The following is a 115071-nucleotide window of genomic DNA, read 5'->3' as shown; positions in this document are numbered from 1 at the left end:
ACACAATCTCGACGAGGAAAGCGAAGCCGTCCGCCAATTTGTCGCAAAGCTCACCGAGGAACGGTTTGTCTATGCCGATCTGGACGATGTGCTGGACCACTTCGATCATGTGCGCGCCCTGGTTGGTGTAGATCATATCGGTATAGGCTCCGACTTCGACGGTGTAGGTGACAGCCTGCCCACTGGCCTGAAAGATGTCTCCCAGTATCCCAATCTGATCCGCGGCCTGCTCGAACGCGGCTACAGTGAGGCGGATATCGAAAAGATTCTCGGCGGCAATCTGCTGCGGGTATGGCGCGCCAACGAGGCCTACGCCGCGGCACAGGCAGAAACGGCAAGTGCGCAACGCTGAGTCCACAACCTAACCGGCGCCGATGCCGGCAAGGAGAGTCAGACATGTTGAAAACCACCACATCGGTCGTCGATGGCCGGGAAATCAGGGACTATCTGGATGTCGTCGTCGGCGAGGCGATCCTCGGCGCGAATATTTTCAAGGATATATTTGGCGCCGTGCGGGATATCGTCGGCGGCCGCGCCGGTTCCTACGAGCGGGAGATGGCAAAGGCACGCAAAGTCGCCTTTGAGGAAATGGAAGAGCAGGCGCGGCGGCTCGGGGCCGACGGCATAGTCGGTATCGATATCGATTACGAGGTGGTGGGCCAGCAGGGCGGCATGATGATGGTCAGCGTCAGCGGGACCGCGGTCAAGTTTCGCTAGTGGCGCATGCGGACTTGTTGTGCCGGACGCACTGGTGGCGCAACGGAAGATCTACCACAAAACGGGTAAACCGTATTTGCGGCGATTGTGCTGGGTTACCGCGATGATCAATGCGTCTGTGTCGCCTGGACCTGCACCGACCGCCGCAGCGCCCTGTGGCACCAGGGCGCTGCGGTGGGGTTAAACCTCGCTGCCCTCTTGCGGCATGCGCTGCCGCCATTCTGACTTGCCCTGTCGCAAGATACTGAACCCCCTTTCCGGTCGCACTGCCGTCGATGAACTAGTCTCTCAGTGATGCGCCGGCGCCGCGCGCTGGGGCTGCCCGCTGGCTGGCTCTGGCGCCCGCGATGGCGGCGGTGTCCGCTATCCCCGGTTTGCGCACCCCTGCGGGGGTAGCGATCGCAGGCCTGCCGATTGCGACACTGGGGTTCCGGGACTACGACACCGAGTGATAGGGAGTTTCCAATGTTCAAACTATCGGATCTGTTTATCCTGCTGGCGGTAGCCATTTCCTTCGCCCTGTCGGTCTACCTCTGGTTCAACGGCTACAAGGATCAGGGCGTGTTCACCGCGCTCTGGGTGCCGACGATCCTCGCGTTCGGAATCTATTTCAAGGTCTCCGTATTGCTCGCGCGTGTACGCTGAACATGTCCGAGCAACTGCTGCTGGCAATCGCGATCGGGGTGACTCTGATGCTGATGAACGGCATTGCCCTGACGATCTATGAGTTCCATCGGGCCGGCTCCGAGCCCGTGGAAAAACCGCGACCGAAGCCGGATCGGCAGCGCCGGTCCTAGGAAGTGGCGAGCGAAAAACCGCGGCCGTCGGGGGCGGGACAGAAAAGGGAGAGCCGAGGCACTCCCCAGCTTGTTGATAAACCCCACCGTTCCTTCGAAGCAGGAGATGTGGCGGCAAAGCACTAGGACGGGTATTTCGAAACGCTGTAAATACATCCCTGTAAGCTCCGTCGGCGACGTCCTGTCGCCGACGGTTCGAAATACCCGTCCTAGCACTTTTCCTTAAATTCTGGCTGCAGGACTTTGTCAGCAGTCAGAAAGGGAGAGCCGAGGCTCTCCCTTTCTGACTTTGTGGATAGATCGGCGCTACGACTTAAAAGCTGTAAGTCATTTTGCCGTAAACGAAGCGACCGCGGGGATCGTGCAGGCCGGATACATAGCCGTACAGATCCGAGTCGCCGTCGCCGATAGCGAAGGGCGGTTCCTCATCCAGCGCGTTGTCGGCGCCGAGACTGAGCATCATATTCTCGAAGCCGGTGTAGCGGGCCTGCAGGTTCAGTGTCACGAACGCATCCACGGTGCGCGAATCGTTACTGTCGTAGTCCAGGGTGCCGTCGAAGTCGATATCCGGCGTGTCCTCGAACTCGCCGATAAAGTTCAGCCCTACCGTGAACGCGAAGCTGTCCCGGGCCCAGTCGGCGGAGGCCGCCCAGCGGTGCTGCGGATACTCGTACTCGCCGGCCAGATCCCGGGTCAGGAAGTCGTCGCCGGCGGAATTCAGCTCCACCCGCTCAAACTCGGCCAGGTAGGAATAATCCAGACGCAGGCCCAGATCGCCGCCCGCGATCGCCATTCCGGAATAGACCAGGCTGAGGTCCACACCGGAAACCGTTTGCTCGCCGATATTGATAAAACCGCTGTTGATCGACTGCAGCGCGCCCAGGGATTCGCCGGGCAGCGGCGCGGAGCGGACACACACGGTGCTGTTCTGGTCATTACAGAACTGGGAGTACAGGTAGCCGAAGGGCACCTCGTCGATCTTGCCCTCCTGGGTGATGCTCCAGTAATCCAGCGACAACTGCATGCCGTCCATGGGCTTGATTACCGCCCCCAGGTTGAAGGATTCGGATTCCTCCGCGTCCAGATCCGGGTTGCCGGCGAACACGATGTTGTAATCGGTGCTGGCACAGTAGGCGCCGTTGACGGCACAGCCGTAGCTGTCGGCGAAGAAGATGGATTCCTGCGACGGCCCCAGGCCTATCTGCGCCAGCGACGGGGCGCGGAAACCGGTGCCCCAGGAGGCGCGCAGCGACACCATCTCGTTGGCGGTCCACAGCAGGTTCGCCATCGGGTTGGTGGTGGTGCCGAAGTCGCTGTAATCGTCGTAGCGGCCGGCCAGCGTCAGGTCCAGGTTGGCGGGCAGCGGGATCGCGACTTCCACGAAGGCCGAGGTGATATCGCGACTGGCGGACGCGGAAACCGACTCGGTGCCGAAGATCAGGCCGCGCTGGAACTGGTCATCGGGAATGTCCGACGCCTTTTCCTCGCGATGCTCGACACCCGCGGCCATGGCGATGGCGCCGTTGGCCGTATCGAACAGCTCACCGTTGATGGTGAAGTCCATGCCGCGCAGTTCAGACTTGCCCTGGCGCACCAGGCTGGTGGTGATGGCGTCGATCACCGACTGCGGGTTCTGCACGCCGCCGAAGGGGTTGTAGCGACCGGCATCGATCTCCCGCTGCAGCAGGTCGGTGCGCACCCAGCCCTGCGAGCGGTTGCCGGTCTGGGTGGATTCGCTGCGCGCGCGCTGCACCGACGCCTCCCAGTCCCAGTCGGCGACACTGCCGCGCAGGCCGAAGACACCGCGCAGGTTGTCGGTCTCGATGCTCCACTGACGGGCGCCGGCATCGACGGTGCGATAGCGGAAGATATCGAGGTCCGCAGTGCTGCTAAACGGGTTGTCGGGATGGCCCGCCGGCACGGTCAGGCCGGCGCCATCGTCCAGCGGCGTCGGCGCCCCCTGGGCGCTGGAGGTGTTGTGCTGCACCGCCACCTCGCTGAAGAACTCCACGCCGTCGCTCAGCTGTGTGTGGCCCAGCAACAGCATGCCGGTGCGCTCGGCCTCCGGCGTCAGCAGGGTCCAGGGGCCGTAGTCGTAGACGCATACCTCGCCGGTATCGCGCTCCGCCGGGCAACCCGGGTCGGAGACAATGGCGCCATCGACCCTGTAGCTGCCGGGAAAGCCGCGGGAGGAGCGGAAATCCATGCCGCCGCGGGAAGACTGGTCCGCGGTGTCCAGGCCCTTGCGCTCGACGCTGGCCAGCGTGGAGTTGCTGTGGTGATCGAAAATCAGCGTCAGGTTGGATTCGTCGCCGTTGACGCCCCAGACCGCAGAGACCGACTGCTCGTCATAACCGTCGGCGCCGCCGTAGTCGACCGCTACCTCCGTGCCTTCAAAATCCTTGCGCAGTACCAGATTGACCACGCCGGCCACTGCATCGGAACCGTAGATCGCCGAAGCGCCGTCCTTCAGCACTTCCACCCGCTCAACGGCGGCGAGGGGCACGGTGTTGATGTCGACAAAATTGGTGGTGATGCTCTCTGCGAAGGCGCTGATGGCGACGCGCTTGCCGTTGACCAGTACCAGGGTTGCGTCGGCGCCCATGCCGCGCAGGCTCACCGCGGCGGCGCCGTTGGCGGTGGAATCCTGATTGTTGCCGCGGGTGGAGAAGGTGCCGTTACCGGCCGCGGGGTTCTTCTCGAACATCTGCTGCAGGTTGGTATAGCCGGATCTCTCGATCGCCTCGCGGTCCATTACCTGGATCGGTGTGGCGGTCTCGAACTCGGCGTTGCGCTGAATGCGCGAACCGACAACGGCGACTTCCTCTATGGCTTCCTCTTCGGCAGCCAACAGTGATTGTGGTACGGCCGCTGTGGCCGCGGTGAGTATGGCGGTGGCCAATAGGTTACGACGAAAAAGTTGTTTTTCCATGATCGTTGCTCGTCCATTTATTGTCGTTATTGATGACCGACCGAAACCTGCTGGTCGTCTGGCAACAGTATCAACGGCCTAATGGCGAAACAATTGGCCGGCGACGGGATGAGCAATTATTGAGGGGATTGGTGAAGGACTTCGCAGTTACAGTGCAGAAGCAATCGCAATAAAAATTTAGCGGCGCCATAAATTCAAAAATATTTGATCAGCGGCCGCTAAAAATCAGCCCTCGCGAAGTTGGCACGCGAGAAAAACGACGCCTGCGGCCAGCACTATGGAGGGGCCGGCCGGCGTGTCCCACAGAACCGAAGCCAGCAACCCGAGCACCACCGCCGCGCAGCCGATCAGGGAGGCGAGCGCCGCCATGCGCTCGGGTGTGCTGGATAGCTTGCGCGCGGCCGCGGCGGGAATAATCAACAGCGCGGTGATCAGCAGCACGCCCACCACTTTCATCGCAATGGCGATCAACAGCGCCAGCATCAGCATCAGCGCCAGGCGCACGCGCTCCACCGGCACGCCTTCCACTGCGGCCAGCTCTTCGTGCAGGGTGAAAGCGAGCAGTTTTTCCCACAACCAGAATAGCAGCGCGGCGATCACGGCCGCCGCCATCAGCATCAGCACCAGGTCGCGGCCACTGACCGCGAGCAGATCGCCGAGCAGCAGTGACAGCAGGTCCACTTTAATCTTGAACAGGCTGACGGTGACGATACCCAGCGCCAGCATCGAGTGGGAAAGGATGCCCAACAGGGTGTCGACCGAGAGCTTCTGCCGGCGTTGCAGGTAGACCAGCAGCAGCGCCAGCGCACAGCAGGTGGCGCCGACCGCCAGGGTGGGCATCACCTGCAGCACAAAGCCGAGCGTGACGCCGAGCAGCGCCGAGTGGGCCAGGGTATCGCCGAAATAGGCCATGCGCCGCCACACGGCGAAGCAGCCCAGCGGACCGCTGACCAGGGCCACCAGCAGGCCGGCCGCGAGTGCATACCAGAGGAATTGGCTTTGTAGCAGTTCGGCGACTTGGACCACTTATTTGCGCTCTTTGCTGTCGGAGTGGGGGTGCGGGTGACCCGGCGCGTGATCGCAGCCGTGATCCGCGACTATGTCGCCGCTCAGGTTGTGCTCGTGATTGTGCTGGTGGGTGTAGGGCGCCACCTTGTCGCCGAAGAGCTCCAGGTAGGCCGGGTCGCGGCGGACCTGTTCCGGGTGGCCCTCGCAGCAGATGTGCTGGTTGATGCACAGCACCTTGTCCGTCGCGGCCATCACCAGGTGCAGGTCGTGGGAGACCAGCAGCACCCCGCAGCCGAGCTCGTCGCGCAGCGCCGCGATCAGCCGGTACACCTCGCCCTGGCCGCCGACATCCACGCCCTGGGTCGGCTCGTCCAGCACCAGCAGCTGCGGCTTGCGCGAGGCGGCGCGTGCCAGCAGTACCCGCTGCATTTCCCCGCCCGACAATTCCGCCAGGCTGGCCTGCGCCAGCTCCCTGGCGCCGACGCGCTGCAATACGGATTGCGCCAACTGAGTGCTCAGGTGCGGCTGCCCGAGCTGCAGGAAGCGCTGCACCGACATCGGCATCGACGGGTCTATCTGCAGGCGCTGCGGCATATAGCCGATGCGCAGGCCGGGCCGGCGCCACACCGCGCCGCTGCTGGCCCTGGTCAGACCGAGCAGCAGGCGCAGCAGGGTGGTCTTGCCGGCGCCATTGGGGCCGATCACGGTGACGATTTCTCCCCGCTGCAGTTCCAGCGTGATGTTATGCAGCAGCTGGCGGCCGGCGACTTCCAGCCCGAGATTTTCGGCGGTGATAAGCGGCTCACTGTGGCTCAGGGTGAAATCTCCGCGGCTGGCTTGGGGGGAATGGTGATTGGCAGGTGCAGGCCGGGTGTGATTATATCGCAGTTTTTGCCGCCCAATGTCCGCCATGTCTCCCGCCAAACGCCTGTTCCCGTTGCTGTGTCTTTTCCTGCTCGCCGCCTGTGGCCGGCCCGAACCGGAGGCAGGGGCCGAGCTGGTGGTGAGTGTCCGCCCGCTGGCGCTGATTGCGCGGGAAATTGTCGGCGACGAGGTGCCGCTGCGCCTGCTGGTGCAGGGCGGCGATCCGCACCACTACGCGCCTAATGTGTCGGATCGCGCAGCGCTGGAGCGGGCCCGGCTGGTCGTGTGGATGGGGCCGCAGCTGGAGGGCGTGCTGGCCAAACAGCTGGCGCTGGTGCCCGCCGAGCGCCAGCTGGCACTGCTGAGCAGTGACGGTTACGAGTTCCAGGGCGCCTCGGCAGCGGATCCACACCTGTGGTTGCGCCCGCGCAATGCGGCGCTCATCGCCGCGCAGATCGCGGAGCGCCTGGCCGAGCTGCAGCCGCAGCAGGCAGAGCAGTACCGCACCCGCGCGCGGGACTTCTCCCGCGCCATGGCCAACCTGCAGAAGGTGCTCGACCGGGCCCTGTGGGCCTACCGGGACGTGCCGATCGTCGTGATCCACGACGCCTACGGCCATTTCTTCGGCTCCGCCGGTGTGGTCACCCGGCCGCTGAGTGACAGCGGCAAGGGCGGTCACGGCGCCCGGGCGCTGCTGCAGCTGCAGGGCGTCGACGACGGCTGTCTGTTCGGGGAGGTGCCGGCAAACGATCGCGACCGGCAGACCGCGGACAATCTGGGCCTGCGCTATGCGGCGCTGGATCCGCTCGCGGACCTGCTGCCGGCAGATGCCGGTTACCGCGACCTGATCGAGCAGTTGCTGGCGCAGGCGCGCAGCTGCCTGGGCGAAATTGCGGACGCCACACCCGCCGCGGCGAGAGAGTAGCCACAGGGGCAGCGGCTGTCCCCGCTCAGGAGGGCTCCTGCTGGCGGCGCGCCTCCTCCTCCAGCCGCAGCCGCTCTTCTTCCTGCCGGCGCAGGTCGTCGGCGCGGCTGCGTGGCTATTGCCGCTGCAGCTCCTCCGCGCGCGCGGCCTCCGGTGATAGCTGGCGGCGCCGCTCCCGCTCGGCGGCCAGTGACTTTTCCTTGTCCGCGCGGAATCCCTCCAGCAGCTGCCGCTGCCGCTGTCCCAGCGATTGCACCTGCTCCTGCCGGTTCCGGCGCAGCAGTCTCTGCTTGAGCTCGCGCGCCCGCTGCACCTTCTCTCCCTCCACGTCGGTGTCATCCCGCTCGCCGATCACCTCGATATACTCCATCTCCCCGGGTCGGGTCGCCTCGGCGTCGTGGCGCTCGATAGAATCCCCAATCGCGATCGTCGATGCGGCGAAAGCGGTGGAAGTCAGCAGCAGGCGGAAAATATACGTACAGCTCATGGTCACAGCCCTCAAGAAAATCGCGCGCTGCCCGGAGGTCGCTCGCAACAGCAGCATTCGCTTATTGAAAGCCTAGAAGGCGTTCGCCCCTCTGCTCATCCGCTGCGGTGACTGCCCCCGCAGCAGCGTCGGGGCGAATACAAGAAATGGTCGGGACTGTGCGCTAGTAAATCGTTTGCACCGAGTCAAAGCGACGCTGCCGCTCAGCCATTTCGCAGTGCCGCGAACGCGCGAATTGCAAAGTGCAGCCGATGTTGACACGAGGGATTAGTGAGTCGACCGAGGAGTAAAGAATGCGGGAGAAAAGCCATATTGCCGGCGTCCGCGTGAATGCGGACACCGGTATCCCCGGCTGCAGCGGGCCGGTGGAACGGGCTTCTGTCAGTGCGAGAAATTCGCCGCTGCCTGTCAGGAATTATCTTTTAATTGCTGCAGTTTTTTTGCCCGCGCCGCATCGCGCTCGGCCTGCTGGCGCAACTTTTCCAGCTGGCGCATCTGCCGCTGCAGGACCGTTTCGGTGTGTCTGTCTTCGGCCAGTTGCGGCTTCTGCTTCTGCAAGCGCGTTTCCGGTGCTTTTACCTCTTCCAGCTGCCAGGCCGGCGCGGGCAGATCCTGCTGGTCCAGGGACACGGCTAAAACCGGCGCGGCAAAAATCACCGCAGAAAACAGGCCAGCGCAGAGAAATCCTTTCATCGTCGATTGCCTCGAATTTGTGATGTGTCAAACAAGCGGCCATCGCTGGCCGGGCGCCCATTAAACGGCGCGGCTGTTGCCGGCAGATAACCGCTTGCAGATGATTTAGTGAACAACAGATGTCGATACTGTGAAGCCTAGTTACGCCCCCGCGCTCCGCGTCGCTGCTGCGGTGACTGCCGCCGGCCGTGCGCCGAAGCGAGTGGATTTCTCCACCGCGACAGCCGCCCGCCGCGCGGTGGAGAACGGGCGCCCGCGACGAGAAGAAAAAGCCCGCGAAGCGCGTTATGCTATCGGCCAACGCACACCGGCCTGCCGCAATAAACAGCCCTACAAACGATCCGAAGATTTATGAGTAAACAGAACACCGACGCCGCCCCGCTGATTCTGGTGGACGGCTCCTCCTACCTGTACCGCGCCTTCCACGCCCTGCCGCCGCTGACCACCAGCACCGGCAGGCCCACCGGCGCGGTGCGCGGCGTGATCGCGATGCTGCGCCGCCACCTGAAGGAGCACCCGGACAGCACCGTCGCAGTGGTGTTCGACGCCAAGGGCAAGACCTTCCGCGACGAACTGTTCGCCGACTACAAGTCCCACCGCCCGCCGATGCCCGACGACCTGCGCGAGCAGATACAGCCGATCCACGACGTCATCGACGCCATGGGCCTGCCGCGCCTGGTGGTGGACGGCGTCGAGGCCGACGACGTGATCGGCACCCTGGCGCTGGAAGCCCAGAGGCAGGGCCGGGAAGTGATCATCTCCACCGGCGACAAGGACATGGCGCAGCTGGTGCGCCCGGGCATCACGCTGGTGAACACCATGTCCAACACCGAGATGGACAGTGACGGCGTGAAGGAGAAGTTCGGCATAGGCCCGGAGCTGATCATCGACTTCCTCGCCCTGATGGGCGACAAGGCCGACAACATCCCCGGCGTGCCCGGCGTCGGTGAGAAGACCGCGCTGGCGCTGCTGCAGAACCTGGGCGGCCTCGAGGACATCTACGCCAACCTGGACGCGATAGCGCCGCTGGGCTTCCGCGGATCCAAGACCCTGGGCAAGAAGATGGAGGAGCACCGCGCGGCGGCAGAAATGTCCTATCTGCTGGCCACCATCAAGACCGACGTGGCGATGCCGATCCACCCGCAGGACCTGCACAACGCCGCGCCGCACACGGACAGGCTGATCGAACTGTTCGGCGAGCTGGAATTTCGCGGCTGGCTGGAGGAGCTGTCCGGCGAGCCGGCCGAGGAGGCGCTGGCGGAAGCGGTGGAGCGCGACTATGTCATCGTCACGGAGATGGCGGATTTCGACGCCTGGCTGGACAAGCTGCAGGCCGCCGGCATCTTCGCCTTCGATACCGAGACCACCAGCCTCAATTACATGCAGGCGAGACTGGTCGGGCTGTCCTTCGCCGTCGAGCCCTACAAGGCCGCCTATGTGCCGCTGGCCCACGACTACATGGGCGCGCCGGCGCAGCTGCCGTTCGACGAGGTGTTGGCCAAGCTCAGGCCGCTGCTGGAGGACGAGCAGCAAAAGAAGGTCGGCCAGAACCTCAAGTACGACAGCCACATTCTCGCCAACTACGGCATCCAGCTGCGTGGTATCGAGCGCGACACTATGCTGGAGTCCTATGTGCTCGACAGCACCGCCAGCCGCCACGATATGGACAGCCTGGCGCTCAAGTACCTGGGCGAGCAGACGGTGCATTTCGAGGATATCGCCGGCAAGGGCGCCAAACAGCTGACCTTCAACCAGATTGAGCTGGACAAGGCCGGCCCCTACGCGGCCGAGGACGCCGACATCACCCTGCGCCTGCACCGCGAACTGTCCGGCCGCCTGGCGAAAGAACCCTCGCTGGAAAAGGTGCTGGACGAGATCGAAATGCCGCTGCTGCCGGTGCTCGCGCGCATGGAGCGCCACGGCGCCTATATCGATGCGAAGATGCTGGCGGCGCAGAGCGCCGAGCTGGAGCGGAAGATGCGCGAGGTCGAACAGCAGGCCTTCGCCGTCGCCGGCGAGGAGTTCAACCTCGGCTCCACCAAGCAGCTGGGCGCGATACTGTTCGACAAGCTGCAGATCCCCGTCATCAAGAAGACCCCCAAGGGGGCGCCTTCCACCGCCGAGCCGGTGCTGCAGGAGCTGGCGCTGTCCCACGAACTGCCGGCACTGATCATGCAGTACCGCGGCCTGGCCAAGCTGAAAAACACCTACACCGACAAGCTGCCGCTGATGATCGATCCCGCCACCGGCCGTGTGCACACCTCCTATCACCAGGCGGTGGCCGCCACCGGGCGCCTGTCGTCCAGCGATCCGAACCTGCAGAACATCCCGATCCGCAGCGAGGAGGGCCGCCGCATCCGCCAGGCCTTCGCCGCCGATCCGAAAATCAACGGCGGCAGCGTGATTATCGCCGCGGACTACTCGCAGATCGAGCTGCGCATCATGGCGCACCTGTCCGGCGACCAGGGTCTGGTAGAGGCCTTCGCCCAGGGCGCCGACATCCACCGCGCCACCGCCGCCGAGGTGTTCGAGGTGGCGCCGGAGGCCGTCAGCGACGAGCAGCGCCGCCGCGCCAAGGCGATCAATTTCGGCCTGATCTATGGCATGTCCGCGTTCGGCCTCGCCAAACAGCTGGGCATTCCGCGCGCCGATGCGCAGACCTATATCGACCGTTACTTCGAACGCTACCCGGGCGTGCTCGCCTATATGGACAGCACCCGTAAACACGCCGCGGACAAGGGTTATGTGGAAACCCTGTTCGGTCGTCGGCTGTATCTGCCGGAGATCAACTCGCGCAACGCCATGCAGCGCCAGGCCGCCGAGCGCACCGCGATCAACGCGCCGATGCAGGGCACCGCCGCCGATATCATCAAGCGCGCGATGATCGCGGTCGACGCCTGGCTGGCGAAACAGCAACTGGCCAGCAAGCTGATCATGCAGGTGCACGATGAACTGGTGCTGGAAGTGCCGGAAAAAGAAGTGGCACAGGTCAGCGCCGGCATCGTCGAGCTGATGCAGGGTGCCGCTGAGTTGCATGTGCCGCTGATCGTCGATCTGGGGCAGGGCGCCAACTGGGATGAGGCGCACTAGCAAAGTACTAGAGCCGCCGGTTTCCGCGAGAGCGCTGTCTGTGATCTGGAAAAGGAAACCGGCGACAAATTGTGTGCGCGGATCAAGAAATTTACATTTTTTTACCGGTTGCGCGGAACCGTTCCGGCGGCAGTTGTTCTAAACAGGCAAGATCGTTGGAATGCGTCATCATCCCCCAAGGAAGTCAGATGTTTGCCCCGGAGCTCCCCCAAGTCCGGGGCATTTTTTTTGGAACCTTGAAACAACGGCTGTGCCAGCCGCCCGCTCGCTACGTTTTTCAAAGATCGCAAAGCGACTGGCAGTAGCGCCGCGCCGCGGCGAGATATAGCCGCGTCTTGTTTTTCCATTTGTCCGGTTCCGCCACCTCGCCGTCCTGCAGATGCGCCGCCGCCAGGTGCGCGCGCAGCAGGGCGCGGTTGGCGCGGTAGAAGCGCGCCAGGGCCGGCGGCGGCCGGTCGTCGCCACAGCGGTAATAGCTCTCCAGCGCCGCCTCGCCGAGATCTCTCCTTCCCAGCAGTTCGCATTCGAGCGCCAGGTAGCTGAGTTCGTCCACCGGATCCACACAGCGCAGGGTCCGGTTGAACTCGAGGCAGTCGATCACCTGCGGCGGCTGGGTCAGGAAGCAGTGCTCCGGGCGCAGGTCGCCGTGCCCCTCGACGATCCTGCCCGTCGCCGCTCGCTGTTCCAACAGTGCGGCCTCGCGCCCGAGGAACGCCAGCAGCGCGCGGGCAATCGCATGCACTTCCCCGCCGTCGAGCGCCAGCTCCCGTTTCAACTGTGGCGCCAGCAGCCGGTCGCGCCAGTCCTCGCACTGCTGTCGCAGCCGCGCCAGGTAATGCGATCCGGTCAGCGGTATCACCTCGGCGTCGCGATAGAAATCGCACAGCCGCTGCAGCAGCGGCGCCAGGCTCTGCGGGGTGGCGCTGTCGATCAGTGCCGGCAGGCTGGCGTCCTCGCGCAGACGGCGCATCTTCACCAGCCACTCCACCGGCACGCCGCCTTGTTCGGGGGCCGCGCCGAGCGTCAGCCCGCCGCGGGCGTCCACCCGCAGCGCCACCAGATCCAGATAGACGCCGTCGGTCAGGCGCCGGTTCAGGCGCAGCTCCTCGCGGCAGACCGCATAGCGCTTGTCGAGGCTGCTGAAATCCAGGTAGCTGGAGCGCACCGGTTTCTTCATCTTGTAGGCGAAATGGTCGGTCAGAAACACCCGCGCCATATGGGTTTCCACCAGGCGCACCGATGCCGTGCCCTCCGCATAACTCGCCGGCGAGAGCAGGAAGTGGGTCTTGTCGTCCAGGCCCGGAGTTTTGACGGCTGGGTCGGTCATGACACGGTTTGTCGTGGTGCCTGTTTGCTAGTCTAGTTTTATTACCCAATCGCTGATTTCTGCGAGGGCCAGGTTGTGATGACGCCCTTCGAAAACCGCGTGGAGGCCGGTCGCCTGCTCGCGCAATCGCTCGACGACTACGCGGACCGCCAAGACGTGATCGTGCTCGCCTTGCCCCGCGGCGGCGTGCCGCTGGGGCTGGAGCTGGTGCGGGTGCTGAAGGCGCCGCTGGATCTGATGCTGGTGCGCAAGCTCGGGGTGCCGGGCCACGAGGAGCTGGCCATGGGCGCCATCGCCAGTGGCGTGCGGGTGCTGAACGACGATGTGGTGCGCGGCTGCGGCATCACCGACGAGGCGCTGGAAGAAGTGGCGCGCGCGGAGCAGGCCGAACTGGAGCGGCGCGCGAAACGCTATCGCGGCGACAAACCCTGGCCGAAGCTGCAGGACCGCTGCGTGATCCTGGTGGATGACGGCATCGCCACCGGCGCCACCATGGAGGTGGCGGTGCGCGCGGTGCGCGCGCAGAAACCCGCCTCGATAGTGCTGGCAGTGCCGGTGGCGCCACCGTCGTCCCTGCACCGCTTCGCGCCGCTGGTGGACAGGATCGAGTGCCTGATGACGCCGGAATCCTTCTGGGCCATCGGCGCCTGGTACCAGGATTTTTCCCAGCTCAACGACGACCAGGTGATCGCGATGATGCGCGAGGCGGAGGAGCTGGCGGGAGAAGGCCGATGAACCGCCGCGATGTTGTCGTAGACGCCGCCGGCGAACGGCTGGAGGGTTTCCTGACGCTGCCGCCGCAGACCCGCTCACTGGTGTTCTTCGCCCACGGCAGCGGCAGCAGCCGCTTCAGCCCGCGCAACAACATGGTCGCCGAACAGCTGAACGGCGCCGGCATCGGCACGCTGCTGTTCGATCTGCTCACCCTGGAGGAGAACCGGATCGACGAAATCACCCGCGAGTACCGCTTCGATATCGACCTGCTGGCGCGGCGCCTGGCCGCGGCGGTGGACTGGGCCGCCGGCGAGGCGGCGACCGCCAATCTAAACTTCGGCCTGTTCGGATCCAGCACCGGCGCCGCCGCGGCGCTGATCGCGGCGGCCGAGCGCCCGCTACAGGTCAAGGCGGTGGTGTCCCGCGGCGGCCGCCCGGACCTGGCCGGCGCGGACCTGCCGCTGGTACGGGCACCGACCCTGCTGATCGTCGGCGGCGACGACATCCAGGTGATTGAGCTGAATGAAGCGGCGGCGGCACAGATGGTCAACAGCCCGCAGCTGGAGATAGTCCCCGGCGCCACCCACCTGTTCGAGGAGCCGGGCACCCTGGAGCAGGTGGTGCACCTCGCGATCGACTGGTTCAAGCTGCACCTGTCATGAGCCGCCTGAAGCTGTTCAGCCTGGATGCCGGCGCCGACTTCGCCGGCCGCGTCGCCGCCGCCCTCGGCGAGCCACTGGCCGAACACGAGGAGCGGGATTTCGTCGACGGCGAACACAAGATCCGCCCGCTGGACGATGTCGAGGGCGCCGACGTCTACCTGGTGCAGTCCCTGTACAGCGACGAGCACAGCAGTGTCGACGACAAGCTGGTGCGGTTGCTGTTCTTCGTCGGGGCATTGAAAGATGCCGGCGCCGCCCGCGTCACCGCGGCCATCCCCTACCTCTGCTATGCGCGCAAGGATCGCCGCACCAAGCTGCACGATCCCCTGTCCAGCCGCTACCTGGCCAGCCTGCTCGAAGCCGTCGGCACCGACGCGGTCGTGACCCTGGATGTGCACAACCAGGCCGCATTCGAGAACGCCTTCCGCTGCCGCACCCTGCACCTGCCGGCACAGCCGCTGTTCGTGGATTTCGCCGCCGCGCGGTTGCAGGGCGACGACCGGCCATTGGTGGTGGCCTCGCCGGACGTCGGCGGCGTCAAACGCGCCGAGGCCTTCCGCGCGGCGCTGGGCGCAAGGCTGGAGCGGGATATCGGCCGCGCCTTCGTGGAGAAATACCGCAGCGGCGACCGGCTCAGCGGCGGCGCGCTAGTCGGCGAAGTGCGGGGCGCCAGCGTGCTGATCATCGACGACCTGATCGCCGGCGGCGGCACCATCGCCCGGGCCGCGGCGGCTATCGACAGCGGCGGCGCCGCGCGCATCATCGCGCTCGCCAGCCACGGCCAGTTCTGCGGCACGGCGCTGGCGGATCTCGCGCGCCTGCCGCTGGAGGCACTGGCGGTCACCAACTCACTGCCGCAAGCGCAGGGCGACGGCCGGCTCACGATCGTCGACTGCGCGCCGCTGCTGGCCGAGGCCATCCGCCGCCTGCACGACAGCGGCCCGGCGGCCCAGCTGAGCGTCTAGGGATTAATTGGCCCTTATGCAGCGCTTCGCGACAGAAATCTCCGAGTTTATCTGGGACACCAAGTACCGCCACCGGGACGCCGAGCGCATTTATGACGTCGCGGTGGAGGACAGCTGGCGTCGCCTGGCCAACGCGCTCGCCGCCGTGGAGCCGCGCCAGCACGAGCTGTGGGCGCAGCGCTTCTACCACAACCTGGCCGATTTCCGCTTTCTGCCCGGCGGACGCATTCTCGCCGGCGCTGGCACCGCCCACCGGGTCACGCTGTTCAACTGTTTCGTGATGGGTGCCATCGAGGATTCGATGGAGGCGATCTTCGAGCGCCTCAAGGAGGGCGCGCTGACCATGCAGCAGGGCGGCGGCATAGGCGTCGACTTCTCTACGCTGCGCCCGGCCGGCAGTCACGCGCAGCACACCGGCACCATCGCCTCGGGCCCCGTCTCCTTTATGCGTATCTGGGACGCCATGTGCGCGACCCTGCTGTCCACCGGCAGCCGCCGCGGCGCCATGATGGCGACGCTGCGCTGCGACCACCCGGATATAGAGCGCTTTGTCGATGCCAAGCGGGATCCGCGCGAGCTGCGCCACTTCAACCTGTCGGTGCTGGTCAGCGATGAATTTATGGCCGCGCTGGAAAGGGGCGAAGACTGGCCGCTGGTGTTCCCGGCGCAGCAGCTGGCGGGGCAGGGCGGCGAGCTGGTCGCGCGGCGCTGGAGTGGTGAGCGCGAAACCGTGCCATGCCGCGTGCTGCGGCGCATTCCGGCCCGGGAGCTGTGGCAGAAAATCATGCGCGCCACCTACGACTACGCCGAGCCGGGGGTGTTGTTCGTCGACCAGATCAACCGCCACAACAACCTCTACTACCGCGAGCAGATCAGTGCCACCAACCCCTGCGGCGAGATACCACTGCCGCCCTACGGCGCCTGCAACCTGGGCTCGGTCAATCTGCTCCAGTTCGTGTTGGAGCCCTTCAGCGACCGCGCGCGGCTGGACTGGGACGGCATCGGCGACAGTGCGGCGCTGGGGGTGCGCATGCTGGACAATGTGATCGACCTTTCGCGCTATCCGCTGCCGGCCCAGGAGCAGCAGGCCCGCGGCAGCCGCCGCGTCGGCCTCGGCATCACCGGCCTCGCCGACGCGCTGATTGCGCTGGGACTCCACTACGACAGCGATGACGCGCGGGGCCTGGCCGCGCGGGTCATGCGCAGCCTGCGCGACAGCGCCTACCGCACCTCGATAGCGCTGGCGGAGGAGAAGGGCGCCTTCCCCTTTTTCCGGCGCGATGAATACCTGGCCGGCGCGGATATCCGCGCACTGCCGGACGAGCTGCGCCGCCGCATCGGCGCGGGCGGCATCCGCAACAGCCACCTGGTCGCGATTGCGCCGACCGGCACCATCAGCCTGCTGGCCAACTGTGTCTCCAGCGGCGTGGAACCGGTGTTCGATTTTCGCCACCGGCGCCGGGTGCTGACCGCCGACGGCGGCTACCGCGAGTTCGAGATTGTCGATCCCGCCTACCGGCTGTGGTGTGACAGTGGCGGCAATTCCGCCGCCCTGCCGGCGCCGTTTGTCGCCGCGCGCAGCCTGGCGCCACAGGCCCACCTGCGCATGGAGGCGGCGCTGCAGCCCTATGTGGACAACGCCATTTCGAAGACGGTGAATGTTCCGCTGGACTACCCCTTCGATAAATTCGAATCACTCTACCGCGAGGCCTTCGAACTGGGGCTGAAGGGCTGCACCACCTTCCGCCCGAATCCGGTCACCGAGTCGGTGCTGACCAGTGGCGGCGAGCAGCCGGCCAGTCACTGCTGCGATATCGAGCGGGAAGGGGAGTAGCGTCGCGGCCGAAGATATTGCCGCGAGCGTCTTCCGTTAACGCTTCTTTACTCAAGTCCGCGGAACCACCGCTATCGGAGCCCCTCTAAACATACAAATCATTGTTGCTCCTCAGACCCCCGACACAATCAGCTTCCCCGGCCCCGATTCCCCCCAACATCGGGGCTTTTTTTTGTCGGCGGGCGGTCAATATCGGCTCCATTGCAATCCGCTTTTGCGGCGTTGCCGTATAAAAGTCCGATAATCGCGCCGTCTACGTTGCCCGCGGTCACAGATTGATTGGGGAAAGCGGCGCGACGAACCTAATGTTTAATTGGGTGAAAGTGAAAGGTTTTTGGGTGTGAACCCACAGGCGTACCTGTCCCCCTGGGTGCGTCTGGCAAGTGCCCCTCCCCAAGGGCACTGACCCCTGGCCGGCAGTCCCCATCTGCCGGCTTTTTTTATGTCCGATTCGATGTTCCTTCTGACCGCAGATGAACTCTGCCGCGCAATTCGACTCCATCGCATTGCAAATGATAATGGTTCGCATTAGCATATTTGGAGTTTGAAAAAGGAGTTCGTCGTGAATCTACGTTTTCTCTGTGCCAATCACCGCCAGTGGCTGATGTCCGACACCCTTCGCGCCGAACAGGCATGGCTGGATTGGTCGGAATGCGGTGCCAGTTTGTGTGAAGAAGCCAACTACGCAGAGGCTATCCCCTACCTCGGGTGTGCCTTCGAGCTGGCCAATTTCCTGCTCGACGCCCGCTGGCCCGGTTACTCGATCGCGTCGATGCGTTTCTGCGATAGCGCCCGCCAGTTGATGGACGCCTACCGTCGGCGCGGTGAGGAAAACCAGTGCAATTACATACTGGTGGGCGCCAGCTCGCGGCTGGCGCGGGAGCTGAACGACCGGCAGAACTACCAGATCACGGCCGATTGCATCCGCGCCCTCTATCTGGGCGATTTCGCGCCGGCTCCGCAGCTCAGGCTCGTGGGCCGGGCCGGCGGCACCAGCCTGCACTGATGTGGAAGTTGCAGCATGGACGCCGCTCGCTTCGCGCAATTTCTTGAAATCAGGATTCGCGAGGAGACACTGGTCCTGCTGCTGGCGCAGCGGCGCCTGCGCGCGGAGGATCTGCGCGGCCTGACACCGCGGGCGCGCCGGCAGCTGCGGCGCGCGCTGTTGCGGTCGCTGCTGTGCGACCCCGGCGGGCAGCAATCCCTGTAGATCCTCTGTTCAGAGCCGGGCTGCAGTTCGGTGGTCATACCGGCCGGCGCCGGAATGACAACAGTAGCTGTAGGAGCGGCGGGGCGGCCATCCGCCCATGGCCGCGATCGGTGTCCGGCTCGAACCGGACACAGCCGGTTATTCCCCCAGCGCCAGCCACTCGTTCAACTTGCGCTCCAGCTTGTCGAGGCCGGTCTTCTTGGTCGAGGAGAAGATCTGCACGCTCACGCCGGTATCCAGCCCCTGTTCCTTCAGTGCCTTCTCCACCGCGAAGCGGGTGTTGTTGGCGGGGCCGTTCTTCAGCTTATCGGCCTTGGTCAGCAGTATGTGGGCCGGCAGACCGGACTCTACCGCCCAGGTCAGCATATGCAGGTCGAATTCCTTCAGCGGCTGGCGGATATCCATCAGCAGCACCAGCCCGCGCAGGCACTTGCGCTGCTCCAGGTAGAAGGCCAGGTGGCGCTGCCACTCGTCCTTCATCGAACGCGCCACCTTGGCGTAGCCGTAGCCGGGCAGGTCCACCAGGCGCCGGTCGTCGGCGACGCCAAAGAAGTTGATCAGCTGGGTGCGGCCCGGCGTCTTGGAGGTGCGCGCCAGCTTGTTGTTGTCGGTGAGCGCATTGATCGCGCTGGACTTGCCGGCGTTGGAGCGGCCGGCAAAGGCCACCTCGGCACCGCTGTCTTCCGGGCACTCCGCCAGGGTCGGTGCGCTGGTGAGGAACTGCACCGCGCGGTAGTTGAGTTTTTCCGGATGGGATTCGGATTGTTTGTCTGACATGGTTAAGTCTGCCGATTCGGTACACTCGCTTGGCGCGCAAGTATATAATGCCGCGGTTTGTGCGTCGCAGGCCCCTTACATAGGAATTAAAAAAAGGGGGAGCGGCGCAAGATGCCATATTTCAGCGCGCAATGGGACGACGTATGAACAGCATTATAAAGAACACCGCTCTGGCTCTCGGTCTGACTCTGGGCCTGGGCGCGGCACCACTGGTGATGGCGGCGGGGGATGCCGCCGCAGGCAAGGCCAAGGCCGCCCAGTGCGCCGCCTGTCACGGTGCCGATGGCAACAGCCCGGCGCCCACCTTCCCGAACCTGGCGGGCCTGGGGGAAAAATACCTGGCCAAGCAGCTGATGGACATCAAGAGCGGCGCGCGCCAGGTGCCGCAGATGGTCGGCCAGCTGGACAATTTCAACGAACAGGACCTGCAGGACATCGCCGCCTTCTTCGCCTCCCAGCCGATGCAGTTGTCCGGTTCCGAGGCCATTTCGGTGATGCTGAACAGCGGTGAGAGCGTCGACGGCCTGATGCTGGGCCGCGACCTGTTCCGCGCCGGCAATGCGGCAACCGGCGTGCCCGCGTGCATGGGCTGCCACTCGCCGACCGGCCAGGGCAACGCCCCGGCGGGTTATCCGCGCCTCTCCGGCCAGCACGCGCAGTATGTGGAGACCCAGCTGAAGGCGTTCCGCGCCGGCACCCGCGCCAACGACGGCGACACCCGCGCGATGCGCAGCGTGGCCAAGCAGCTGTCGGATGCCGAGATCAAGGCGCTGGCGAACTATGTCGCGGGCCTGACGGACTGATCGCGACCGTTCATTCGCAAAAAAGGCCGATCCCAGATCGGCCTTTTTTGCATTCGGGCGGCGTCCGGCGGCTCGGAACGGCTGCGGCAAGCGTTGGCGGCGCTTTCGGCCCCGCCGTATTGCTGTACCCAATGTGGTTCCCAAAGCGAGCCGATCCGCGCATTTCTGCCAAATTGTGCATTTTTTGCCCGGGTTCCTTGCGCGCGCGGCCGGGAACTTAAATAATCAGCGCTGTCTATTGAGTACCCATGGCCTTTGCGGGCCACAAGAATAAAGCTGGAGAAGATTTATGAGAGCCGCTCTCGCCCCCGTTTCCAAGGTATTTGCCATGGTATTGGCAATGCTGTTCAGCCTGGCCGCCTGCGCCCAGGACAACGGTGAATTCAAGGCCGGTCAGCACTACCAGGTACTGCCGCAGGCGGTGCCGCAGAAGGACGGCAGCAAGATCGAGGTCACCGAGCTGTTCTGGTACGGCTGTGGCCACTGCTACCACTTCGAGCCGTCCCTGGACAAGTGGAAGAAAGACATGCCGGCGGATGTGGCGCTGGTGAAGATCCCCGCCATCTGGCAGCCGGTGATGGAGGTGCACGCGCGCATGTTCTACGTCGCTGACGCCCTGGGCGTACTGGACAAGATGCACACGCCGATCTTCAACGCCATTAACAACCAGCGCAAAATGTTCGCCACGCGTGACGGTCGGGACTGGAATCCGGATCTGACGGCGATCGAGGCCCTGTTCAACCAGCACGGCACTGACGGAGCCAAGGCGGCCAAGCTGATGAATTCCTTCTCCATCAACAGCAAGGTCAAGCAGGGCATGGCCAATCAGCGCGCCTATCAGCTGTCCGGCACTCCGGAAGTGGTCGTCGCCGGCAAGTACCGCATCAGCACCTCGCTGCCGGGCTTTAAGGGCAAGAGCAACGGCCAGGAAATGATGCTGCAGGTCGCCGACTACCTGATCGCCAAGGAGAGAGCGGAACGGGGATAAGGAACGCGCCGAGCGCGGTTGATAAGTCCCCGCTTACCGAAAACCCCGCCCAGAGCGGGGTTTTTATTTTCTGGGGGCTCTTCTGGCGACTCAGAGTCGCCGCATTGTGGCAGCCTGCCCTGGAGGCGATCGAAGACCCGGATCGCCTGCAGGGCAGGCTCCCCCAGAGCCACTGCCGGCACTCGAGCAGTGGCGGGGCCTGCAGCCGCGCCTGAACGCGGCTGCTAATCTTGTGCCGAACCCAGAAAAAGAATTTCCGATGCGACACAACTGGTCAGTTCTCTGTCTCTGCCTGCTGTGGCTGTCCGCGGCAGCGGCGGCCCAGGAGGTCCTGGAGCGGGAGCCGCTCGCGGCCGAGGCCAGCAATCTGCTGTCCTATATCGCCGTGGATTACGGCGATTCGGTGAAAAACGGCGAAATTCAGGACAACACCCTCTATCAGCAGCAGCGCCGCTACCTGGCGCGGGCACTGCAGCTGGTGCGCCAGCTGCCGGACAAGCCCGGGCGCGCCGCGCTGGAAAACAGTGTGCTGGAGCTGGATGTCGCCATCGCCGAAAAGCGCGACGGCGAGCTGGTGCGCCGCCGCGCCAATGCCGCCGCCGACCGGCTCGCCGCGCTCTACCAGCTGCAGCGCTCGCCGGCGGAAATGCTGCCCTCGGCCGGCTTCGCTGAGTCCCTGTACGATGAGCGCTGCGCCAACTGTCACGGCGCCGGCGGCGGGGGGCGCGGCAGTGCTCCCGGCCTGCGCGACCCGCAACGCATGGCCAGTTTCAGCCTCTACGACCTCTATAACATCCTCGACCCGACTGTGGATTCGGTACACGGCCCGCGCATCGACGGCGACCTCAGCAGCCGCCAGCGCTGGGCACTGGCGGTGACCGTGGCCAATTTCGCCGTGGCCGGCGCACCGCCGCCGGCGCCGGAACTGGCCAGGCGCTATCCGGCGCTGATCGGGCTGCCGGGCATGGCCACTGCGCGACCGGTGGAACTGCCCGCCGAAGCGGCGCAGGCGCTGATGTGGTGGCGCGGCCACCCGGAGCGGGTGCGCGCGCTGGAGCACCCGCTTGCCCGCGCCGATGGGCTGCTGCAGCTGGCGGAAACCGCCTACCGGGCCGGCGACAACGCCGGCGCCTATCACAAACTGATGCTCGGCTATCGCCAGGGATACGCGCCGCTGCGCGAGCAGCTCGCCGAGCGCGATGCGCCGCTGGCGACCCAGTTGGCGGAGCACTGGCAGGCGCTGCGCACCGCCATTCTCGGCGGCGCGCCCAACGCGGAGGTGATCGCCGCCTTCCAGCGCCTGCGGGCCGCGCTCACCCAGGCCCGCGCGCGCCTGGAACCCCCGGCGCGCAACGAGCGCTACACCCTCTGGGCGGCACTGCTGTTCGCGGCTGCGGTGGCACTGGGACTGCTGCTCTGGTTCGGCTTGCGGCGCCGAAAATTGTCTAGACTATAGGAAAGATTTTCGCGCCAACTGGACGATCCGGAAGTAAGGAGGTCGCCGTGGCACTGCGCTGTACATTATTTGCCGCCCTGTACTGGGTCGCCGCGCTGGCGGCGGCCGCCGACCTGGATGCCTTCCCGCACACGGTGGACGGCAAGCTGCGCCAGGTGATCCAGTTGCCGAAGGCGGTGGATGAGAGCCGCTTTATGGTGGAACTCGTCCCCGGCAAGACCGAACTCGTCGACTGCAACCTGCGAAGCTATACGGCGCCGCTCAAGCGCGCAACGCTGGATGGCTGGGGCTACCCCTACTTCGTGCTGTCCGAACTGACCCCCGGTCCCACCACCCTCAAGGCCTGTCCGCCGGGATCCGAGCGCCGGCGCTTCGTGCGCGTGCGCGGCGACGATCTGCTGCTGCCCTATAACAGCCGCCTGCCGCTGGTGGTCTATGTCCCGGACGGTGTGCAACTGAAATACCGCGTCTGGCGTGCCGACAAGAACCTTTCCGATGCCCGCAGCGAATGACACAGCTGTGCGCAATTTGGCGCGCGAATAAATATTTTTGAGGCTTCTGCTGCCATTGTGGGATTTGGCGTCTAGCCTTTATTGGCAAGGGACGTGAAAAATAGCGCCTAAGCGATTTTTCATGCCGGGTGCGGCGACGATGTCTGCGCGCTCCGGACAGGAAAATCGGCGGCGACTACCGCCGCCAGTCGCAGTAACCCAGACCCGAAGTCTCCACTTCCGGTCAGCAACGGCAGAGTAGCGCATGAAGTTTTTGCGTCACCCCTCGTCCTCCCGCGTATTGGTTTCTCTTCTCCAGGCCTATGCCCTGATCCTGCTGCTGTTCCTGCTGCTGCCGCTGGTCGCGGCGGCGGAATCCGCCCAGCGCCAGTGGGCCGGTAACTGGCTGGTCGTCAGCGAAGGCGACGATCAACTGGTGTGGCAACTGCACGCCGACGGCACGGGATTTGCGTATGGATTCCACGCCGGTGGTCGCCTGTCCCACGGCTTCGCCATCAACTGGAAACTCGAAGGCGATCGGGTCAGTGTGCGCACCGGCGCCTCGCTGCGTTGCAACAGTGGTGTGGTGGCGGTGGCCTTTACCGGTTGGAGTCCGGTCACCTTAAAATTTTCGATAGTGGACGGTCGTCACTGGTTGCAGGATGGCGGCGGCGTGTTGAGTTTTCAGCGCCGCCTGAGCAGCTGGAGCACGCCGCGGGCCGGCAGCGCCTGTCCGGATCTGGCGAGTTGAAGCAGGTCCATCAAATTTGCTGCGGCAACAAAGTGCCAGGCGAGTTTCGACATCAGAGGGAGATCAATTTCAGGGAAGAGTAAAGCGAAACTGGAGAAAAGCTGTGATACAGCGACGCTTTATTCTCACACTGACATTCTTGTGTATAGGCTTTGCAGCCTGGGCCGTCGCCTCCGAACAGGAGGACGAGACGGTCGGCTGGGAGGCGGAATCCCGATTTGAAGCGGACCAGTGGGTGGGGTCCTGGCTGATTTCCCGCGATGGCGAAGCGCGCCATGTCTGGAGCCTGAAGGGCGACGGCAGCGGCCGTTCCTATGCATTCCTCGAACAGAATGGCGAGATGCGCTTTGTCTACGGCTACGACATTCACTGGTATTTCGACCCGTTTACGCAGATGGCGAATATCAAGACCGAGCGCCGCATTGTCTGTCGCGGCGGCAAGGTCTATCCCTATTTCCTCACCCTCAAATCCTACGAGAGTGACTATGCGGTGCGGGGGAAATTCGCCTGGCAGACCACCTGGACCGAGGCCAGCATCGGCGAGAACCGTCTGCACAAATCCCTGGTAGTATTCGTGGCCCCGCTGTCCGCCTGGCACGACCCGGAAAAAGGCGCACCCTGTCCGGATTTTCCGAGCCTGAGTCTGGAAAAGGATATCGACCTGGCTCTGGATCGCTGGGAGCGCGAAGCCCAGCCGAGTATCGACGTGGACACCGCGCCGGCAGAGGGTGAGCCGGAGTTCGAAGGTGAGGAGTTTATCGAGTTTTCCGACGGCAGTGCCGGCCGCAGCGCGCGCAAAACAAAAAACAAATGAGCAATGGTGGTGTGCTAACACGCTATGAAAAAAACGGAAGTATGCTTGGAAAAACTGCTGCGGAATCTGGATCCACACATGCAGGACGAGGTGTACGTTTTCTGCCGGATAGAGGACTCCCAGCTCAGCGACCTGCTCGGCGACTGCCTGTGTATTTTTCGCGAATGCGAAGGGCTGAGCGCGATACTGCCACTGTCGCTGGCCGAGCGCTGCGGCCTAGAGACGAGCGGCGGCTTCCGCCAGATCACCCTGCAGGTATTTTCCAGTCTGGATGCCGTCGGCCTCACCGCCGCGATCGTGACGGAACTCGCCAGCGCCGGCATCAGCGCCAATGTGGTCGCGGCGCTGAACCACGACCACGTCTTTGTGCCACAGGATCAAGCTCAGCAGGCTCTGCAGCTTTTGCGAGGGATCTGCAACCGGGCACAATACAGTTGAAGCATTACTGGGCAGCGCGGTACCGCCATGCGGATCGAATACCCCCCGCCTCAACCCCACGGTGAAATCCGCCGGCTGCTGCCCGATTTCTTTTACGTGCCCGGAACTGCCAGGATGGCCCCCGCCATCACCGTCAATCGCAATATGAGCATAGTGCGCGCCGGCGATGATCTGATCCTGGTCAACCCGGTGCGCCTGCGGCCGCAGCAGGAGGAAAAACTGCAGGACCTGGGCCGCGTGCGCCACGCGGTGCGGCTGGGCTACTACCACGGTTGCGACGATCTCTATTACCGCGACCACTTCAACCTCACCTTCTGGCGACAGGCCAATTCCGACTTTTATCCGCCGCCCGCGGACCAGCTGCTGCTGGAGGGGGGCGAATGCCCCGTACCCGGCGGCCGCTTTGTCGAGTTCTCGCGCAGCGCCGTTCCAGAGGCGGTGTTGTGGGTGCCCTACAATGGGGGATTGCTGCTGAGTTGCGATGCGCTGCAATACTGGCAGACCTGGCACGGCTGCAACTGGTTTGGCAGGAACCTGCTGCGCTTCGCCGGTTTCCGCCGCGGCATGCAGGTGGCGCCGACCTGGCGTGCGCGCGCGACACCGCCCGATTGCGACCCGCTGCACTGGCTGGAGGACGACTTCCAGCGCCTGCTGCAGCTGCGGTTCCTGCACTTCATGGGCGCCCACGGCGACTTCTGCCCGGACAACGCCTACGAAAAAATCGCCGCGGCCGTCACCAGGGTCTATCCGGACATCGACCGCGCCGCCTGACACCTTCGGGCTACTTCGGCAGGACCGGTTGTCTGGTATCTTTGCCCGACAAAAAATAACCGAGACTCGGAGCCCACCGGTGCAAGAACTCCGCCTGCCGATCAAACTCGTCATTATCGCCGCCTGGATTCTGCTGGCGCATCTGCTCGCCGCTGCGCTGGTCGGGGAGGGGCCCGAGCGGCTCGGACTGTTCATCCTGGTGGCCGCCGCCGGGCTCTGGATGAGTGAAATCATTCCGCTGCCGGTGACCGCGCTGCTGGTGCCCGCCGCGGCCTATTTCAGCAATCTGATGCCGGCGGCAGACGCGCTGGCACCTTTTTCCAGCACGATCATTTTCCTGTTCATGGGCGGCTTCACCCTCGCCGCGGTGTTGCACAACCACGGCATAGACCGGTTGCTGGCGGCGCGGGTGCTGAAGTTCGGGCGCGGGCGCCTTTGGCCGACCCTGATCGGCTTTCTGGCCACGGTTTCCTTTCTGTCCATGTGGATGAGCAACACCGCGACCACCGCCATGATGCTGCCGATAGCCCTGTCGCTGGTGGACGACGCGCACCCGCGCACCCGCGCCTTCATCGTGCTCGGCACCGCCTATGCGGCCAACATCGGCGGTCTCGCCACCGTGGTCGGCAGCCCGCCCAATGCCATCGCCGCGCGCACCCTGGATCTGGATTTCATGTCCTGGCTGCAGGTCGGCCTGCCGGTGACCCTGACCCTGTTTCCGCTGGTGCTGGCCGTCCTGTGGCTGGTGCTGCGGCCGGGCGGGGAAGGGGCGGAAATCAAGCGGGTCGAGGTGCAGACACAAAGCTGGACGGCGGGCGCGGTGGGGGCGGTCGCGCTGTTTGTGACCGCGGTACTCTGCTGGAGCTTCTCCTCCCTGATCGCGCGCCACCTGGACCTGGGCAGGAATTTCGATGCGGTGGTGGGCCTCGCCATCACCGCCGCGGCGCCGCTGTTCGGCCTGATCTCCTGGCCGGATCTGCAGCGGCAGATCAACTGGGGCATACTGCTGCTGTTCGGCGGCGGCCTCTGCCTGTCGGCGATACTGCAGCAGACCGGCACCTCGCTGTGGCTGGCGCAGTCGCTGCTGGGCGGCCTGGCGCAGGCGCCCGGCTGGCTGCTGATCATGGCCTGCATCGCGCTGATGATTTTCCTCACCGAGCTGGCGTCCAATACCGGCAGCGCCGCGATCCTGGTGCCGGTGATCTACGCCCTGGCGCAGGAGTTCAATCCGGCCATCGCCTATCCGCTGGTGTTCGGCGTCGGTATCGCCGCCACCTGTGCATTCATGTTACCGGTGGCCACGCCCCCCAATGCGCTGGCCTACGGCACCGGCCTGATCCGCCAGGGGCAGATGCTGCGGGCCGGGCTGATACTCAATCTGGCCGCCATTCCGCTGCTGTGGATCATGGTAAGCTTGCTGGCCTAGAAGCGGCCGCAAGGCCGCTTCCCCTGCAATATCCCGAAAAAAAAGATTTCTGCCGATGAGAACAAAAATCCTGCTCGGCGCCCTGTTCGTGGGCGCGCTGGTGGCCTGTACCACCACCAATGTGGCGCCGATTCCCAGTGCCAACAGCGACAATATCCGCCGCGATCTCGATTACCTGGCCGCCGACGCACTGGCCGGGCGCGAAACCGGCAGCGCCGGCTACCGCCAGGCCGCCGACTATGTGGCGGCGCAGTTCGAGCAGATGGGCCTGCAGCCCGCCGGCAGCCAGGGCTACCTGCAGCAGGTGCCCTTCCGCCGCGCCAGCTGGGGCGGCCGCCAGCCGACGCTGGTGTTGCAGGGGCGCGATGGCGACATCACCTTCCGCTTCGGCGAGGACTTTATCGCCGCGCCGCCCGCCGTCAGCGAGGACACCGCCACCACCGCCAACCTGGTTTTCGTCGGCTACGGCATCGAGGCGCCGGAGTACGGCATCGACGACTACGCCGGCCAGGATGTGCAGGGCAAGATCGCGGTGATGCTCGCCGGGCGGCCGAAAAACATGCCCAATGAAGTGGGCGCCCACTACGCCTCCAGCCGCACCAAGCGCGAGGCCGCCGCGCGCCACGGCGCCGTTGGCTACATCACGCTGAACACCCCGGCACAGGAAAAGGTGCGCGCCTTCAAGAACCGGGCAAAACACAGCGGTGATGACAGTTTCGACTGGATCGACAGCGACGATGTCCCCGGCAATGCCCTGCCCGGACTGCACCCTGGCCTGATGCTCGACATACCGGCTTCGCGCCAGCTGTTTATGGGCGCCGAACGCAGCCTGGAGACCATTTTCACCGAGATCGACAACGGCCTGGCGCCGCGCGGCTTCCCGCTGCCCTACCGCGCCGCGCTGACCAGTGGCGCCGCGCACGAAAAAATTCTCAGCCCCAATGTGGTGGCGATGCTGCCCGGCAGCGACCCGCAGCTGAAAGACGAATATGTGGTGTTCTCGGCGCACCTGGATCACATCGGTGTGGACGAGGATGGGCGCATAAACAACGGCGCCCAGGACAACGCCGCCGGCATCGCGGTAATGCTGGAAACCGCGCGCCTGTTTGTGCAGTCCGGGCAGGCACCGCGCCGCTCGCTGTTGTTTGTGGCGGTGACGGCCGAGGAGGAGGGGCTGCTCGGCTCCGACTACTTCGCCCAGCACCCACCGGTGCCGCCGCAGTCGATCGTGGCGAATATCAACCTGGACATGCCGATGCTGCTGTACCCCTTCCGGGATATCATCGCCTTCGGCGCGGAGCACTCGTCCCTGGGCAAGACCGCCGAGCGCGCCGCGCAGCGCACCGGCCTGACGCTGAGCCCGGACCCGATGCCGGAGCAGGTGATCTTCGTGCGCAGCGATCACTACAACTTCGTGCGCCAGGGGGTCCCGGCGATATACCTGATCACCGGCCGCGAAGCGCTCGACCCGAACATCGACGGCACGGCGATGCAGATCCAGTTCCTGCAGGAGCGCTACCACCGCCCCACCGACGTGGCCGACGAGCAGATCAGCTATCCGGCGGCGAAGCAGTTCACCGAAGTGAACTACGCGATTGCGCGGGAAGTGGCGGATGCGGACCGCAAGCCCTACTGGTACAAGGGTGATTTCTTCGGCGAGCTGTTCGGTAAGAAGTAAAGCGCAGCCGGTCAGTCTCTCGGATTTAGCGCTTGCAGTTCGAATCTGACCGTCGCCACACCGACGGGCTGGGTCCGGAACTCCCCCTGCAGTTGCGCCGGAGCCATTTCCGGCGCGACCTCGCGCACCAGGCTGACATGCAACCCGTCCGGCAGATCGCCGCTCCAGCAGCGGTAGCGCGCAAACTCCCGCGGCCAGTGTGTCTCGCCGCACGCCACCGGGGCGCCCTTGAGAAGCCGCGCGAGATCCGCGCCGGCACATTTCGACAGCGCCTCCTTGGCCGTCCATATCCGCATAAACTCGCAGGCGGCTTTCGCCGGAGCCATTGTCCGCAAGCAGGCCATTTCGAAGGGGGCAAAATACTGCTCCGCTATCGCGCGCCAGTTACAGCGCTCCTTCAGCTGCTCGCAATCGACACCCACTGGGTCGCTGTCCAAGGCGACAGCCAGGTAAACGTCGGTATGGCTGATAGAGAGGTGGCACAGAAGGGCGCCGCTAATATCTGTGGCGACCTTGGGTGCGGTGGCGGGGAGATGTATTTCGACCGGCGCGCGACCGCAATACTCGGCGATCAGCTGCCGCACTAACAGTCGGCCGGCAAGGAACTGGTCGGCCCTTCGGGGGGCGCGTATACGTGTCAGGCGTCCGCGCTCGTCGGCGGAAAGCCAGGCCATCGATTGATCGCGCCAGCCGTCGTGCCAGGTATCGAAAGAGGTGCAGACCAGTCGTAACAAGTTGAAAACTCTTTGCCCAATCGATTTAGGAGGGCACTAATTTGGGTTACTGCTTCAGCGTGACCACTGTTAGCAGAATGGCTTTCATTTCGCAGGTTTCAGGAAATCTTGCGGTGACCTTCCATGTTTGCAGAAGGCGTCCCGCATGATACGGAAGCCGCTGCAGGCAAAAAAGAGCGGCGCGGGGCAAGATGAGAAGGGCATCCACCTCAGAATGTGCGGTCTGCTTCGCAACTGGCGAAAATTGATCAGTTTGTGTACCATCACCGGTCCTATTGCCGGGTGGCTGGAAGCCCAAAGTGGCCGACTTTAACCAGAGCCATGGGTGGCCATTCGCGGGTACAACTTTTTCTTCTTGGGGGTATGGGGCCGGGTCCCATAATCATCGGTGTCTATTGATTTTTCTGTCTCTGCCTGGCGGGCTTGGGCGCCCGGCCTGGGTGACCATTCCGACTGGATGCGTTGGCGCCGTGGGGAGATCGAGGCGGCCGGCGAGGCCCAGGCGGATGTCTCCTTCCTGCCCGCCATGCAGCGGCGGCGCCTTAGCCCGCTGGCAAAGGCCGCCTTCGCCACCGCGCACCCCCTGATCGGCGATCGCGATCTGCCGCTGCTGTGCTGCTCCGTACACGGCGAGGCCCAGCGCACCTATTCCCTGTTGAGCGACGTTGCTGCCGGCGAATCCCTGTCCCCCACGGCTTTCGGCCTGTCGGTGCACAACGCCATCGCCGGGCAGCTGTCCATCCTCTGCGGCATACAGTCGCCAGCACTGGCGCTGGCGGGGGGCGACCTGCCGCTACAGGCCGGCTTCCTCGAGGCCGCCGGCATGCTGGCGGAGGGTGTGCCGGAGCTGGTGCTGCTGTTCTGCGAGGAGCCGCTGCCGGAACTCTACCGCTCCAGTGCTCGGAGCCCGCGGCATATCTGTGCCACCGCCCTGACCCTGCGCACGGCGCCGGCAGAAGAGGGCGATCTGCGCTGTTCACTGCTGCAGTCCGACAGCCGCGGCCCTATGCCCCCCCTGGAAAGCGCCTTCGACTGCGCCGAATACCAGCTGCCGCTGATCGCCGCCCTGGTAGACGGCCGCGGCAGCCTGCCCTTAGGACAGGGCTGGGAGCTGAAAGTTCATGGCTGATCGGTCGGCGAGCGGCGCGCGCCGCGACAACTACTGGTGGCGACTGCTGGCCACGGCCGCGGCGTTCAGCCTGTTCGGCCTTGGCGGCCTGGTACTGCGCTTTGTCCTGTTCCCGCCACTCAAGCTGATCTACCGGGATGCGGAAATACGCAAGCGCCGGGCGCGCCTGCTGATCCACCATGCGTTCCGGGCCTTTATCGGTTTTATGCATGTAACAGGGATTTACACCTACAGCTTCCGTGAAGAAGAGAAGCTGCGCCGCCCGGGCCAGCTGGTGCTGGCCAATCACCCGTCGCTGATCGACGTGGTATTCCTGATTTCGCGCATTCCCAACGCCAACTGCATCGTCAAGGCGAGCCTGTTCCGCAATCCCTTTATGCGCGGCGCGGTGACCACGGCCGACTATATCCCCAACGACGACCCGGAAAGAATCATCGAGCTGGCGGCCCGGTCGCTCGCGCGCGGCGAGTCGGTGGTGCTCTTCCCGGAGGGCACCCGCTCTGTGCCGGGCAAGGCATTCAGATTTCAGCGCGGCGCCGCCTATATGGCGCTGCGCGCGCAGGTGGCGCCTACCCTGGTGACCATCTGCTGTAACCCGCCGATGCTGATGAAGAATATTCCCTGGTACAGCATTCCGCTGTCCCGCCCGCATTTTCAATTCGAAATAGCGGCCGCCGGGGAGATCCTGGAACTACACGGCAAACCGGAATCCCCGCTGGTGGCGAGAGAAGTCACCAGACAATTAAAAGCATTTTTTACTGAGGAGTGTGCCGCGTGAGCGAGCTGGTAGAAGAATTAAAAGAACTGATTATCGATGTGCTGAACCTGGAGGACATCACCCCGGGGGAAATCCAGGCAGATGAGCCGCTGTTCGGCGAGGGATTGGGACTGGATTCCATCGACGCGCTGGAGCTGGGCCTGGCGCTGCAGAAAAAATACAACATCACTATCGACGCAGAGAACGAAACCACCAAAACCCATTTTGCCAGCGTCAACAACCTGGCCCAATTTGTTGCGGACAGCCGCCGCGGTTGAGAGAGTCACAGATGTTAAACAACAAAGAAGAAATCCTGTCGGAACTGACCGGCATCCTGGTCGAGATGTTTGAAGTCGACGCGGAAGACGTCACCGCAGACGCGCATCTCTCCGACGACCTGGACATAGACAGCATCGACGCGGTGGACCTGATTGTGCGCCTGAAGGAAGTGACCGGAAAAAAGATTGCACCGGAAGAATTCAAGAGCGTGCGCACCGTTGGTGACGTGGTGGAAGCCATCCAGAAGGTGATGGCGGAACAGTGACCAGACTGGCACAGCTGACACTGGCCATCGTCGTCGCGCTCTATCCGTTTGCCGTTTACTTCGGCATGCAGTACCTGTCGCTGGGCGCGCTGTTGTTGCTGTTACTGGGCATAGCGGCGCTGCGGCTGCTGCTCGGCGGCGGAAATGACAAGGTCGGTGCGAAGCTGGTGGCACTGGCGCTCTTGAGTGTGGCCGTGTTTTCGTGGCTGCGCGGCAGCGCCGAAGGGCTGCTGTGGTATCCGGTGCTGTGCAACGCAATCCTGCTGGCGGTGTTCGCCTATAGCCTGCGCCAGCCGCAGACGGTCATCGAGCGGCTGGCGCGCCTGCGCGAACCGGACCTGCCGCCGGAGGGCGTGGCCTATACCCGCAGGGTCACCCAGGTGTGGTGCGGATTTTTTGTCGCCAACGGTGCCATCGCCGCCGCCACAGTGTTCGCCGGCGATATGCAGTTGTGGACCCTGTATAACGGTCTGGTTTCCTACGGCCTGATGGGGCTGCTGCTGGGCGGCGAATGGCTACTGCGCCGCCGGCTTCAGGGCAGGGCGCAGGACGGGGTCTAGGCGGTATGCGTTTCGATTCAGTATTCGGCTACCGCGCCGACGGCGATATGGTTTGCCATGCGCATAGAGGGCCGGTGTGTTTTGCCGATTTCAAGCGACAGCTGGCCGGGGCCAGCACACGTCTGCGAGCGAAGTTGTCACGCGCCGAAGCGGTGGTCGCGCTCTACTGCGAAGACAGCTACGACTTCAGCCTGCTGCTGTTTGCCGCACTGGCCTGCGACGCGCAGCTGGTGATCCCGGCCAACAACAAGCGCGGCACCGCGCAGTCGCTTGAAGAAGTCGATCTGTGGCTGGGGGACTGGGAACTAGATGGCGCCCTGCGCCTGGAGCAGCTGCTTGCAGAAAGCGTTGCAACCGGGGCTGAGGCTCTGCCGCAGGAGTTTGCCGGCGGGATCCAGCTGTTCACCTCCGGCAGTAGCGGTGAGCCGCAGCGGGTGCACAAGTCGCTGGCGCAGTTGCTGGCGGAAATCGCCGCGCAACAGCAACACTGGGGCCAACTGGCCGAGGGCGCGACAACGCTGGCCACCGTCAGCCATCAGCATATCTACGGCCTGCTGTTCAAGGTGCTGTGGCCGCTGTGGAGCGGCCGCCCCTTTGTCAGCAAGACCTATGTGGACGTGGCCGCACTCCTGCGAGACGCGGAAGGCATGGCGCCGGCGATCTGGGTGGCCAGCCCGGCGCAGCTCAGCCGGCGCGTCGACAGCTGGCCCTGGCACTGCGGCGAATCGCTGCGCGCCATATTTTCCTCCGGCGGCCCCCTGGGTGCGGAGGATGCACAGCAGATACAGGCGCTCTGCGGTCTGGCGCCGATCGAAATCTACGGCAGCACCGAGACCGGCGGAATCGCCTGGCGCCGACAGCTCGAGGATGCGCACTGGCGGCCGCTTGCCGGCGTCGAGGTCGCAAGCAGCGACGAAGGGTTGCTGCAGGTATCTTCGCCCTGGCTGGCCGAACCCTTTGCCGGTCAGGATCGCGTGCAGATGGAGGGCGACGGCCGCTTCCGCCTGTTGGGGCGGACGGATCGCATCGTCAAAATTGAGGAAAAGCGGATTTCGCTTTCGCAGATAGAGTCGCTGCTGTGCCGCAGCGAATGGATTGCCGAGGCCCGCGCGCTGACGGTCAGGCGCGGGCGCGAGTGCGTCGCCGCGGTGGCGGTGCTGACAGAGGCCGGCCGCGAGGCACTGACGCAGCGCGGCAAGGCGGCACTGGTGCGCGCACTGCGCGGATTTCTCGCCCCCGATTTGGACGGTGTGGCGCTGCCGCGACTGTGGCGCTTCGTCAGCGCAATACCGACCAACCAGCAGGGCAAAAGCCCGAGAGATCTGTTGATGCAACTGTTTGATGGCCGGATTTCCGGCATCCAGTCGGCGGCGATGTTGCCGCAAGTGGAACGCCGCGAGCTGAACGCGCAGAGCGCGCGGGTGGTGATGACCATTCCCGCCGACCTGGCGTGCCTGCCGGGACACTTCGACAAGGCGCCGGTAGTGCCGGGCGTTGTGCAGATCGACTGGGCCATGCACTACGGACGGGAACTGCTGGGCCTGAGCGAGCGCTTCTCGTCGATGGAAGTGATCAAGTTCAAGCAGCTGCTGGTACCGGGCGAATGCGCGGTGCTGGAGCTGGAATTCAATCCGCACAAGAACAAACTGAAATTCCGTTTTTGCAGTGACGCCGACGACAGTCGCGAGTACAGCAGCGGGCAATTGTGTTTTGACCAGCCTTTTGACCAAGGGCGCTTTTGATCATGGTTAGCCCCTGTTTCGTTATTCCGGTCTACAACCACGAGGGCGCCATCGCCGGCACCCTCGCATCGCTGCGCGATTTCGGTTTGCCCTGCGTGCTGGTGGACGACGGCTGCAGCCCGGCCTGCCGCACCGAGCTTGAGCGGCTGGCACGCGAGCAGGGCGACTGGCTGCACCTGGTGGTGCGGGAGAAGAACGGCGGCAAAGGGGCGGCGGTCAAGACCGGCCTGCGCGCCGCGTGCGAACTGGGATTCAGCCACGGCATACAGGTGGATGCGGACGGCCAGCACAACCCGGCGGATATCCCGCAATTTATTCGCCACTGCAAGGCGCAGCCGCGGGCACTGGTATGCGGCTACCCGGTCTACGACCGCTCCGTGCCGACCGCGCGCCTGCTGGGCCGCTACCTGACCCATGTGTGGGTGTGGATCAATACCCTGTCGCTGGAGATCAGGGATTCCATGTGCGGCCTGCGCTGTTATCCGCTAGCGAGCGCGGTGGCGCTGATCGATGAAGAGTTCACCGGCGACCGCATGGATTTCGACCCGGAAATCCTCGTGCGCTGGCACTGGCGCGGCGAACCGCTGCTGCAGGTGCCGGTGCAAGTCTGCTATCCGGCGGACGGCGTGTCGCACTTCCGCGGTCTTGAGGACAATATGCTGATCTCCGCCATGCACACGCGGCTCTTCTTCGGCATGCTGGCGCGGCAGCTGCGGCGGCTGAAATCGGAGACGGCACTGTGAGTAGTCTGCACTGGTCGCGCTACCGGGAGCAGGGATTCTTCCTCGGTATCAAGTTTCTGTTCTGGCTGCACCACCGCCTAGGCCCAGTGGCCTTCAAGATTGCCGTCTACCCGGTGGTGCTCTGCTACTACCTGAAGAACCGCAGCGGCCGGCTGGCGATTCGCGAGTACCTGCAGCTTTACTCCGAACGCTATCCGCAGGCGAATATCAGCCCCAGCTGGTCCACGGGATTCCGCATCTTCCTGAATTTCGCCAACAGTGCGCGGGAGAAACTCGAGGCCTGGTTCGTGGGTATACCCGCGAGCCAGGTGAACTTTCCCGAGCGCGCGGCCTTCCATCAGCTGGCGCGCAGTGGCCGCGGCGGCATACTGATCGGTTCACACCTAGGCAACCTGGAAGTCTGCCGCGCGCTGGGCAGCATGACCGACGTGACGGTCAATGTGCTGGTACACACCAAGCACGCGCAGAAATTCAATCGCATGATGAAGCTGCTGAATCCGAAGAGCCAGGTGCGCCTGACCCAGGTGACCGAGGTGACCCCGGCGCTGGCGATGCAGCTGTCGGAATCGGTGGAGCACGGCGAGTTTGTGGTGATCGTCGGCGACCGTACCCCGGTCAGCTCCATCGGTCGCACCTGCACTGCGCAATTCCTCGGTCGCACGGCGCCCTTCCCGCAGGGACCCTATATTCTCGCCGCACTGCTCAAGTGCCCGGTTTACACCCTCTTCTGCCTGCGCGGCCGCGATGGCTACGACATCTACATGGAAGAACTCTGCGATCGGGTGCAGATGCGGCGCGGCGATCGCGAGGGGCATATCCGCGAGCTGGTGGCCGAATACGCGCAGCGGCTCGAGCACTACTGCCATATGGCGCCGCTGCAGTGGTACAACTTTTATCCGTTCTGGGATCAACAGCAATGAATACAGCAGTGTTTCAGCGCACGCCGGTGCTCTTCGACGGCAGCGAGCTGACCATCGCGCAGATCAACGACATAGCGCGCGGCCGCGCCCAAGTAAGGCTGTCCGATGACGAGGCCTTCGTGGCGCGCATCAATCGCGGGGTCGAGTTTCTCGACCGGCTGTGGCAGCAGGAGGGCGTCATCTACGGCGTGACCACCGGCTACGGCGATTCCTGCACGGTAAATATTCCCGGCGACCTGGTGGAAGAACTGCCGCGCCACCTCTACACCTTCCACGGCTGCGGCCTAGGCGAGGTTTTCACCCTGGAGCAGAGCCGCGCGATTGTCGGCGCGCGCCTGGCGAGCCTAGCCCGCGGTAGTTCCGGCGTGCGCTACGAACTGCTGCAACAGCTGGCGCGCCTGCTGCAGCAGGATGTGATTCCGGTGATACCGCAGGAGGGTTCCGTCGGCGCCAGCGGCGACCTGACACCGCTCTCCTATGTGGCCGCGGTGGTCGCCGGCGAGCGCAAGGTCTGGTACCGGGGCCAGCAGAGGCCCACGGCGGAAGTGTTCGACGAGCTGCGCATTCAACCATTGAAGCTGCGCCCGAAAGAGGGTCTGGCGATCATGAATGGCACCGCGGCCATGACCGGCCTCGCCTGTATCGCCTACAGCCGCGCCGAGTACCTGTGCCAGCTGAGCGCGCGCATCACAGCACTGATGAGCGTGGCCCTGCAGGGCAACGCCTACCACTTCGACAACGCACTCTTCGCGGTCAAGCCCCACCCGGGCCAGAACCGCATTGCGCGCTGGATTCACGACGACCTGAACGTGGGCGAGGCGCCGCGCCAGAGCAGCCGCCTGCAGGACCGCTATTCACTGCGCTGTGCACCGCACGTGATCGGCGTGGCCCAGGACTCGCTGCCGTGGCTGCGCCAGTTTATCGAGAACGAACTGAACAGCGCCAACGATAACCCCATCATCGATGGCGAAAACGAGCATGTACTGCACGGTGGCCATTTCTACGGCGGCCATATCGCCTTCGCGATGGACAGCCTGAAAAACGCAGTGGCCAACCTGGCCGACCTGCTCGACCGCCAGATAGCGCAGCTGGCGGATGTGAAATTCAACAACGGCCTGCCGGCCAACCTGACCGGCGCCGAGGGCGAGCGCCGGCCGCTGAACCACGGCTTCAAGGCGGTGCAGATAGGAGCCAGCGCCTGGACCGCGGAAGCACTCAAGCAGACGATGCCGGCCAGCGTTTTCTCCCGCTCCACCGAATGCCACAACCAGGACAAGGTCAGCATGGGCACCATCGCCGCGCGGGATTGCATGCGCGTGCTGCAGCTCACCGAGCAGGTGGCCGCCGCCGCACTGATGATGTCCTGGCAGGGCGTGCAGCTGCGCCTGCGCGCCGGCAGTGTGCAGGAGGAGAGCCTGTCGCCGGCACTGCGCGCAAGCCTCAAACAGATCGCGGACAACTTCACCCTGCTGGAACAGGACCGCGAACTCGAGGGCGACCTGCGCAATTTCGTCGGGCTGATCCAGCAGCGCCACTGGCGCCTCTACGGCGATCACCAGGGTGAGCAGCATGGCTAAGCGGGAACTGCCGGCGAACTGGGCCGCGGAAATCGAACTGCAGGTGCCTTTCCACGATGTGGACATTATGGAGGTGGCCTGGCACGGCCACTACGCCAGGTATTTTGAAATTGCCCGCTGCGCCCTGCTGGACCAGTTGCAGTACAACTACCCGCAGATGCGCGACTCTGGCTTCGCCTGGCCGGTGATCGACCTGCGCATCCGCTACGCCAAGCCGCTGCGCTTCCAGCAGCGGGTTGTGGTGCGCGCGGAGGTGGCCGAATACGAAAACCGCTTCAAGATCAATTACCAGGTGCGCGATCGCGACAGTGGCGCGCGCCTGACCAAGGGCCATACGGTGCAGGTAGCGGTAAGTATGGTGAGTGGGGAAATGCTGTTTGCCTCGCCCGCGGTGCTGCTGCAGAAGCTGGGGGTGGCCTGATGCGTATTCTATTCTTTGCTGCCATCCTGTGCGCGGCGCTGCTGTCACCCGCCGCTACGCTGGCGAGCGAAATATCGCAGCGGGCCGCACTCGAGCAGATAGAAGAGCGATTGCAGAAGGCGCCGCAGATGCTGGGCCGCTTCACGCAGAAGAAGACATTGCCGCAACTGCCGCGGCCGCTGCTGTCCAGCGGCGTGGTGGCGCTGTCGGAAGAGCGCGGTGTCAGCTGGCGGGTTGTCGAGCCGATAGCGTCACACCTGATCCTGAACGAGGCGCAGGCCGGCGACGATCTATTGGCGAAACAGATCGCCTATCCGCTGCTGCAGATTTTCCGTGGCAATTTTGCCGCGCTGGAGCAGCTGTTCCGCGTCGAGGCACAGATGTTGGACAACCGCTGGGAAGTCACCCTGGAGCCGAAAGACTCCGCTCTGGCAAAGTTTGTGTCCTCGATCGAAGTTTCCGGCAACAGCAGCATAGAGCGCATTCGTCTGGCGGAAGCCAGCGCCGCAATTACCGAAATGCAGCTGCTGGAGCTGCAGCCGGTCAGCGACAGCGATCCGCAGTTCACGGCCGAATTCAGCCAGCAGTAACGGTAAGATGAAGGGTCGCATTGCAGTCTGGTTCGCCGTCGCCGCCGCATTTGCGCTGGCTGCGGCTCTGCGCTACCAGCCCGACTGGTTGCAGACCGATATTCTCGCGCTGACCGGCGACAGCGAGGCGGCGCCCGCGGTTGCCAGGGCGCAGCAGAAACTGAACGACCAGTTGCAGCGCAACCTGCTGTGGATGCTGGTGTCGCCGCCCGGCGACTCAGCGCGACTGGCGCGCGCCACCGCGGCGCTGGCGGAAAAGCTGCAGGTATCCGCGGCGATAGAGAACCTCGAATACCGCTGGGCCGAAGACGAGCGCTTCAGAAACGAGTGGGCGCTGCTGTTCCCCCTGCGCCAGCAGTTGCTCGCGCCGGGAGACCGTGAGCTGCTGGCAACTGCACCGGAGCAGCTGGTGCAGCGCCAGCTGGCCGCCATCTACGGCCCCCAGGGCGGCGCCCCGGATCTGCAACGGGATCCCTTTGCGGTATTCCGTCACTACTTTACCGCCGGCCCCCGGGTGTCCACCCGCGTCTACCGGAATATTCCGGTGCAGCTTGGCGGCGAGCGGGAATTTACCCTGATCCAGGCCACCGCCGCGCCGGCGCAGCTGGGTGGCAGGGTTCACACGCCGCTGCTGCAACTGCGCGCGGAAATGCAGGACTGGGCCGAGACACAGCGGCTGCAGCTGCTGGTGGTCGGCGCACCCCTGCACACGGAGTACGCCGCAGCCGGCGCACAGCGGGAGATCCGCCTGATCGGCGGCCTGTCGATCGCGGCCATCTGCCTGCTGTCGCTGCTGGTTTTCCGCTCGGTGCGACCGCTGATGCTGTCGCTGTTCGCAATCGGCTGCGGCATCGCCGCCGGCACCGCGGGGGTGATCGCGCTACTGGGGCAGATGCATATTCTCGCCTTCGTGTTCGGCACCACCGTTACCGGCCTGGCGATCGACTACGCCTTCCACTTTATCTGCAACCGCCTGAGGCCTGGCGATGCGAAAGACGGCGACATACTGCCCGGCCTGCTGTTGGGCCTGCTGTCCAGCTGCCTGGCCTTTTTCACCCTGGCGCTGACCCCTTTCCCTTTGCTGCAACAGATGGGGTTCTTCGTCGGCTTCGGCCTGCTCGGCGCCTGGCTGACGGTGCTGCTGCTGTTCCCTGCACTGCTGCGTTTGCGGCAGAGGCCCCTGGATTTTGCCAGCCGCCTACCGCAGGGGAAAAAGCGCTGGTACGGCACCGCCCTGTGCGCGCTACTGCTGCTCGGGCTGGCGGCGCTGCCGCGTATCCAGTTCGCCGACGACTTGCAGCTCTTTTATCAGCCGCCGCAGTTCCTCGCCGAAGAGGAACAGAAACTCAACGGACTGCTGCCGTCGAGGGCGGAATCCAGCTATTTCCTCGTGCAGGGCCGCGACTGGAAACAGCTGCTGCAGCGCGAGTGGCAGCTGGCGGAGCGGCTGCGGGCATTCCAGCGCGAAGGCGAACTTCAGTATTTCCAGGCGCTGAGCGAAAAATTCCCGCCGCTGGAAGTGCAGCGCGAAGACTGGGCGCTGATGCAGGGCTTCTACGGTAGCGCACCGGTAGAGGGTTTTTATAAACAACTCGGCTACAGCGAGAGCGAAGCTGAAATGCTGATCGGCGAACTGGCGCAACCGTTCCGCGCGCTGACCCTGGAGGAATGGCTCGCAGTGGCGGGGCAGAACTACCGCGACCTGTGGCTCGGCTGCGAAGGCGGCAGCTGTGCGTCGATAGTGCGCCTGTATGGACTCGGCAGCGATCTGGAATTCACAGGCGACCTGGAAGGCATTGTGTTGGTGAATCCCACCGCGGCAATTTCAGAAGTGATGTCCCGACAGCGCGACCTGCTGCTGGCGCTACTGCCGCTGGTGATGTTGATCGCCTTCGGCGTGATAGCCGTTCGTACCGGCGCGCGCAGGGCGCTGAGTGTGATCGGCCTGCCGTTGGCGGCAGTGGCGGCGGCGCTGGCATCGGTGGTGCTCGCCGGCGCAGCGGTAAACCTGTTTCACGTGGCCGCGCTGCTGCTGATATTTGGTATCGGCGTGGACTATGCGGTGTTCAGCCACCTGAGTGGTGAACGTGAAAAGAGTTACACCCTGCTGGCCATCGCTATGGCCGGGGTGACCACGCTGCTGGGATTCGGCCTGCTGGCCCTGTCCGCCACGCCGGCCATCGCCGATTTTGGCCTGACGCTGGCGGTGGGTACCTCGCTCACACTGGCGCTGGCGACATTGTTTTTTACCGGGGCGAAAGTGAAAGGCCAGAACAGAAAAGGTGTAGACCGATGAAGGAAGTGGTATCGGATGTAGTCGTAATCGGCGCGGGCCCGGCCGGCGCCGTGGCCAGCGCGCTGCTGGTGCAGAAGGGCTGGAGTGTGAATGTGGTGGAGCGGCAGGAGTTCCCGCGTTTCTCCATCGGCGAAAGCCTGCTGCCGCAGTGCATGGAGTTTATCGAGCGGGCGGGGATGTTGGACGCCGTCAAGGCGGCGGGTTTCCAGTTCAAGAACGGCGCCGCCTTCGAATGGGACGGCGCGCGCACCGCCTTCGATTTCACCGAAAAGTTCTCTCCCGGCCACGGCACCACCTTCCAGGTACAGCGCGCCGCCTTTGACAAAATTCTCGCCGACGAGGCGCAGCGACAGGGGGCGAATATCTACTACCGCCACGGTATCCGCGCAGCGGAGATAGACGGCGAGGGCGCGCGCCTGGTGGCCGAGTGCGACGGCGAGGAAGTGATTTTCCGCGGCCGCTTTGTGCTGGATGCCAGCGGCTTCGGCCGCGTGCTGCCGCGCCTGCTGGAGCTGGACAGGCCCTCGGCCTTCCCGGCGCGGGAATCGGTGTTCACCCATGTGCAGGACAATATTGCCGACGAAAAATTCGACCGCGACAAGATACTGATTACCGTCAATCCCGAGCAGCGGGACATCTGGTACTGGCTGATTCCGTTTTCCGGCGGCCGCGCCTCCCTCGGCGTTGTCGGCGAGCGCAGCAAGATTGCGGCGATGGGCGAGGCGCCGGAACAGATACTGCGCAACGCCGTAGCGGCGGCGCCGGAGCTGGCGAAGACACTGCGCAACGCCGAATTCGATACGGCGGTGCAGCGCATCTCCGGTTACGCCAGCGATGTCAGCACCCTGGTCGGCCCCGGTTTCGCATTGCTGGGCAATGCCGGCGAGTTCCTCGATCCTGTGTTTTCCTCCGGCGTGACCATCGCGATGAAATCCGCCCATTTGGCCAGCGACTGCCTGCACCGCCAGCTGGGCGGCGAGACCGTCGACTGGCAGGCGGATTTCGCCGCGCCACTGAAACACGGCGTGGACGTCTTCAAAACCTATGTCACCGCCTGGTACGACGGCCGCTTCCAGGATGTGATTTTCCACCGCACCGGACAGACGGAGATCAAGCGCATGATCTGCTCCATCCTGGCCGGTTACGCCTGGGACAGGAACAATCCCTATGTGGCCGCGGCGGAGCGCCGCCTGAACACTCTGGCGGAAATATGTGCCGCAAGCTGATCCTTGTCGCCCTGCTGCTGACGCTGGGCGGCTGCGCGCTGTTTGCGCGCCCGCCGGCACAGCCGCCGCTGCGACCGCTGGCGCCGCTGCCAGCGGGCGAGAGCCGCCAGCTGGTGCAGCATATCGCGGTGACCTGGCGCGGCGAGCAGAGTGATCTGATGGGCGCGTCGCTGCTGGGCCCGGAGCTGGTCAAGGTGTCGCTGCTGACCCCCCAGGGTGTCAGCCTGCTGGATATCCATTACGATGGCCGTGAGGTAAAAGCGCAGGAGTATCTGGGGGGCGGACGACAGATTCCGCCACGGGCGCTGCTGGCGGATATGCAGCTGGTCTACTGGCCGCTGGACCTGCTGCAGGCCAACCTGCCGGCGTCCTGGACACTGCGCGAGGAAAGCACGGCTGATGGCCGCAGGCGCGAACTGTATTTCAACGGCGAGCTCTACACGGAGGTTTCCTACAGCGGCCCCGACATCTGGCGCGCCCAGGTGCAGCTGCAACAGAAGTCGCTGGGGTATGGGCTCCGGATCAAGAATTTGTAGAAGCTATGAGTCAGTACTTTCTCAATCATTTGGGGCTCGCCTGTGCGCTGGGCTGCGACCTGGCGCAAATCGTTGACGGCCTCTTCGCCGGAGACCGCTCGCGCATGCGCACCGGCGCTCCCTGGCTGGAGGAGCGTCGGGGGCGCTTCGGCGCTATCGAAGAAACCCTGCCGGAATTGCCCGAAACGCTGCGCGAATACGATTGCCGCAACAACCGCCTGGCCCTGCTGGTGATACGGCAGATAGAGTCGGCGGTGGCCGAGTTGCGCGAAAACCTCGGCGCGCGGCGCATAGGCGTGGTGATGGGGACATCGACCTCGGGTATCGCCAGCGGCGAGGCGCGTCTGGGTCTTGCAGATGAGGGCGGCTACAGTTATCGCCACCAGCAGCAGATGGGGGGGCTGGCGGAATTCGTCGCCCGCTATCTGCAACTGGAAGGCCCGCGCATCACCGTCTCCACCGCCTGCTCCTCCAGCGCCAACGCCTTCGCCAGCGCGCGGCGCCTGCTGGCGGGGAATGTCTGCGACGCGGTGGTGGTGGGTGGCGTGGACACCCTGTGCGGTATGACGGTCAAGGGCTTCCACTCCCTCAGCGCCCTGAGCGCCGGGCAGACGCAGCCGTTCAGCGCCGCGCGCGACGGTATCAACCTGGGCGAGGCCGGGGCCGTCTTCGTGATGAGCCGCGAGCCGGCGAGAATCCGCCTCTGCGGCGTGGCGGCCAGCTCCGACGCCCATCATATGTCGGCACCGCACCCGCAGGGCCGCGGCGCCGAGGCGAGCATGCGCGGCGCCCTCGCGGATGCGCAGCTGGATGCGGCAGATATCGGTTACCTGAACCTGCACGGCACAGGTACGGCCCAGAACGATGTCATGGAGGCCGAGGCGGCCGCCAATGTACTGGGCGGCGATGTGCCCTGTTCCTCCACCAAGCCGCTGACCGGCCACACCCTGGGCGCCGCCGGCGCGCTGGAGGCGGCCTTCTGCTGGCTGGCCCTGGATCGCGGCCAGCTGCCGCCGCACGCATTCGACGGTGAATATGATCCGGCGCTGCGCCCACTGAATCTATTTACCGGTGTAAAACCGCCGCAGGCGCCTTCCGATGTAAGCCCGCCGCGGGCGCCGCGCTACGCCATGAGCAATTCCTTCGCCTTCGGCGGCAGCAATTGCTCGCTGATTCTCGGACTGCAGGAGGAGTACTGATGCAGCCCCTTTCGTTGCAAGAACTGACGGCCGAAGAACTGGTACCGCACAGCGGCGCCATGTCGCTGCTGGACCATTTGGTCACGGTAGGCGAGGAGACGCTGACGGCAAAGCTGCGCGTGCGCGAGGACGGTATCTTCGACCGGCACGGCCGGGTGCCCGCCTATGTGGGTATCGAGTATATGGCACAGGCGGTGGCTGCCTTTTCCGGCTACCACGCGAAACAGGCCGGCGAGGAAGTCCGCCTGGGATTCCTGCTCGGCACGCGCAAGTTCAACAGCAATACCGACAGCTACCGCTGCGGCGATGAACTGACCGTGGAGGTGGAGCGGCTGCTGCAGGCGGAGAACGGCATGGCCACCTTCGAGTGCAAGGTGAGCGGTGCCGGGGTTGAGCAGAGCGCGCGCCTGAACGTCTATCAACCGGAAAATATCGAGCAGTATTTGCAGAAAAAAGTCTGAAGGAAAAAATCTGAATGTCCGAGTGGGTTTTGGTGACCGGCTCCAGCCGGGGAATCGGCCGCGCCATTGCGCTGCAGCTGGCGCAGGACGGCTACAACATAGTGCTGCACTGCCGCAGCCGCCGCAAGCAGGCGGAAGCAGTGGCGAAAGAAATCGCCGCGCAGGGTCGCGATAGTCGCATACTGCAATTTGATATCGTCGACCGCCGCGCGGCGCGCGAAGCACTAGAGGCCGATGTGGAGGCGCATGGTGCCTACTACGGCGTGGTGTGCAATGCCGGCCTCACCGCCGACAACGCCTTCCCGGCGATGCCGGAGGAGGACTGGGACCGGGTGGTGCACACCAACCTGGACGGTTTCTACAATGTGCTGCACCCGCTCACCATGCCGATGGTGCGCCGCAGGGCGCCGGGACGCATAGTGGTAATGACCTCCGTTTCCGGCATAGCCGGCAATCGCGGCCAGGTGAATTACTCCGCGTCCAAGGCCGGCCTGATCGGCGCATCCAAGGCGCTGGCGCTGGAGCTGGCCAAGCGCAAGATCACCGTCAACTGCGTGGCGCCGGGCCTGATCGATACCGAAATGGTGGACGGTGATCTGCCGATGGATGAGATCATGAAAATGATCCCGGCCCGCCGCCTGGGCAAGCCCGAAGAAGTCGCCGCGACAGTGTCCTTCCTCATGCACGAGCGCGCGGCCTACATTACCCGCCAAGTTATTTCCGTCAACGGTGGTCTCTGCTGATGAAACGCGTAGTAGTAACCGGCATGGCCGGCATTTCACCTATCGGCCAGGGCTGGCAGGCAGTAAAGAAGTCCTTGCAGGCGCGCGCCTCGGGCGTCGTGTATATGGAGGACTGGGACAAATACGAGGGGCTGGAAACCCGTCTCGGCGCACCGGTAAAGGATTTCGAAAAACCGGCGCACTACAACCGCAAGCGGGTGCGCAGCATGGGCAGGGTGTCTCTGATGGCGGTGCGGGCCACTGAGCTGGCGCTGGAAGATGCGGGCCTGCTGGACGATGCAATCCTCAAAAGTGGCAATGCCGGTATCTCCTATGGTTCCTCCGCTGGTACGCCGGCGGCCATGGGCGATTTCGGGAATATGCTGCTCAACCACCGCACCGACGGCCTCAATGCGACCAGTTACATCAAGATGATGTCCCACACCGCCGCGGTCAACATCGGTGTCTTCTTCGGTATGTGCGGGCGAATCTATACCACCAGCTCTGCCTGCACCTCCGGCAGCCAGGGTATTGGCTACGCCTATGAGGCGATTCGCAACGGCAGCCAGACGGTGATGGTGGCCGGCGGTGCCGAGGAACTCTGCGCAACCGAGGCCGCGGTGTTCGACACCCTATTCGCGACATCTACCAAAAACGATTCCCCCACAAGCAACCCGCGTCCCTTCGATCGCAATCGCGACGGCCTGGTGATCGGCGAGGGCGCCGGTACCCTGATCCTGGAGGAGTACGAACACGCGGTGGCACGCGGGGCGAAAATTCACGCGGAAATCGTTGGTTTCGGCACCAATTCCGATGGCAGCCATGTGACCCAGCCGCAGTCGCCAACCATGCAAATAGCGCTGCAGCAGGCGATCGCCCAGGCGGGTATCACCGCCGATGCGATCGGCTATGTCAGTGCCCACGGTACCGCCACCGATCGTGGCGATGTGGCCGAGAGCCACGCCACCCGCAATGCCCTCGGCTTCCCGGTCCCGATTAGTTCGATGAAAAGCTACACCGGCCACACCCTAGGCGCCTGCGGCGCGCTGGAAGCCTGGGCCAGCATCCAGATGATGCGCGATGGCTGGTTCCACCCGACCATCAACCTGAGTGACATTGATTCCGACTGCGCCGAGCTCGATTATATTAAAGGTGACGGCCGCACTATCGATACCGAGTATGTTATGAGCAATAACTTCGCTTTTGGCGGCATAAATACTTCGCTGATCTTCAAGCGTACAGATTAGCGCGGTGAACTGCTCCATCAAAAGCGCACAGGGACGTCGTAATTAAAACAATAAAGAGAAGTGTCATGAAAAGACTGTTGATTGCGGCAATGACACTGCTGGCATTCCAGTCGGCCACCGCCAATGAGCTGTTACTCAGTGCCGGCGGCGGCCCGCAGCCGGATTCCAGCCAGAGCAACCGCACCTATGGCATCGACTACTCCTTCAAGAGGTTCGAGAAGAGCTATCGCCAGCATATTCACCTCGGGGTAAGCTACACCAGGGTCGAGACAGATGCGGCCGAGTACGAGTCCTTCCATGCGCTTTCCATTTACCCGCAGCTGAATCTCTACCCGCGCAAGCAGAGCTGGGGTCAGCCTTACTTTTTCGTGCGGGCGTTGGGCCCCAGCTATATCAGTAGCAACCAGCTGGGTGATCGCCACCAGGACAACCACTTCGCCTTCCAGGCCCAGGTTGGCTACGCAGCCCGTATCAATTGGCAGGGGAAAGAAGATCTGGTACTGATGGTCTCCTGGAAGCACTTTTCCAATGCCAACCTGTTCAGCGATAACGACGGTATCGATATGCCATTTGTGGTCAACGTCGGTTTAAATTTCTGATTCTAACGCAGGCTGTTGTCTGCTTTAATGCGGCACGTACTGTGCAAAAAAACCATTCCAGAAGGAAGATAATAAAGATGATCAAGAAATTAGTTGCGTTACTTGGGGTTTCCACCATTTTGGGCGGCTGCTCTATCCAGCAGTCAGTAGAGCCGGCACGGGTGACTACTGGAAGCGAGATATGCATCATTGAGAATCCCGATGTCCGCGAGGGGTTTCTGAACGAATTCAAGTCGGCCCTATCCAGTAAGGGGGTGCAGTACAAAGTGCTGCCAAAAGGATCGAGTTATGTCGCATGCGAATGGACGGCAACTTACCTTGCGCGCTGGACTTGGGATTTAGCTCTTTATATGTCCTACGCGGAGATCAATGTGTTCCACAATGGCGCTCCCGAGGGCAAGGCACTGTATGATTCCACCAGAGGCGGTGCCAACATGAGCAAATTTATCGATGCGGAAACCAAAATCAGGGAGCTGGTTGATCAGTTGCTGCAATACGAGACTGCTTTCCTGCTGAAGAGCCGTTCCGATGAGCGCACTTTCGGTTGATCTGAGTTGACAGTTGACCGAAAAGGTCAATTTCCCGGCGCAAGCACTTTTTAGATGGTTTGCGCCGGGAGTCTCCCCTCCGTCTTGTAATTCTTTCCAAGTGAATATCCAGGTTATTGGCGCTGGTTTCGGTCGAACCGGCACGCTTTCATTGAAACTGGCGCTGCAGCAGCTGGGTTATGGTCCCTGCCTGCATATGAGTGACTTCGCTGCCGATCCCAGGCTCTGCCAGTCTTGGCTGCAGGGGCTGGCCGCTGAAGCCCCCGACTGGAAGCAACTCGTCGGACAATACACTTCCCTGGTTGACTGGCCGGGATGCCTGTTCGTCGAGCAGCTTTTGCGGCAGGCACCGACGGCCAGGGTGATTTTCACCGAGCGGGATTTTGACGGCTGGTATCAGAGTGTCAGCGAGACAGTTTTCCCGGCACTGCGCTGGGCCCAGCTGGTATCTGACGAGAAGGCACCGCATTTTATACACCTTGCTAAGAAGGTAATTGCCGACAAAACCTTTGTGGGAAAATTTGACCGCGAATCTGCATCCGGCCTCTACTACGCGCACCGGAATCATATAGTAGGTCTTGTGCCTGCAGAGCAGCTGTTGTTGTTCGATGTGCGGGAAGGTTGGGAGCCGCTTTGCGAATTTTTGCAGTGCGAGGTGCCGAAGGGGAATTTTCCGAGAGAAAATGCCGCGCGCGAATTCTTTGGGATGCTTGGTAGGATGCGCGGCAAGCGGAAGCTGAAGGGCAAATAGGAAAGCGACCCGGGACTAGCGCCGGACCACAGAATCTGGTTCTTTTAAGTTAGATCTATTCAACTCTACTAATTTTAAATCTAACAGCGTTAGGTGATGCTTTCAAAATCTCAACAATATAGCCTTCTATAATAACTCTTGGGTCTTCTTTGGTCGCAGTAATTGGAATGGAATTCTCAGGTACAAATACATGATAGTCAGATGCCGGGTGAGTTGTGGTTGATCTGAAGGTTGTATTTGCAGTTAATCCAGATGGTTTTTTGCTTATATTAGTATTTGCTGATCCAGAAGTAGTAGATATGGGTGTTCTACTAGACGTGGTTTCGTTAGTTTCTATTTGTAGTCCATTGCGGAAAAATACTGCATTGCCATTCTTATCTATTCCGGCAAAGCGAAGCTCAGTAAATCCTTCGCTAGTTGTCCTTCCAAACCAGTCTGAACCTCCCAAGATGTTCTCGAGTTCGCGTTGTTTATTGAGTCTTAAAACGGCATCTCCAACACCGGCGATATAAACTTTGCCAACCTGAGTGGCAGTTCCTTTCTTAGAAAGTACACTGTGAGGGTTTAGTAGCTCCTTTTCGATGGAAATGGATAAGTTGTTGATCCAACGGTTGTAGTTGCGGTGAATCGTATTGCGTCGGCTGTTGTAATCGAGCATCTGGCTGTCTTTGTAAGAAATGCTGTAGCTATCGGCATTATAGGCAATATTGGCCACCGCGCGATGTTTGCGCACGTTGATGGTTGCCGCTATCAGCCCAGGCGAAACTTCCTGGCAGGTCCAGCCCTTGTCGATGCAACCGGCGATAATACCTTTCTTGACGGAATCTTGCGTTTGCACTGATCCATCCAGGCGGTTTGGGATAGTGCGGTCCTGCAGGTTCATCAAAGGGTGGCTGGTGCAACCTCCCAGTACTGTGGTGAGCAGAGTGGCAAAAAGTATCTTTGATATTGAACGCATGGAATTACCCCGGGCTTTGATTAAGCAATAGAGTCGATAGGATATTCGGAGCGAGTCTATCCCTGATGCTTGCGCTTGATCCACTTGGCGACGTCATTTCCAAGCGTATGCACACAGCGTTCCAATACCTGGCATGATCCCTTAAGGTTGCCGCCAAAACCACCGCCGGAATTTCTGGCACCCTGGAAAGTATCTATCAGCTCGCCATCTTTATAGAGCTCGGCCTCGATGGTTACTGACTTGCGGTGACCGATCCAGACGCCGCCCGCGCTGGAGGCGTTGAGAATACTAAGCTTGAGATTGAAACCTTCGGTTTGCAGATTCAGCTCGGGCTGCAGTGCGGCGGCAAAGCCGTGTTTCTCCAGGAATGTTTTTGTCGAATCGGAAAGCTTGTACCCCAGGTTGGTGCACTCTCTAACGATATTCGGCGCAATTACCTTGGTATCGTAGTATTCCGCTTTCTGGTTGATGGTAATTGCGGCATTGTCCTGTGCCAGCGTCGAGGCACTCAACATAGCCCCGAGCAGGAAAACCGCGGCTTTCCTTGTCTTCATCAATTCCCCTCCCCCAAAAAAATTGATTGTTATTTGTTCATTTGGTCTGTGACGACTGAGAGCCGGGCAAGCTGCTCCCTCTCAAATATGCGAGCAAAGTTACCAGAAATGACAGAGGGGACCTAATCGGCCTTGGGAGCCGGACCGCGGCTGTCAGGGTCGGCTGCGCACCACTACCGCGGTGCGCAGCCGCTCCCGCCCGAACAGCGACATCCTGGCAAAATCCTCCCGCGCTATCGGCAGGTATTCGCTGTCGAGCGGATTCTGCTCGTCGTCTTCGTCCGGATCGTGCACGTAGAGGCACTCCTCGTCGATGCCGGTCAGCGTCACCCAGTGGGGCACCTTCTTGCCGTCCAGCCGATAGGTGCTGATCAGCAGCAGCGCCAGCGCGCCTTCCTCCAGCCACTGCTCCAGCTGCGCCTGGGTGAACTCCTGTTCGACGATCGGGATTCCCTCTTGTTTGGCGGCAGCGCGGAAGTCCGCATCCACCTGCTGGATCACCGTCTTCTTCTTCGCCGCGCGCACACCGTTGGCGAACAGCGGCGATGTCTGGTTCAGGTACACCTCGCAGTCGAAGCCGCGCGCGCGTATCGCCAGCGCCAAGCCGATCGGGTGGCAGCCGCCGGTGCCCGCGGCCATGAAGATGGTGGTGGCTTCGCGCCACAGGGCCAGCTCGTCGCTGACCGAGGGCTGGTAGTCCGGTCGCAGCGCCGCCATCGCCATCATCGCCGCGGCCGGGCCGCAGGTGAAATCGGTCGTCTGGCCGTACCAGGGCACGTCCAGGCTGTGCAGGTTCTCCGGGCGATAGCGGATGCGCTTCTGCATGCGCAGTGCGTCGCCCTCGTCCTCGTAGTAGTTCGGATAGCTGCCGAAGGTGCGGTAACCCAGCTGCTGGTAGAGCGAGATGGCCGAATGGTTGTCCTCGGCCACCTCCAGGCGCATAAACAGCCGGCCGCTGTGGCTGCTGGCCTCCTCGGCCGTGACCAGCAGTGCCTTGCCGATCCCCTGGCCGCGCCCGGCCGGGCCCACCGCCAGCGAATAGAGCCGCGCCAGGCGGGTGCCGCGGCGCAGCAGCACCAGCACATAGCCGAGCAGCTGCTCGCCGCGCTCCGCCACCAGGAAGACGCGGTTCTCCGCGCCGACCCAGTGGCGCAGGCGGCGCCGGCTGAGGCGGTCCCCCTCGAAACACGCCTGTTCCAGCGCGTGCAGCGCCGGCACGTCCGCGGGCACGGCGGGTCGAATGGTAAAGGTGGGGAAGGACTGGGAAGACATGCTCGGGCCCGCCTGCCGGCGGCTCAGGACACCGCGAAATTGCGGCCTGGCTACATTAGCAAAAGGCGCAAAAAAAGATAGGAGTTGGACAAAATTTCTTCTATTGTTCGCGCTGTTGTCCTACCCAATTCGAGGCGCCTTTTATACATGTCCCAGGTGCTAATTGTGATCGACCAGCCGAGTGACTGGGCGCCCTACTACCCCAGTGAGCGCGTGATCACCTTTGCCGACTATCTGCAGCTCCCGGCCCGCCAGCAGCGGGTGCGGATCATCAACCTCTGTGGCGACTACGACTACCGCTCGGAGGGCTACTACTGCTCGCTGCTGGCGGAGGCCCGCAGCCACCATGTGCTGCCCAGTGTGCGCACGCTCAACGACCTGTCGGTGCCGCAGCTGTACAAACTGCAGCTGGCGCCGCTGGTGCCGGCGCTGAACAAACTGCAGAAACCGCAGGAGCCGGGCACCCATCTGCTGGTGAAGTCCTATTTCGGCCAGTGCGCCGAGCCGGCCCTGCAGCCACTGGCGCGCCTGCTGTTCGATCGCTTCCCCTGTCCGGTGCTGGAGATCCACCTGGCCTGCGAGAAGTCCTGGGAGATCGTCGACCTGCGTATCTGCTCGCACCGCGACCTGAGTGAGGAGGAGGAGACGCGCTTTGCCGACGCGCTGGACAGTTTCAGCAACCAGGTGTGGCGGCCGTTCAAGAAGAGTGCCAACACCCGCTACGACCTGGCGATTCTGGTCAACCCGGAGGAGAAGCTGCCGCCGTCGGACCAGAGCGCGCTGAAGAAGTTTGCCAGTGCCGGCCGCGAGCTGGGCTTCTCGGTGGAGATGATCACCCCGGCGGACTATATGCGCCTGCCGGAATTCGATGCGCTGTTCATTCGCGAGACCACCGCCATCGACCACCACACCTACCGCTTTGCGAAAAAGGCCGAGGCGGAGGGGCTGGTGGTGCTGGATGACCCGACCAGCATCATGCGCTGCACCAACAAGATCTACCTGGCCGACCTGTTCGCAACCCACAAGGTGCCGGCGCCGAAGACCAGTATTCTGCGCCGCGGCGACGAGGACAGCCTGCAGAAGGCGCTGGCGGATCTCGGCCTGCCGATGGTGGTAAAAATCCCGGACGGCTCCTTCTCCCGGGGCGTGGTGAAAGTGCAGACCGAGGAGGAACTGCGCGACAAGGTGGAGGAGCTGTTTACCGAGTCGAGCCTGCTGCTCGCACAGGAATACCTGTACACCGAATTCGACTGGCGTATCGGTGTGCTGAACAACAAGCCGCTCTACGCCTGCCGCTATTACATGGCGAAAAACCACTGGCAGATCTACGACCACAACAACAAGAAAAACATCAGCGGCGGTTTCTCCACCCTGCCGACGTTTGAAGTGCCGAAGGCCGTACTGCAGGCCGCGCTCAAGGCGACCAAGCCGATCGGCAACGGCTTATACGGCGTGGATGTGAAGGAGTCCACCGGCAAAGGCTACGTGATCGAAGTGAACGACAACCCGTCCATCGAGAGCGGCGTCGAGGACAAGTACCTGGGTCGCGAACTCTACCGGCAGATACTGGAAGAGTTTGCGCGCCGGCTGGATGCGCGCCGCACCGGCCACGACAGCTGAGCCGCTGCGCGTGCGGTAATTCGATTACTGAAACGTTCCAACGAAAAAAACCACCCGCAAGCGGGTGGTTTTTTTATGTCTGTGAAGTCTGCCGGCACAGTTCCAGCCAGCGCTCGATACCGGCGCTGCGGTATTTCTGCCGGTGCAGGGCAAAATAGAAATCGCGGCGGAAGTCCCGCTGCGGCACCGGCAGCTCCACCAGCGAGCCGCGCTTGAAGGCATCCACCAGCGATACCCGCGACAGGCAGCTGATCCCCAGGCCCGCCTCGACCGCGCGCTTGATCGCCTCGGTGTGCTGCAGCTCCAGCAGTATCTGCAGTTGTGGCCAGAGGCCGGCCATGGCGCGCTCGAAGGTCTGGCGGGTGCCGGAACCGGACTCGCGGGTGATCCAGGTGGCGGCGGTGAGGTCCCTGTCGGACAGGCGCCTGCGCCCCGCCAGTGGATGCTGCGGCGCACAGAAGACCACCAGCTCGTCGTCGCGCCAGGGGATCATCTCCAGATCGGGATGGTTGAGCTCGCCCTCGATCAGGCCCAGGTCCAGTTCGAAATTCAGTACCCGCTCGGCGATGGCGGCGGTATTGCCGACTTCCAGCTGCACCCGCGTGCCCGGCTGCTCCTCCATATAGCGGGCCATGATGCCGGCGGCGAGATAGTTGCCGATGGTCAGGGTGGCGCCGATCTTCAGTCGCCCCAGATCGCGGTGGGCGGCCAGCGTCTGTTCCAGCTCCCGCGCCCGCTCCAGCAGCTCCTCCGCGCGCGGCCACAGCTGGCGGCCCAGTTCATTGAGGCGCAGGCGCTTGCCGGTGCGTTCGAACAGGCGCAGCTCGAACTGCTGCTCGAACTCCTTCAGCGCGGTGGAGGCCGCGGACTGGGACATGTTCAGGCTCTCCGCCGCGCGGCTCACATTCTCGTAGTGGGCGCAGGCGAGGAATACCTCCAGCTGGCGCAGCGAATAGCGCATAATGGGCCCCGGTATTCATTGGCAGAATCGATAACGAATATCGAAATATCCCATTTTGCCAATAGGTGTTCCAGGGCTAGAATTCAATTATTAAGAGAATTCAGGAATAAGTAGTTCTAAGCTTATGTCTAATTTGAATATAGAGAGAGTGCTGGAAGTCCATCACTGGAACGACACACTGTTCAGCTTCAAGACCAGTCGCGACCCGAGTTTCCGCTTCGAGAACGGTCATTTTACGATGATCGGCCTGCAGCAGGACAATGGCCGCCCGCTGCTGCGCGCCTACTCCATTGCCAGCGCCAACTACGAAGACGAGCTGGAATTCTTCAGCATCAAGGTGCCGGACGGCCCGCTGACCTCGCAGCTGCAGAAGATCAAACCCGGTGACGAGATCTATGTCAGCCGCAAGCCCACCGGCACGCTGGTGGCCGACCACCTGTTGCCCGGCAAGCGCCTGTGGCTGCTGTCCACCGGCACCGGCCTGGCGCCGTTCATGAGCATCATCAAGGATCCGGATGTGTACGAGCGCTTCGACCAGGTGATACTGACCCACGGCGTGCGCCATGTGTCCGAGCTGGCCTATCAGGACTACATCGAAAACGAACTGCCGAACCACGAATATTTCGGCGAGATGGTGCGCGAGCAATTGCTCTACTACCCGACGGTGACCCGCGAGCCCTACCGCAACAACGGCCGCCTGACCGAGCTGATGCTGTCCGGCAAGATCTTCCAGGATCTGGGCCTGCCCAGGCCGAATGTGGAAGAGGATCGCTTTATGCTGTGCGGCAGCCCGGCGATGCTGAAGGACCTGACCAAGATCCTCGACGACTGGGGCTTCCGCGAAACCCGCGCCGGCGTCCCGCACGAGTACGTCATCGAGCGGGCCTTTGTAGAGAAATAACCCTTTCACAGTGCGCGGTATCGTCTTCGGCCGCGCTTTGCCCGCCCGCCGGACGCGGGAGACAGACCACCGGAGTCGGTACTTCGAGAACTCGGCGCTATGGATTGGGCGCAGGGAGTGACCGGGAAGTTAAGTGTTTTCGGAGTGTCGACCCCGGTGTTTTGTCGCCCGGCCGGCTGCGATCCCCATGCCAGTGAAGTGACAGGTGACGAGTCGTTTTCAACCTGTTTTTTAAACCACCCATCCGGGTGGTTTTTTTATGGCTGGAAAGCTGCCGCACTGATCCTATTCTCTAGACTGGGCGTACAAGCTCAATGAGCAACCCGGAGCGACATTGACGACTGGCATTAGCGGGAGTGTATCGGTGCAAAAACTTTGTCGATTCATGCTGTGCGCACTTCTGCTGTGTCTGGGCGGCTGCACCGGCACGCCGGAGAATGTCGAGCCTGTACAGAATTTCCAGCTGAACCGCTATCTCGGCAAGTGGTACGAGATAGCCCGGCTCGATCACTCCTTCGAGCGCGGCCTGTCCCGGGTCACGGCGGAATACAGCCTGAACCCGGACGGTTCGGTGCGCGTCGTCAATCGGGGATTTTCGCCGGAGGAGGCGCGATGGAAGCAGGCCGAGGGTCGGGCTGTGTTTGCCGGCAGTGAAAGCAGCGGGCACCTGAAGGTTTCCTTCTTCGGCCCATTTTACGCTTCATATGTGATTGTCGAGCTGGATGAGGCCTATCAGTATGCGCTGGTCACAGGCCACAACAAATCCTATTTGTGGATACTGTCCCGCACGCCCAGCTTGCCCCGCAGCACGCTGAACAGATTGGTTCAGCGCGCCGCCGAGCTCGGTTATCCAACCGACGAGCTGATTCTTGTGGCGCAGAACGAAGCGGCAGACGCAAATCGGTAGCGCAACGGTCAGCGCAGCGACCTGCGCTCACGCCACCAGGTGAAACTCAGCAGCAACAGCAGCGCCAGCGCCGGCCACTGCAGTGGCAGTGGCCGTTGCGGGGCCTGTGCCTGAGTTGCGGGGCCGAGGCGCGCCGTGGCCATCTGCCGTGTCTGTGCGCGCGACAGGGCCCGGTGCCATTCCGGCCAGGCGTCGGTGGCGAATACGTACAGCGAAAACGGATTGGCCTCGTCACCGCCCTGATACCAGCCCGCATGCTCGGGCCAGTAGGCATAACAGGAACCGCTGTCACTTTTGGCCGCGGCCATTCCCGCGAGCGCTGTGGCCGCGAGGCCGGCCTCAGTATCTGCTCGCGCCAGGCGCGGTGCGCCACCGGCAAAGGCATCGCTGCACAGCGTGAGCCGCCGCCCGGCCAGCGGCAGTTCCGTCGACAGGGAAACCGCTGCGCGGCTGCCCCGCCGCGCGAGTTGGCGATCGAACACGGATTTCCACAGCCGCGCATACTCCATCGCAAAGCCGGCGGTGGGCCAGCGGTGACTATCCGCGAACAATACGAAACCCAGCGCGCCTTCCCCATTGCTGCGTCCCCAGTAAAGCGTGCCGCTGTCGCCGTTCAATTGCAGATCGCCCGCCCGAGCGTGCTGCGGCTGATAACCGCGCAGGCGCAGCGGCGGCAGCGCGTCATCGGTACTGAGCGGGCTGGCGCTGGTGAGTATCTCGGCGGCTTGCAGTGGCATCTGCTGCGCGCGCGCATAGTCGAGAAACTCGCGCGGACTGTCGTCGCCGACCAGCCACAGCAGCGACTTCTGCGTGGCGTGGGTCGCCAGCGCGCGGCGCTGTGCCGCGGTCAATTGTGGCCACAGTCGGCTGTCGAGCACCAACAGGTCGAAAGGACCACTGGCATTCAGCGGTTGCCCGGTCTTGTCCTCCAGTCCGTTGAAGGTTTCGCGCCGCACCACTGACGGTGCCAGCTGGGTGATGACCTGTGCGGGCACACCGGACTGCCGCAGCCAGCGGGACAGGGCCGCCGTCTCGAACGACGGCTGTGCCAGCCACAGCAGCACCGCCGGCTGCTCGGTGCCGTGTACCACTATCGGCACCGGCTCGCGGCGTACTTCGGTCCTGTCGTTCGCATCCGTTTCGATGCGCAGCTGGTAAAGCTGCGGACCGCCGAGTTTGGGCAGGGCGCGCAGCGCCGCTTCTATGTTCTCGCCAGCCGCGATGGTCGCGCTGTCCACCGCGGCTCCATAGGGATCTTCCAGCGTGAAACTGGTGCTGCTGTCTGTGGCCTTGCCGCCGGAGATCTGCAGGCGCAGCGGCTCACCCAGCATCAGTTCGCGCGGCCAGTCGGCGCGCCAGGCGGCCGCCGGGCTGGGCTCCGCATTCTCCAGCCGCACCGGGGGCAGGTCGCGCAGCGCATCGCGGCGCAGACCGTCACCGCGCACCTTCAGTGTCTGCAGGTTGGCGATTTCCGCCAGTGCCAGCTCCGGTTCCAGTTTGATCGCGCCGCCGCTGTCCAGGGTCGCGCCCTGGCGCGGCGGCAGCAGCGCGGGCGGCTGCAACAGCATCCAGGCTGTCGCCCATATCAGTACCTGCGTCAGGGCCGCGCCGATCCGCTGCGGCGTGCCAGCGCGCACCCGCATGACCAGCAGCAGCGATACCGACAGCGCGACAGCACCAAGCAGGGTGATCCACTGAATCATCGGCGCACCTCCGCGTCAGCGCCGCCATCCCGCTGCGCCCGCAGCCAGGTGTCGAACTCGCCCGCCGCGCTGCGCAGGCGCGGCAGCGACGGCTTTGCGCGGGGTTCCGGCAGCAGCTGATACAGCAGGGCCGCGAGCTGCTGGCGGCAGTCGCGACAGGCGGCCTGTTGCCGGTACAGGCGCAGTGCTTTCGACAGCTCCAACGGCAGCTGCGGCTGCGCCTGCATCTGCGCCCGTACCGACGGCAGTTGCTGCAGGTCCGCGGCGATGTCCTCGCTCAGTGCCTCGCCGCTGCGCACCCGCTGCAGCAGCGTGAGAATCTCTTCGCGCTCGCCAAGACTGACTGCGGCAGTTACCCCCGGCGGCGCCACTTCCTCGAGCTCGCCACTGAGGCGGCGCGTTTCATCCAAAGGCGGCGGTTCGAAGCCGACGCGCTGCAGGTAGATACGCGAGGCCTGCTGCACCTCCTTGATATAGCGCAGCGCCGTATGCTGATAGGGCAGGGACGCGCGCGGCTCTATGACCGACAGCTCGCGCCAGGAGCTCCACATGGCGTTCAGTGCGCTGCGCAGCAGCTCCTTGGTCTGCGGGTCGAACAGCGTCGCGTGTTCCGAGCTGTCGTGCTGGTGGCCCGCCGCGGCGACGACGCCGGTGGCGTCGCCGAACTGTACTGGCGCCGTGCCCTGTGCCGCGTCGTGCCCGCCGTCATGTTCTGCCGTGTGCTCCTCGGCGTGTTGCCGCTTGTGGTCCTCGCCGTGTTCGCCCGCCGCCGCTTCGCCGTGTGCATCGCCCGCGTGCTCCAGCGCCGAGTCCTCCTCGCCGAGGAAGCGGCCGTAGCGCATGCGCAGCAGGTTCTGTTCATAGGCCAGGGATTCGGCGCGCTTGCGGAACTCCTGCGCACCCAATTGCTCCTGCTCAGCGAGCAGCGCTTCGGTATCGATGATCAGCTGTCGCTGGCTGCGGAAGTATTCCGGCAACACCTTGATGGCCATGCCCTCCGCATCGCTGAGACCGAAGATTTCCTCCTGCGGCCAGCGCACGATGAAATGCTGGCTTTTCGCCACATTGGCCTGCGGTGCGCGATTGTCGCGTGCCTGCAGGTACCAGTAGAGCTCGTCGCCCGGTTCGATATCGTAGCGCGCCACCGGCACGCTGAAACGGTAGCGCTTACTGCTGCCGGTACTCTCGCTCGGTTCCAGCCGCACGGTATCGTTGCGGAAGCGGACATTCTCACCGCTGCCGCTGGCGAGTGTGATCAACAGCTCTGTCTCGGTGACCTCGAAATCGTCCGCCACCTCGACGCTGACCTGCAGCAGCGCCGCTGAATTGTCCACGTCGCTGCTGGCGACGGTCACATTGTCCCGCGGGTAATCGAAGGCAAATTCCGGTGCGCGGTCCGGCCGGATCTCGATATTGTGAATCTCCGGCAACAGCTTTTGCCCGCCGCCGCTGTGCAGCGCCAGCTGATAGAAGTCCGCTGCGGCGACGATGCGCGTCAGTTGCCAGTGGCGGCTCGGCCGTGTCTCTGCCGGCTCAAAAACAAATTCCTGCTCCGCCGCCAGCATCGTCAGCCCGTCCGCGGCGCCGTCGAGTTCGATCTTCCAGGTAATGCGGGCGCCTTCCACGGCGCTTATCTGCAGCGACTGCCGCTGCTGTGGCAGGCCGGTGTAGGCGGGCGGTTGGATCTCGGTAACGGCCTCGACGATCGCAAGCGACTCGACCGCGGCCAGCTCGCGCGCCAGCGGTGGCGTCGCCGCGGTTTGCCGTTGCGGCAGGCTGTCGACAGCGACAAACAGCAACAGGCCGAGGCAGGCACCGGCGGCATGCGCCAGCTGGCTGCGGTGCCAGGCCGGCTGGAATCCTTTCAATGCACCACGCTGCAAAATCTCCTCTAGCGCAGTGGCGACGCGCTGCCGCTGCAGCTGCGCCAGGGGTGCGAGCGCCTCCGGCGCAGCGCGCAACAGCTGGCTGCTGTCCTGCAGTCGCGGGTAGCGCCCATCCAGCCGGCGACAAAGTTCGGCGGAGGACAGACGCCAGTTGCGGTCCAGCAACAGCGCCGCGGAAATGGCCGCCGCACAGGCGATCCCCAGCCAGCTCGGCCAGTGCCAATAAACGCTGCCGGCGGCGACCGCAACGGCGATCAGCGCGGCCAGCCAGGCGTAGGGCCACAGGCTGGCGCGGCGCCACTGGTTCTGCGCCAGTCGCAGTGTCTGTTGCGCTCGATCAGTCACGGCGGCCACCTCTGCGCTGTGCGCCGAAGTGCAACGCGCCGCCGAGCGCCAGCAGCCGCTCCAGTGCGAGCAGCAACAGCAGCGCCATCAGCAGCGGTCGCTCGAAGGTTGCACGCTCCACCGGCCGCACCGCACTGTCCGGCACGGCAACGCCGGGTGGTGCCTCGATGGACCAGTTGGCGCGGCTTCGGGACTGCAGTGCCCAGTCCTGCGCGTACCACTGCTGCCACAGGCGCTGCGGCAGGTCGGCGCGACGAAAAAACGCCTCGCTGTGCCAGTCGCGCCGGTAGCGCAACCAGCTGCCGCGGCCGAGGGCCGCCGCCTCCAGCGTTTCGCCCTGCGCAGTATCGAGCGCTGCAAAGGTCAGCGCGGGATCTGGCTGCACCCGTTCATCGGTGATCAAGAGCCCGCCGTCGCGGACAAAACCCTGCAGCGTCTCTGGCAGGGCGCCCGGCCTATCGTAGATCAGCCAGTCCACCGTCTCCGCGCTCGCGGAATCGGCCGTGGCCAGCCGCCGCAGTGCCAACTGTGGCAGCGCAGTGCTGCGCAAATGCCGCAGCGCCGGCTCGAGCCACGCGGGTCCGTCGCCGACGAGCGCGATACGCGGAGTGATGACCTCTTCGCTGCCGGCAGAATGCTGCAGCGCATGCCACTGCCAGTGCGGACTGACTTTGAGCGGGCCGTGGCCCGTCGGATTGACGCCATCGCGCAGCAGAATATGCGCGCGACGGAATGCGGTCTGGCCGGCGAGGCCGGACAGTGTGCGCCACAGGTCCGGTGCCGCCGGCCGCTGTTCGTCGATCGGCGCCGGGCGGGCCTGCAACCAGCTTATGTCCGTGAAGGCAGTGTCGTCGCCGGAGAAACTGGTTTCGATAAATTCGTGCAACTCCGCGCGCTCGATACGCGGGTCGACCAGCAGGATACCGCTATCCGGCTGCGCAGCACGGAACAGCAGCGGCTGCGCCAGCAGCAGCGCCAGCAGGGCAATCAACAACAGGCGCAGCAACAGCAGCCATTTGTCGCGCAGGAACAGGCGCTGCCAGTTCTGCTGCGGCTTCTGCTGCAACCAATGGGCCGCGGCAAAAGTGATTTCCCGCGGGTTGCTGCGTCGCAGCAGATGAATCAGCAGCGGGATGGCGAGAGCGCCGAGCAGCCACAGCCACAGCGGCGATTGCAGGGAAGCCGACAACCACTGCATGTCAGCCAAGCCTCGCATGGGTGTCGATAAAGCGCCGCAGGGACTGCTCGAGCGGCTGCTCTATCGCGACGCTGGTCAGCGGGCACTCCTGTCCGGCGAAGCGCGCGGTAAGTTGCCTCTGCGCCGCGGCAAAGGCGCGCAAGTAATCGGCGCGCTGCTGGCGCGCGCCGACCTCGAGCATGCCGGTGGCTTCCGGATTGCGGATCTTCAGCTCGCCGTCAAACGGGAATGTCTCCTCGGCCTCCACCAGCAGCTGCAGCGGCAGGCAGGGCCGCCCGGCCGCGTGCAGGCGCGCGGCGAAAGCGCTGATCTCGCCCTGGTCGTGGCGCTCGAAGAAATCGCTGACCAGCACCACCTGGCAGGGCTGCTCGAAATACTGCCAGACGCTTTTCAGTCGCGCTGCGCCCGGCCAGTGGCCAATCGCCGCGAGTCGCTCCAGTTCCAGTGCCAAACGCCGGTGGTGTGCCTCGCCCTGGCCCTGCGGCAGGTAGTGTGTGCCGCTGTCGCTCAGCGCCAGCAGGGAAAAGCGGTCGCCCTGGTTGTGCAGCAGCCAGCACAGGCTCGCGATCCAGCATTTGGCGTACTGCAGTTTGGTCAACTGCGGATAGGTGAAACTCGGCTGCGCCATGGATGCGCTGGCATCGAGCACGATGCACACGTGCATCTGGCTCTCCTGTTCCGCCTCGCGCACATAGTAGCGGTCCGAGCGCGCGAACAGCTTCCAGTCGATATGGCGGATGGAATCGCCGGGCTCGTAGCTGCGGTACTGCTGGAACTCGATGCCGGCACCGCGGCGCTGGCTGTGCTGCATGCCCAGCAACATGCCCGCGGCGATATGGCGCGACAGCCAGACGAGATCGCGGGTGCTGGCCAAGGTTTGCGCATCAACTAGTTGCATTTCGTTCTTATCCGAACAGCCCCAGGTTAAGGGCACTCACCTTGTGGGAGCCAGCCCTGCTGGCGAAAAGATGCTGCCGACAGCGCGGCCGCAATCGCCTGCAGGGCAGGCTCCCACAGTACAGATTCCGGCAAGTTTGCAACGGGCTTCTCAGGTAAGTGCCGCTCATTACTGACCCGGCTCCGGTACCGCGGCGAGCAATTTTTCCAGTACCTGCGGAACCGTGACGCCGTCCGCCTGGGCGTGGAAACTGAGCAGAATGCGGTGGCGCAATACCGGCAGCAGCAGCGCCTGAATATCCGCGCGGGTCACCGACAGCCGCTGCTGCAGAAACGCGCGTGCCTTGGCCGCCAGTATCAGCGCTTGGCCGGCGCGCGGACCGGCGCCCCATTTGATCCACTGCTGTAACTGCGAATCGCCACCCTCGCCGCTGCGGGTGGCGCGCACCAGGCTGGCCACATAGCGGTAGAGGTCGTCGCTGATATGGATTTCGCGCACCAGTCGCTGCATTGCCAGCAGTCCGGCGGCATCGAGGCAGGGGCGCGGCTTTGCCGTGCTGCCGCCGGTGGTCGCGCGCAGTATGTCGATCTCTTCCTGTTCGCTCGGATAGTCGATATGGATATTCAGCAGGAAGCGGTCCAGCTGCGCCTCCGGCAGCGGGTAGGTGCCGGCCTGCTCGATCGGGTTCTGCGTCGCCAGCACGAAGTAGGGCTCCGGCAGCGCCATGGTTTCGCCGCCGACGGTCACCGAATACTCCTGCATGGATTCCAGCAGCGCCGACTGGGTCTTCGGCGGGGTGCGGTTGATCTCGTCCGCCAGCAGCACGTTGGTGAAGATCGGGCCGCGCTGGAATTTGAAAAAGCGTTTGCCGGTGGAATGATCCTCTTCGAGGATCTCACTGCCGAGAATATCGCCCGGCATCAGGTCCGGCGTGAACTGCACGCGCTTGAAGGCCAGCTCGGTGCAGTCCGCGAGCGTCTTGACCAGCAGCGTCTTGCCGAGACCGGGCACGCCCTCGAGCAGCGCGTGGCCGCGGGCCAGCAGGCAGATCAGCATCTGGTCCACCACGGCCTGCTGGCCGACGATGACCTTGCCGATTTCCTGTCGCAGTGTTGCCAGCCCGCTCAGGTGCTGCTCTATGGAATCTTCTGTGGTCTTAACGATGGTATCGGGGGTCGTTGTCTGCATGGCGATTCAGCTTGTCAGTGCGTAGATAACAATGTTCACGGCGAATTTTGTGTTGTCGATGGCGAGCCAGCGCTTGTTGCGGTAGTCGTAATCCCACTCACAACCGAAATCCTTGTTGCTGTAGAGCACGGCGATACGGCCGTCGACGACGATGGCCTTCAGGTAGTCGTGCACCAGGTCGTCGCCCCAGCCGTTCAGCTCGAAGCTGGTCACCGGCAGTTCGTCGAACTGGAAAAAACAGTGGTACAAGTCGTGGTCGTCCGGCAGCTTCTGCAGGCAGTCCTCGCCGAACAGTTCCACCATCTGCGCCTCGAACGACTTGGCGAAGAGGCCGTCGATATCGTGGTTGCAGTCGTCGACAAACACGAAGCCGCCGCGGTTGACGTAGTCGCGAAAATTGCGCGCCTCCGCTTCGGTGAACTCCACCAGCTTGTGCCCGGCCAGATAGCAGAAGGGTGCCAGCAGCATTTCCGGATCCGCCAGCGGCACTATGCGCTCGGCCGGATCGACCTTCAGATTGGTGTACTCCACCAGCGAATTCAGCAGATTGGACGGCATGCGCTGGTCCACATCCCAGTCGCCGGACTCGTACATCAGGCGGGTGAAGTAGAAATCGTAGTGCTCCCGCCCCGCACTCTGCGCGCGCAGGCCCACCGGCAGTGCCGCGGCGCAGCTGCCCAGCAACAGGCGATGGAGAAATTGTTTGCGGGTGAGGGACACGGTTACAGCTCTGAAACTTCTATGGTGGAACGGCAAAACATTGCAATCGTCATGCCGGCGCAGGCCGGCATCCAGGACCGAAGCCACTGGATCCCGGCCTGCGCCGGGATGACGAGTTTTTCGATTAGCCCAACTTGCGCTTGGTGTTGATGACGTTCACCCCGTCGAAGCGCGCAGTCGAGCTGCCGTGGGACACGGCGCTGATCTGCTGCGGCTGGCCCTTGCCGTCGAAGAAGGAGCCACCCAGGCGGTAGTCGCCCTTGTCGCAGACCGCCGAACAGGAATTCCAGAACTCCTGCGTGTTCGACTGGTAGGCGACATCCTCGAGCATGCCGACGATCTTGCCTTCCTTGATCTCGTAGAACAGCTGGCCGCCGAACTGGAAGTTGTAGCGCTGCTGGTCGATGGAGAAGGAACCGTCGCCGATGATGTAGATGCCTTTTTCCACATCCTTGATCATCTCGTCGACGCTCAGCTCCTCCTTGCCCGGCAGCAGCGACACGTTGGCCATGCGCTGGAACTGCACGCTGGACCAGCTGTCGGCGTAACAGCAGCCGTGGGATTCCTTCTGGTCGAGCATGTGTACCTGATCGCGGATCGCCTGGTAGTTCACCAGCACGCCGTCCTTCACCAGATCCCAGTTGCCGGTCTTCACGCCCTCGTCGTCGTAGCCGACCGCGCCCAGGGAACCCGGCTGCACCTTGTCGGCGAACAGGTTGACCTTGTCGCTGCCGTACTGGAATTTGCCGCTGCGCCACTTGTCGACGGTGGCGAAGGAAGTGCCGGCAAAGTTGGCCTCGTAGCCGAGCACGCGATCCAGTTCCAGCGGGTGGCCGACGGACTCGTGGATCGTGAGCCACAGGTGGCTCGGGTCCAGTACCAGGTCGTACTTGCCGGGCGTCACGGACTTGGCCGTGAGCTTTTCCTGCGCCTGCTGCGCGGCCAGGCGGGCGTCCTCGACCATGTCGTAGGAGTCGCGGTAGAGCACTGTCTGCGACTGGATCTTGTCCTCGGCGCGGCCGTCCAGGTATTCGAAGCCGCGGCCCACCGGCGTGCTCAGACCCTCGCGGTTGCGGAAACCGCCGTCCTTCTTGTCTACCGCGGTGACATTGAACGGCGCCCACAGCCGGTGCACGTCCTGATCGATATAGGAGCCGTCGGTGGAAGCGAAATACTTCTGCTCGTTGACCAGGTACAGCATGGAGTTGATAAAGCTGGCCCCGGCATCCAGCGCGGCCTTGTTCACTTCCATCAGCAGGTCGACTTTTTCCGCCAGCGGAATCTGCATGGCGTTTTTCTGGATCGGCGTCTTCCAGCTCACCTCGCCGTGGCCCTTCACCGGCGCCAGCTGCACCGGCTCCTTCTGGTGCTTGGAGTTGGCCTTGGCGGTGGCCACCGCCTGCGCAGTCGCGCGGGCGATGCCGTCGCTGGTCATATCATTGGTCGCGGCGAAGCCCCAGGTACCGTTGGCGATCACGCGCACACCCATGCCGATGGACTCGGTGTTGACCACGTTCTGCACCTTCATCTCGCGGGTGACCACATACTGGTTCAGGTAGCGGCCGATGCGCACGTCGGCGTAGCTGGCGCCCAGCTTGGTCGCCGTGTTCAGCGCCGCATCCGCCAGTTCTTTCTTGACCGCGACGTCCATACCGCTCTGGGTCAGCCTGCTTTCCGCCACCGCAATGCCGGACAGCGGCAGCATGGAAAAGCCCAGGCCGGCGCCGCTCAGCTGGAGAAATTTTCTTCTATCCATTATTGAATCCTCGTTTCGCTGCGGCCGTTACACGGCGTCGGAAAGGCTGCTGAAGGTGAAGTCGCGCACTTTCAGTGCGGGGATCATCGCGGAGAAACCCCACATGCCGACGCGCTCGGCGCGGCCCATGTCCTCGATGTTGTTCAGCATGATCACCGGGCTCTCGTTGAAGCGGAAATTCTTGATCGGATATTTGATCTTGCCGTTCTCGATATAGAAGGTGCCGTCGCGGGTCAGGCCGGTCAGCAGCAGCGACTGCGGATCCACCATGCGGATATACCAGGTGCGGGTCACCAGCACGCCGCGGCGGGTGTTCTTGATCAGCTCCTCGGTGGACTTGTCGCCGCCAACCATAATCAGGTTGTTGGGCTGCGGAATGGCCTTGGCCTTGTCCTTGGACTGGCTGGCCCAGTAGCGGCTGCGCGGCAGGTTCTGCACCACGCCGTCCCTGATCCAGTCGACACGCTCCAGCGCCATATGGTCGTCGTCGGCCCAGGGCTGCGCCGGCACGTTCAGGTCGGCCGGGTCGGAATAGATGTGCACGCGCTTGTCGAACATCTTCTCGCCGATGCGGTTGCCGCCGCCTTTCTTGCTCATAAAGCTGCGGCCCTCGTCGGCGCTGCGCGCGTCGTAGTTCCACATCATGAAGCCGACCAGCCCGGATACCGCACTCGGCTCCAGGATCACGGTGTATTTGCCCGGCTCCAGCGCGCGCGCCTCCTGGGACATGACCGCCTTGTCGATGGCGACACCGGAAACGCTGCCGGTATTCATCGCGGCAAAATCGGACACGTCGCTCTGTGCCCAGCCGGAACCCAGGCCGTTCTCGGTGCGCATGGTCACGGTGAAGTTGGCGGAGGTGGAGGCGTGGTAGCCGAACAGGCCGTTGGTATTCGCCACCGCGGCGAAAGAGCGCGCGTCCTCGAGGTAACCGGCCGCGATCACCTTCTTCTCCTTGGCCGCCAGGATGGAATCGGCCGCGGACTTGGCGCGCTGGTCCGGAGTGATATCGGCGGTGGACTTGGCGAAGCCGTCGACGCTCATGTATTTCTGCTCGCCCAGCAGCGGCATGGCCTCCGGGTTGTCCGGCGACAGCTTGGCCAGCTCCTCGGCGCGGCGCATCACTTTTTCCAGCGACGCATCGCTGAACTCGTTGATGGTGGCGATACCGGACTTCTTGCCGAAGCGCGCCTCCACCGCCAGCTCGATATCGTTGACGATACCGCTGGTGGAAACGCTGTTGCGCGCATAGCGGATATTGCCGGTCTCGGCGCCGGTGAGCTGGGCGCTGGCCGCTTCCGCCTTGCTGTATTTCAGCACCTTGTCGAGAATTTGCTTCGCTTCACTTCTGGATAAAATTGCCATTTTCTAGCTCCAAAAATTTATTGTTGTTCGCTGCTTTTCAAATTCGTCATTCCAGCCTGCGCCGGAATGACGACGATAAGAGTCTTCCTCAGGAAATCTTCCGCTTGGTGTTAATCACGTTGACCTTGTCGAACCGGGTGGTGGAACAGCCGTGGGATACGGCGCTCACCTGGCTCGGCTGGCCCTTGCCATCGAAGAAGGTACCACCGAGGCGGTAGTCGCTGCTGTCGCAGACGGCGCTGCAGGAATTCCAGAACTCCTGGGTGTTCGACTGGTAGGCGACGTCCTCCACCTGGCCGACGATCTCGCCGTCCCTGATCTCGTAGAACAGCTGGCCGCCGAACTGGAAGTTGTAGCGCTGCTGGTCGATGGAGTAGGAGCCGCGGCCGAGAATGTAGATGCCTTTCTCCACGTCGCGGATCATGTCCTTGGCCGAGTATTTTTCCTCGCCCGGCGCCAGCGACACGTTCGGCATGCGCTGGAACTGCACGCTGGACCAGCTGTCGGCGTAACAGCAGCCGTGGGATTCCTTCTGGTCGATCATATGCACCTGGTCGCGGGTGGCCTGGTAGTTCACCAGTATGCCGTCCTTCACCAGATCCCAGCGCTTGGTTTTCACACCCTCGTCGTCGTAGCCGACCGCGCCCAGTGAGCCCGGCTGCACCTTGTCCGCGAACAGGTTGACCTTGTCGCTGCCGTAGCGGAATTTACCGCTGCGCCACTTGTCCAGCGTCGCAAAGGAGGTGCCGGCGTAGTTGGCCTCGTAGCCGAGTACCCGGTCCAGCTCCAGCGGGTGGCCGACGGATTCGTGAATGGTCAGCATCAGGTGCGACGGTTCCAGCACCAGGTCGTACTTGCCCGGCTCGATGGACCTGGCAGACAGCTTGGCCTTGGCCTGCTCGGTGGCGAGCACCGCGTCTTCGGCCATATCGTAGGAGTTCTTGTACAGGGTGGTCTGGCCGTGGATCTTGTCCTCGGCGCGGCCGTCCAGGTATTCGTAGCCGCGGCCGACCGGGTCGCTGAGGCCGTTGCGTGTCTTGAACACGCCGGTCTTCTTGTCGACCGCGGTCACCTCCATCGGCGCCCACAGGCGGTGGATATCCTGGTCGATATAGGAGCCGTCGCTGGAGGCGAAGTACTTCTGCTCGTTGACCAGGTACAGCGACGAGTTGATAAAGCTGGCACCGGCCTTGAGCGCGCCGTTGTTCACTTCCATCAGGTAGTCGACCTTGTCGCTGACCGGCACCTCGAAGGCGTTCTTCTCGATCGGCGTCTGCCAGGAAACCTCGCCGACACCCTTGACCGGTGCCAGCTGTACCGGCTCGGTCTGGTACCTGGCATTGGCCCTGGCCACCGCTACCGCCTGACGCGCGGCCTTGGCGACGCCGTCCGGCGTAAGGTCATTGGTGGCGGCGAAGCCCCAGGTGCCATTGGCGATCACGCGGATACCGGCACCGAAGGACTCGGTGTTGACGATATTCTCGACGTTGGTTTCGCGGGTGATCACGAACTGGTTCAGGTAGCGGCCGATACGCACATCGGTGTAGCTGGCGCCGGCCTTGCGCGCGGTGTTCAGCACGACGTCGGCGAGGGCCTTCTTCTGCCGCACGTCCATGCCGCCACTGGCCAGCTGTGCCGCGGAAACCGGCACGCCGTAGACGGGCAGCAGAATGCCGCCGGCGCCGACACCGGCGAGTTTTAGGAAGTTTCTTCTCTGCATGGCAACTCCAGGCTGTCCCGGCAGTCGGGCCGCATGGGTGGCGCCGGGGTCGATTCTTATCGTTATCGCTGCCGCCCGAATCGTGGGCGAGCAAGTGTCCACAATTATGTGAAATCCGGGCCAGTGTAAAGTTGCGGGACGTTGAGTCGAAGGGGTTGGGGGGTGAACTGAAGGCGCCGGTCCGCATTCGCCCAGCCTTGTCCAGTCCAGAAGCTCCCCGCATAATCGATCGATAACAATGCCAACACAGATAAACGAGGCAGTCGGTGACCGCGGACAACAGCATAGAAATCTTCATCCAGCGCTGGCGCAATGCCGGCGGCAGCGAGCGGGCCAACTACCAGCTGTTCCTCACCGAACTCTGCGAGCTGCTGGATCTGCCGCGCCCGGACCCGGCCGGCGACGATACGCGGGACAACACCTATGTGTTCGAGCGCCGGGTACTGATCAAAAATCCCGACGGCAGCGGCAACAACGGCTTTATCGACCTGTACAAGCGCGGCAGCTTCGTGCTTGAAGCCAAGCAGACCGGCAAGACCTTAGACAGCTCTGGCTGGGACAAAGCCATGCTGCGCGCCCACAACCAGGCCGACCACTATGTCCGCGCCCTGCCCGCCGACGAGGGGCGCCCGCCGTTTATTCTGGTCACCGATGTGGGCCGCAATATCGAACTCTATGCTGAGTTCAGCCGCTCCGGCGCCACCTACACACCTTTCCCAGATCCGCTCAGCCACCGCATCCGCCTCGAAGACCTGCGCAAGGCGGAAATCCGCCACCGCCTGCGCGCTGTCTGGCTGGACCCCCTCTCCCTCGACCCCAGCCGCCGCGCGGCCAGAGTCACCCGCGAAGTTGCCGACCAGCTCGCGCGCCTGGCCAAGTCCCTGGAAGCGGGCGGCCAGCACCCGGAACGGGTGGCAGGCTTCCTGATGCGCTGCCTGTTCACCATGTTTGCCGAGGACGTAGGTCTGCTGCCGGAGCGCGGCTTCACCGACTTACTGGAGCGCTTGGCCAACAAGCCCGACACCTTCGCGCCCATGCTAGAGCACCTGTGGCAGACGATGAACAGCGGCGGCTTTTCGCCAATCTTGGAAAGCAATGTATTACGCTTCAATGGCGGCCTGTTTGCAGATGCCAGCGCCATTCCCCTGGATCGTGACCAGATGGAACTGTTAGCCCAGGCCGCCCACGCCGACTGGCGCTATGTGGAGCCCACCATTTTCGGCACCCTGCTCGAACGCGCGCTGGACCCGCGCGAGCGTCACAAGCTCGGCGCCCACTACACGCCACGCTCCTATGTCGAGCGGCTGGTGCTGCCCACCATCATCGAGCCGCTCAGGGGCGAATGGCGCGAGGTGCAGGCGGCGGCGCTCACCTACGAGCAGCAGGGCAAACACAAGGAGGCGCTGAAGGAGGTCAAGGACTTCCACCGCCACCTGTGCGACGTCAAAGTGCTGGACCCGGCCTGCGGCAGCGGCAACTTCCTCTACGTGACGCTGGAGCATATGAAGCGCCTCGAGGGCGAGGTGCTGAACCTGCTGCATGACCTGGGCGAGAGCCAGGGCCTACTGCAGCTGGAAGGCGTCACCGTGGACCCGCACCAGTTCCTCGGCCTGGAGATCAACCCGCGTGCCGCCACCATCGCCGAGATGGTGCTGTGGATCGGCTACCTGCAGTGGCACTTCCGTACCCACGGAAATATCAACCCACCGGAACCAGTGCTGCGCGACTTCCACAATATCGAGCACCGCGACGCGCTGATCGACTACGACGCCCGCGAGCTGGTGACGGACGACAGCGGCGTGCCGCTGACCCGCTGGGACGGCGTCACCACCAAGGCCAGCCCGATCACCGGCGAGCAGATTCCGGACGAGTCCGCGCAGGTGCCGCAGTACCGCTATATCAATCCGCGCAGGGCGGCTTGGCCGCAGGCGGACTATATCGTCGGCAATCCACCGTTTGTAGGCAACAAGCGGATGCGCTTAGCGTTAGGCGATGGTTATGTAGATGCGGTACGCAACACCTGGCGGGAAGTGCCGGATACTTCGGACTTCGTCATGTATTGGTGGCACAAGTCTGCCGAGCTCGTCCGTGATAGAAAATTGCGGCGTTTTGGCTTGATCACAACCAACAGCCTCAAACAAGTCTTCAGCCGCAAAGTGTTGGAGCAACACCTTACCGCTAAGAATCCATTATCGCTGGTTTTCGCCATTCCCGATCACCCTTGGGTAGACTCGACGGATGGCGCCGACGTCCGTATCGCCATGACGGTAGGAGCTCCGCCGGGAGAGCTTGGCACCCTGGCCAGAGTGATCGCGGAAGCTGACGGCGCCGACGATGAGATCGATGTCCGCCTCTCCAACCGCACCGGCGAGATTCATGCAGACCTGTCGATCGGCGCAGCGATCAGCCGGGCACAGCCATTGTCGGCCAACTCCGGTATCTGCTTCCAGGGCATGAACCTGGTAGGAAAAGGCTTCCGGCTTTCGGGAAATGAAGTGACAGCGCTTGGCTATGACATTGCGGCATTGCCTGATGTCATCAAGCCGCACTTCAATGCTCGTGACCTGATGCAGAATGGCGAATCATGTTGGGTAATCGATCTGTTTGGTCTGAGTGCGGACGATGCCAAAGCGCAACACCCAGCTCTTTACAACCGGCTTTTGGTTAGGGTTAAGCCAGAGCGTGATCAAAATAAGCGAGAGTCGCGGAAAAGGAACTGGTGGTTGTTTGGGGAGCCCGTCGGCCGCTTGAGAAAAGCATGGGCGAGACTCCCTCGTGTCATTCTTACACCGGAGACAGCAAAGCATCGTGTCTTCACATTTGTGGATCGCCCGTTTTGCCCGGATCACAAACTCTATGCAGTTTGTTCGGATGATGCGTTTAATCTCGGCATTCTTTCCTCTAGGATTCAAGCAAGTTGGGCGCTAGCAGCAGGCGGGCGCATGGGCGTTGGCAATGACCCAGTGTTTAATAACACGCGCTGCTTTGCCAGATTCCCGTTTCCCGACGCTGGACCTGAGGCGCAGGCGCAGATTCGGAAACTGGCTGAGGGGATCGACGCACACCGCAAGCGCCAGCAGGCCGAGCACCCCAAGCTGACCCTGACCGGCATCTACAATGTGCTGGAAAAAATCCGCGCGGAGCAGCCGCTGGACGCCAAGGAAAAGCTGGTCCACGAGCAGGGCCTGGTGTCGGTGTTGCGCGAACTGCACGACGAGCTGGACAGGGTCGTGTTCGCCGCCTACGGCTGGCAGGACCTGGCCGCACAACTGGTCGGCCGCCCCGGCGCCACCACGCCGCTGCCGGACAAGCCCGTCGCGCAGGCCGAGGCGGAGGAGGAGTTGCTGTCGCGCTTGGTGGCACTGAATGCCGAGCGCGCCGCCGAGGAGGCGCGGGGCAAGATCCGCTGGCTGCGCCCCGAATACCAGAACCCGAATCGGAATCCCGCTGCCACGGCCGCGCCGCAGCAGGCCCAGGCCGATCTGGCGATCGAGCAGCAGCCCGCAGCGGCAACAAAAATCCCGGAAGGCAAACAGCCCTGGCCGAAGCAGATGCGCGAACAGGTCGCTGCCGTGCGCGCCGCCCTGACCAACGGCGCCCTGCCGCTCGCCGCCATCGCCGCCCAGTTCAAACGCTCGCCACAGGACAAGGTGCGCGCGGTGCTGGAGGCGTTGCAGGAGTTGGGCATGGTGCGCGAAGAAGCCGGCCACTATCGCCTCGCAAACTGACCGGTTCATGTACGAGCCTGCTTGCAGGCGAAACGGGGAGCGCCGAGATCCAGCTCGGCAGGCGGAGAAACCGTAGAAAAACAACGGCGCACATAGAACTATATGAAAACAATTACTACGTATCGATACGAGGGCCTAGAAATAACTTCCGAAATAGTGGAAAAAACCATCGGGCCACAAGACTATATTGTCTATTCAATACGCAGCTCTTTTCGTGAGTTCAGTCAAACCAATAATATTTCCTACGTCGCAAAAGAAGAAATAAAAATCGAAGATCTGGACGTGTCGAGACGAGGTTTTGCTAAGGATTTGGCCAGGGAAATACGACAATCCGGAAACCAAACATTAAATTTTGAAGCAGTTCAAGTGCAAGACCCAGGAACGGGAAGCTGGTTAAATTTTTTGTCAGCAACAGTGGATACGAATCAACCAGTTACCCTGTTGGAAGAGGGGATCTACTCAGCTTTTGAAGATCAACATCCTGTGGGAAGCACTTCAGTTAGATCTTCAACGGGAGAAATTGTCAAAATTCCAATTTACAAAGCCAAGTTTCTGATAAGAAATACTGAGGTTGCAACTGAAGTCGCATTTGCAAAAATGCAACAGCCATGCATTCTCGGAAATAACACATTTTCCTTGCTTAGCCATGATAACCCAAAGTGGTATTACGACCTGAAGGACAACTACATTAATCGAGCATATCGAGCCACAATCAGTTCGAAGAAAAATACCATTTTGATCTTGGGCTCTTTTCGGAAAGATCAAAGATCACGATTGGAAGAGGCAAGAAAAATTGTATTTGATCTTGGGTATCGTCCACTAATGCTCGACGATTTCGAGGATATTCAAGAGCAGACCCTTGCCGAAAAGCTAATGTTTTTTGGCGCCATGAGCCATATGGTCATATGCATAGATATAGAATCTGCTGGTCACTATGTTGAGCTAGCGCTTTGTGAATCTTTAAAATTCATAACGGCAATTCTCCATGAAACTCCAGACGAATTTGGGACAATAGGCACCAGTACAGCGATGCTCGCACATCTTGTAACTGAGAATAACTGTATTAATTCATTCACAATAGAAGAATCTGCATTAGATAAAACGATTGAGGATGCGTTGATTTGGGGAAATCAGTTTCGAGAGGATAAAATGAATCGGCTTAATGAGCTTTATCAATGCTGGCGAAAGCGTACTCCAGCGGTATTGAAATCAGAATAAAATCGAAAAGTTTGAGCCAGTAGCGGAAACGACGAACGACGAACGAGGAGCGGGTGCGAGCCGCTCCATTGCCCCGGCATCACAGCTTCCCCTATGCGAGAACGAATTGGGCCTCAAGTTTGTTCAGGAGCTGAAATGTCGTGATGTAGGGGATTCCGAAGGCATCACAGATATTTGGAATCTTTACCTTGGTACTGTTTGCTGGAACAGGAACCTCGTGAGTAACTACTGTACCGCCGGTAACCGCAGCCGTAGCCACAAGCCATGGATCCGCTTTTCCCAAAAATTCCGCGATAAATTCGGGCTTTTTGCCGTCAAGATCGGCTACGTGTTGCGCGACTTCAGCAAATTTTTGCTGGGTTTCGTCCGCTGATACAGGAATGAAATGGTCCTTTCGGTCCTTGACCCACTGTGACAGTTCATCGTCGCCCTCTGAGAGTTCGTCATAAACAGAACGAATGCTGGCCAGCGCAGAAGTTGCGTACTGCTGATCCAGCCATGCCCAGTAGGCGGGACAGAAGCTCATCTGGTAATGTAGGTTTTTGGCCTGTATATAGGTATTGGCATCCAGCAAATACATCAAATCCCCAGTTCCTTGGCGTAGGTGGTAATCCTGTAGGGTTTCATATTCAGTAGGTTTCCCGCATCCCGGAGGAGAACCCGCCCACTCAAGGCCTCGCTTACCAAAGCCCGGGAGAAGGCTTCACTGATTTGACCTTTCTGGGTCCGGTAGAAATTTGGGCCGCCCTGAGATTTTTTCCTATTGCGATACTCTTTCAGTAGGTCGTCGACATATTTCCTGTATTCGTCACGAGTAATTTTTCCTAGAGTGAGCGCCCGCCTGGCAATTACCCAAGTGCTTACCCGGAAGTGCGCTTCCAGCACCGGAAGATTGTCTTTCCAGTTCTCGGTGTTCTCCCAATGGGCCAAGAACTCGGTCTCAGGAACCAGAAACTCTGCGGCGACGGCGTTACAGAAAACTTCTTCTCTCCTGTGGGTTTCGGAGCTTGCGTCGGAAATGCCGCTCTGGCCGATCCAGATATGAGCGAGCTCGTGAATCAGCGTAAATAGCCGTGCGCTTGGTGCATCCGCCTGGTTGATAAAGATGACCGGCGCGAGCGGATCAGAGATCGCAAATCCGCGAAACTCCTCAACGGATAATGGTCGGGAATAGTGGCGGAGATAGCCTTGGCGCATGACCAGAATTCCAGCATCTTCAATTTTCCGAATCAGGAGCCGCAAATATTCATCCCAGTTACCTCTTTCCGGGTGAGGTGGTACCCCGAGTACCCTGCGCATATCCTGGACGACTTCCGCAACACTGGAATTCGGAGAAAAGTGCCCGACATGGGGGTTGCGCTCCACGTCCTGGTCTCTTAGATACTCTGCATACCACTCCTGCCGCCTAAGTACTATCTGAGCCATTTCTATCAGCTCTGGGGTGGGCTGCTTGGGGTGCTGCCCACCAACTGTTCTGAGATCGGGCAGAGGCAAGCGTTCTTCGGGGGGCTCTTTTAGATACAGGTACCCGAACGGAATGTGCGTCTTGGCTGCAAAATCTTGTGCCTGCTTGAAGGTGGGAGGCTGTTCTCCACGCTCCCAGGCATGGACCCTATCTTCTGTGACTTTCATCTTGACGGCCAGCGCAGATACGCTGAGCTGTGCCCGTTCACGGGCCCAGGTCAGGATCTCTGGGTTAATACTGGCGTAAGTAGTGGCCATGACTGCTGTTCGATGTAGACAGAGTTAGTGGTTGCTTAGTGTAAGCTTGGAGGCTAGGGATAGCCAACAGGCGCCGTGAGCTCTTCTGGCCGGACACCATGTTAAGCTGCTGGGTAATGCTTCACCTTGCACTTTGAGGAAAAAGAAAGAACAAATGAGTGATAGTCCCCCTCGCCTTTGAAGAAGAGGCGCCGCCTTGCATAAAATTTGCCGGAAGCCAAAATACGCAGGTCAAATCTCCGCCCGCCGCCGCACATCGTCGAAGCTGGTTTCGGTCAGCAGGCGCCCGTCGCGGAAGACCGGTTGCAGCAGATTCTGCCGCGCGCCGAGCTCCTCGAGGCGGATCGTCTCCATGTCGCCCGCGGCATTGATGATCAGGGCCAGGCGCCCGCGCATGGACTTTTTCTCCGGACCGGTCACCGGGTTCTTGTACACATCCTGCCAGTGGCCGTCGATGCGGATGGCGCTGGCCTTCATCGCGAAGCTGAGCAGATCCCGGTCCAGCTTCTGCAGCAGCGCGCCGCCCATGCCGAAGGTGACATTGTCGGCGCTCTGGCCGCGCTCCTGCATCGCCTGCAGGATCTTCGGAATCGAGTGCCGCGAGATGCCGTCGCCCTGAATCACGCGGATGAATTCCGGCAGCATCCGGTAGCCCCTGCCGTTTACCGAGGAACCGAAGATGCGCATCAGCCGCTCCAGGCTCTCGGTGACGATTCGGACCGGATCGCCGGAGTCGGGCCTGATGACCAAGGTGCCGCCGTTGTCGATCACCCGCTGCCTGAGCACACCGCCCCAGATATTCTCGATTGCATTCCAGATGTCGTAGCTGTCGCTGACCACCGCCACCAGTTTGCCCGGGCCGGCGAACTGGTCGAGCATGTTGGCGTAGGCGTCCGCCTCGCGCGCCTTGCCCCAGGCGGTCATGGTGCTGTGCTCGGCCGCGGGGATCGAATAGCCGGCCATGTCGGCGCCGTAAAACTGCCGCGCCGCCACCAGCCCGGAAACCGTGTCGGTGCCCTGGAAATTCACCAGGTGCGCCATGCCGCCGAGCATCGCCGTCTCCAGACTGCTGGCGCCGCGGGCGCCGAAGTCGTGCAGCTTGAACGGCAGGCTGTCGAGCGAGTCGGCCGTCTCCCTCAGGTAGCGGGCGATGATCTTCTTGATCTCGCGGCTCTGGGTCGCCACCGCCATCGGGTACCAGGTCGCGCGCACCAGTGCCGTCTCGATATAGGTGGTCAGCCAGAAACAGGCCGGGCAGGTGTTCACTGTCTGCAGCATCACATTGTGCAGCGGCACCACCGTGCCCTCGGGCACCGCGCTGACCTCCAGCGGCAGCAGGCCGCCGTGTTCCTGCAGTATGTGCTCCCAGCCGGCGCGGTGAAACGGCAGCCCGTGGGCGTGCAGCAGCTGCTCCGCCTCGTCGATATCCGCGGCGCCGATCGGTTGCTGCAGGTAGCCCTTGATAAACGCCTGCAGACCGAAGAACACCGCCTCCGGAAACTCGCCGCCCCGGCACTCGATGTAACTGCTCACATACTCGGAGCCTGGCGGGTACTGAAGGTAGTGGCTGGCCTTGTAGCTGTCGACGTTGAGGATCAGGTTGTGGGCGGTCATTGGAGAATCATAGTTAGGGGGGGGATGCCATCGCTGAAATTCAGTGCATGGCAAAGTCGTTGAATATCGGCTTTTATTAAAGCCATGGAATACAAGGATTACTACAAAATCCTCGGCCTCGAGCGCGACGCGGATCAGGCAGAGATCAAGCGCACCTACCGCAAGCTGGCGCGCAAATATCACCCGGATGTGAGCAACGAAGAGCAGGCCGAGGACCGCTTCAAGGAAGTGAGCGAGGCCTACGAGGTGCTCAAGGATCCGGAGAAGCGCGCCGCCTACGACCAGCTCGGCGCCGGCTATCACTCCGGGCAGGAATTCCGGCCGCCGCCGAACTGGGATGCGGGTTTCGAGTTCCACGGCGGTGGCTACACCGAAGCGGATCCGGAGGCGTTCAGCGACTTCTTCGAGAGCCTGTTCGGACGTGCCGGCGGCTTCGCACATGGTTACGGCGGTGCGCGCAGGCGTCAGTTTCATGCCGAGGGCGAGAACACCTACGCCAAGATCGCCATCGACCTGGAGGACAGCTACCGCGGCGGCACCCGCCAGATCACGCTCAAGCACTCGGTGCTGGGGCCGGACGGGCGGCCGCAGATCCAGGAGCGCAAGCTCAACGTCAAAATCCCCAAGGGCATCACCGAGGGCCAGCAGATCCGTCTCGCCGGCCAGGGCGAGCCGGGCGTCGGCGAGGGCAAGCCCGGCGATCTGTACCTCGAGATCACCTTCAAACCGCACCCGCTGTACCACGCCGAGGGCAAGACCGTCTACCTGGACCTGCCGCTGGCCCCCTGGGAGGCGGCGCTGGGTGCCAAGGTGAAGGTGCCGACGCCGGACGGTCCCGTCAATCTGACCATTCCCCCGAACAGCAAGGATGGCAGCAAGCTGCGCCTCAAGGGCCGCGGTATACCGGCCAGGGAACCCGGCGACCTGTACGTGATATTGAACGTGGTCGCACCGCCGGCCAATACCGAGGCGGAAAAGGAGGCCTACCGCCAGTTCAGCCAGGCATTCAAATTTAATCCGCGCAGCGGTATGGGAGGTTAAAGATGGCGACCAGCAACCTCGAAGAAATAACCGGCGCCATTCTTGATGAAGAGAGCGAACTGAGCCTGGGCGAACTCTGCCGCGCCGCCGGCATGCCGGCGGAACACATTATCGCGCTGGTGGAGGAGGGCATCATCGAACCCCGCGGCAGCCGGGCGCGCTGGCGCTTCAGCGGCATCTGCGTGCGGCGCGTGCGCAAGGTCTACACCCTCGAGCGCGACCTGGGCGTCAACCTGGCCGGCGCGGCACTGGCGATCGACCTGCTCGAGGAAATCGAGCGGCTGCAGGCGCGGCTGGCGCGCCTGGAGAGCGGGCGGGATTAACCTTTTCGTCTGGCGACAGCACCCCGTAGGAGCGGCCGGTGGCCGCGATCGATGGCGGGGATTACCTGCAAGTCTGCTGATTCGCGCCATCCTTGGCGTTTACCCTTCGGGCACCTGCGGCGTCCAAATTTGCTCCCGGCAAATTTGTCGCGGCCATGGGCGGATGGCCGCCCCGCCGCTCCTACAAAAATTCGGTCAGGCGGCCACCGCCCTGGTAATGGTCATCACCAGGTAGGCGTTATAGGCGATATAGGCCAGCAGCAGCGCCGCGCCCTCGAAGCGGTTGATGCGCCCCTGGCCGCGGAAACCGTAGGCAAACACGAACAGCGCTACCGTCAGGCCGATCACCACCGGCCAGTCCCGCGTCAGCACCTCCGGCGGCACATTGGCCATGGGCGCTATGGCGCCGGCGATCCCGATCACCGCCAGCAGGTTGAACATATTCGAACCCACCACGTTGCCGATGGCGATATCGTGCTCGCCCTTGCGCGCGGCGATTATCGTCGCCGCCAGCTCCGGCAGCGAGGTGCCCAGGGCGACGATGGTGAGGCCGATTATCAGGTCGCTGACGCCCAGCGCCTCGGCGATGGTCACCGCGCCCCACACCAGGATGCGCGAGCTGACGATCAGCAGCGCCAGGCCGGCCACCAGCCAGAAGATGGCGCGGCCGAGTGTCATGGCGTGAGTTTCCAGTTCCCTCTCTATCTCACTCTCGACTATGTCGCCCTTGCCGGTCAGCGCCGAGTAAATGGACCAGCCGACCAGGCCGAAGAACCCCGCCAGCAGGATCAGTGATTCCCAGCGCGCCAGGCCGCCGTCCCACAGGAAAAAACCGCCGAGCAGGGTAATCGCCAGCAACAGCGGCAGCTCCTTGCGCACGATTTTCGAGTGCACCGCCAGCGGAATGAATATGGCCGTGACGCCGAGAATCAGGCCGGTGTTGGCGATGTTGGAACCGTAGGCGTTACCCAGCGCCAGGCCGGGGCTGCCGTCCAGCGCGGCCATGGCCGACACCACCATTTCCGGCGCCGAGGTGCCGAAGCCGACGATCACCATGCCGATCAGCAGGGCCGGCATGCCGGCGTGCCTGGCGGTGGCCGCGGCGCCCTCGACGAAGCGGTCGGCGCTCCAGACCAGCAGGGCGAATCCGGCGATGATGGCGAGGGCGGCGAGAATCATAGGGCGTCCTGTGTCGATACGGTCACGTTAGAGGGTAGGGCAGGTGCGCTGCAAACGGGGGCCGATTGTACCGGCTTGACCGAATACCGAAAGGATGTTTTGGCATTCGCGCCATCGTCGCCGCGGCAGTCCGGCCGGTCAGTGGGTTTTGGCGCCGCCACTCACTACAGTGATGTCGTAAGCGAACAACACTGCAAGGGCCCTCTCCATGAACAAGAAGCTGCTAGTGGGCGCCCTGATCGGCGCCGGCATCTCGATGTTGAACAAGAAGATGCGCCAACAACCGCAACCGCAGTCGCGGGCGCCCGATATCGCCACACCGGACTTCTCTCGGGTGCCGCCGCCTACCCCGGCCGGCCGCCCGCAGGATAGCGGCCTGGACGACATCTTTGGTCGCCGGGCCCAGCAGGGTGCACCGGGCGCCGGTGCAGCCCCCGGCGGTCCGGCGGGTGCCGGTGCCAGTGGGGATATTTTCGGTGGCGCCGTTCCCGCCGGTGGCGGGGCCGCCGTGCTGATGGATATCGCGCGCCGCATCTTCGCGCAGATGCAGCAGCCGGGCGGCACCATGGGCAAGACTGCCGGCGTGCCCGCCGGCGGCGGCAACCTGAACGATATACTCGGCCAGATCTTCGGCCGCATGAACGGCAAGTTCGGCCAGCAGGGTCCGATGGGCCAGTCCGGCAACACCGGCGCCTGGCGGCAGGCGGAGCGGGGCGGGCTGTTCGGCTTTGCCGCCAATGACAGCGGCGCCCGCGGCGAGGAGCAGGCAGAACTGATGCTGCACGCGATGGTCGCCGCGGCCCAGGCCGACGGCCACATCGACGAGCGCGAACAGCGCAATATCATCGGCGCGCTCGAGGGGCAGCTGGAAAAGCACGAGCTGAAGGAGTTGCAGCAGTTCCTGGCCACGCCGGTGGATATGGATCAGATTGTCGCGCGGGTCAATGACCCGGCCACCGCCTTCGACGTCTACCTCGTCTCGGCGATGACCATCAACGAGGACAACCCGCGCGAGCACGCCTACATGGAGCAGCTGGCGGAGAAACTCGGCATCTCCGAACAGGCGGCACACTTGATCGAGGAGCAGTTGCCGCACGCCGCCTGAATATGGCGGCTGCGCAGCTTGTTCAATTGCACCGGCGCCGCCTCGCCTGCGGCGCCGGTGTTCGTAAAAAAGGGTTGCCTATGCATGCGGTAACAGTGTCCCCGAGCAACTTTGCAGCTTTCGCGCTGGCGCTGCTGCTGGCGGCCGGCTGCACACCCGAGGAAGAGCGGGCCAGGCCCCCCGGCGCCGACATGGCGGAGCCGACCGGCTGCTGCCAGCAGACCGAGGCGCTGTGCGCCAGCCCGGTGACCGAGGCGCAGTGCAACGAATGGGACGGCACCTTCCACCCGGGCAGCCGCTGCCGCGTCAATGTCGGCGAGTGCGGCCCCGAGCACGACGAGTAGCCGGCTATTACGAATCCAGGATATCCGATTGGCACGAAGCGCGTTGATTCTGCCGGTTCAGAGGCGGCGCATCGACAGCAGCGGCATGCGGCGGCGCACCGTCGCCAGTTTTTCCCCGCTGAGCGTGGCGACAATCACCGCCTCCCCCTCGCCGGCCTCGGCGATGACTTCCCCCCAGGGATCGATAATCGCCGAGTGCCCCCAGGTGCGCCTTGTCGGCGAGTGCTCGCCGCCCTGATTGGCAGCCACGACGAAACAGCCGTTTTCGACCGCCCGCGCGCGCAGCAGCGTCAGCCAGTGCGCCTGGCCGGTGACATAGGTAAACGCCGCCGGCACAAACAGAATCTCGGCGCCGGCCGTCGCCAGCTGGCGGTAGAGTTCGGGGAAGCGCAGATCGAAGCAGATACTGAGGCCAAGCGCCGCCGCCGGCGCCGACACCACGCAGGTCTGCTCGCCCGGCTCGATACTGGCGGATTCGCGGTAGCGGCCGGCGGCATCGGCGACCTCCACATCGAACAGGTGCATCTTGTCGTAGCGGCCGCGCAGCACACCGCGCTCGTCGTAGACCAGACAGCCGGAGCGGGTGCGCCCGCCGCTGACCGCGGAGCCGTCTGCCCGCTCGGACAGCGGCACCGCGCCGGCCACCAGCCAGAGACCCAGCTCCGCCGCCCATTGCTGCAGCGCGCGCTGGATCGGCTGGCGCCCGGCATCGGCTTTCGCGTCGCCGGCGAAGGGCTCCGCGGCGGCGGCGCTGCCCCGGTCGGAGAAGTGGGCAAAATTCTCCGGCAGCAGCACCAGCTGCGCGCCGCGCCCGGCCGCCTCCCGCAGCAGAATTTCGGCCCGCACCAGATTGCCGGCGACCGATTCGCCGCTGACCATCTGTACCGCCCCGACACAAAGATCGTTCACGTCACAGCCCCAAGAAACCCTTAAAGAGCCCCACCCCAGTCCTTGAATGATTGCCTGTCACGCTAACCGTTGGCGCGCCGCCTCAGTGCTGCGGTAGCAACTCGGCGAAATTCTCGCCGGTCGGATACTTGCCGGCGGACCATCCCAGCCGCACCACCACCGTGTTGGTGGAGGGCGAGATCATCACCACCTGCGCGCGGTTGCCCTGCATAAAGTAGGCATCCGCCGGCAGCTGCGGATAGCGCAGCGCGTCGCCGCCGCCGTTCAGCCAGAACTGGTAGCCGTAGCGCGGCTCGTTGGCGCTGCCGTTCGGCGTCGCCGCGCGCGCGACCCAGTCGGCGCTCAGCAGCTGCTCGCCGTTCCATTCGCCGCGGTTCAGCATCAGCTGTCCGAGGCGCGCCCAGTCGCGGCCGGACGCGTAGATATAGGAGCTGCCGACGAAGACGCCGCTCGGGTCCACCTCGAACACCGTGTGCGCCATGCCCAGCGGCTGCAGTATTTCATTCTGGAAGAAATCCAGGCTCGCCTGCACATCGCCGCCCAGCTGCTCGTGCATCCAGCGCGCGATCAGGTTGGTGGTGCCGGAAGAATAGGAGAAGTGCGCACCCGGGGCGAAGGCGGCCGGGCTGACCATGGCCACGTCGGAGGCGCTGTGGGCACTGAACAGCATCCTGGTGGAATCGCTGCCCGGGGCATAGGTCTCGTCGAAATCCAGTCCCGAGGACATATGCAGCAGGTCCTCCAGTGCGATGTCGGCGCGCTCATCGCCCTCCCAGGCAGCAAATACCGGCCTGGCCGAGCCGTCGGCCAGGCCCAGGGTTTCCATGCGCCCCTGCATCATCGCGGTCAGGCTCTTGCCCATGGACCAGCCGAGCAGCGGCGTCTGCGCATCTATGCCCGCGCCATAGGCCTCGGCCACCAGTCTGCCGGCCTGCACTACGACTAAGGCGCGGGTCTGCAGGCCGGCGGCGTTGTCGCGCGCCACCTGTGCCTCGACGCGGCGCTGCAGCTCGCCGTCGATGGTGGATACACCGTTGCCCAGCGGCCACTCCTCACCGTTGGTGACGACCGGCTGCAGGCGCACCTTATCCAGGGCGCCGGTATCGCCGATATCCAGCGCGCAGCCGAGGCCCTCGCGGTAGCTGGCGCTGGTCTCGCCCATGCCGAGCAGCGCGGCACTCACAGTATTGTCGCCGTACTGCAGGTCCAGCAGGCGGTTCGCGGGCGAGTAGGAGGCCAGGTCGTCGAGAATCCGCGCCTCGCCGAAGCCGGACACGAAGCGCGCCGAGCAGGCCAGCTTGGCGCCCATGCCGGTGGCGACGCGCACGGCGCTGCCGAGCTGGGTGACGGAGAAGCCCAGCAGGCTGGGCGCGAGCAGTGCCAGGGCCAGCAGCAGTGCGGCGGCGCCGCCCAGCAGTATTGTTATGGTTTTCTTCATGGGGCTTTCCATTGAACGAGATCCCCGCAGCGGGGAGAACTATAAAAAACGCACTATTGTATCGGGCACAGAAGTCGTGTGCTGGTTGGTTTGAGCCCGGATTGACCCGTCGCCATGGAAATGGGATTGCTGCGGCAGCTCGCCGCAACAGGCCCCGATTGTGGCGGCTGCTTCGACTGGTTGGTCGCAACCCGAAATTATTTCCAATAGTCTTAGCCGAAATCGCGATTCCACACGGGAAAAATCGGGGGGAACCCATGCGTTTTGCATACATCGTCCTGGCGCTGGCCTGCGTCGCCTGCAGCGCAGATACAGGAAGGCAGTGGGCGGATACCGTTATCGTCAACGGCAAAGTATTCACCGGTGTACCCGACGCGCAGAATGCCCAGGCCGTGGCGATTCGCGATGGCCGTATCCTGACCGTCGGCAGTGATGCGGAGATCGAAGTCTGGGTTGGTGAAAGCACCGAGGTGGTCGATGCGCGGGGTCGCCGCGTGATCCCCGGCCTGACCGACGCCCACGCGCATTTCGGTGTGCGCCCGGCCGGCTCGCGCCTCCAACTGGAAAATGGGCCCACGCCGGATCCGAGCCCAATGGCAGTGCTGAGCGCTGTCGCCGCCGAGGTGGAGAAGCCGAGTGGAGAGGGCTGGATTTATGCCGAGGTGGGACCGGCTGTGCTCGCGGACAAATCCCTGCGCAGCGCGGCGCTCGACCGGGTTTCTCCCGAGCGGCCGGTGATGCTGTGGTCTTTTACCGGTCACGGAACCATCTTCAACAGCGCCGGACTGGCTGCCATCGGCCTCGAGGAACCGCAGGATGTCCCGGGCGGCTGGTGCGAACGGGATGCGCGGGGGCAATGCACCGGGTTGCTGCGGGAAATGCTCGAATTCCGTGCGCGCCGCGAACAGCGCCGGACCGTAACGACCCGGGAACTGGCCGCCGCCTACCGCAGCGCCGCGGATGACTACCTGCGCTGGGGCGTAACGGCGGTCCACGAAATGGCGCTGGGCCATCCGCTCCAGCAGACCGTCGCCGCCCTGGGCGAGGCGAATCCGGAGCTGCGCTGGTCCCTTTACCGCGCGCCGGTATTGCGCCACTCCCTGGACGAAGCCTGGCAACAAGACTTCGGCAACCTTCCCCTGCCGTCGTCAGTCCGGCTCGCAGGCATCAAGTGGATTCTGGACGGCACACCGGTGGAAGGTGGTGCAGCGACAAAGGCGGTCTATGCCGACCTCAATGCCTGGCGCGGCCAACTGAACTTCAGCGACAACGAAATCCGGCGCATCCTCAGCCAGGGCCTGGAGCGCGACGAGCAGCTGGCCCTGCACGCCTCGGGAGACCGCACGCTGGAAGCGATCTTTACCGCGATGGGCGAGCTGGCGCCGCCGGAAGTCTGGCGCGAGCACCGGCTGCGCATCGAGCACGGCGACATGGTCAATGGCGACCTGGTGGACCGGGCGGCGACATACGGTGCGGTGCTGGTACAGAACCCGCTGCATTTTGACAAGCTGCCAATTCTGCAACAGCGCTTCACCTCCGCGCAGAAAGCCAAGTTTCAGCAGGTGCGGGCGGCCTGGGAAAAACCGCTGCCGATGGCCCTGGGGTCGGACGCCGGCGGTCCGGGGCGCAACCCCTATCTCAACATCATGTTTGCGGCGATGAACCCGGTCGCCCCGGACCAGGCCCTCACCGTAAATCAGGCCCTCAGCGCCTACAGCCTGGGTGGGGCCTATGCGGAGAAACGGGAGGTCGAGCGGGGTACGCTGCAGCCCGGGATGCTGGCGGATCTGGCGATCCTCTCCCAGGACATTCTCGAAGTCCCGCTGCCGCAGCTGCCGGCCACGCAGAGTGTGCTGACAATGGTTGGTGGGGAGATCGTTTACCGGGCGCCCGCGGCCAAATAGGCCACCGGGGCGGTCAGCTTGCCGGCACCGCAAACACGGTGATGAATGCCAGCGCCGCGGCCACCAGCGCGAAGAACAATTGCCGGCCGTGGGAGCGGCTGACGCTGATTGCCACCAGGCACTGCAGCAAGTAGTAGAAGGCAAACGCCCGCGAGGCCAGCGCCACTATCTCCAGCGTATCGGCCATCCACGCCAGCGCTATGGCGCCGCCGCCGACCAGCACGGTGCCGAACCTGAGTTTGAGCTCTCTGTTCGTCACTTCTTCCAGATTGCCGGTCGCCGCCAGGGTATCGGCCACCGCCGCCGAGAACTGGCTCATGGCCGCGGCTATCACCAGCGGGGCTACCAACAGCCCCGAGGCCGCCGCGGCGAGCTGGATCAGGCTGTTGTCGTCGTACTTGCCGTTCAGTGTGTGCACCAGCGGCAGCGCGACGGCGATAAACACCAGGTAGACCCCGGTGGAAATAATCTGCGACAGGCGCGACGCGCGTATCCGCGTGTTGGCGTCGAACTCGTCGCCGAGGTAGCGAGTGGTCTCGAAGCCCTGCACCACAATGAGAATGCCGCCGACGATCGTCAGCGTTTGCCAGGCGCTGTGGGGTTTCGGCTGGAAGAATGTCAGCCCCTGGGGCGAGCGCCAGGCGTGCAGGTCGTGGAGCGCAAAACCCGCGATCAACGCGACGATAATCACCAGGGTGATGGCCAGCGCCAGCCCCTCCAGTTCGGCCAGGCCGGCCAGCCCCTGGTGAGGCCGATCAGCATGATGAACACGATCACGGCCGTGGTCAGCAGGCTCTCGTTCAGGTCCGTGTCCAGGTGCAGGCTGCCGAGCACGAACGCAGACAGGATATGCAGGTACAGGCACACCGAGATCACATAGGCCAGCACCAGGGCCAGGTCCGAGCAGCGCTCGAACGCCACCGTGGACTCTTTCGGCCGGCCCGCCAGCGCCGGCTCCGCATGGCGGATATTGAAACGGATGACGCTGCCCACGCAGTAGGCGAGGCCGCACACCAGCGCCATCGCCAGCGGTGCATAGACGCCCACGGCGCCGGCCAGAATCGGCACCATCACCAGGAAGCCGCTGCCGAAAATGGACGCCAGCGGTGTGCTGGTGGCCCTGAGCAGTGCGCGGGTGTTGCCGCCGCTGCGGACGGTGGCCTTGCGTTTCATCCGGTGCATCTGGTCTTCCGCGGCGAGTCCTACCTGTTAATCCTTGTGCACGCTGGAAATAGTGCAAGTCGGCGGCGGTGCGGGCGCACCGCCCGCGCGATAAGGCACTTTTCACCGCATTTTTCTGCATTTTCGCGGCGCGATACGCCCTGCCGCAGCAGGCGTGTGACCGAGCCTGTACTAATGTTCACAAATTCTGGTCGCACCGCTTGACATTAGTTGCACCTGTAACTAAGTTCGTTGCACCTGAAACTAATGAGTCCGCTGCCGCCTTGTCGCGGCGGCGCAATGAGTGATAACGGAGGACCAGATGGCCGATTTGTTTGAAAACCCGATGGGTCTCGACGGCTTTGAATTCGTCGAATTTACCGCGCCGGAGAAGGGCATCCTCGAGCACGTCTTCGCGGCCATGGGCTTCGAGAAGGTGGCCCGCCACCGCTCCAAGGACGTCGAGCTGTGGCGCCAGGGTGATATCAACTTCATCACCAACTACGAGCCGAACAGCCACGCCCACTACTATGCGCAGGAGCACGGCCCCTCCGCCTGCGGCCTGGCCTTCCGTGTCAAGGACGCCAAGCTCGCCTACGAGCGCGCGCTGGAGAAGGGCGCCCAGCCGGTGGAAGTGAAGACCGGCCCGATGGAACTGCATCTGCCGGCCATCAAGGGCATCGGCGGCGCCAACCTGTACCTGATCGACCGCTATCAGGAAGGCCAGACCATCTACGACATCGACTTCAAATGGCTCGAGGGCGTCGAGCGCAAGCCGGCCGGCTGCGGCTTCCACACCCTGGACCACCTGACCCACAACGTCTACCGCGGCCGCATGGACTACTGGGCCAAGTACTACGAAGACCTGTTCAACTTCCGCGAGATCCGCTACTTCGACATCAAGGGCGAATACACCGGCCTGCTGTCCAAGGCGATGACCGCGCCGGACGGCAAGATCCGCATCCCGCTGAATGAAGAGGCGGCCGGTGGCGGCGGCCAGATCGAAGAATTCCTGATGAAGTACAACGGCGAGGGCATCCAGCACATCGCCTTCGCCTGTGACGACCTGATCGCCTGCTGGGACCGCCTGAAAGAGCGCGGCATGCAGTTCATGACCCCGCCGCCGAACACCTACTACGACATGCTGGAAGAGCGCCTGCCGGGCCACGGCGAGCCGACCGCTGAACTCAAATCCCGCGGCATACTGCTCGACGGCACCACCGAGGGCGGCCAGCCGCGCCTGCTGCTGCAGATCTTCTCCGCCAACATGCTCGGCCCGGTGTTCTTCGAGTTTATCCAGCGCAAGGAAGACGAGGGCTTCGGCGAGGGCAACTTCAAGGCCCTGTTCGAATCCATCGAGCGCGACCAGCTGGAGCGCGGCGTGATCGGTGACAAGAAAGAGGCCCAGGGCTGATGGCGATCAAACGCATACACCACGTGGCCTACCGCTGCCGCGATGCCAAGGAGACGGTCGAGTTCTACCGCGACCTGCTCGGCATGGAGTTCAAGCTGGCCATCGCCGAAGACAAGGTGCCCTCCACCGGCGCGCCGGACCCCTATATGCACGTGTTCCTCGACGCGGGCATGGGCAACGTACTGGCGTTCTTCGAACTGCCCAACTCCCCGGAGATGGGCCGCGACGAGCAGACCCCGAAATGGGTACAGCATATCGCCTTCGAAGTGGAGAGCATGGACGAGCTGCTGGCGGCCAAGGCCAAACTGGAAGCCGCCGGCATCGACGTGCTCGGCCCGACCGACCACACGATTTTCAAGTCGATCTATTTCTTCGACCCGAATGGCCACCGCATCGAGCTGGCCGCGGACACCGCCAAGCCCGGCATGCACACCGAGCTGAAGCGCGTGGCCGAAGACATGCTCGAGGAGTGGTCCCGCACCAAGCAGGCACCGAGACACGCCGCCTGGATGCACGGCGACGCGGAGTTCGAACCCAATACCAAAGTGGAGGCACAGTGAAGTTAGCCAGTCTCAAATCCGGCCGCGACGGCCAATTGGTAGTGGTCAGCGATGACCTGACCCGCATGGTTTCCGCCGCGGAAATCGCCCCGACATTGCAGAGCGCGCTGGACAACTGGGCCGCCGCCTCCGCCGACCTGGAAGCGCTGCACGCGAAACTGCAGCGCGGCGAGATCCAGGGCGAGGCCTTCGACCAGGCCAACTGCCACTCGCCGCTGCCGCGCGCCTACCACTGGGCCGACGGCAGTGCCTACGTCAATCACGTCGAGCTGGTGCGCAAGGCGCGCGGTGCGGAAATGCCGGAGAGCTTCTGGACCGACCCGCTGATGTACCAGGGCGGTTCCGACACCTTCCTGGCCCCGCGCGAGCCGGTGAAGATGCCACAGAGCGAGGGCTTCGGTATCGACTTCGAGGCCGAGATCGCCGTGATCACCGACGACGTGCCAATGGGGGTGACCCCGGAGGAAGCGCTCGCCCACATCAAACTGGTGATGCTGGTGAACGACGTCTCCCTGCGCGGCCTGATTCCGAATGAACTGGCCAAGGGCTTCGGCTTCTACCAGTCCAAGCCGTCCAGCGCGTTTTCTCCCGTGTGCGTCACGCCGGCGCAGCTGGGTGACAACTGGAAGGCGGGCAAGCTGCACCTGCCGCTGCAGTCGTTCCTCAACGGCGACAAGTTCGGCGAGCCCAATGCCGGCGTGGACATGACCTTCCACTTCGGCCAGCTGATCGCCCACGCGGCCAAGACCCGCCCGCTCGGCGCCGGCACCATCATCGGTTCCGGTACCGTGTCCAACAAACTCGACGGCGGCCCGGGTAAGCCGGTGGCGGAAGGCGGCGTCGGCTACAGCTGTATCGCCGAGATCCGCATGATCGAGACGATCCAGAACGGCAAACCGAGCACCGCTTTCATGCAGTTCGGCGACCAGATCGCGATCGAGATGCTGGACGAAAAAGGCCAGTCCATTTTCGGGCGCATCGAGCAGACGATCCAACAGGCGTAAGAGCGCCCTGTGGGAGCCTGCCCTGCAGGCGATTGAGCCGGGAAGGTGGATGCGCGCAGCGCATCCACCTTCCCGGCCATCCCACACCCCCTTCTGACCATTTCCGTAGCGCCACGAAAATGGTCCGGCAGGCACAGTCAGCTGCGCACGCCACGCCTATCCCGCAGTTCACTAAAGTGACCCAAGTTTTGACGACCGCCCAGCAATAGATCACTATAGTGGTTTGTTGATATGTGATGATGTCATTTTGGATCACTATGGTGATCTATTGAGGCGGATATGCTTCCACAGCAGGCAACCATCGAGATCTTTCGCGGCAACCGCTGGCGGCTGGCCGCCGTGCTACGCCCACAAGATATCCGCCTGGGGCACCGCGGCCCCAGCCAATTTGAATACGAACTCGATTACGCGGCGGACCTGGCCGGGCCCGATACCACCGCCCCGGCGGGACTCAGCTGCCGCTATCCGGTGGATTTCACGCTACACGACGAGCCCCACTGGCCGGCATTTGTACTCGACCTGCTGCCCAGTGGCTTCGGGCGTCAACAGTGGCTAGACCTGCTGGAACTGACAGACGCCCCCTCCGCCGATTGGCCTCTGTTGCTGCGCGGGACAGCCTTCCCCCCGGGCAACCTGCGTATCGCCGAAGCGGTAGCCGCCAAGGACTTATCCACACTGGTACCGACGGCTACCGGTGAGTTGCTGCCCATGGCGGAACACCCGGGTTTTGCGCGGGAGGAGGTGGCTGCCAGGCAGCAACACTTTGTCGAGTACGCTTTTCAGCACGGTATCTACGCCTCCGGCGCCTCGGATGTGCAGGGCATGGCGCCGAAGCTGCTGCTGGCGCAGGACACACAGGGACGCTGGCACGCCGAGGGCGTCCTGCCGGATGAAAAGGTCGCGGCCTTCTGGATCCTGAAGCGCCCGCGCGGGAGCGCCGCGGCGGATCGGAAAATCCTCCGCAATGAGGCGGCCTATATGCGGTTGGCCAAGGCAATGGGCCTGAAGGTGTTTGCCGAGCTGGCGTGGGAAAACGATGCCCTGTTTATTCCCCGTTTCGACCGCCGTGTGCGGGCCGGAAAACCGGTGGAGCGGATCGGCATGGAGAGCCTCTGCTCCCTCGCCGGCGTGGCCGAATACGGCAAGCCACTTTCCCACGATCTATTGTGCCGGGCGCTCCTCCAGTATTCGTCCAACCCGGAAGCCGATCTGCTCGAATATATCCAGCGGGATATATTGAATGTGGTCCTCGGCAACAAGGACAACCACGCGCGCAACACCGCCGTGTACCGGTTTGAAAATGGCGATGTCACCCTGACGCCGCTGTTCGACTTCGCCCCCATGTACCTCGACCCCGAAGGCATAGCTCGCGTATGCCGCTGGCATGGCGACGCGGAAACGGCCGGCACGCCGGACTGGGGCGTGATTCTGGAGCGCTACCGCAACCACCTGGCCGACGGCGCCACCAGGCTGCGCCAGTTCGGCAAAAAGCTGCAACAGCTGCCGGAAATCGCCTGCGAGGCCGGCGTGGACGACGACATCATCGAACAGCAGCAGCCGGCGATAACCGCCCACGCCAGTCAACTGCTAAGCCTGAGGGAACGGAAATGAAGCTGACCCCGGAACAGATCAGGGAACAGCGGCAGCTGCTGAAACAGGGCATCGAAAAGGGAGAACTGACCCTCGGCCAGGCCGTGCGCCAGATGCGCAAGATCACTGGCATGAACCAGAAAGAGTACGCGCAGAAGATCGTTGGCATCTCGCCGAGGATCCTAGCCGAAATCGAGCGCGACGCCGGCAACCCGACCCTGGAAACCCTCAACAAAATAGGCCGCCCCTTCGGCTACCGCGTCGGCTTCGTACAAAAACAAACTACGGATAGGACAGAAGCAGGTAAGTAGGAATTTTACCCTTGCGGCCCGGGCAAGCCGGTCGCCGAGGGCGGTGTCGGTTACAGCTGCATCGCCGAGATCCGCATGATCGAGACGATCCAGAACGGCAATGGCCAGTCCATTTTCGGGCGTATCGAGCAGGTCGTGGAGCAGGCCTGACGCAGAGTGCGCCCTGCGGTACCTTAATGCCACTGTCCCCTTTGTAGGAGCGGCCCATGGCCGCGACATGCCGAGCTGGGGCTCGGCGCTCCCGGCAATCGCGGCCATGGGCCGCTCCTACTGGGTGTGTATAGCTTCGGCCAGCTGCCGGTGCCCGCCATTCATCCTGATCTGTCGTTTCCGAGAAAGAACAAAAAGGCCACCCGCCCGGGTGGCCTTTCTGTTTCTGTCGGGAAGTTTTCCCGTCAGTGCTGCATCAGCATCCGCTTGGCTTCGGCTTCGAGATTTTTGTAGGGCTCGCCCTTGACCGTTACGCCGACGGCCTGGATCTCGCCGCCCTCGAATTCGCCGGGCGTCTTGTACAGGCTGCTGACCGCGTCGCCGCTGTCGTAGCCGACGCACAGGCCGTCGCCGGACAGGGTGAACTTGGCCGGCTGGGTGCGCATCTCGCCGGAGGCCACCACCTTGTCGTCGATATAGAGTTTTGTGTTACCCAACGTCTCGCCCTTGTCGCCCTGGCCGGTCTTCTCGAATTCCATGCCGAGGGTGTACTTGCCCGGTGTCAGTTCGATGTCGGACTCGAACACCTGTTCCGGCTCTATGCCGAGGAAGTTGTAGACGTAGTACAGCTTCCTGTCCTTGAGGAACAGCGAGTGGCCGCCGAAGCGCGAGCCGTGCGCGAAGAGCACGCCAGAGGCATCTGGCTCCTTGATCTCGACATTGCCGAGGATCTTGTAGGAGCGGCCGCGCACATTGGTCGCGACACTCTCCGGCACGCAGGCGGTATTCGGATAGTAAATGTAGGTATCGCGCGGCGGTTCCTCGGCGGGGCGCTCGGTGGTCAGCAGCTCCGCGGCGCTGCGGTCGTCCAGCGGCAGTACGTTGTTCTTCTTCGCCTCGGCGAACCAGGCGTCCTGCAGTTCCTTCAGTTTTTCGGGGTTCTCTTTGGCCAGATTTTTTGATTCGGAGCGGTCTTCCTCCAGGTTGTACAGCTCCCACTCATCCTCGTCGAAATTGCCCTTGCCGGTCAGCGGCGCGTGCACCGCCGCCGCCTTCCAGCCGTCCTTCCAGATGCCGCGGGTGCCGAGCATCGCGTAGTACTGGACTTCCTTCTTTGTCGGCGCGTCCGGCGCGGCGTCGAACGTATAGGCCATCGAGACGCCGGACAGCGGATACTGCTTCACGCCGTGATTGGTTTCCGGCATTTCGGCACCGACTATCTCCAGTATCGTCGGCACTATGTCCACCGAGTGGTGGTACTGGTGGCGCAGTTCACCCCTGGCCTTGATGCCCTTGGGCCAGGAGATCACCAGCGGATCCGCGGTGCCGCCGGCGTACTGCGAATAGCGCTTGAACATCTTGAAGGGTGCCGAGAAGGCGGCCGCCCAGCCGGTCGGGTAGTGGTTGTAGGTTTCCGGGCCGCCGAGGACATCGAGGTATTTCAGGTTCTCCTGAAGGTCGTCGGGGAAATTGTTGAAAAACTTGTTCTCGTTGACAGAACCGTTCGGCGAGCCCTCACCGGAGGCGCCATTGTCGGCCGCGTAGATGATGATGGTGTTGTCGTACTGGCCCGTCTCTTTCAGGTAATCGATGATGCGGCCGATCTGCACGTCGGTGTATTCGGAAAAACCGGCGTAGACTTCCGCCATGCGCGCGAACAGGCGCTTCTGGTCCTCACTCAGCGAGTCCCAGGCGGGCACGGTATCCGCAGGGTTGGCCATCTCCTCGGGTATCGGGTTGAGGGCGGTGTTGACCGTACCCTCCGGCAGTACGCCTTTCTCGATCATGCGCTCGGTAACCCACTTGCGGTACTCGTCGTAGCCGTCGTCGAACTTGCCCTTGTACTTGTCGGCCCACTCCTTCGCGACGTGGTGCGGCGCGTGATTGGCGCCCGGGTTGAACCACAGATACCAGGGCTTGGACGGGTTAGTGGCGTTCTGGTTGCGCAGCATCTGGATCGCCTGGTCGGCGAGATCCTTGGACAGATGGTAGCCTTCCTCCGGCCCATAGGGGGCCTCGATAAAGCGATTGTCCTCCACTAGATCCGGGTACCACTGATTCGTCTCACCGCCAATAAAGCCGTAAAAGCGATCGAAGCCCATCTGCGTCGGCCACTGTTTGCGGCTCGCACCCGGCGCCACATCCGTCTCCGGCACATTATGGTTCTTGCCGATCCAGAAAGTGCTGTAGCCGTTGTCGCGCAGCACTTCGGCGATGGTGGTCACCTGCGGCGGAAAGCGGCCACTGGAGCCGGGGAAGCCCGAAGCAGTCTCGGTGATCGCGGCCATGCCGTTCAGGTGGTGGTTGCGGCCGGTGAGCAGCGTCGAGCGGGTCGGCGAACACAGTGCCGTGGTGTGCCACTGGGTATAGGTCAGGCCGTCTGCGGCGATGCTGTCCAGGGTCGGCATATTGATGCGGCCGCCGTAGGGCGACCAGGCGCCGAGGCCGGTATCGTCGTAGAGGATAAACAGGATATTCGGCGCATCCTTCGGCGCCCGTTTGGGGGTGAAGGGCGTCCAGTCCGGTTCCGAGTCGCGGATATCGAGTTCTATCTTGCCGTTGAACCCTTCGATGCCGGCGGTCGATTCCTCCTCGACGGTTTCCGATACCGTCTCGGTCACCTCCGCCGGCGCCCTGGCGGACTCTTTCGCCGGCGCGTCGGTGGAGTCCGTCTTGGGTCCGCAGCCGGTCGCCAGCGCGATCCAGGCGGCGAACAGTATCCGTATCCAGAGCCGTGGCGATTGAAGGCTGCTCATGGTGTCGTCCCTGCTATTGGTTGCCCGCGGACGCAAAGAAAGGTCCCGCCAGTAAACGGTAGTACAACGCGGGGACTTAGTACCTCGCGTCGACATTAACGTAAGGCAGACGACTCCACGTGCGGCGTCTTTTAAATGGGTGCGAAAAAGGCCAGTCCATTTTCAGTTGCAGCTGGCGGGTGGTGGAGCAGGTCTGAATGCACTGACAGTCATCGCTGGATCCCGGCTTCCGCCGGGATGACGACGTGAAATTTAATCTCGTCATTGCGGGCTCGACCCGCAATCCAGTGCATTAGTCGCTGAATTCGAAACAGCGCAAAAGATTCGACAAAAAGCCTGTCGTTCTGGTGACACATATTTGTGTCCGGAAAAATAACCGCGCCGGGGCGCCGCCGCGAGGGATTGGCTCAAAACTGGTACACGAATTTCAGCCAGTAATAATCCCCTTCGGGGGTATTCTCCGTTTCCATCTCGGGCAGCCAGCTGAGCTCCAGCAGCACGTTCTCCCGGCCCATCGGCAGCATGTAGCCGACGACCGGGCCTATGCCCGCCGAGCGCAGCTCGAAGTTGCCGCGAATGATCAGCCCCGGCTTGCGGTCGGCGCTGAACTGCTCCGCCCAGTAACCGTTAAGACCCAGGGTAATGAAACCGCTGCCGGCCTTGATCATCTGCTGGACACTCGCGTCCAGATGAGCAATGCGCCCGCTGCGGTAGTCGGTATCGCTGTTTTCATCGTTCAGCAGCAGTCCGGCGAAGACCGAGAAATTGAAGCCCGCAGCCTGGTTGCTGTAGCCGGCGCCGACGGTGGTCTGGATTGCCCAGTAATTGAGCCCCTCGTTGGCCAGCCGCCCGGTCTCGTAGTCACCGGTGGGCGCGTGCAGCGCAACCAGGAAATTGTACTGCCAGCAGTCGTCGACCCAGCCGAGCAGCGCCGGAATCAGGGTGGTATCCCCAAGGCCGGAGGCCGAGTCGCGCCGGCTGAGATTGCCAAAGGGGGTCTCGACCAAGCCGGTGACGTCCACGTCCACCCAGGACGGAAAGGCGCCCAATGAGTATTTGGCGCCCAGCACCGGTTGCTCAAAGGTGTAGATCAGACCCGGCGCGAAGGCATCGATATCGACATCCAGCCCCAGCGCCACCACGCCGGCGATCGGCGTCTCGGACGAGGCACTGAAGTCACCGTCGTAATGCATGTACTGCGGCTTGATCACCCAGCCCGCCTGCACCGGCGCCCGGTCGATCAGGGTGGCCATGGTGCCCGGCACGTAATAGCTCATGCCGCCCTCGGCGGCGCCGGCCGGCATCGGTGCCGACAGCAGGCAAGCCGCCACAAGCAAAGCGGACGCGTTGGCTACCGGCGCGTCGAAAACCGATTTTCTGGCGTTCACTGCTGCGCCTCCATGCTGCATGTTCTCCTTACTCCGCGAACGAAGAGCAAGGTAAGTCTAGTTGGCGAGATAAACTGCCCGCGACCATGTTCTGCGCGGGCGGGAATTGACGTCCGATCCCTGTGCTCTGGAATTTCCTTGCAATGTTCTGCCGAACGGCCCGCGGACTCAGGCGCATAAAAAAGGCCACCCGGTGGGTGGCCTTCTGGCGCGAGCACTTGTCGTGTCAGGTTTTATTTTGTCATCCGGATCATCACATCGAGAATCTTCTTCGCCGTCTTGCCGTAGGGCGGCATCAGCAGTTTGATCGGATCCAGCGGCCCCTGGTAGAACACCGGCCGTAGCTTGGAGAAGGTGATAAAACCCTCGTAGCCGTGGTAGTGGCCCATGCCGCTGTCGCCGACGCCGCCGAACGGGATATCGTGCTGCGCCACGTGCAGCACGCAGTTGTTGACCGTCACGCCGCCGGAAATCATGCGCTCGATATAGAAATCGGTCAGCGCCTTGTCGTTGGTGAACGGATAGATCGACAGCGGGCGCGGACCGCGGTTGACGTATTCCAGTACCTGCTGGCGATCGCTGTAGGTTTTCACCGGCAACAGCGGCCCGAAGATTTCCCGCTGCATGACTTCCATCTCGTCGGTGACATTCAGCAGCAGGTGCGGCGGAAACTTGCGCAGCCGGTCGTCACGACTGCCCTGGCCGCCGGACAGGTCGATGGCGGTGGCGCCCTTGGCGATGGCGTCGTCCAGCGTATCCCACAGGCGGCGGTAGGAGCGGTCGTCGATGACCGACGTATAGTCCTCGCTCTGCAGATCCGGGTAGCGCTTCTGCACCAGCTGTTTCGCCTTTTCCACGAACGGCTCGACGCTGTGTTCCGGCAGGAACAGGTAGTCCACGGTGGTGCAGATCTGTCCGGCGTTCAGCAGCTTCCAGAACAGGATGCGCTCGGCCGCAGTATCGAGCGGATAATCCGGCGCGACTATGGCCGGCGACTTGCCGCCCAGCTCCAGCGTCACCGGCGTCAGGTTCTCCGCCGCGGAGCGCATCACCGCGCGGCCGGTACTGCTGGAGCCGGTGAAGATCAGGTGATCAAACTTCAGGCTGGAAAACAGCGGGCCGACTCCACCGGTGTCCGGCACGAAGGCGAGTTTTTCCGGCGGAAAATAGTCGCCGCTGATGCGCGCCAGCAGCGCTGCCAGGCGGCTGGAGTTTTCCGACATCTTCACCATGGCGCGGTTGCCGGCGGCGAAGATGCTGGTCAGCGGTGCGAAGGTCAGGTTGGCCGGAAAATTCCACGGCACTATCACGCCCACCACACCCAGCGGCTGCGGGATCACGCGATTGCGGGAAGTGGGGTAGGAGGTGAGCGAAACGTGACGGCGCTGCGGTTTCATCCACTTCTTCAGGTTCTTGATGGTGTCCTTGATACCGTCGAGCACCACGTAGATTTCGCAGAACAGGCTCTCGATGCGCGAGCGGTTGCCATAGTCATCGCTGATCGCCTGCACCATGTCTTCCTGATGCTCGCGAATCATGCGCGCCAGTGTCTTCAGGTCGCGGATGCGCTGCTCGTAATCGGGCACCGGATCGCTGTGGTAGTCCTGGCGCTGCCTGTTCAGCAGGTCTTGCAGCATCGCCAGGTCTGCGTCGCCGCGGGTCAGTGTTTCGGTATTCATGCCATTTCCTGAAAAAGGCCCAATAAAAAAGGCCGGCATCGCCGGCCTACAGGGAAGATCGCGCTTTCGGTGCGCCCCTGCAGCCGCTGGTAACGGCTACAAGGGTAGACTCGATTGGTGTGGATGCCCGGTCGCGGTTAGCGGCCGATGCGGCGCAGCGCGGCAGAGGAGAAGTCGCTGCGGCTGGCCTTGTTGTCCCACTCCATGAACTGCGGCTCTTCGTTCGCCAGGCCGGTCACCAGGTAGCGGCCGGAATCCAGGTCGTGCAGGGTCTCGGCGGCCATCCACGGGGTGTTGACGTCGTAGAACATCACGTTGTGACCCTCGGCCACCTTCCACAGCTTGCCGCGGCCGTCGTAGTGATCGATCACGGACGCACTCCAGGAATCCTCGTCGATGTACATGGTGCGCTTGGCGTAGATGTGGCGCTCGCCCTCCTTCAGGGTCGCTTCCACTTCCCAGACGCGGTGCAGCTCGTAGCGCAGGTGCTCCGGATTCAGGTGGCCGGCCTGTACCAGCTCGTCGTAGCTCAGAGACGGATCCATCAACTTGTAGGTGTTGTACGGAATGTACATTTCCTTCTTGCCGATCAGTTTCCAGTCGTACTTGTCCGGGGCGCCGTTGTACATGTCGAGGTTGTCGGCGGTGCGCAGGCCGTCCACACCGGTGGCCGGGCCGTCGTAGGCGACGTTCGGCGCGCGGCGCACGCGGCGCTGGCCGGCGTTGTAGACCCAGGCGCGGCGCGCCTCTTTCACCTGGTCGACGGTCTCGTGTACCAGCAGCGCGGTACCGGTCAGACGCGCCGGCGCAGTGATCTGCTGCAGGTAGTAGAAGAGCACGTTGTCATCGCTCTTGGCATCGCGGCCGCCGTCGAGGAATTCCGGCCACACCAGCTGGTCGATCATTTTCACCGGCACGAAGGAGCCGTCCGCCTGCACCGGGATGGTGGTCATGGTGCGCTCGGCCGAGCCGCCGCGGTAGCGGGTGATGTGGTTCCATACCACTTCCAGCGCGGTCTGCGGCATCGGGAAGGGAATCACCGAATCGAAGTTGGTCAGACCGTTGCCGCCGGCGACCAGCTCGGTGCTGGTGGCGTTCTTCTTGACCACGTCGTACAGCGCCTCCGGGTAGGCGGCGGTGCGGCGGGTCTGGTACACCGGCATGCGGTAGCCGGGGTACTTCGCAAACATCGCGATCTGCCCCGGGCTCAGCTTGTCCCGGTACTGCGCCAGGTTTTCATTGGTGATCTCGAACAGCGGCTTGTCATCCGGGAAGGGGTTGGCCGGGCGGCCACTGTCCTTGCTCGGCGCCTCGGCGCCGCTGATCAGGCCGCCGGTCCAGGCGGGGATGCTGCCGTCGGCATTGCCGGCCTTGACCGCGCCCAGCGGAGTCAGGCTGTCGCCCAGCTTGGCGGCTTCCACTTCGGAGACCTTGGCGAAGGCGGAGCCGGCGCTCAGCGACAGGAGCAGCATCGCGGCGGCCGTCATGGTTTTGTCGAAGTTCTTGTTCATTGTTTTTTTCATGTTCTCTACCTCGCTTAGTAGGAGACTTTGAAGCTCAGGGACACGAAGTCCTTGTCTTCCAGGGTGTTGTGGCTGCCGCCGTCGAAGGCGGTGTAACCCAGGGTCGCGCTGTACTTCTGCTGGTACACGGCTTCCAGGGCCAGGCCCAGGGACTTGCTGCCCTCGTGGAACTGCTGCGCCGGTTCGGCGGAGTAGCCGGAAACATCGTGGGACCAGGCCAGGGTCGGGTTCAGGGATACGCCGGCGAACACGTTCGGGTATTCCAGTGCGGCGCGCGCGCGGTAGCCCCAGGCGGTGTCGGTGACATAGCCGTCGCTTTCGCAGTCGCCGTTGATCTGCCCGGCCGCCACCAGGTCGCTGCAGCTGGCGCCGTTGGCGAGGGTGAAATCGCCCAGGCCGAACACCGAGTTGCGGCCGTAGCGCTGGTCGGAATCCTCCACGCCGTCGAGCATGGAAATGCCGGCCTCGCCGATCAGGGTCAGGCGCGAGGCGCCCAGCACCCGCTCGAAGAACTTGATCGCGGTGACCTGCAGCTGGGTCTGGTCGAAGGTGTCGTAGCCCTGTACCACGCCGCCGTCAGCCACCTGTTGCACACGGCTGCTGAAAGGGAAGATGGGGTTCTCCGTCAGCGCGCCATACAGCACCTCGGAGCCGTTGATCTGCACCGGGGTGTCCGGCTTGTAGGAGATTTCACCGGACAGCGCCAGGCCGGCCACGTTGGTGGCGAAGCTGAGGCCGTAGATCTTCAGGTCTTCCGGGAAGCCGATCACATAGCCCGGGTTCAGCGCGGACAGGTCGCCGCCGGTGGGATCCAGGGCCTCGGGAATAAACACCTGGCCGACCGCATCCGGAATGGCGGAGCGCACCGCGCTGATCATCGGCAGGCGCGAGTGGATATTCATGTAGTAGGCGCCGAACTCGGTGCCGTTCAGCGCGGCCGCATAGTAGCGCGCCGCCAGGCCGTACTGGCCGCCGTCTTTCGGTTCCAGGTCGTCCTGGCGCGCGGCATAGAGGCCCAGCGCCGCGGCGGTGGCGTCCGGCGCCTGAACGGTCACCCGCTCGCAGCCGTCGGCGGCGAAGTCGGCGCTGGAGAAGTAGGTGCCGCAGCCCTCGATCTGGGTCTTCTGCCACTCGTACTGATAGAAACCCTCGACGCTCAGGTCTTCGGTCACGCCCACGTTGAAATAGCCCATGCCCACCGGCAGCAGGCCCTCTTTCAGTTCGGCGCCGGGGCGGCGGAAGGCGCTCACGTCCACCGGGTTGATGGCGTTGACACCGCCCTGGATAAAGGTGCTCTCGCCCCAGCTCACCACCTGGCGGCCGACCCGCAGGCTGATGGGCATTTCCGCCACTTCGGTATCCCAGTAGGTATAGGCGTCCAGCACTTCCGCACCGGAGAACTTGGCGTAATCGGAGAAACCCTCGTCGGACAGGGGTGCGCCGGCCGTATAGTCGTTGGCGTTGTTGCCGTGCGGGCGGTTCTCGCCCTCGAGTTCCTTGTCGTACCAGTACTTGACCCGCATGAACATGCCGAAGTTGTCTTTCGACAGTTCAATGTCGTGCACACCCTTGATGATCTTCGAGAAGGTCTCGCCCTCGGCGAAGTTCAGGTTGCCGTCGTCGGTGGTGGTGGTCTGGCCCGTGCCGCCGTTGAGGCTGCCGATAAAGCGCGGATCCGCTTCACTCACGCGCCAGCTGGCGCCCGCGTCCAGCTGCGAGGTGATGCGCAGCGCTATGTCTTCGCTGTCGCCAAAATAAAACTCGGCCGCCTGGGCCTGGCTGACGACGCCGCCGATCAGTGCGGCGAGCAGGGTCTTCTTATAGTTGGGCAATCTTATTTTTTTGTGCATTGGCTCTTCTCCCATTCATGCAGGCGAAAATCTTTACACGAGAAGATCAATGGATCGACGCCGTTCAATTCGCGCAGTGCGCCAACCTGTTGTCCTGCCGCGCCGGATTCGCGCGCGGGCGCCAGCGCCGCGGGGATTGGGGCTGCAGGTGAATGTTGATCGATTTTTAGTCAGCTGCGCTGCGGGGAGGGACAATGATTTGGCGCGTCTGACATATCGACCGGCGCGCGGGCAGCCAGATAATCCCGCCACTTAATAAAAAAGAGATACAGGCGAGATATGAGCGTTACCCGATTTCTCCTGCCCGCAATCCTGGCCGCGCTGCCCTGTCTGGCCAGCGCCAAGGTCGAGCTACTCGACACTCCCGCCCTGCCAAGCGCCAGTGCCGACACCGCGTTGATGATGGCCCTGAGCCCCCATAACGGCGGCTACCTGGTCTCCGGCGAGCGCGGCCTGCTGCTGCAGTGGCAGCCGTCCGGCGAGTGGCAGCAGCTGCAGACCCCGGTCAGCGTCGCCCTGACCGGCCTGGCGACACTGGCCGACGGCCGTGCATTTGCCGTCGGCCACGACGCCGCGATACTGCGGCGGGCTGCTGATGGCCGCTGGCAGAAGATCTTCGACGGCTACGACCTGACGCGCATGCAGATTGCCGCGCTGGAAAGCCGCCGCGACGCGCTGCAGCAAGCGCTCGACAATCCGCCGGCGGATGCGGATATCGGCGAGCTGGAGTTCCAGCTGGAGGAGACCGGTATCAATATCGAGGACGCCCAGGCCGAAATGCAGAGCGGCCCCAACAAGCCGCTGCTGGCGATCGCCGGCAGCGGCAGCAACCTGTTTGCCGTGGGCGCCTATGGCAGCTTCCTGAAGAGCGCTGACGGCGGTGACAGCTGGCAGCTGCAGAGCGGCAAGCTCGACAACCCCGACCGCTTCCACCTGAACGCCGTTACCGCAACCGGCGACGGCAGCCTCTATATCGTTGGCGAGAGCGGCACCGGCTTTGTCTCCCGCGACGGCGGCGACAGCTGGGCGCGCATGGATCTGCCCTACGGCGGCAGCCTGTTCGGTGTCGCCGCACAACCGCATTCCCGAAACCTGGTGGCCTACGGCCTGCAGGGCAATCTGCTGATCTCCCGCGATGGCGGCGAGACTTGGACCCATCACCATATCGACGCCGGCGCCAGCCTGCTCGGCGGCACCGTGACCGACAGCGGCGAGGTCTACCTGGTGGGCCACGGCGGCCTGGTGGTGAGTTTCCCGATCGATGATCCCGGCGCACTCGCAGTGCGCAAGCACCCGTCCGGCGCCGCGCTGTCCGCGGTCGCGGCCGACGGCGACAAACTGATTCTGGCGGGCCAGTTCGGCATTACTGTCTGGGACCAGCGTGCGTGGAATAAGAAAGAGGTATCAGGCGATGCAGAATAATTCCAGCAATCCGTCCCGAATCGAGCAGTTCTTCGAGCGCCTGGTATTCGGTTACCGCCCGGCGGTGCTGGCGATCCTCGTCGCGCTGCTGTCCTTCCTGACCTGGCAGGGCTTGCAGGTGCGCCCGGAGGCCAGCTTCACCAAAATGATTCCGGGCAACCACGAATTCATCAACAACTACATGGACTACCGCAAGGAGCTGGCGGATCTCGGCAATGTGGTGCGCATCGTCGTCGAGAGCAAAGACGGCGATATCTTCACGCCCGAGTTCCAGCAGGTCCTGCAACAGGTGACCGACGAAGTCTTCTACGTGCCGGGCGTCAACCGCGACGGCCTCAAGTCCCTGTGGACGCCGAACGTGCGCTGGCAGGAAGTGACCGAGGAGGGCTTTGTCGGCGGCGCGGTGATTCCGAACGGCTACGACGGTTCCGCGGCCATGGTCGCGAAACTGAAGGAAAACGTGTTCAAGTCCGGCCAGGTGGGCGTGCTGGTCGGCAATAATTTCCAGTCCGCCGTGATCCTGGCACCGCTGCAGGACGTGAATCCGGAAACCGGCCAGCCGCTCAACTACCGCGAACTGTCCGACTACCTGGAACAGAATGTCCGCGATAAATACAGCAGCGACACTGTGCAGATCCGCATCGTCGGCTTCGCCAAGGTGATCGGCGATCTGATCGACGGCGCCGTGCAGGTGGTCATGTTCTTCGGTCTGGCGGTGCTGATTACCTTCGCACTGCTGTGGGGCTATTCCCGCTGCCTGCGCAGCACCTTCGCCGTGCTCGCCTGCTCCATCTTCGCGGTCTTCTGCCAGCTGGGTGTGCTGAACCTGCTCGGCTACGGCATCAACCCCTACTCGATGCTGGTGCCCTTCCTGGTATTCGCCATCGGCGTCAGCCACGGGGTGCAGATCATCAGCGCCACCATCCACAACGTCGTGCGCGGCGCGGACAAGTTCGATGCGGCGAAGCTGGCCTTCCGCTCCCTGTACGTGGCCGGCATTACCGCGCTGGTCAGTGACGCCATCGGCTTCACCACGCTGATGGTGATCGATATCGGTGTGATCCGCGAGCTGGCGATCGCCGCCAGTATCGGTGTGGCGGTGATTATCGTCACCAACCTGGTGGCGCTGCCGATCATCGCCAGCTATATCGGTGTCTCCGACGCCGGCGTGCGCTACGCGCGCGCGCGCGCCGACCAGCCGACCCTGGTGGAGCGGCTCTTTGCCGGCTTCGCGCGCCCGCAAAAAGCCAAGGCGGTACTGGCGATCGCGCTGGTCCTGGTCGGCGCCGGCGCCTGGTACTCGCAGTACATGAAGATCGGCGACCTGGATGCCGGCGCGCCGGAACTGCGCCCGGACTCCCGCTACAACCGCGACAACGCCTACCTGGTGGACAACTACAGCACCAGCACCGACGTGTTCGTGGTGATGGCCAAGACCGAGGCCGAGCAGTGCATCGCCTACGGCAACCTGGTGTGGATGGACCAGCTGGCCGCGCACCTCGGCAATGTGCCCGGCGTGCAGAAGGTGGCTTCCGTTGCCGACGTGTCCAAGTTCGGCAACTTCGGCATGAACGAGGGCTCGCTGAAATGGTACGGCCTGAACCGCAACCAGTTCGTCACCAACGCTTCCGTGGCCAAGGCGCCGCCCGGGCTGATCAACGCCGACTGCAGCATGGCGCCGGTGCTGGTATTCCTGAACGACCACAAGGCCGAGACCCTCGACCAGGTCGTGGCCGCCGTGCGCCACTTCAATGAAGAATTCGCGCCGGACTCGGTGGAATTCCTGATGGCCGCCGGCAACGCCGGTATCGAGTCGGCCACCAACAGCGTGATCGAAAAAGCGCAGGTGGAAATGCTGATCTGGGTCTACGGCGTGGTGATCGCGCTCTGCCTGCTGACCTTCCGCTCCCCGCGCATCGTGCTGGCGGTGGTGCTGCCGCTGATGCTGACCTCGATCCTCGGCCAGGCGCTGATGGCGCTGATGGGCATCGGCGTCAAGGTGGCGACCCTGCCGGTGATCGCGCTGGGTGTGGGTATCGGCGTGGACTACGGCATCTACATTTTCAGCAAGGTGCGCGAGGCGCTGGCACAGGGCAAATCCCTGTTGGAATCCTACGCCTACACGCTGCACCAGACCGGTAAGGCCGTGGCCTTTACCGGCATCACCCTGGCCATTGGCGTGGCCACCTGGGTCTTCTCGCCGATCAAGTTCCAGGCGGATATGGGCCTGCTGCTGACCTTTATGTTCGTGTGGAACATGCTCGGCGCCCTGGTGCTGGTACCGGCCATCGCCTGGCTGTTGCGCATCGGCGCCGACAACACTGCCCAAGTGGAGCCGCGGAATTCACAACAGACAGGCCGCGTAGAGCGCAAACCCGCCGAGCGCACTGTAGTGGAAGAAACTGCATAACAGAGTGTGGGAGCCTGCCCTGCAGGGCTGGCTCCCACAGCGGAATCCTCGTTAACTTTTTGCCGACTATGGTCGAAACCTCGCCGCAGGAGAAAACAATGAAAATAAAATACGACTACATCATCATCGGCGCCGGCTCCGCCGGCTGTGTGCTGGCCAATCGCCTGTCCGAGAACGGCAAATACTCGGTGTGCGTGCTGGAGGCCGGACGGGACGGCAGCGCGTCGCCGATGGTCAACATCCCCGGCGCCTTCGCCGCGCACATGTTTATCAAGAAGTACAACTGGGCCTACAACGGCAAGCCGGACCCGAAACTGCGCCGCGGCCAGCCGATTTTCTCGCCGCGCGGCAAGGCCCTCGGCGGCAGTTCGGCGGTCAACGCCATGCTCTACGTGCGCGGCCAGCAAGAGGACTACGACGAGTGGGCCGCGCTCGGCAACGAGGGCTGGTCCTATCGCGACCTGCTGCCCTATTTCAAGAAATCCGAGCACCACGAAAAGTTCGCCGGCAACGACTATCACGGCAACAACGGCAACCTGCATATCAGCGCCCCGGACACGGCGGCGTACCCGATGTCCCGCGCCTTTGTCGAGGCGGCGCAGCAGGCCGGCTGCAAATACAGCGACGACTTCAACGGTGCCGAGCAGGAGGGCGTGGGCTACTTCCACCTGAACATCAAGGACGGCCGCCGCTTCGGCGCCGCCGCCGCCTACCTGAAGCCGGCAATGGGCCGCGGCAACCTGACGGTGCTGACCGAAGCCCAGGTGAAAAAAATCGTGCTGGACGGCGACCGCGCGGTGGCGGTGGAACTGTGCCACAAAGGCAGCGATCTGAAACTGGAAGCGGAGCGCGAGATCATCCTCAGCGGCGGCGCGATCAATTCGCCGCAGCTGCTGCAGCTGTCCGGTATCGGCGACAGCGCGCACCTGCAATCCCTGGGTATCGAGTGCCTGCACCAGCTGCCAGGCGTGGGCAAGAACCTGCAGGAGCATGTGGACGCCTGCGTGCTGGTCAGCAGCAAGATCAACAACGGCTTCACCGCATCCCTGAGCGGCCTGCTGAAGATGCTGCCGGACACGCTGAAATATGCCGTCAGCAAAAAGGGCAAGCTGGCCAAGTCGATCACCGAGGCCGGCGGCTTTATCAAGTCCTCCGATGACGTCGAGCGCCCGGACGTGCAGCTGCATATGCTGCCGCTGCTATTCGACGACTGCGGCCGCGACCTGAAACTGATGGCCAGGCCCGGCTATTCCGTGCATGTGTGCGTGCTGCGCCCCAAGAGTTCCGGCAGCGTGATGATCAACTCCGCCGATCCCTTCGCCGCGCCGGAAATCGATTACAACTTCTTCGCCCACGAGCAAGACCGCAAAGTGATGGTGAACGGCATCCGCCGCGTGCGCGAAATTCTCGCCGCCGCGGCCTTCGACGAATACCGCGGCGAGGAACTCCACCCGGGCGCCGGCTGCCAGTCCGACGAGGAGATCTTCGCCAGGGTGCAGGAGAAGGTCGGCCTGGTGTTCCACCCGGTGGGCACCTGCAAGATGGGCACTGACGAGCAGGCGGTGGTGGATCCACAGCTGCGCGTGCACGGCCTCAAGTGCCTGCGCGTGGTGGACGCCTCCATCATGCCCAGGTTGATCAGCGGCAACACCAACGCGCCCACCATCGCCATCGCCGAAAAGGCCGCCGACATGATTCTCCAGGAACCCAATACCGCCGCCACCCTGGCGGCGGAAACAGCGCTGGCAGACTGATCCCGCGCCAAACCATTTTCTCTCCGGCCTTGTTGGCCGTCGCTTCTGGCGCCTCTCCGTCTCTGGTGGAGGCGCCTTTTTTTTAGGTTTACCTCGAACCGGCACCGCCGCACCCCACATCGTTTCGGCATGAACTAGGTTATCTATATCTGTGCCGACCGGGACAAACACGTGAAAACCAAATTCGACTATATCGTCGTCGGCGCCGGCTCTGCTGGCTGCGTGCTGGCCGACCGCCTGAGCGCCAGCGGCAAATATTCGGTGTGCGTGCTGGAAGCGGGCCCGCCCGGCCGCGTGCCCATGGTCTCCATCCCCGGCTTCTTCGCCTATTTCATGTTTTCCAAGAAGTACAACTGGGCCTACGACGCCAAGCCTGACCCCAAGCTGCGCCACGGCCAGCCGATTTTCACACCGCGCGGCAAGACCCTCGGTGGCAGCTCTGCCATCAACGGTATGCTCTATGTGCGCGGCCAGAAGGAGGACTACGATCACTGGGCAGCGCTCGGTAATGAGGGCTGGTCCTTCAGCGATATGCTGCATTACTTCAAGAAATCCGAGCACCACGAAACCATGGGTGGCACCGAGTATCACGGCACCGGCGGCCCACTGAATGTCAGTACCGCGCTGCCGGAATATCCGATGTCAGAGGCTTTTGTGATCGCCGCGCAGCAGGCGGGCTTCAAGTATTCGGAAGACTTCAACGGCGCGGATCAGGAGGGTGTTGGTTACTACCACCTCAATATCAAACACGGCCGCCGCTTCAGTGCCAGATCCTCTTTCCTGAAGCCGGCACTGCACAGGAAAAACCTGACCGTACTCACGAACGCCCACGTCAAGCAGGTGTTGCTGGAAGACGGCCGCGCCACTGCCGTGGAGCTGCGCCACCACAACGCGGACCTGAGGCTTGAGGCAGCGCGTGAAATTATCCTGAGTGCCGGCGCCCTCAATTCGCCGCAACTATTGCAGTTGTCTGGCATCGGCGATCCGGAGCACCTGAAATCGCTAGGCATCGATTGCCTGCACCCGCTGCCCGGGGTGGGCAGGAACCTGCAGGAACACGTGGATGCCTGTGTGCTGGTGAAGAGCCACCTCAACAACGGCGTTACCATGTCGGTTACGGGGCTGCTGAAAATGGCGCCGGACACCATCAAATACCTGTTCACCCGGAAAGGAAAGCTGGCCAAATCGATCACCGAGGCCGGCGGTTTTATCAAGTCGCGGGATGACGAGGAGCGCCCCGACGTGCAACTGCACTTGCTGCCGCTGCTGTATGACGACAGCGGCCGTGACCTGAAGCTGATGTCAAAGCCGGGCTTCTCCATTCACGTGTGCGTGCTGCGCCCGAAGAGTTGCGGCACCGTGATGATCCGCTCAAAAGACCCGTTCGCCGCGCCGGAGATCGACTACAACTTTTTTGCGTACCCGGAGGATATCCAGGTCATGGTCGACGGCATCCGCCAGGCACGCAAAATACTGGCCGCCCCGGCATTCGAAAAATACCGCGTCGAGGAAATGCACCCGGGACCCGACTGCGAAACCGATGAAGCCATTTTCCGCAAGGTGCAGGAGCGGGTAGGGATCGTTTATCACCCGGTGGGCACCTGCAAGATGGGCACCGACGACGAAGCCGTAGTCGATCCGCAATTGCGTGTGCGCGGCGTGCAGGGCCTGCGCGTCGTGGATGCCTCGATCATGCCGACGCTGATCAGCGGCAATACCAATGCACCGACCATCGCCATCGCGGAGAAGGCGGCGGATATGATTCTGGGGAAAGGGGGCTAGCTTCGGTAGGGTGCGCCGTGCGCACCGTTATCCTGCGGTGCGCACGGCGCACCCTACGCGCTGGATTCCGAATGACGAGAGTTTTTAGTTCGCAGGATGGGCAAAGGCGCGCAGCGACGTGCCCATCAGGAATGCTCAGGCACTGGCCGCGTGCGTAACCCGAAACTCTCCCGGCGTACAGCCGGTCCAGCGCTTGAACGCGCGGTTGAAATTGGCCACCGAGGCGAAACCCACCAGGTAACCGATTTCTCCCAGTGACAGGTGTGGCTGGTCGATATACTCCAGCGCCAGCTTCTTGCGCGTGTGCTCGAGGATTTCCTTGTAGCTGGTGCCCCGCTCGTTGAGCTTGCGCTGCAGGTTGCGCAGGCTCATGCCGAGTTCCTCGGCGACTTCCTGCTGGGTCGGTGCGCCGAGGGACAGGCGCTCGTAGATCTTGCACCGGACCAGGTTGGCCAGGTCGCTCCTGTCGATGCGCGACAGATATTCGTCGAGCATCTTCTCGTGACTCTGGGTCAGCATCAGGTTGTGCGCGAGCAATTTCTTCGAGGCCTGCTCCCGGTCGAATACGATGGCGTCGTGTTGCGAGTTGAAATGCAGCTCGCAACCGAAAAATTTCTTCAGGTATTCGTCACCCTGCTCGGGTTCGGGCGCCCGGAAATAAACCGCCAGCGGCCGCAGGCCGGTCTCGACCGCCTCGCGACCAAACTTCACCAGCGTGGCCAGGAAAACTTCGATTTCCCGCTGGCCGAGCGTCGGTTTGCCCGTGCCTTCGCAATACCAGGTCACTACGCGCAGCGTCAGTCCGCTGGCATCTTCAGAAATTTCCAGCCGGCAGGCATCGGAAACGATGCGCTTGTAGCGCGCGATGCGCTCCAGGCCATCCTTCAGCGAAGCTGATGACATCATTGCGTAGCCGAGTGCGTGGAACATCCCGGGATGGAAGTGCTCGGCAACCTGAATAGTGAAATCCTTTCTCGGCATGCGCGCGTTGCAATAGTCGATCACCCTGGCCAGCTTGGTCACGGCGATCCTGGATTCCTGGTTTTCGAGATCGTCGGCGGTAACGCCGCACTCGTTGAGCGCCTGCTCCGCGTCAATATTGTTGGCCTGCATGGCTTTGGACATGGGGATCACCCAGCCGCTCAGCGCTGCAACGTTTTCGTGTTCCAACATGATCTTCCTATGGTTGTCTCGTTAGCCCCGGGAAGGCTAAGCCCCGGAAAGACTAAGCCCTGGAAAGACTAAGCCCTGGAAAGACTAAGCCCTGGAAAGACCAGGGGAGTACAAAAAATGATCAGACCCGCATTTTAACCGATGTGCACGTCAGCACAATAGATTGGCGCGCACTGCAATTTCCATTTGTTCACGGCTGCGTCATGTTGTCGCCAACAAGGTTGAGCACATATTCGTCAGTGATGACGCCACCCGCGCAGTCGGGATTTATTGGGTGTTTTTGGCTCAACAATGCGGTAAAGAGAGAACAAAATGCTTAAAAATACGATTGCATCCGTCGGCCTCGGCGCATTGATGGTCACCGGCGCCACGGCGGCGCTCGGTGCTGCGACCGGGCCTGAACCGAAACAGGCCACTGCGGCTACCAAGGCCTACCAACAGTCTGTCCGTCAAAGCCTGCCGTTTTCCGATACCAAAGATTTCGAGTTGGTCGAAAAAGGCCTGCTCAAGCGCCCCGCGGCGGTAGAGATCAAGGACGAACAGGGCAACGTGGTCTGGAACCTGGGCAGCTATGACTACCTTGCCGGTGACCAGTCACACGAAACGATAAACCCCAGCCTCGAGCGCCAGGCCAAGCTCAATATGGCGTACGGCCTGTTCAAGGTCACTGACCGTATCTACCAGGTGCGTGGTTACGATCTCGCCAACATCACCTTCATCGCCGGCGATACCGGCTGGATCGTGATCGACCCGCTGCTGACCCCGGCCACGGCCAAAGCCGCGTTCAAACTGGTCACCGAGGTGCTCGGCGAGCGGCCGGTGCACGCAGTGATCTACAGCCACGCCCACGTCGACCACTTCGGTGGGGTTAAGGGTATCGTCAGCCAGGCCGATGTCGACTCCGGCAAGGTGCAGGTGATCGCGCCGCGCGGCTTTATGGAGCATGCGGTGAAGGAAAACGTACTGGCCGGCAATGCGATGACCCGCCGCGCCACCTACCAGTACGCCAACATCCTGCCGAAGGGGCCAAAAGGGCAGGTGGATTCGGCGATCGGCAAGGGTATATCTACCGGTGTGATGGGCCTGATCGCACCCACGCGCACCATCGAGCAGGACGAGGAAACCCTGGTCATCGACGGTATCGAGATGCGCATGCAGAACACGCCGGATACCGAATCCCCGGCGGAAATGAACACCTACTTCCCTCAGTTCAAGGCGCTGTGGACCGCGGAAAACGTGACCGGCACCCTGCACAACGTTTACACGCTGCGCGGTGCGCAGATACGCGATGCCCAGGGCTGGAGCAAATACATCAACCAGCTGGTGCACGGCTATGGCAAGCAGGCCGAAGTGATGTTCGCCTCCCACAGCTGGCCGCGTTGGGGTAATGGATACCTGACCGAAGTGCTGAAAAAACAGCGCGACCTGTACGGCTACCTGCACGACCAGACCCTGAACCTGGCCAACAAGGGTGTGACCATCAACGAGATTCAGGACCAGATCACCGTGCCGGACAGCCTCGCGCACGAGTGGTACAACCGCGGCTATCACGGCTCCTACAAGCACAACGCGCGCGGCATCATCAACAAGTACCTCGGCTACTTCGACATGAACCCGGCCAACCTGAACCCGCTGAGCCCGGCGGATTCCGCACCGCGCTATGTCGAGGCGATGGGCGGCGCCGAGGCGGTGATGAACCTGGCGCGCAAGGCCTACGACAAGGGCGATTACCGCTGGGCCGCGGAAGTGCTCAACAACCTGGTGTTTGCCGAGCCGAACAACCAGCCAGCGCGCAACCTGCAGGCGGATATTTTCGAGCAGATGGGCTACCAGGCGGAGAACAGCGGCTGGCGCAACGTCTACCTGGTTGCGGCCTACGAGCTGCGCAACGGCGTGCCTACGAATGCGCGGGCCACCAAGGCCGGCCCGGATATGGTCCGCGCGATGAGCACCGAGCTGCTGTTCGATTTCCTCGGTGTGAAGCTGGATGCGAAAAAGGCCGAAGGCAAGGCATTTGCCATCAACTTCGTGCTGCCGGACCGCAGTGAATCCTTTCTGCTGGAGCTGGAAAACTCGCACCTGAACAACATCGCCGGCGTGCAGAGCAAAGATGCGGATGTGACCGTCACTATCAACCGCAGTGACCTGGACCTGCTGTTCACCCGGCAGAAGCCGTTCCCGGAACTGGTGAAGTCCGGTGCACTGAAAATGGATGGCAATCAGCAGACCTTCGTGCAGCTGATGACGATGCTGGAGGAGTTCCCCTTCTGGTTCAACGTCGTCACGCCGTAAGCGGGTTTTACATCTGGGCTCCTGTAGGGTGCGCCGTGCGCACCGATACCACCGGCATCCGCATCGGAGCCGGTCGGTGCGCACGGCGCACCCTACCCAGCGATCCAGGCGCTGTGCAAAAGTAAAAATTTTGACATTCTGGGCGACGGGCCTGGAGGCACAATAACCGCTGCCCGCAGAGCAGTCCCGCCCTTCGCGGCCATGCGCGCGGGGCGGGAACCCACCAGTGACCGGCGTCCGCAGGGATTTGTCAGCACTGAAAATCTACCGGCCCCAGTCGGCGCCACCGAATTCCGGCACCCCCGGTGCCCCTAACGATTGATGAGCGAGGTAAGAGAATAATAATGAGCGCACAAACACTGAATCCACAGTTCCGCAACGCCGCGGAGTTTATCGAATTCCACTGCAGCAGGTTTGCCGACCAGCCGGCCTACCACTGCCTGGGCCAGACGCTGACCTTCGCCGAACTCGAGGAGAAATCCCGCAACCTGGCCAAGTGGCTGCAGCACGAGTGCGGCCTGCAGCAGGGCGACCGCATCGCGATCCAGCTGCCGAACCTGATCCAGTACCCGATCGCCGCCTACGCCGCGCTGCGCGCCGGGCTGATCGTCGTCAACACCAACCCGCTGTACACGCCGCGGGAAATGAAGCACCAGTTCACCGATGCGGGCGTCAAGGCGCTGGTGATTTTTTCCGATGCACTGGAGCGGCTGGAATCCATCAAAGCTGACACCGAACTGGAACACATCCTGGTCACCGGCCCTGCCGACCTGATCAAGCCGCCGGCGGAAACGAAGCACGGTTACCATGACTTTGTCGGTGCGATTGAAAAAGGCACCCGCCTGCCGGACCTGCAACCGGTGAAAGCCGCACGCGAAGATATCGCCGTGCTGCAGTACACCGGCGGCACCACCGGTGTCGCCAAGGGCGCAGCCCTGACCCACGCCAACATCCTCGCCAATGCCGCGCAGATGGACCACCGCATCGGCCAGCGCTGCACAGAGGGCGAGGAGATCTTCGTCTGCCCGCTGCCGCTGTATCACATCTACGCCTTTACCGTGAACATGCTGGCGCTGTTCAGCATGGGGTCGATGAACATCCTGATCCCCAACCCGCGCGACCTGGACGGCTTCGTCAAAGCTATACAGCCGTTCAGGTTCACCGGCCTCGCCGGCATCAACACCCTGTTCGTCGGTCTCTGCCGCCACCCGCAGTTCCAGCAGCTGGACTTCTCCAGCCTGAAGGTCACCTTCTCCGGCGGCGCCGCCCTGACCAGCGCCGCGGCAAAACTGTGGCAGGAAACCACCGGCTGCCCGGTGACCGAGGGCTGGGGTTTGAGCGAGACCTCACCGGTGGCCACGCTGAACAACTTCGGCGCAGAGGAGCTCGGCACCGTCGGCGCGCCGCTGATCGAAACCAAAGTGGAAGCCTGGGACGAGGCTGGCAATAGAATGCCGGTGGGTGAGGTGGGCGAGCTGGTCATCAGCGGCCCGCAGGTGATGCAGGGCTACTGGCAGCGCCCCGAGGAGACCGCCAAGGTGATGCAGAACGGCTTCTTCCGCACCGGCGACATGGGCCTGGTGCAGGCCAACGGCAATATCAAGATCGTCGACCGCCTGAAGGACATGATCATCGTGTCCGGCTTCAACGTCTATCCCAACGAGGTCGAGGACGTGCTGAGCCGCCACCCGCAGATCGTCGAGGCCGCCGTGGTCGGCGCCCCGGACGACAAGACCGGCGAGGCCGTCTGCGCCCACGTGGTGCTGTCCGAAGAGGTTTCCACCCAGGAGATCATCGACTTCTGCCGCCAGGAACTCACCGCCTACAAGGTGCCCAGGCATGTGATCGTGCACAGCGAACTGCCGAAGTCCACCGTCGGCAAGATCCTGCGGCGCGAGCTGCGCGACCAGAAGGTGACGGCGAGTGCCTGATCCAGCTTGAGCGCCGCTCAATCGTCGAACCAAAACGCGGGCCCAGGCCCGCGTTTTTTATGGGCTGGGAAGCTGGATCGGGAGATGGGTATTCCGGCAGACGATGATCCAGGCCCGGAAAGCGTTTCTAAATCGATCCTACCGCACCAATTCCACACTTTTCTGCAGTTGAGCCCCCAGTTTGGTAATCTAGCTGGCTGATCCAAGGGCCGAAAACTGGTCATTCTTCCGCAAGCCACCAGACCTGGAGGAAAGGCCAGCCAATCAATTGGAGATCAATAAATGGACGCATCCCTTTCCGCGCTGCAGAGGGAACTCGATCGCCTGATCCAGTCAGTTCCCGACAGCGATATCGAATTCTGGTTTGCCCGTGACCTGCAGGCCCCGCTGGGCTACAGCCGCTGGGAGAACTTCGTGACCGCGATAGATCGGGCAATTTCTTCTTGTGAATCAACAGGTTACCGAGTTTCCGATCATTTTCGTGGCGTCACGAAAATGGTCCCCTGAAAAGCCGTGGAATCAGGCCCGAAGGATTGCCGCCGGAAGAAGACTTGAAAAAGCTGGAGCGCCGAGTGAAGTCCGAAGAGAAAAAGCTCGCTAAACGCGCAGCAAAATTGCCGGGCCGTGATCAGTGATTCACAGTTCGGTGTAGAAGCCATTTGGTGCCGGAGTAAAAGCTATGGACATCAAACCGATCAGAACCGATGCCGACTACCGCGCGGCATTGAAAGAGATCGAGGGCCTGATGAAGGCGCAGCCCGGCACCTCCGAGGGCGAAAAGCTGGATATGCTGGTGACCCTAGTGGAAGCCTTCGAAGCCAAACACTACCCCTTGGAGTTGCCGATCCGACGGAGTCCCTGATCAAGCCATCCAAGATCCGCGTTCGATAACCGTAGGGTGCGCCGCGCGCACCACCCAGGGGACCGGGTTGACCAGCGGATATCTCGTCGTACAGGCGCAACCCCGGAAACAAACAACAGAAATGCCCGAACAATAAAATGGAGTACAAAACGATGGCATCGCGGCCACTCAACTACCTGTCCATCCTCTTTCTATTCGCCTGCCTGCTGGCCCCCGCCACCTGGGCCGCCACCGCCACCGAACAGCTGCAGCGCATCATCGACGACCACTGGCAGTACAGCCTCAAAGAAGACCCCATCACCGCCGGCCGCATGGGCGTGCCCGACTACAACGACCGCCTGCCCGGCGTCGCCCCGCAAGACCGCGCCCGGCGCCTGAAAGCCGAGCAGCAGTTCCTCGCGCGCCTCAAGCAGATTGACGCGAGCCAGCTGAGCGAGTCCGACCGCGTCAACCACGAGCTGCTCACCTGGGTGCTGCGCAATTCCACCGAGGGCAACCAACTCTTTATCGACCGCATTCCGTTCAACACCTTCTACAGCTTCTGGACCGCCGCCCTGGAGGCCAACGACGGCCTGGCCATGACGAAGGTGAAAGACTACGAGGACTACATCGCGCGCATCCAGGATTTCGGCCGCTACTTCGACGAGAACATCGCCAATATGCGCCAGGGCATCGAGGACGGCTTCGTGCTGCCGAAGATCGTCGTCGAGGGCGTGGCGCCGACCGTGCGCGCGCAGGTCAAGGCAGACCCGACCAAGAGCAAGCTCTACGAGCCCTTCGAGAATATGCCCGCGACCATACCGGCCAAAGAGCAGCAGCGCCTGCGCGCCCAGGGCCAGCAGGCGATCAAGCAAGCCGCCATACCCGCCTTCGCCCGCGTCGCCGACTTCCTCGAGGGCGACTACCTACAGGCCGCCACCGACTCCCTCGCCGCGCAAGACCTGCCCGGCGGCAAGGACTACTACCGCCACGCGATCAACACCTACGTCACCCTGGACATGGACCCGGCGGAAATCCACCGGATCGGCCTCAGTGAAGTGAAGCGCATCCGCGCGGAAATGGACCAGCTGATTAAGGACAGCGGCTTCAAGGGCAGCTTCGAGGAATTCACCGAATTCCTGCGCACCGATCCCCAGTTCTACGCCAAGACGCCGAAGGACCTGCTCAAGGAAGCGTCCTACATCGCCAAGAAGATCGACTACCAGCTGCCGGAATTCTTCGGCAGGCTGCCGCGCCTGCCCTACGGTGTGGTGCCGGTGCCGGACGAAATCGCCCCCAACTACACCACCGCCTCCTACAACCCGGCCGCCATCGGCGGCACCCGCGGCGGCGCCTACTGGGTCAACACCCACGCGCTGGACCAGCGCCCGCTGTACGAACTGCCGGCCCTGACCCTGCACGAGTCCGTGCCCGGCCACCACCTGCAGGGCGCCCTGAGCCTGGAGCTGGAAAACGTCCCCGACTTCCGCCGCAACCTCTACCTCAGCGCCTTCGGCGAGGGCTGGGGCCTCTATTCGGAGCGCCTCGGCAAGGAGATGGACGATATCTACACCACCCCCTACGAACACTTCGGCCGCCTCAGCTACGAAATGTGGCGCGCCGCCCGCCTGGTACTCGACACCGGCATCCACTCCCAGGGCTGGACCCGCCAGCAGGCCCTGG

Annotated in this window: 102 protein-coding genes (2 of these 102 only partly in view); 67 read left to right on the top strand and 35 right to left on the bottom strand. The window is 63.1% G+C overall.

Annotated elements, in window-relative coordinates:
- The 4 genes from RRF64_RS11740 to RRF64_RS11725 all read left to right on the top strand — a co-directional run.
- A protein-coding gene (locus RRF64_RS11740) for a dipeptidase (RefSeq protein ID WP_323846073.1) crosses the window boundary here: on the top strand, positions 1-352 show its final stretch. The gene continues 863 nt to the left of window position 1, outside the view; only the last 352 of its 1215 coding nucleotides appear in the window; its start codon lies beyond the left edge, outside the window; it ends in the stop codon at positions 350-352.
- A 44-nt stretch (positions 353-396) separates the two neighbouring features.
- Entirely contained in the window at positions 397-717 is a 321-nt protein-coding gene (locus tag RRF64_RS11735; RefSeq protein ID WP_323846072.1) for a heavy metal-binding domain-containing protein, read from the top strand.
- 465 nt (positions 718-1182) lie between these two features.
- Complete coding sequence (locus tag RRF64_RS11730) at positions 1183-1362, top strand: hypothetical protein (protein ID WP_323846071.1); 180 nt, start codon at positions 1183-1185, stop codon at positions 1360-1362.
- 2 nt (positions 1363-1364) lie between these two features.
- Entirely contained in the window at positions 1365-1514 is a 150-nt protein-coding gene (locus tag RRF64_RS11725) for a hypothetical protein (RefSeq protein ID WP_323846070.1), read from the top strand.
- A gap of 313 nt (positions 1515-1827) precedes the next feature.
- Here RRF64_RS11725 and RRF64_RS11720 read toward each other — a convergent pair whose 3' ends face one another.
- From RRF64_RS11720 to RRF64_RS11710, 3 genes are all read right to left on the bottom strand, one after another.
- The gene (locus RRF64_RS11720; protein WP_323846069.1) at positions 1828-4446 is read right to left on the bottom strand and encodes a TonB-dependent receptor; all 2619 of its coding nucleotides are present in this window, start codon (positions 4444-4446) and stop codon (positions 1828-1830) included.
- A gap of 225 nt (positions 4447-4671) precedes the next feature.
- Entirely contained in the window at positions 4672-5472 is an 801-nt protein-coding gene (locus tag RRF64_RS11715; RefSeq protein WP_323846068.1) for an iron chelate uptake ABC transporter family permease subunit, read from the bottom strand.
- Positions 5473-6366, bottom strand: a complete 894-nt coding sequence (locus RRF64_RS11710; RefSeq protein ID WP_323846067.1) for an ATP-binding cassette domain-containing protein — start codon at positions 6364-6366, stop codon at positions 5473-5475.
- Between RRF64_RS11710 and RRF64_RS11705 the strand changes: the two genes are divergently transcribed.
- Entirely contained in the window at positions 6365-7243 is an 879-nt protein-coding gene (locus tag RRF64_RS11705) for a metal ABC transporter solute-binding protein, Zn/Mn family (RefSeq protein ID WP_323846066.1), read from the top strand. The two genes, RRF64_RS11710 and RRF64_RS11705, sit on opposite strands and share 2 nt — an antisense overlap.
- 115 nt (positions 7244-7358) lie before the next feature.
- Here the strand turns inward: RRF64_RS11705 and RRF64_RS11700 are convergent, their stop codons facing one another.
- Complete coding sequence (locus RRF64_RS11700) at positions 7359-7730, bottom strand: hypothetical protein (protein WP_323846065.1); 372 nt, start codon at positions 7728-7730, stop codon at positions 7359-7361.
- Positions 7731-8138: 408 nt separating this feature from the next.
- Entirely contained in the window at positions 8139-8423 is a 285-nt protein-coding gene (locus RRF64_RS11695; RefSeq protein WP_323846064.1) for a hypothetical protein, read from the bottom strand.
- Positions 8424-8774: 351 nt separating this feature from the next.
- On the opposite strand from RRF64_RS11695, the gene polA reads away from it, so the two are divergent.
- Entirely contained in the window at positions 8775-11513 is a 2739-nt protein-coding gene (gene polA / locus RRF64_RS11690) for a DNA polymerase I (protein ID WP_323846063.1), read from the top strand.
- 277 nt (positions 11514-11790) lie between these two features.
- On the opposite strand, the gene RRF64_RS11685 is transcribed toward polA, so the two are convergent.
- Positions 11791-12840: a hypothetical protein gene (locus tag RRF64_RS11685; RefSeq protein ID WP_323846062.1), complete on the bottom strand. Its 1050-nt coding sequence runs from the start codon at positions 12838-12840 to the stop codon at positions 11791-11793.
- A 78-nt stretch (positions 12841-12918) separates the two neighbouring features.
- On the opposite strand from RRF64_RS11685, the gene RRF64_RS11680 reads away from it, so the two are divergent.
- The 6 genes from RRF64_RS11680 (at position 12919) to RRF64_RS11655 (ending at position 18225) form a co-directional block, all read left to right on the top strand.
- On the top strand, positions 12919-13575 hold the full coding sequence (locus tag RRF64_RS11680) for a phosphoribosyltransferase (protein WP_323846061.1): 657 nt from the start codon (positions 12919-12921) through the stop codon (positions 13573-13575).
- On the top strand, positions 13572-14216 hold the full coding sequence (locus RRF64_RS11675; RefSeq protein ID WP_323846060.1) for a dienelactone hydrolase family protein: 645 nt from the start codon (positions 13572-13574) through the stop codon (positions 14214-14216). Before RRF64_RS11680 ends, RRF64_RS11675 begins: the two co-directional genes overlap by 4 nt.
- Entirely contained in the window at positions 14213-15181 is a 969-nt protein-coding gene (locus tag RRF64_RS11670; RefSeq protein WP_323846059.1) for a ribose-phosphate diphosphokinase, read from the top strand. The genes RRF64_RS11675 and RRF64_RS11670 overlap by 4 nt, the downstream gene beginning before the upstream one ends.
- Positions 15182-15197: 16 nt before the next feature.
- The gene (locus RRF64_RS11665) at positions 15198-17015 is read left to right on the top strand and encodes an adenosylcobalamin-dependent ribonucleoside-diphosphate reductase (protein WP_323846695.1); all 1818 of its coding nucleotides are present in this window, start codon (positions 15198-15200) and stop codon (positions 17013-17015) included.
- Between the two features lie 562 nt (positions 17016-17577).
- On the top strand, positions 17578-18021 hold the full coding sequence (locus RRF64_RS11660) for a hypothetical protein (RefSeq protein ID WP_323846058.1): 444 nt from the start codon (positions 17578-17580) through the stop codon (positions 18019-18021).
- Between the two features lie 15 nt (positions 18022-18036).
- Positions 18037-18225 carry a hypothetical protein gene (locus tag RRF64_RS11655; RefSeq protein WP_323846057.1) on the top strand — a complete coding sequence of 63 codons (189 nt, stop codon included), beginning with the start codon at positions 18037-18039 and terminating at the stop codon, positions 18223-18225.
- A gap of 138 nt (positions 18226-18363) precedes the next feature.
- Here the strand turns inward: RRF64_RS11655 and yihA are convergent, their stop codons facing one another.
- Positions 18364-19002 carry a ribosome biogenesis GTP-binding protein YihA/YsxC gene (yihA, locus tag RRF64_RS11650; protein ID WP_323846056.1) on the bottom strand — a complete coding sequence of 213 codons (639 nt, stop codon included), beginning with the start codon at positions 19000-19002 and terminating at the stop codon, positions 18364-18366.
- Positions 19003-19145: 143 nt separating this feature from the next.
- Between yihA and RRF64_RS11645 the strand changes: the two genes are divergently transcribed.
- The 10 genes from RRF64_RS11645 to RRF64_RS11600 all read left to right on the top strand — a co-directional run bounded on the left by RRF64_RS11645 (position 19146) and on the right by RRF64_RS11600 (position 28618).
- Entirely contained in the window at positions 19146-19805 is a 660-nt protein-coding gene (locus RRF64_RS11645; RefSeq protein ID WP_323846055.1) for a c-type cytochrome, read from the top strand.
- A gap of 289 nt (positions 19806-20094) precedes the next feature.
- Positions 20095-20793, top strand: a complete 699-nt coding sequence (locus tag RRF64_RS11640) for a thiol:disulfide interchange protein DsbA/DsbL (protein WP_323846054.1) — start codon at positions 20095-20097, stop codon at positions 20791-20793.
- Positions 20794-21052: 259 nt separating this feature from the next.
- On the top strand, positions 21053-22249 hold the full coding sequence (locus tag RRF64_RS11635) for a hypothetical protein (protein WP_323846053.1): 1197 nt from the start codon (positions 21053-21055) through the stop codon (positions 22247-22249).
- A 47-nt stretch (positions 22250-22296) separates the two neighbouring features.
- On the top strand, positions 22297-22761 hold the full coding sequence (locus RRF64_RS11630; protein WP_323846052.1) for an ecotin family protein: 465 nt from the start codon (positions 22297-22299) through the stop codon (positions 22759-22761).
- Between the two features lie 244 nt (positions 22762-23005).
- Positions 23006-23491 carry a hypothetical protein gene (locus RRF64_RS11625; protein WP_323846051.1) on the top strand — a complete coding sequence of 162 codons (486 nt, stop codon included), beginning with the start codon at positions 23006-23008 and terminating at the stop codon, positions 23489-23491.
- A gap of 103 nt (positions 23492-23594) precedes the next feature.
- The gene (locus tag RRF64_RS11620; protein ID WP_323846050.1) at positions 23595-24305 is read left to right on the top strand and encodes a hypothetical protein; all 711 of its coding nucleotides are present in this window, start codon (positions 23595-23597) and stop codon (positions 24303-24305) included.
- Between the two features lie 45 nt (positions 24306-24350).
- Positions 24351-24743, top strand: coding sequence for an ACT domain-containing protein (locus tag RRF64_RS11615; protein WP_323846049.1), 393 nt, complete (start codon positions 24351-24353; stop codon positions 24741-24743).
- A 27-nt stretch (positions 24744-24770) separates the two neighbouring features.
- Positions 24771-25514 (top strand): hypothetical protein, encoded by a 744-nt coding sequence (locus RRF64_RS11610; RefSeq protein WP_323846048.1) that lies wholly within the window; start codon positions 24771-24773, stop codon positions 25512-25514.
- A 79-nt stretch (positions 25515-25593) separates the two neighbouring features.
- A complete protein-coding gene (locus RRF64_RS11605; RefSeq protein WP_323846047.1) occupies positions 25594-26940 on the top strand; it encodes an SLC13 family permease in 1347 nt (448 codons plus the stop codon).
- A gap of 55 nt (positions 26941-26995) precedes the next feature.
- Positions 26996-28618, top strand: a complete 1623-nt coding sequence (locus RRF64_RS11600) for a M28 family metallopeptidase (RefSeq protein WP_323846046.1) — start codon at positions 26996-26998, stop codon at positions 28616-28618.
- Between the two features lie 11 nt (positions 28619-28629).
- Here the strand turns inward: RRF64_RS11600 and RRF64_RS11595 are convergent, their stop codons facing one another.
- Positions 28630-29352 carry a 4'-phosphopantetheinyl transferase family protein gene (locus tag RRF64_RS11595; protein ID WP_323846045.1) on the bottom strand — a complete coding sequence of 241 codons (723 nt, stop codon included), beginning with the start codon at positions 29350-29352 and terminating at the stop codon, positions 28630-28632.
- Positions 29353-29809: 457 nt separating this feature from the next.
- On the opposite strand from RRF64_RS11595, the gene RRF64_RS11590 reads away from it, so the two are divergent.
- From RRF64_RS11590 to RRF64_RS11490, 21 genes are all read left to right on the top strand, one after another.
- Positions 29810-30481, top strand: coding sequence for a beta-ketoacyl synthase chain length factor (locus tag RRF64_RS11590; RefSeq protein ID WP_323846044.1), 672 nt, complete (start codon positions 29810-29812; stop codon positions 30479-30481).
- Positions 30474-31259: a lysophospholipid acyltransferase family protein gene (locus RRF64_RS11585; protein ID WP_323846043.1), complete on the top strand. Its 786-nt coding sequence runs from the start codon at positions 30474-30476 to the stop codon at positions 31257-31259. Before RRF64_RS11590 ends, RRF64_RS11585 begins: the two co-directional genes overlap by 8 nt.
- Positions 31256-31516: a phosphopantetheine-binding protein gene (locus RRF64_RS11580; protein ID WP_323846042.1), complete on the top strand. Its 261-nt coding sequence runs from the start codon at positions 31256-31258 to the stop codon at positions 31514-31516. The genes RRF64_RS11585 and RRF64_RS11580 overlap by 4 nt, the downstream gene beginning before the upstream one ends.
- Positions 31517-31527: 11 nt before the next feature.
- Positions 31528-31782: an acyl carrier protein gene (locus tag RRF64_RS11575; protein ID WP_323846041.1), complete on the top strand. Its 255-nt coding sequence runs from the start codon at positions 31528-31530 to the stop codon at positions 31780-31782.
- Entirely contained in the window at positions 31779-32342 is a 564-nt protein-coding gene (locus RRF64_RS11570) for a COG4648 family protein (protein WP_323846040.1), read from the top strand. Before RRF64_RS11575 ends, RRF64_RS11570 begins: the two co-directional genes overlap by 4 nt.
- A gap of 5 nt (positions 32343-32347) precedes the next feature.
- Positions 32348-34084 carry an ApeI family dehydratase gene (locus tag RRF64_RS11565; RefSeq protein WP_323846039.1) on the top strand — a complete coding sequence of 579 codons (1737 nt, stop codon included), beginning with the start codon at positions 32348-32350 and terminating at the stop codon, positions 34082-34084.
- A 2-nt stretch (positions 34085-34086) separates the two neighbouring features.
- Positions 34087-34827 (top strand): glycosyltransferase family 2 protein, encoded by a 741-nt coding sequence (locus RRF64_RS11560; RefSeq protein ID WP_323846038.1) that lies wholly within the window; start codon positions 34087-34089, stop codon positions 34825-34827.
- Positions 34824-35747 carry an LpxL/LpxP family acyltransferase gene (locus tag RRF64_RS11555; protein ID WP_323846037.1) on the top strand — a complete coding sequence of 308 codons (924 nt, stop codon included), beginning with the start codon at positions 34824-34826 and terminating at the stop codon, positions 35745-35747. The genes RRF64_RS11560 and RRF64_RS11555 overlap by 4 nt, the downstream gene beginning before the upstream one ends.
- Positions 35744-37324 carry an HAL/PAL/TAL family ammonia-lyase gene (locus RRF64_RS11550; protein ID WP_323846036.1) on the top strand — a complete coding sequence of 527 codons (1581 nt, stop codon included), beginning with the start codon at positions 35744-35746 and terminating at the stop codon, positions 37322-37324. Before RRF64_RS11555 ends, RRF64_RS11550 begins: the two co-directional genes overlap by 4 nt.
- The gene (locus RRF64_RS11545; protein ID WP_323846035.1) at positions 37317-37745 is read left to right on the top strand and encodes an acyl-CoA thioesterase; all 429 of its coding nucleotides are present in this window, start codon (positions 37317-37319) and stop codon (positions 37743-37745) included. Before RRF64_RS11550 ends, RRF64_RS11545 begins: the two co-directional genes overlap by 8 nt.
- The gene (locus RRF64_RS11540; RefSeq protein WP_323846034.1) at positions 37745-38335 is read left to right on the top strand and encodes a LolA family protein; all 591 of its coding nucleotides are present in this window, start codon (positions 37745-37747) and stop codon (positions 38333-38335) included. Before RRF64_RS11545 ends, RRF64_RS11540 begins: the two co-directional genes overlap by 1 nt.
- A gap of 7 nt (positions 38336-38342) precedes the next feature.
- The gene (locus RRF64_RS11535) at positions 38343-40631 is read left to right on the top strand and encodes an MMPL family transporter (protein WP_323846033.1); all 2289 of its coding nucleotides are present in this window, start codon (positions 38343-38345) and stop codon (positions 40629-40631) included.
- Complete coding sequence (locus RRF64_RS11530; protein ID WP_323846032.1) at positions 40628-41857, top strand: NAD(P)/FAD-dependent oxidoreductase; 1230 nt, start codon at positions 40628-40630, stop codon at positions 41855-41857. Before RRF64_RS11535 ends, RRF64_RS11530 begins: the two co-directional genes overlap by 4 nt.
- On the top strand, positions 41842-42393 hold the full coding sequence (locus RRF64_RS11525; RefSeq protein WP_323846031.1) for a DUF3261 domain-containing protein: 552 nt from the start codon (positions 41842-41844) through the stop codon (positions 42391-42393). Before RRF64_RS11530 ends, RRF64_RS11525 begins: the two co-directional genes overlap by 16 nt.
- Before the next feature lie 5 nt (positions 42394-42398).
- Complete coding sequence (locus RRF64_RS11520) at positions 42399-43592, top strand: beta-ketoacyl-ACP synthase (protein WP_323846030.1); 1194 nt, start codon at positions 42399-42401, stop codon at positions 43590-43592.
- A complete protein-coding gene (locus RRF64_RS11515) occupies positions 43592-44053 on the top strand; it encodes a hotdog family protein (RefSeq protein ID WP_323846029.1) in 462 nt (153 codons plus the stop codon). The genes RRF64_RS11520 and RRF64_RS11515 overlap by 1 nt, the downstream gene beginning before the upstream one ends.
- A 14-nt stretch (positions 44054-44067) precedes the next feature.
- A complete protein-coding gene (fabG, locus tag RRF64_RS11510) occupies positions 44068-44796 on the top strand; it encodes a 3-oxoacyl-ACP reductase FabG (RefSeq protein WP_323846028.1) in 729 nt (242 codons plus the stop codon).
- On the top strand, positions 44796-46022 hold the full coding sequence (locus tag RRF64_RS11505; protein ID WP_323846027.1) for a beta-ketoacyl-ACP synthase: 1227 nt from the start codon (positions 44796-44798) through the stop codon (positions 46020-46022). The genes fabG and RRF64_RS11505 overlap by 1 nt, the downstream gene beginning before the upstream one ends.
- Before the next feature lie 65 nt (positions 46023-46087).
- Complete coding sequence (locus tag RRF64_RS11500) at positions 46088-46621, top strand: acyloxyacyl hydrolase (protein WP_323846026.1); 534 nt, start codon at positions 46088-46090, stop codon at positions 46619-46621.
- A 77-nt stretch (positions 46622-46698) separates the two neighbouring features.
- Entirely contained in the window at positions 46699-47169 is a 471-nt protein-coding gene (locus RRF64_RS11495) for an Sbal_3080 family lipoprotein (protein ID WP_323846025.1), read from the top strand.
- A gap of 13 nt (positions 47170-47182) precedes the next feature.
- Positions 47183-47920: a sulfotransferase family protein gene (locus tag RRF64_RS11490; RefSeq protein ID WP_323846024.1), complete on the top strand. Its 738-nt coding sequence runs from the start codon at positions 47183-47185 to the stop codon at positions 47918-47920.
- A 55-nt stretch (positions 47921-47975) separates the two neighbouring features.
- Here the strand turns inward: RRF64_RS11490 and RRF64_RS11485 are convergent, their stop codons facing one another.
- The 3 genes from RRF64_RS11485 to RRF64_RS11475 all read right to left on the bottom strand — a co-directional run bounded on the left by RRF64_RS11485 (position 47976) and on the right by RRF64_RS11475 (position 50704).
- Entirely contained in the window at positions 47976-48878 is a 903-nt protein-coding gene (locus RRF64_RS11485; RefSeq protein ID WP_323846023.1) for a hypothetical protein, read from the bottom strand.
- A 56-nt stretch (positions 48879-48934) separates the two neighbouring features.
- Positions 48935-49432, bottom strand: coding sequence for a hypothetical protein (locus tag RRF64_RS11480; protein WP_323846022.1), 498 nt, complete (start codon positions 49430-49432; stop codon positions 48935-48937).
- Positions 49433-49585: 153 nt separating this feature from the next.
- A complete protein-coding gene (locus RRF64_RS11475) occupies positions 49586-50704 on the bottom strand; it encodes a GNAT family N-acetyltransferase/peptidase C39 family protein (protein ID WP_323846021.1) in 1119 nt (372 codons plus the stop codon).
- Positions 50705-50851: 147 nt separating this feature from the next.
- Between RRF64_RS11475 and RRF64_RS11470 the strand changes: the two genes are divergently transcribed.
- On the top strand, positions 50852-52324 hold the full coding sequence (locus RRF64_RS11470; RefSeq protein ID WP_323846020.1) for a RimK family protein: 1473 nt from the start codon (positions 50852-50854) through the stop codon (positions 52322-52324).
- A gap of 73 nt (positions 52325-52397) precedes the next feature.
- Here RRF64_RS11470 and RRF64_RS11465 read toward each other — a convergent pair whose 3' ends face one another.
- Complete coding sequence (locus tag RRF64_RS11465) at positions 52398-53285, bottom strand: LysR family transcriptional regulator (protein ID WP_323846019.1); 888 nt, start codon at positions 53283-53285, stop codon at positions 52398-52400.
- Between the two features lie 124 nt (positions 53286-53409).
- On the opposite strand from RRF64_RS11465, the gene RRF64_RS11460 reads away from it, so the two are divergent.
- Positions 53410-54186, top strand: coding sequence for a ferredoxin--NADP reductase (locus RRF64_RS11460; protein ID WP_323846018.1), 777 nt, complete (start codon positions 53410-53412; stop codon positions 54184-54186).
- A 364-nt stretch (positions 54187-54550) separates the two neighbouring features.
- Positions 54551-55093 (top strand): lipocalin family protein, encoded by a 543-nt coding sequence (locus tag RRF64_RS11455; RefSeq protein WP_323846017.1) that lies wholly within the window; start codon positions 54551-54553, stop codon positions 55091-55093.
- A gap of 8 nt (positions 55094-55101) precedes the next feature.
- On the opposite strand, the gene RRF64_RS11450 is transcribed toward RRF64_RS11455, so the two are convergent.
- From RRF64_RS11450 to RRF64_RS11410, 9 genes are all read right to left on the bottom strand, one after another.
- The gene (locus RRF64_RS11450) at positions 55102-56796 is read right to left on the bottom strand and encodes a hypothetical protein (RefSeq protein ID WP_323846016.1); all 1695 of its coding nucleotides are present in this window, start codon (positions 56794-56796) and stop codon (positions 55102-55104) included.
- Positions 56793-59027, bottom strand: coding sequence for a hypothetical protein (locus RRF64_RS11445; protein WP_323846015.1), 2235 nt, complete (start codon positions 59025-59027; stop codon positions 56793-56795). The genes RRF64_RS11450 and RRF64_RS11445 overlap by 4 nt, the downstream gene beginning before the upstream one ends.
- Positions 59020-60225, bottom strand: coding sequence for a BatA domain-containing protein (locus RRF64_RS11440; protein ID WP_323846014.1), 1206 nt, complete (start codon positions 60223-60225; stop codon positions 59020-59022). Before RRF64_RS11440 ends, RRF64_RS11445 begins: the two co-directional genes overlap by 8 nt.
- Before the next feature lies 1 nt (position 60226).
- Complete coding sequence (locus tag RRF64_RS11435; RefSeq protein ID WP_323846013.1) at positions 60227-61123, bottom strand: DUF58 domain-containing protein; 897 nt, start codon at positions 61121-61123, stop codon at positions 60227-60229.
- 168 nt (positions 61124-61291) lie between these two features.
- On the bottom strand, positions 61292-62311 hold the full coding sequence (locus tag RRF64_RS11430; protein ID WP_323846012.1) for an AAA family ATPase: 1020 nt from the start codon (positions 62309-62311) through the stop codon (positions 61292-61294).
- 6 nt (positions 62312-62317) lie between these two features.
- Positions 62318-63031, bottom strand: a complete 714-nt coding sequence (locus tag RRF64_RS11425) for a DUF4159 domain-containing protein (protein WP_323846011.1) — start codon at positions 63029-63031, stop codon at positions 62318-62320.
- Between the two features lie 124 nt (positions 63032-63155).
- Positions 63156-64787 (bottom strand): TldD/PmbA family protein, encoded by a 1632-nt coding sequence (locus RRF64_RS11420; protein WP_323846010.1) that lies wholly within the window; start codon positions 64785-64787, stop codon positions 63156-63158.
- Between the two features lie 27 nt (positions 64788-64814).
- Positions 64815-66152, bottom strand: coding sequence for a TldD/PmbA family protein (locus RRF64_RS11415; RefSeq protein ID WP_323846009.1), 1338 nt, complete (start codon positions 66150-66152; stop codon positions 64815-64817).
- An 88-nt stretch (positions 66153-66240) separates the two neighbouring features.
- Complete coding sequence (locus RRF64_RS11410) at positions 66241-67872, bottom strand: TldD/PmbA family protein (protein ID WP_323846008.1); 1632 nt, start codon at positions 67870-67872, stop codon at positions 66241-66243.
- Between the two features lie 266 nt (positions 67873-68138).
- On the opposite strand from RRF64_RS11410, the gene RRF64_RS11405 reads away from it, so the two are divergent.
- The gene (locus RRF64_RS11405) at positions 68139-71600 is read left to right on the top strand and encodes a class I SAM-dependent DNA methyltransferase (protein WP_323846007.1); all 3462 of its coding nucleotides are present in this window, start codon (positions 68139-68141) and stop codon (positions 71598-71600) included.
- A 156-nt stretch (positions 71601-71756) separates the two neighbouring features.
- A complete protein-coding gene (locus RRF64_RS11400) occupies positions 71757-72818 on the top strand; it encodes a hypothetical protein (RefSeq protein ID WP_323846006.1) in 1062 nt (353 codons plus the stop codon).
- Positions 72819-72909: 91 nt separating this feature from the next.
- Here RRF64_RS11400 and RRF64_RS11395 read toward each other — a convergent pair whose 3' ends face one another.
- The 3 genes from RRF64_RS11395 to RRF64_RS11385 all read right to left on the bottom strand — a co-directional run bounded on the left by RRF64_RS11395 (position 72910) and on the right by RRF64_RS11385 (position 76154).
- Positions 72910-73398, bottom strand: a complete 489-nt coding sequence (locus RRF64_RS11395; protein ID WP_323846694.1) for a DUF4411 family protein — start codon at positions 73396-73398, stop codon at positions 72910-72912.
- Positions 73398-74540, bottom strand: coding sequence for an XRE family transcriptional regulator (locus tag RRF64_RS11390; RefSeq protein WP_323846005.1), 1143 nt, complete (start codon positions 74538-74540; stop codon positions 73398-73400). Before RRF64_RS11390 ends, RRF64_RS11395 begins: the two co-directional genes overlap by 1 nt.
- A 231-nt stretch (positions 74541-74771) precedes the next feature.
- On the bottom strand, positions 74772-76154 hold the full coding sequence (locus RRF64_RS11385) for a nicotinate phosphoribosyltransferase (RefSeq protein WP_323846004.1): 1383 nt from the start codon (positions 76152-76154) through the stop codon (positions 74772-74774).
- Positions 76155-76238: 84 nt separating this feature from the next.
- On the opposite strand from RRF64_RS11385, the gene RRF64_RS11380 reads away from it, so the two are divergent.
- A complete protein-coding gene (locus RRF64_RS11380) occupies positions 76239-77195 on the top strand; it encodes a DnaJ C-terminal domain-containing protein (RefSeq protein ID WP_323846003.1) in 957 nt (318 codons plus the stop codon).
- A 2-nt stretch (positions 77196-77197) separates the two neighbouring features.
- Positions 77198-77518, top strand: a complete 321-nt coding sequence (locus RRF64_RS11375) for a chaperone modulator CbpM (RefSeq protein ID WP_323846002.1) — start codon at positions 77198-77200, stop codon at positions 77516-77518.
- 195 nt (positions 77519-77713) lie between these two features.
- Here the strand turns inward: RRF64_RS11375 and RRF64_RS11370 are convergent, their stop codons facing one another.
- On the bottom strand, positions 77714-78697 hold the full coding sequence (locus RRF64_RS11370) for a calcium/sodium antiporter (protein WP_323846001.1): 984 nt from the start codon (positions 78695-78697) through the stop codon (positions 77714-77716).
- Positions 78698-78905: 208 nt separating this feature from the next.
- Here RRF64_RS11370 and RRF64_RS11365 point away from each other — a divergent pair, with 208 nt between their 5' ends.
- Both RRF64_RS11365 and RRF64_RS11360 read left to right on the top strand, forming a co-directional pair.
- Positions 78906-79802: a DUF533 domain-containing protein gene (locus RRF64_RS11365; RefSeq protein WP_323846000.1), complete on the top strand. Its 897-nt coding sequence runs from the start codon at positions 78906-78908 to the stop codon at positions 79800-79802.
- Between the two features lie 80 nt (positions 79803-79882).
- Complete coding sequence (locus RRF64_RS11360; RefSeq protein ID WP_323845999.1) at positions 79883-80146, top strand: hypothetical protein; 264 nt, start codon at positions 79883-79885, stop codon at positions 80144-80146.
- Positions 80147-80203: 57 nt separating this feature from the next.
- On the opposite strand, the gene RRF64_RS11355 is transcribed toward RRF64_RS11360, so the two are convergent.
- The gene (locus RRF64_RS11355; protein WP_323845998.1) at positions 80204-81055 is read right to left on the bottom strand and encodes a carbon-nitrogen hydrolase family protein; all 852 of its coding nucleotides are present in this window, start codon (positions 81053-81055) and stop codon (positions 80204-80206) included.
- A gap of 82 nt (positions 81056-81137) precedes the next feature.
- Entirely contained in the window at positions 81138-82493 is a 1356-nt protein-coding gene (locus RRF64_RS11350; RefSeq protein WP_323845997.1) for a serine hydrolase domain-containing protein, read from the bottom strand.
- Between the two features lie 257 nt (positions 82494-82750).
- On the opposite strand from RRF64_RS11350, the gene RRF64_RS11345 reads away from it, so the two are divergent.
- Positions 82751-84397, top strand: coding sequence for an amidohydrolase (locus RRF64_RS11345; RefSeq protein WP_323845996.1), 1647 nt, complete (start codon positions 82751-82753; stop codon positions 84395-84397).
- A 13-nt stretch (positions 84398-84410) separates the two neighbouring features.
- On the opposite strand, the gene RRF64_RS11340 is transcribed toward RRF64_RS11345, so the two are convergent.
- Together RRF64_RS11340 and RRF64_RS11335 are read right to left on the bottom strand one after the other, a co-directional pair.
- Complete coding sequence (locus RRF64_RS11340) at positions 84411-85088, bottom strand: hypothetical protein (protein ID WP_323845995.1); 678 nt, start codon at positions 85086-85088, stop codon at positions 84411-84413.
- Entirely contained in the window at positions 85085-85579 is a 495-nt protein-coding gene (locus tag RRF64_RS11335; protein WP_323845994.1) for a hypothetical protein, read from the bottom strand. Before RRF64_RS11335 ends, RRF64_RS11340 begins: the two co-directional genes overlap by 4 nt.
- A 301-nt stretch (positions 85580-85880) precedes the next feature.
- Between RRF64_RS11335 and hppD the strand changes: the two genes are divergently transcribed.
- The 5 genes from hppD to RRF64_RS11310 all read left to right on the top strand — a co-directional run bounded on the left by hppD (position 85881) and on the right by RRF64_RS11310 (position 90437).
- Positions 85881-86972, top strand: coding sequence for a 4-hydroxyphenylpyruvate dioxygenase (hppD, locus tag RRF64_RS11330; protein WP_323845993.1), 1092 nt, complete (start codon positions 85881-85883; stop codon positions 86970-86972).
- Positions 86972-87532, top strand: coding sequence for a VOC family protein (locus tag RRF64_RS11325; protein ID WP_323845992.1), 561 nt, complete (start codon positions 86972-86974; stop codon positions 87530-87532). The genes hppD and RRF64_RS11325 overlap by 1 nt, the downstream gene beginning before the upstream one ends.
- Positions 87529-88536 (top strand): fumarylacetoacetate hydrolase family protein, encoded by a 1008-nt coding sequence (locus RRF64_RS11320; RefSeq protein ID WP_323845991.1) that lies wholly within the window; start codon positions 87529-87531, stop codon positions 88534-88536. The genes RRF64_RS11325 and RRF64_RS11320 overlap by 4 nt, the downstream gene beginning before the upstream one ends.
- A 279-nt stretch (positions 88537-88815) precedes the next feature.
- Positions 88816-90147, top strand: a complete 1332-nt coding sequence (locus RRF64_RS11315; protein ID WP_323845990.1) for a type II toxin-antitoxin system HipA family toxin — start codon at positions 88816-88818, stop codon at positions 90145-90147.
- Positions 90144-90437, top strand: coding sequence for a helix-turn-helix domain-containing protein (locus RRF64_RS11310; RefSeq protein ID WP_323845989.1), 294 nt, complete (start codon positions 90144-90146; stop codon positions 90435-90437). The genes RRF64_RS11315 and RRF64_RS11310 overlap by 4 nt, the downstream gene beginning before the upstream one ends.
- Positions 90438-90832: 395 nt before the next feature.
- On the opposite strand, the gene RRF64_RS11305 is transcribed toward RRF64_RS11310, so the two are convergent.
- The 5 genes from RRF64_RS11305 to RRF64_RS11285 all read right to left on the bottom strand — a co-directional run bounded on the left by RRF64_RS11305 (position 90833) and on the right by RRF64_RS11285 (position 99783).
- Positions 90833-93343: an arylsulfatase gene (locus RRF64_RS11305; protein ID WP_323845988.1), complete on the bottom strand. Its 2511-nt coding sequence runs from the start codon at positions 93341-93343 to the stop codon at positions 90833-90835.
- Between the two features lie 407 nt (positions 93344-93750).
- Entirely contained in the window at positions 93751-94731 is a 981-nt protein-coding gene (locus RRF64_RS11300; RefSeq protein ID WP_323845987.1) for a SphA family protein, read from the bottom strand.
- A 233-nt stretch (positions 94732-94964) separates the two neighbouring features.
- Entirely contained in the window at positions 94965-96410 is a 1446-nt protein-coding gene (locus RRF64_RS11295; protein ID WP_323845986.1) for a coniferyl aldehyde dehydrogenase, read from the bottom strand.
- Between the two features lie 137 nt (positions 96411-96547).
- Positions 96548-97933: a DUF1329 domain-containing protein gene (locus tag RRF64_RS11290; protein ID WP_323845985.1), complete on the bottom strand. Its 1386-nt coding sequence runs from the start codon at positions 97931-97933 to the stop codon at positions 96548-96550.
- A gap of 14 nt (positions 97934-97947) precedes the next feature.
- Positions 97948-99783: a DUF1302 domain-containing protein gene (locus tag RRF64_RS11285; protein ID WP_323845984.1), complete on the bottom strand. Its 1836-nt coding sequence runs from the start codon at positions 99781-99783 to the stop codon at positions 97948-97950.
- A gap of 279 nt (positions 99784-100062) precedes the next feature.
- On the opposite strand from RRF64_RS11285, the gene RRF64_RS11280 reads away from it, so the two are divergent.
- From RRF64_RS11280 to RRF64_RS11265, 4 genes are all read left to right on the top strand, one after another.
- Positions 100063-101205, top strand: coding sequence for a WD40/YVTN/BNR-like repeat-containing protein (locus RRF64_RS11280; protein WP_323845983.1), 1143 nt, complete (start codon positions 100063-100065; stop codon positions 101203-101205).
- Entirely contained in the window at positions 101195-103615 is a 2421-nt protein-coding gene (locus tag RRF64_RS11275) for an efflux RND transporter permease subunit (protein ID WP_323845982.1), read from the top strand. The genes RRF64_RS11280 and RRF64_RS11275 overlap by 11 nt, the downstream gene beginning before the upstream one ends.
- Before the next feature lie 98 nt (positions 103616-103713).
- Positions 103714-105369, top strand: coding sequence for a GMC family oxidoreductase (locus tag RRF64_RS11270; RefSeq protein WP_323845981.1), 1656 nt, complete (start codon positions 103714-103716; stop codon positions 105367-105369).
- Positions 105370-105540: 171 nt separating this feature from the next.
- The gene (locus RRF64_RS11265) at positions 105541-107151 is read left to right on the top strand and encodes a GMC family oxidoreductase (protein ID WP_323845980.1); all 1611 of its coding nucleotides are present in this window, start codon (positions 105541-105543) and stop codon (positions 107149-107151) included.
- Between the two features lie 135 nt (positions 107152-107286).
- Here the strand turns inward: RRF64_RS11265 and RRF64_RS11260 are convergent, their stop codons facing one another.
- Positions 107287-108324 (bottom strand): AraC family transcriptional regulator, encoded by a 1038-nt coding sequence (locus RRF64_RS11260; protein WP_323845979.1) that lies wholly within the window; start codon positions 108322-108324, stop codon positions 107287-107289.
- Positions 108325-108636: 312 nt separating this feature from the next.
- On the opposite strand from RRF64_RS11260, the gene RRF64_RS11255 reads away from it, so the two are divergent.
- The 5 genes from RRF64_RS11255 to RRF64_RS11235 form a co-directional block, all read left to right on the top strand.
- A complete protein-coding gene (locus RRF64_RS11255) occupies positions 108637-110616 on the top strand; it encodes an alkyl/aryl-sulfatase (RefSeq protein WP_323845978.1) in 1980 nt (659 codons plus the stop codon).
- 344 nt (positions 110617-110960) lie between these two features.
- The gene (locus RRF64_RS11250; protein ID WP_323845977.1) at positions 110961-112547 is read left to right on the top strand and encodes an AMP-binding protein; all 1587 of its coding nucleotides are present in this window, start codon (positions 110961-110963) and stop codon (positions 112545-112547) included.
- Positions 112548-112829: 282 nt separating this feature from the next.
- On the top strand, positions 112830-113054 hold the full coding sequence (locus RRF64_RS11245) for a hypothetical protein (RefSeq protein WP_323845976.1): 225 nt from the start codon (positions 112830-112832) through the stop codon (positions 113052-113054).
- 172 nt (positions 113055-113226) lie between these two features.
- A complete protein-coding gene (locus RRF64_RS11240; protein WP_479691296.1) occupies positions 113227-113409 on the top strand; it encodes a hypothetical protein in 183 nt (60 codons plus the stop codon).
- A gap of 137 nt (positions 113410-113546) precedes the next feature.
- Positions 113547-115071, top strand: partial view of a DUF885 domain-containing protein gene (locus RRF64_RS11235; RefSeq protein ID WP_323845975.1) — the 5' portion only. Its footprint extends 263 nt past the window's final position; 1525 of the gene's 1788 nt are visible here — the first part of the coding sequence; the start codon lies at positions 113547-113549; the stop codon falls past the right edge of the window.

The organism is Microbulbifer magnicolonia, assembly GCF_035117725.1.
GTDB lineage: Bacteria > Pseudomonadota > Gammaproteobacteria > Pseudomonadales > Cellvibrionaceae > Microbulbifer > Microbulbifer magnicolonia.
Note: the sequence above shows the minus strand (reverse complement) of the source record. Positions and strands in the feature narration are given on the sequence as shown.

Excerpts from the sequence above, each read along its gene's own strand:
- RRF64_RS11735 (WP_323846072.1), top strand. The coding sequence starts at position 397 with ATGTTGAAAACCACCACATCGGTCGTCGATGGCCGGGAAATCAGGGAC.
- RRF64_RS11730 (WP_323846071.1), top strand. The coding sequence starts at position 1,183 with ATGTTCAAACTATCGGATCTGTTTATCCTGCTGGCGGTAGCCATTTCC.
- RRF64_RS11725 (WP_323846070.1), top strand. The coding sequence starts at position 1,365 with ATGTCCGAGCAACTGCTGCTGGCAATCGCGATCGGGGTGACTCTGATG.
- RRF64_RS11720 (WP_323846069.1), bottom strand. The coding sequence starts at position 4,446 with ATGGAAAAACAACTTTTTCGTCGTAACCTATTGGCCACCGCCATACTC.
- RRF64_RS11705 (WP_323846066.1), top strand. The coding sequence starts at position 6,365 with ATGTCTCCCGCCAAACGCCTGTTCCCGTTGCTGTGTCTTTTCCTGCTC.
- RRF64_RS11710 (WP_323846067.1), bottom strand. The coding sequence starts at position 6,366 with ATGGCGGACATTGGGCGGCAAAAACTGCGATATAATCACACCCGGCCT.
- RRF64_RS11700 (WP_323846065.1), bottom strand. The coding sequence starts at position 7,730 with ATGAGCTGTACGTATATTTTCCGCCTGCTGCTGACTTCCACCGCTTTC.
- RRF64_RS11695 (WP_323846064.1), bottom strand. The coding sequence starts at position 8,423 with ATGAAAGGATTTCTCTGCGCTGGCCTGTTTTCTGCGGTGATTTTTGCC.
- polA (WP_323846063.1), top strand. The coding sequence starts at position 8,775 with ATGAGTAAACAGAACACCGACGCCGCCCCGCTGATTCTGGTGGACGGC.
- RRF64_RS11685 (WP_323846062.1), bottom strand. The coding sequence starts at position 12,840 with ATGACCGACCCAGCCGTCAAAACTCCGGGCCTGGACGACAAGACCCAC.
- RRF64_RS11680 (WP_323846061.1), top strand. The coding sequence starts at position 12,919 with ATGACGCCCTTCGAAAACCGCGTGGAGGCCGGTCGCCTGCTCGCGCAA.
- RRF64_RS11675 (WP_323846060.1), top strand. The coding sequence starts at position 13,572 with ATGAACCGCCGCGATGTTGTCGTAGACGCCGCCGGCGAACGGCTGGAG.
- RRF64_RS11670 (WP_323846059.1), top strand. The coding sequence starts at position 14,213 with ATGAGCCGCCTGAAGCTGTTCAGCCTGGATGCCGGCGCCGACTTCGCC.
- RRF64_RS11665 (WP_323846695.1), top strand. The coding sequence starts at position 15,198 with ATGCAGCGCTTCGCGACAGAAATCTCCGAGTTTATCTGGGACACCAAG.
- RRF64_RS11655 (WP_323846057.1), top strand. The coding sequence starts at position 18,037 with ATGGACGCCGCTCGCTTCGCGCAATTTCTTGAAATCAGGATTCGCGAG.
- yihA (WP_323846056.1), bottom strand. The coding sequence starts at position 19,002 with ATGTCAGACAAACAATCCGAATCCCATCCGGAAAAACTCAACTACCGC.
- RRF64_RS11645 (WP_323846055.1), top strand. The coding sequence starts at position 19,146 with ATGAACAGCATTATAAAGAACACCGCTCTGGCTCTCGGTCTGACTCTG.
- RRF64_RS11640 (WP_323846054.1), top strand. The coding sequence starts at position 20,095 with ATGAGAGCCGCTCTCGCCCCCGTTTCCAAGGTATTTGCCATGGTATTG.
- RRF64_RS11635 (WP_323846053.1), top strand. The coding sequence starts at position 21,053 with ATGCGACACAACTGGTCAGTTCTCTGTCTCTGCCTGCTGTGGCTGTCC.
- RRF64_RS11625 (WP_323846051.1), top strand. The coding sequence starts at position 23,006 with ATGAAGTTTTTGCGTCACCCCTCGTCCTCCCGCGTATTGGTTTCTCTT.
- RRF64_RS11610 (WP_323846048.1), top strand. The coding sequence starts at position 24,771 with ATGCGGATCGAATACCCCCCGCCTCAACCCCACGGTGAAATCCGCCGG.
- RRF64_RS11600 (WP_323846046.1), top strand. The coding sequence starts at position 26,996 with ATGAGAACAAAAATCCTGCTCGGCGCCCTGTTCGTGGGCGCGCTGGTG.
- RRF64_RS11590 (WP_323846044.1), top strand. The coding sequence starts at position 29,810 with ATGCGTTGGCGCCGTGGGGAGATCGAGGCGGCCGGCGAGGCCCAGGCG.
- RRF64_RS11585 (WP_323846043.1), top strand. The coding sequence starts at position 30,474 with ATGGCTGATCGGTCGGCGAGCGGCGCGCGCCGCGACAACTACTGGTGG.
- RRF64_RS11575 (WP_323846041.1), top strand. The coding sequence starts at position 31,528 with ATGTTAAACAACAAAGAAGAAATCCTGTCGGAACTGACCGGCATCCTG.
- RRF64_RS11565 (WP_323846039.1), top strand. The coding sequence starts at position 32,348 with ATGCGTTTCGATTCAGTATTCGGCTACCGCGCCGACGGCGATATGGTT.
- RRF64_RS11560 (WP_323846038.1), top strand. The coding sequence starts at position 34,087 with ATGGTTAGCCCCTGTTTCGTTATTCCGGTCTACAACCACGAGGGCGCC.
- RRF64_RS11550 (WP_323846036.1), top strand. The coding sequence starts at position 35,744 with ATGAATACAGCAGTGTTTCAGCGCACGCCGGTGCTCTTCGACGGCAGC.
- RRF64_RS11545 (WP_323846035.1), top strand. The coding sequence starts at position 37,317 with ATGGCTAAGCGGGAACTGCCGGCGAACTGGGCCGCGGAAATCGAACTG.
- RRF64_RS11540 (WP_323846034.1), top strand. The coding sequence starts at position 37,745 with ATGCGTATTCTATTCTTTGCTGCCATCCTGTGCGCGGCGCTGCTGTCA.
- RRF64_RS11535 (WP_323846033.1), top strand. The coding sequence starts at position 38,343 with ATGAAGGGTCGCATTGCAGTCTGGTTCGCCGTCGCCGCCGCATTTGCG.
- RRF64_RS11530 (WP_323846032.1), top strand. The coding sequence starts at position 40,628 with ATGAAGGAAGTGGTATCGGATGTAGTCGTAATCGGCGCGGGCCCGGCC.
- RRF64_RS11525 (WP_323846031.1), top strand. The coding sequence starts at position 41,842 with ATGTGCCGCAAGCTGATCCTTGTCGCCCTGCTGCTGACGCTGGGCGGC.
- RRF64_RS11520 (WP_323846030.1), top strand. The coding sequence starts at position 42,399 with ATGAGTCAGTACTTTCTCAATCATTTGGGGCTCGCCTGTGCGCTGGGC.
- RRF64_RS11515 (WP_323846029.1), top strand. The coding sequence starts at position 43,592 with ATGCAGCCCCTTTCGTTGCAAGAACTGACGGCCGAAGAACTGGTACCG.
- fabG (WP_323846028.1), top strand. The coding sequence starts at position 44,068 with ATGTCCGAGTGGGTTTTGGTGACCGGCTCCAGCCGGGGAATCGGCCGC.
- RRF64_RS11505 (WP_323846027.1), top strand. The coding sequence starts at position 44,796 with ATGAAACGCGTAGTAGTAACCGGCATGGCCGGCATTTCACCTATCGGC.
- RRF64_RS11500 (WP_323846026.1), top strand. The coding sequence starts at position 46,088 with ATGAAAAGACTGTTGATTGCGGCAATGACACTGCTGGCATTCCAGTCG.
- RRF64_RS11495 (WP_323846025.1), top strand. The coding sequence starts at position 46,699 with ATGATCAAGAAATTAGTTGCGTTACTTGGGGTTTCCACCATTTTGGGC.
- RRF64_RS11485 (WP_323846023.1), bottom strand. The coding sequence starts at position 48,878 with ATGCGTTCAATATCAAAGATACTTTTTGCCACTCTGCTCACCACAGTA.
- RRF64_RS11480 (WP_323846022.1), bottom strand. The coding sequence starts at position 49,432 with ATGAAGACAAGGAAAGCCGCGGTTTTCCTGCTCGGGGCTATGTTGAGT.
- RRF64_RS11475 (WP_323846021.1), bottom strand. The coding sequence starts at position 50,704 with ATGTCTTCCCAGTCCTTCCCCACCTTTACCATTCGACCCGCCGTGCCC.
- RRF64_RS11470 (WP_323846020.1), top strand. The coding sequence starts at position 50,852 with ATGTCCCAGGTGCTAATTGTGATCGACCAGCCGAGTGACTGGGCGCCC.
- RRF64_RS11465 (WP_323846019.1), bottom strand. The coding sequence starts at position 53,285 with ATGCGCTATTCGCTGCGCCAGCTGGAGGTATTCCTCGCCTGCGCCCAC.
- RRF64_RS11460 (WP_323846018.1), top strand. The coding sequence starts at position 53,410 with ATGTCTAATTTGAATATAGAGAGAGTGCTGGAAGTCCATCACTGGAAC.
- RRF64_RS11450 (WP_323846016.1), bottom strand. The coding sequence starts at position 56,796 with ATGATTCAGTGGATCACCCTGCTTGGTGCTGTCGCGCTGTCGGTATCG.
- RRF64_RS11440 (WP_323846014.1), bottom strand. The coding sequence starts at position 60,225 with ATGCAGTGGTTGTCGGCTTCCCTGCAATCGCCGCTGTGGCTGTGGCTG.
- RRF64_RS11435 (WP_323846013.1), bottom strand. The coding sequence starts at position 61,123 with ATGCAACTAGTTGATGCGCAAACCTTGGCCAGCACCCGCGATCTCGTC.
- RRF64_RS11430 (WP_323846012.1), bottom strand. The coding sequence starts at position 62,311 with ATGCAGACAACGACCCCCGATACCATCGTTAAGACCACAGAAGATTCC.
- RRF64_RS11420 (WP_323846010.1), bottom strand. The coding sequence starts at position 64,787 with ATGGATAGAAGAAAATTTCTCCAGCTGAGCGGCGCCGGCCTGGGCTTT.
- RRF64_RS11415 (WP_323846009.1), bottom strand. The coding sequence starts at position 66,152 with ATGGCAATTTTATCCAGAAGTGAAGCGAAGCAAATTCTCGACAAGGTG.
- RRF64_RS11410 (WP_323846008.1), bottom strand. The coding sequence starts at position 67,872 with ATGCAGAGAAGAAACTTCCTAAAACTCGCCGGTGTCGGCGCCGGCGGC.
- RRF64_RS11395 (WP_323846694.1), bottom strand. The coding sequence starts at position 73,398 with ATGTATTTGCTGGATGCCAATACCTATATACAGGCCAAAAACCTACAT.
- RRF64_RS11390 (WP_323846005.1), bottom strand. The coding sequence starts at position 74,540 with ATGGCCACTACTTACGCCAGTATTAACCCAGAGATCCTGACCTGGGCC.
- RRF64_RS11385 (WP_323846004.1), bottom strand. The coding sequence starts at position 76,154 with ATGACCGCCCACAACCTGATCCTCAACGTCGACAGCTACAAGGCCAGC.
- RRF64_RS11380 (WP_323846003.1), top strand. The coding sequence starts at position 76,239 with ATGGAATACAAGGATTACTACAAAATCCTCGGCCTCGAGCGCGACGCG.
- RRF64_RS11375 (WP_323846002.1), top strand. The coding sequence starts at position 77,198 with ATGGCGACCAGCAACCTCGAAGAAATAACCGGCGCCATTCTTGATGAA.
- RRF64_RS11370 (WP_323846001.1), bottom strand. The coding sequence starts at position 78,697 with ATGATTCTCGCCGCCCTCGCCATCATCGCCGGATTCGCCCTGCTGGTC.
- RRF64_RS11365 (WP_323846000.1), top strand. The coding sequence starts at position 78,906 with ATGAACAAGAAGCTGCTAGTGGGCGCCCTGATCGGCGCCGGCATCTCG.
- RRF64_RS11360 (WP_323845999.1), top strand. The coding sequence starts at position 79,883 with ATGCATGCGGTAACAGTGTCCCCGAGCAACTTTGCAGCTTTCGCGCTG.
- RRF64_RS11350 (WP_323845997.1), bottom strand. The coding sequence starts at position 82,493 with ATGAAGAAAACCATAACAATACTGCTGGGCGGCGCCGCCGCACTGCTG.
- RRF64_RS11345 (WP_323845996.1), top strand. The coding sequence starts at position 82,751 with ATGCGTTTTGCATACATCGTCCTGGCGCTGGCCTGCGTCGCCTGCAGC.
- RRF64_RS11335 (WP_323845994.1), bottom strand. The coding sequence starts at position 85,579 with ATGCACCGGATGAAACGCAAGGCCACCGTCCGCAGCGGCGGCAACACC.
- hppD (WP_323845993.1), top strand. The coding sequence starts at position 85,881 with ATGGCCGATTTGTTTGAAAACCCGATGGGTCTCGACGGCTTTGAATTC.
- RRF64_RS11325 (WP_323845992.1), top strand. The coding sequence starts at position 86,972 with ATGGCGATCAAACGCATACACCACGTGGCCTACCGCTGCCGCGATGCC.
- RRF64_RS11315 (WP_323845990.1), top strand. The coding sequence starts at position 88,816 with ATGCTTCCACAGCAGGCAACCATCGAGATCTTTCGCGGCAACCGCTGG.
- RRF64_RS11310 (WP_323845989.1), top strand. The coding sequence starts at position 90,144 with ATGAAGCTGACCCCGGAACAGATCAGGGAACAGCGGCAGCTGCTGAAA.
- RRF64_RS11305 (WP_323845988.1), bottom strand. The coding sequence starts at position 93,343 with ATGAGCAGCCTTCAATCGCCACGGCTCTGGATACGGATACTGTTCGCC.
- RRF64_RS11295 (WP_323845986.1), bottom strand. The coding sequence starts at position 96,410 with ATGAATACCGAAACACTGACCCGCGGCGACGCAGACCTGGCGATGCTG.
- RRF64_RS11290 (WP_323845985.1), bottom strand. The coding sequence starts at position 97,933 with ATGAAAAAAACAATGAACAAGAACTTCGACAAAACCATGACGGCCGCC.
- RRF64_RS11285 (WP_323845984.1), bottom strand. The coding sequence starts at position 99,783 with ATGCACAAAAAAATAAGATTGCCCAACTATAAGAAGACCCTGCTCGCC.
- RRF64_RS11280 (WP_323845983.1), top strand. The coding sequence starts at position 100,063 with ATGAGCGTTACCCGATTTCTCCTGCCCGCAATCCTGGCCGCGCTGCCC.
- RRF64_RS11275 (WP_323845982.1), top strand. The coding sequence starts at position 101,195 with ATGCAGAATAATTCCAGCAATCCGTCCCGAATCGAGCAGTTCTTCGAG.
- RRF64_RS11270 (WP_323845981.1), top strand. The coding sequence starts at position 103,714 with ATGAAAATAAAATACGACTACATCATCATCGGCGCCGGCTCCGCCGGC.
- RRF64_RS11260 (WP_323845979.1), bottom strand. The coding sequence starts at position 108,324 with ATGTTGGAACACGAAAACGTTGCAGCGCTGAGCGGCTGGGTGATCCCC.
- RRF64_RS11255 (WP_323845978.1), top strand. The coding sequence starts at position 108,637 with ATGCTTAAAAATACGATTGCATCCGTCGGCCTCGGCGCATTGATGGTC.
- RRF64_RS11250 (WP_323845977.1), top strand. The coding sequence starts at position 110,961 with ATGAGCGCACAAACACTGAATCCACAGTTCCGCAACGCCGCGGAGTTT.
- RRF64_RS11245 (WP_323845976.1), top strand. The coding sequence starts at position 112,830 with ATGGACGCATCCCTTTCCGCGCTGCAGAGGGAACTCGATCGCCTGATC.
- RRF64_RS11240 (WP_479691296.1), top strand. The coding sequence starts at position 113,227 with ATGGACATCAAACCGATCAGAACCGATGCCGACTACCGCGCGGCATTG.